We start from the raw sequence: 111434 nt of genomic DNA on the forward strand, positions 1-111434 counted from the left end.
GCCAGGGCCGATGTGCCTTGTGACCGGATACGTTGGCGTAGACTGATCAGACCAGGTCGTGAAAGCCCTTGCGGACGGGGCGGGCCATACGTTTTTTGCCAGAACCTCCTGCAGCATCGCCTTGTCCAGGCTCAGATCGGCCACGAGCTTCTTCAGCTTCGTGTTCTCCTCTTGCAGTTGCCGCAACTGGCGCAGCTCGGACGGGCCTAGCCCGCCGTACTTCTGCTTCCAGCGGAAGAAGGTCGCCTCCGAGACGCCCATCTTGCGGCAGACCTCCGCCACCGGCGTGCCCAGCTCCGCCTGCTTCAGCGCAAAAGAAATCTGCTCTTCCGTGTAGTGGCTCTTCCTCACCGGACCGTCCTCCTTCAGGTCAACATCCCTGCCGGAAAACTCTCAGAAAGCCCGGACCAGTTTCCAGGTTTAAGGTCAATCGCCGTTGACCTTCAGGAACATCTCGTCCAAGTGCCAGGTGTCCCCGGGCCGTGGCCGGCGCTTGCGGAGCCTCCCGGCGAACTCGGCCCCGAACTTCGGCACCCAGCGCCGGATGCTCTCGTGCGTGACGAGGATGCCCCGCTCTGCAAGGATCAGTTCGATATCACGTAGGCTGAGGCTGAAGGGATGGTAGAGCCACACGGCGTGCCGGATGACCTCGGCCGGAAAGCGATAGCCGGGGTAGGTGGCGGGCTCTGGCGTCATCCGGCCAGCTTCGCCCAGCCGCTTCGTTCCGGCCACCCTCCCGCAACGTGACAATGCCCGAGGCGGGCATCAGCAGGTTCAAGCGCGTCATCAGCGGTGGACTGCACTCGCGTACCGACGGGCGCTGCGCGACAGAAGTGGCCATCGCCGTCCGCGTACTCAACCGCATGCTCGAACTCGGACGCCCAGAGTATGTCCGGCTCGCGTGACCACAGACACGCCGATGGTGCTCCGCTGCCTTCATGCTGGTCCATGCAACGCAGTCGCCAACAAGTTGACGGTGCCAGCGCGCGTACGACGCCCGGTCGCCTACTTCAAGGCCGCCCGCCCGGACGCGACGTCACGACGGGGCGCTTCCGCCCGGCGGTCACCGGAAGAGCGATCGTCGGGCCGGGGTGGACTCCCGGGGGGTGGCCGGATCACCTCACTCCGCGGTGATCCCGGCGCGCCGGACGACCCCGACCCACTTGTCGATCTCCTGGCGCAGGTAGCCCGCGAAGGCCTGCGGGTCCGCGAGGAGGGGCTGCATGCCCAGTTCGGCGAGTCGCGCCCTCGTCGCCTCGGCCGAGAGGACCTTCCGCGTGGCCTCGTCAACGCGCGCGACGATCGCCGCCGGAGTGCCGGCCGGCGCGAAGAGACCGACCCAGGTGCCCGTCTCGAAGCCCGGCAGCGTGTCCGCGACCGGCGGCGCGTCGGGCAGCTCCGGCGCGCGCGCGAGGCCGGTGACGCCGAGCGCCCGCAGGGTGCCGTCCGTCACCGCCGCGTCCACCACCGCGACGCCGCGTGCCGCCGGGCCGAGCCGGCCGAGCGCGTCCAGGAGGCAGGCGTTGTCGGTGCCGTAGGAGGAGGGCTGCACGACGACGCAGCGCGAGGTGCCGAGGCGGGCCTGGAGCCGCCGGTAGTCCTCGACCGTGGCCGGGCCGGGGCACAGCTGAGCGGCCGGATCGTAGGGGAAGCGGGGATCGTAGACGTGGATGTGGCAGTCCGTGGCCCCGTCCGGCACCGCCAGGCGCGCGGGGCGGCTGCCCGCGGTCAGGGGCATGGCGGCCGCGGGGGCGTTTCCCCCGTCCTTGTCGGCGTTCCTCATCGCGGCAGGCTAGGCGCCCTGTTTCTCATCGACAATCTGCTCCGACACGCCAGGAAGGCCGGTGGTGCGATTCCCAGGCAAGGCGAGGGCACGCGAGGCCGGCCGGGGACGACCCGACGAGCCCGGCCCCGCCGCCACCGCGCTCTGCTCCGTCTCGCATGGCCCAGTCGCCAGGCATCGCCGACGCGCACCCGCGCCCCCCGTGCGGGAGGGCGCGGTGGCCTGGATCAGGGGATGATCCGTGCCTGGCGCAGCGTGCCGAACAGGTCGAAGAACGCCTCGTCCGTCGCCTGGTAGTCGAGGAAGCCGAGGCGGCGGCTCTTGCCCATATCCGTGACCACCTCGATCGGCCGGCCGAGATCGGCATCCGTGTGCCAGGCCGAGGCGAGGCGGCCGAGATCGGGCTCGGCCAGCCCGTGCCGCTTCGCGATCTCCCGCCAGATAGGGGCGGCGTCGGCCATCTGCGCATCGAGCGGCGTGCCCTGGCCGGGGAAGGGAGCGGGCTCGAGGCCGAACCACTCCGCGATGCGTCCCCACATCCAGCTCCAGCGGAAGACGTCGCCGTTCACCACGTTGAAGGCCTCGTTCCGCGCGGCCGGGGTGGTCGATGCCCATTCCAGGTGGCGGGCCAGGAGCCGCGCATCCGTCATGTCGGTCAGCCCGTTCCACTGGGCCGCGGAGCCGGGAAACAGGAAGGGGCGCCCCGTCTCGCGGCAGATCGTGGCGTAGGTGGCGAGCGTCACGCCCATGTTCATGGCGTTTCCGAGGGCGTAGCCGATGATCGTGTGCGGGCGGTGCACGCTCCACCCGAAGCCGTCCCGCGCGCTGGCTGCGAAGACCTCGTCCTCCTGGGCGTAGTAGAAGTTCTCGATGTCCAGGCGCGGCTGGTCCTCGCGGAAGGGCGTGGCGGGGAGCTGGCCCTTTCCGTAGTTCTCGAAGGGGCCGAGATAGTGCTTCAGGCCGGTGACGAGGGCCACGTGCCGGACGCTGCCGCCGGCCCGCAGCGCGTCCAGCAGGTTGCGCACCATGGCGGCGTTGACCCTGATGTTCTCCGCCTCGGTAGGCTGGCGCAGCCAGGTCGTGACGAAGACATGGGTCGGGCGCTCGTCGCGCAGCGCCGCCTGCAGCCCGGCCGGGTCGAGCAGGTCGGCCGCGACGGCCCGCAGCCTATCGATGTCGTTCGGAGGCCGCCGGGCGAGACCGCTCACCTGCCAGCCCTGGCCGATCAGGCGCCGGGCCAGGTTATTGCCCACGATGCCGCTGACGCCCGCGATCAGTGCCGATCCCACCATGCTCTTCAGTCCCGTAAGCTGTTCAGGGGGGCGGAACTGGGAGGGCGGTTCCCGCCGCACCAGGGGCGGGCCTCTCCGAAGCCGCCGGAGGATGGCCGGGGTGGGTCAAGAACCCGCGACCGGGCGGGATGCGGGCGCCTATCCGCGTTGGGGCGGGAGGGCAGTAGGAGCCAGCCATGACGGAACCGAGGGACCGGACCGCCTTCACCCGGTCGGACATGCCGCACCGGCCACCCTACCAGGGCGGCTACCGGACCACCACGCGCCCGCTGATCGTCACGCCCACCCTTGTCTCCCGCGTCGACCGCACGCCGTGGAGCGAGCGGCCGCACGACCCGAAGGCCTCGATGGACCGGGACGGGCGGGAGGTGGAGCACCCCGACCGCCACCCCGACCGGCTGGCGCTGGAGCCGGACCCGAACCTCGCCTTCGAGCACTGGGACGAGTACTGGCGGAAGATCCACGGCCCGAAATTCGCCTACGAGGAGCCGGGCAGCACCTCCCAGCCCGTGCTGCGCTACGACCAGCTGCACCGCATCCCAGGCGGCCCCTCCTCCTTCTTCCGCCCGCCCTACGCGGCGATGACGGACGAGGCGGGGAGGCTCGTGGCCGACCCTTACGCGCGCGTCCCGGCCTATCGCCGCCCGCGCTGGGACGGCCTCGCCTACATCGCCTACGCCGAGGAGGGCGACATCCGGAAGACGCTCGGCCAGGAGAAGTACGCCGAGCGCATCATCGCGGACGAGCGCACCGCCTTTCGCATGGTCACGCGCGAGATCACGCGGGAGTACATCCTGATCCCCAGCCCCCGGCACCGCGACCCGATCAGCCTCGTCAAGATCCACAAGCGCCGCCCGGAGCTGACGCGCGAGGCGTTCCAGCGCCGCTGGCTGGACGAGCACGCCGCGGTCGTCCTCTCGAAGCCGGCGACGCACGCCCATGTCCGCCGCTACGCCCAGCTGCACAACATCGGCTCGACGCAGGAGGACCCGGAGGGAGGCACGATCGACGGCATCTCCGTCCTCGCCTTCGCCTCGGTGAACGACGTGGAGGACTACCTCGTCACGCCGGACCACGCGGCGATCGAGGCGCATGAGAGCGAGCTGGCCGGCGAGGGCTCGGAGTTCTGGACCGCCGTCAACTACTCCGTCGTCAACCGCCTGCTGCCGGAGCTCGCGACCGAGCGGTAGCGCCGCGCGGGGGCGCCGCCCGGCCGGGCGGGCGCCCGCGCGGAGCCCGCGGCGGGGAGGGGGCGCCGGCCTCCGCGGCGCGGCGCGGCTCGCCCGCGAAGCGCGCCAGCGACCCCGTCTGCGAGACGTGGGCGACGCAGCCCTCGAGGTGCTCGGCCAGGGCCTGGCGCGCCGCGACGCTGTCGCGGGCCAGGGCGCTGTCCAGCAGGCGCCGGTGCTCCGCCGCCGCCTCCTCGCCGCGGAACACCACGGCCACCATCTGGTAGCGCAGGTAGCGGTCGTAGATGGCCTCGTGCGCCTGGAGCAGGAGCTTCGAGCCGCATGCCGCGATGAGCGCGCGGTGGAACTCCCAGTCGTAGCGCTTCCAGGTTTCCACCTCGGCCTCCTGCCCCGCGAGGAGGCGGCGCTCCACGGCGGCGAGCTTGTGGTGCGCGGCGACCACCCCGCCTTCCCAGTCCAGCCCGCCGGCGGCGAAGGACCTCTCCATCGCGTGCGCCTCGAGCAGGAAGCGCAGGGAGGTGACCTCCCGGAAGTTCTCCTCCGAGACCGGGGCCACCTCGAAGCCCCTCTGCCCCTCCGCGACGATCAGCCCTTCGGAGGCCAAGCGGCTCAGCAGCTCGCGCAGCGTGCTGATGCTGGCGCCATAGGTGTCGCGCATGCGGTCGAGGCCGAGCTTCTGCCCGGGCGTTAGGCGCCCGAACACGATGTCGCTCCGGATCCGGCGATAGGCCGCCTCTCCGACCGTCTCCTCTTCCGGGGCCGAAATGGCGTTGCGGGCCAAGTGCACCTCCCTTTCCGCGTTAGATTGCACGAAAACGAATTGCGCGCCAAATCGGGAATCATCAGCGTATCCACGTTTCATCGGATATTCGCGGCTTTGTTGCTTGATCGGCAGGTGGTTGGCTGATACGCAGAGAGGGACGAGGCGCACCGATGACCCGCCGGGCCGAGGAGACAGAGCTTGCCGAGACCGTGGACTTGCGAGCGTGGCCGGGGCGGCCACGGAGATCCGGGCGCGGCGAGGCGCTGGGCCTCTCGGGAGCGCCGGCAGTGAGCGGCCCGATCCACGTGCTCAACGGCCCCAACCTTAACCGGCTCGGCAAGCGCGAGCCGGAGATCTACGGGCGCACGACGCTCGCCGAGGTCGAGGCGATGTGCCACGAGGCCGCTGGCGACACGCCGGTCGTCTTCCGCCAGACGAACTGGGAGGGGCAGCTCGTGGACTGGATCCACGAGGCGACGGACTCCGACGCCGCCGGCATCGTCATCAACCCGGCCGGGCTCACCTTCACCTCGATCCCCGTGCTCGACGCGCTGAAGATGTTCGGCCGCCCGATCATCGAGTTGCACATCTCCAACATCCACAAGCGGGAGGCAATCTACCACCGCTCGCTCGTCTCCACCGTGGCGACCGCCGTCATCGCGGGGCTCGGCGCCCGCGGCTACGTCACGGCCATCCGGTCCTTGCGCGACCTTCTCGAATGAAGGCGCCCGCCCGGCAGGCTTCGCCCGCCGGTTCCCCATACCAGGAACAGCAGAGAGGGAGAGTGACGATGCAAGAGGACCGGAAGGGCGGGACGAACCCGCCGCCGCGCCGCCGTGCGTTGCTGGCTGGGCTGGGCGGGGCCGCGGCCCTGTCCGCGATCGGCGGGGCCCGGGCACAGGGAGCGGGTCAGGGGACAGGTCAGGGAGCGGCCCAGGGCTACCCGAACCGGGCGGTCACGATGATCGTTCCCTTCGCGCCGGGCGGCTCCACCGACTTCGTCGCGCGGCTGCTGGCGCAGCACCTCTCCACGGTTCTCAACGGGAACTTCGTGGTGGAGAACCGCGCCGGCGGCAGCGGCACGGTGGGCCACGGCGCCGTCGCCCGCGCGCGGCCGGACGGCTACACCCTCGGCGTCTCGCCCACCGGCACCTTCGCCCTTGCGCCGTTCCTGTTCGAGAAGCTGCCCTATGACAGCGACAACGGCTTCGCGCCGATCAGCCTGCTTGCCGGCAACGCGATGTTCGTCTGCGTCCACTCCTCCAGCAACATCCGCACCTACGCCGACCTGATCGCGGCGGCGAAGGCGCAGCCGGGCAAGCTCACCTACGCCTCGGCCGGGGCCGGCACCATCGCCCACCTCGCCCCCGAGCTGATGCTCGACATGTCCGGGACCGAGATGCTGCACGTCGCCTACCGCTCGGGCGGGCTGCAGGTCCAGGCGGTGCTCGGGCGCGAGACGACCATGGGTTTCATCGACACCGTGACGGCGATCCCGCACATCCAGTCCGGCGACCTGCGCGCGCTGGCGGTGACGAGCGCGGCGCGCAGCCCGCAGATCCCGAACGTGCCCACCCTGGCCGAGTGCGGGCTGGCCGGCTACCGCGCCACGAACGACTTCGGCTTCTTTGCGCCGGCCGGCACGCCGCCCGCGATCGTGGCCGCGCTCTCCGACGCGTCCCGCCGGATCCTCGCCATGCCGGAGGTCAAGGCACGCCTCGACGGCGCCTCCATCGACATCTACGCCGGCACGGCGGAGGCCTTCCCGGCCTATCAGGCGGAGGAGGCGCGGCGCTGGGGCGACCTGATCCGCCGTCGCAACATCAGGATGGAGTAGCCGGCGGTGGCGGTCGGGCTGCTCGCGATCTGGAGCGACGTGGCGGAGGAGCAGGAAACCGACTACCTGCACTGGCTGACGCGCGAGCATACGGCGGAGCGGGTGGGTGTCCCGGGCTTCCGGTCCGCGCGCGTCCTCCGCGCCGACCTCGCCGGCGTCCGGCGTTACCTGATCCTGTACGAGCTCGCGGCGCCGGCGGTATTGACGAGCCCGGACTACCTCGCCCGGCTGAACGCGCCGACGCCGTGGTCGTCGCGCATCATGCCAGTGCTGCGGAACTTCGCGCGCGGCGGCGGGCGGGTGGTGGCGGAGGCCGGCAGCGGGCAGGGCGGGTTCCTCCTCGCCCTGCGCCTCGGCCGCGCCCCGAGGGGGGAGGCGGAGCCGGTGCTGGCGATCGCGGCCGAGGACCGGGTCTGCGCCGTCCGCCTGCTCGCGGTCGACAGAGCTGGCACGGCAGTCGAGACAGGCGAGAAAGCGCTGCGCGGCGGCGACGCGACCTTCGCGGGTCTCCTTCTGATCGAGGCGACGGATGCCGCGACCCTGCGCGGCGTGCAGGCGCGCCACGGCCCGGCCCTGGCCGTGCTCGGCGTTGAGGCCGGAGATCTGGTTTTCTACTCTACCGTCTTCGCCCTGCGCGGGACGGATCCGCAGGGCGTGTCCGCGGTTTCCTGAGGCACGGCGGCCGGGCCTGTCACTGTGGTGCGCGGATCGGTCTGGCCGTCTGGGTGGGTTGGGTTTCTGAGGGGGCGACGGCCCGTCATCCTTCAGTAGAGCGCAGCGTGTCGTTCAAGGCCAATGCCGAGCGTCGCCAGCACATTCCGAAGCAGCGGTTCCGGGCCACGAACTGGGCGAAGTACGACGCCGCCCTGCGCGGACGTGGCAGTCTGACAGTGTGGTTCGCGGAGGCCGAGATCGCGGCCTGGAAGGCCGAGCCCCGGACCACGCGGGGCGGACAGCGGCACTACTCGGCGCTGGCCATCACCACGGCCCTGACGCTCCGGGCCGTGTTCCGCCTGGCCTTGCGTCAAACTGAAGGCCTGATCGGCTCCATCATCGCCCTGCTCGGTCTCGACCTGCCCGTGCCGGACCACACCATCCTCAGCCGCCGGGCCGAGACGTTGGAGGTGCCGCAGCTCCAGCCCGGCACCCGCCCCATACACCTGCTGGTGGACAGCACTGGGCTGCGAGTATGTGGCCCGGGCGAGTGGCTCGTTGAGAAGCACGGGACCAGGACACGCCGGTCGTGGCACAAGCTGCACATCGGTGTGGACGCCGACACAGGGCGGATCGTCGCGGCCGAGTTGACAGCCAACGACGTCGATGACGCCTCGCAGGTTGGTCCCTTGCTCGACCAGGTCGCAGCCCCGATCGCCTCGTTCACCGCCGACGGCGCCTACGACCAGGACGGCGTCTACTGTGAGATAGCGGCGCGGCACCCCGCTGCTGCTGTGATTGTGCCACCCCGCTGGAGTGCCGTGCCGAGCGCCACGGCCGAGACGGCGCCGACCCAGCGGGACCAGCACCTCAGGATGATCGCCGAGCGCGGCCGTATGGGCTGGCAGAAGGTCTCGGGCTACAACTGGCGTGCCCTGGTCGAGGCGGACATCAGCAGGTTCAAGCGCGTCCTCAGCGGTGGACTGCACTCGCGTACCGACGGGCGCCGCGCGACAGAAGTGGCCATCGCCGTCCGCACACTCAACCGCATGCTCGAACTCGGACGCCCAGAGTATGTCCGCATCCTGTGAATGCGGACCAGCCCGGGGCCTACTGCGCCCGCAAGCCGGTCCATGCAACGCAGTGCCCTGCAGCGCTGGCGGGTGGCCGCCCTGGCGGCGCCGACCTCAAGCGTCCAGCCCCGCTCGACGGCGGCGGCGCGGCTGGAAGCGGTGATCGCCACCGCGGCGATGGACTACGGCTTGCAGCGCCGGGCGCAATTTGCGTCGAGTCCCTCTCGCAACGTATCCGTGGGTTCGAATCAGTGGCCCACCCTACCGCCTCAAAACCCGCCTCAAACCTAGCTTTCTGAAATCCGTAATAAATCGGCTAAGTGCAGAGGTCGGGAGAGGAATGGCTTCCGGAGAGCGACTTCCGGCCGCCTCGGAGTCGCGCCAGTGCAAAGGTCAGGGCCAAAACCCGCAGGAAACCTGGCCCTCACGGCGCGGTCTGGTCAGGCGGAGAGTGCGATTCGTATGGGAACTGGCGGAGCAAGCGCGATTCGAAATGACGCTACGGTCCACCCTGCGAGCGTACGCCCGCTGCACTTTGATTCCAGCCTCGTAAGTCTCGGCCGGTCTCACGCGGGCAACAGGCTGAAAATTGATGGTATGCGCTCGCCCGAGCGGCCGCAAGCATGATGTGGGCCGAGACGTGGGCCGACAGAACCAGCAAGCCAGGTAAAGCAGTCTTTTCAACCGTTTAAACGCGTGGGTTGGCGGAGAGGGTGGGATTCGAACCCACGGTAGGGTTGCCCCTACTCCGGTTTTCGAGACCGGCCCAATCGGCCACTCTGGCACCTCTCCAGCGCCTGGACGGCCCTATAATGCCCCTCGTGGCCGGACGCAACGCACCTTCCGGCATCCGATGGTTGACTCCGAAGCCCAGCCCCCGCTATACGCCGCCCCTCTCCGGTGGGGTCCCCCTGTGTGGGCGCGGGCCATGCCGGTTCATGCACGACCGACGAGCCGAGACGAAGGCGGACCCGCCCCCATGACCTACGCAGTGATCCGCACCGGCGGGAAGCAGTACCGTGTGACGCCTAATGCCGTGCTGACCGTGGAGAAGCTGGACGCCGAGGCTGGCGCGACGGTAACCTTCCACGACGTGCTGGCCATTGGCGGCGAGAACGGCCTGACCCTCGGCGCGCCAACCGTCCCCGGCGTCTCCCTGACCGCTACGGTCCTGGAGCAGAAGCGCGGTGACAAGGTGATCATCTTCAAGAAGCGCCGCCGGCAGAACAGCCGTCGCAAGAATGGCCACCGCCAGCACCTCACCGTGCTGCGCATCGGCGATTTCCCGGCCTGAGCCGGCGCTGAAACAGGAGATCTGAGAGATGGCTCATAAGAAGGCCGGCGGCTCCTCCCGCAACGGGCGCGACTCCGCCGGCAAGCGCCTCGGCGTGAAGCTCTTCGGCGGCCAGGCCGTCCGCGCCGGCAACATCATCGTGACCCAGCGCGGCACGAAGATGATGCCGGGCCGCAACGTGCTGGTCGGCCGCACCCACTCCATCCACGCCACCGTGGACGGGCATGTGAAGTTCGAGCGCAAGGCCGACAACCGCGTGGCGGTGTCGGTGGAGCCGCTGGCCGTCGCGGCTGAGTAAGCTCCCAGCCCTGCGCTGCGGATCACGGGGGCCCTCCGCGGCCCCCGTTTTCGTTTGAAGGTCCGACAATGAAGTTCCTCGACGAGGCAAAGGTCTACCTCAAGGCCGGTGACGGCGGGGACGGCGTGGTCGCCTTCCGGCGCGAGAAGTACATCGAGTTCGGCGGGCCGGACGGCGGCAATGGCGGCCGCGGCGGCGACGTGCTCGCAGAGGCGGTGGAGGGGCTGAACACCCTTATCGACTACCGCTACGCCCAGCACTTCAAGGCCCGCAAGGGCGGCAACGGCGCGGGCTCGGACCGCACCGGCGCGGCCTCCGACGACGTGGTACTGAAGGTTCCAGTGGGCACCGTCATCCTGGCCGAGGACAAGGAGACGGTGCTGGCCGATCTCACCAAGCCCGGCCAGACCGCCATCCTCTGCCGCGGCGGCGATGGCGGCCACGGCAACGCGCATTTCAAGACGAGCACCAACCGCGCCCCCCGCCGCGCCGACAAGGGCTATCCCGGCGAGGAGCGCTGGGTGTGGCTGCGGCTGAAGCTCATCGCCGATGCCGGGCTGGTCGGGCTGCCGAATGCGGGCAAGTCCACCTTCCTCGCGGCCTCCTCGGCGGCGCGGCCGAAGATCGCCGACTACCCCTTCACTACGCTGCACCCCCAGCTCGGCGTCGTGCGCCTCTCCGCGACCGAGGAGTTCGTCCTGGCCGACATCCCCGGCCTGATCGAGGGCGCGCATGAGGGCGCCGGGCTGGGCGACCGCTTCCTCGGCCATATCGAGCGCTGCGCCGTGCTGCTGCACCTCATCGACGGCACCCAGGCCGACCCGGCCGAGGCATACCGCACCGTCCGCGCGGAGCTGGAGGGCTATGGCGGCGGCCTGTCGGAGAAGCCGGAGATCGTGGCGCTGAACAAGACCGATGCCATGACCCCGCAAGCACGGACATCCCGCGTCAAGGCGCTGACGCGCGCCGCGGGCAAGGAGCCGCTGCTGATCTCCGGCGCGACGGGGGCCGGGGTGCCGGAGGCCCTTCGCGCCCTGGCCGACACGGTTCACCGCGCGCGGGAAGCCGAGGGCTGAAGCATTCCCGAGCCGGGTGGGATCACCCGGCGGCTCGGAAAATGCGACAAAGCGGGAAGCAGGAGCGGTTGCGGTGAGCCACGGCGAACGGAACCGCTTTAACGCCGCGCCTCCGCGACGCCCTGGGTGATCAGCTCCGCCAGGGACTGGGCGAGGCAGCGGTTGAGCTTGTCCACCTCCGCCACCTTCAGCTCGCGCGGCGCCCTCTCGATATCCACCGTGCCCGCCTCGGCCCAGGCCCCCATCAGCGCGTAGCGGCTGAGCAGCCCGGCGCCGGTGGCGGCCGCGGCGGCGCGCAGGGCGTCGCGATAGGACTCCACATCGGCATTGGCCCGCAGGAAGCGCGACCATTGCGGGTCGAGCAGGATGAGATCGCCCCCGGTCTCCCGCACGCGCTCGGCGCCGGCCTGGAGGAGGTCGGTCATCTCCCCCACATCCGTGCCGCGCACCGTCTCGACCGTGCCGGCCTGCCAGAGGACGAGGGCGCGGCGCCGCTGGCCGAGCGCGTCGCGGATAAGGGCGAGGTGGTCGGCCGCGGTCATCCCGCGCCCGCCCTGGACCGTCACCTCCACCCGCGTGCCGGGGAAGGCGCCGCCGAGCAGCGTCTCGAGCTGGGCGGGATAGGCGCTCTCCGCCCCGCTGCTGCCGGGAGCGTTCACGCTGGCCGAGCCGACGACGAGAAGGGGGAGATGCCCGGCCGCGACGGCGGCCGCGACGGCGGGCAGGGGCTGGGGCTCGATCAGCTCGTCCGGCGCTCCGCAGGGCGCGGCCCAGGCGCCCCCGGTCCCGAGGGAGAGGGCGATCAGGAGGGCGAATCGAGCGGCCGGGCGGCGCATGGCGCTCAAGCCGTATCGCTTGCGGCATGACCGGGCAAGGCGGCTCTCCGCGGCCGCGCGCCGGACCAGGCGACCACCGCGGCGATCGCGACCATCGCCCCGAGTCCGGCGGCGTTCACCCCCAGCTGCATCGCCCAGCCTTCCGACCACTCGATCGCCAGCCGGCCGAGAAAGGAGAGGAAGATCCCTGCGCAGAACACCGGCAGCCCCTGCTGCCCGATGAGCACGAAGGCGCGCGCCGGCGCGCTGCCGAGCCACCGCGCCCCGCGTGGCACGAAATGGGCGACGAGATAGGCCAGGGCGAGGATCGAGAGCAGCCGGAAGGGGTGGAGCGCCGACTTGTCCACCGCGTCCACCACGGTCGCGACAGGCAGGGGAAGCAGCACGATCAGGTCCCGCCGGAGATAGATCACCAGGGTCGCGGCGAAGGAGAGCAGCAGGACCAGGGCGCAGGCCGCGCCGAGCGGGCGCCGCCAGGGCACGCCGCCAGTGCCCCCGTGATGCCCGAGCACGGCGCCGATGGCGAAGAGGAGCTGCCAGGCAAAGGGGTTGAAGAACCACCCGCCCCCTGTCCAGGAGGGCAGGTTGAGCCCCGCCGCGCGGGCGACGGCGTAGAGCAGGGCCGAGGCGGCGAGCAGCAGCCAGGGCCGCCGCAGGAGGGGCAGGGCGGGCGCGAAGAGGCCGAGCACGACGATGTAGAGCGGCAGGATGTTGAGGAAGGCGGGCTGGTAGGTCAGCAGCAGCGCCTTCAGCAGGGCGAGGTAGGGCCGGTCCGAGAAGGGGTCGAGATGCATCTCGTCGAGATAGGCCCCCGCATCGAGCGTCGCGGCCGAGTAGCCGACCTGGGCGGTGAAGACGACGAAGAGGAAGATGTGGGCGACATAGAGGTTGAAGCACCGCCCGGCCACGCGGGCCCCGGCGCGCAGCCACCCCTCCCGCTCCATTTGCCGGCCATAGGCGATGCCGGCGGCATAGCCCGCGAGCAGGACGAAGACCTCCGTCGCGTCGCAGAGGAGCAGGTTGCGGATCGTCAGCCGTCCCAGCACATTGCCGGGGATGTGGTCCACCAGGATGAACCACAGCGCGATTCCCCGCGCGAGATCCACGCGCAGGTCCCGCCCCTGGCGGATCAGTCCCTCCATGCCGGCCTTTCCGGAGCACCCGATGCAGCAGCCTAGCACGCCCCAGGACCCCCGGCAGAGGGCCATGGCCTTCGTGCGGGAGGGCGCGGCACGGCACGGGATCGGCGACATCCAGGGCGCGCTCGCCCTCTACCGCCGGGCGCTGGAGCTGGTGCCGGACGAGCCCAACGCCACCAACCTCGTCGGCATTGCGGCCCGCCAGCTCGGCGACATGGAGACGGCCCTCGTCCTCTCCGCCCGCGCCGTGGCGATGGACCCGGAATCCCCGATCTTCCTCGCCGCCCATGGCGCGACCCTCGCCGAGGCGGGGCATCTCGAGCAGGCGGTCACCGTGCTCGGCAAGGCCGTGGGGAAGCGGCCGGGCGACGCCGTCTCCCATCGCAACCTCGGCCAGGCTCTCTGCGCGCTCGGGCGGGTGGGGGAGGCGATGCCGCATCTGCGCGAGGCGGTGGCTCTGGTGCCCCAGGACGCCGAGGCCCAGCTCGCCCTCGCCCACGGCCTGCGCGAGGCGGGGGCAACGCGCCCGGCCGCCGAGGCCGCCCGCCGCGCGCTCTCCGCCGGCGGGGATGTCGCGGCCCAGGCGCGCTTCCTCCTCGCCTCCCTCGGCGAGGGCAAGGCCCCGCCGAAGCCCCCGGCCGCCTATGTCCGCAACCTCTTCGACACCTATGCCCCGCGCTTCGAGGCGGAGCTGACGGGCACGCTCGGCTACCGCACGCCGGAAGCGCTGACGGCCCTGTTGCGCGAGGCCGGGCTGGTGCCCGAGGCGGCGCTCGACGTCCTCGATGCCGGCTGCGGCACCGGCCTGTCCGGAGAGGCCCTGCGGCCCTGGGCCCGGCGGATGGCGGGGGTGGACCTCTCCCCGCGGATGCTGGACGCCGCCCGGCGGCGCGGCATCTACGACGCGCTGGAGGAGGCGGAGCTGGTGGAGTTCCTCATCGCCCATCGCGGCGCCTACGACCTCGTGGCCGCGGCCGACGTGCTGAACTACCTCGGCGACCTGGCGCCGGCGCTGAATGCCATGGCGGCCGCCCTGCGCCCCGGTGGCCACGCCGCCTTCAGCGTGGAGACGGGGCAGGGCGCGCCCTTCGCCCTGGGCGAGGGCATGCGCTACCGCCACGACCCCGCCCATGTCCTGACCCTCGCCGAGGCGACGCGGCTGCGGGTCGTCGAGTTGCAGGACGTGACCCTGCGCGAGGAGCGCGGCGCGCCGGTCGCCGGAACGCTCCTCGTCCTGCGCCGGGACTAGGCCGCGGCGCGCAGGGCCAGCAGCGCGCCGGCCACGGCCTCGATGTCCCGCGCTGCATTGCAGCCGGGGTGCCGCGTCAGCACCGGCGTCTGATGGCGGATCGCGTCCCGCACCTTCGGGTCGCGCCGCACCACGCCGGCCAGGGGCGCGCCGCGGCCGAGGAAGCCGCGACAGGCACGGTCCAGCGCCGCATGGGTGCGGGCGCCCCCCGACGCATCCACCGCGAGATTCACCACCACCCGCGCATCGGCGCCCGGCGCGTCGCGCGCGAGGAGCTTCATCACGGCATAGGCGTCCGTCAGGCTCGTCGGCTCGTCGGTCGCGACCACGAGCAGCGTGTCGCAGAGCGCGGAGAGCCGGCGGGGCACGGGGTCCAGCCCCGCGCCGATATCCAGCACCACCTCGTCGTAGGCGGAGCCGCGCAGCAGCGCGACGAGGCGGTCGATCCAGCCGGGATCGAGGGCGGCCAGGGCGCCGGAGCCGGACCGGCCGGGCAGCACGTCGAAGCCGGCCTCGTGCGACAGCGCGGCCTCCCCCAGCGTCACATCGCGCGACAGGACCGTCATCAGGTCGTGCCGCGCATCCAGGCCGAGCTGCACGTCCACATTCGCGAGGCCTAGGTCGCCATCGGCCAGCAGGACCCGCCGTCCCGACCGCGCGAGGGCCTGGGCGAGGCCGATGGCGAGCACCGTCTTCCCGACGCCTCCCTTGCCCGAGGCAACTCCGATCAGGCGGGGCGTGCTCATGCAGCCTCCTGTGCTGCCGCCTGGACCCGGCGAGCGGGGCTGGTGAGGCGCTCCGCGAGCCAGGCAGGGGTGAGGGGGGTGAGGCCGTCCGCGACGCCGGGGCCGGTGCCGGCCTCCGTCAGCGCGAGCGGGCCGGCGAGCGCCGCGGCCAGGACGCCGCCGAGCCGCCGCGCACCGTCGAGGCGCGTGGGCAGCAGATGGCGGGCGCCGAGCGCGGCGAAGGCGCGAGCGGTCTCCGCCGCCTCCTCCGGGTCGAGGCCGGCCGGGAGGACGAGGAGCGGCGAGGCATCGGTGACGCGGAGCAGGGCCAGGAGCTGTTCCGCCTGCGCGGGATCGAAGGGATCGCATCCGGCGGTGTCGAGCAGCATCGGCTGGCCGCCCGCACGGCGCCCGAGGGCGGCCGCGAGCTGCGCGCCGGTGCCGGCCAGGGCGAGCGGGATGCCGAGCACGCGGGTGAAGGCCGCGATCTGCTCCGTCGCGCCCGCGCGCTGCGTGTCCGCCGTCACGACCAGCGGCGACGCACCGACGAGCACGAGGCGGGTGGCGAGCTTCGCGCAGCTCAGGGTCTTGCCCGCGCCGGGGGGGCCGACCAGGGCCAGGGGCTGCCGAACCCCATCCGGCAGGGCGCCGAAGCGCAGCGCCGCCGCGAGGGCCGAAACACCGCCCGCGCCGAGCCGCGCCCGCATGGCCGTCGGGAGGTTGTGGCGCCCGAGGGGGTCCGGCGCCGCCGGGGCGGCGGGAAGAGGCGGGAGCGGGGGAGGGAGTTCCTCCTGCGGCTCGAGCGCGGCCGTGACTTCGACCCCGGCGGCCGTGCGCCGGGTTGAGAGGATGAGCGCGTCAGGGCCGAGTGCCTGGCGGCACTCCGCCATGGCATCTGCCATTCTGGCTGCGCGGAAGACTCGAAGCCGCATGGGAGGATGCTGGCCTGTCCGGGGTTACGAAGGGGTGAAGGTCATACGGCCCCGATCGTGCGGATGCGCGCACGGGGATGGATTTCCGTCTGTGCCATCACCGCCGTCGAGGGGCGGAAGCGCTCGACGATCGCGCGCACATGGGCGCGCACCGCCGGGCTACAGACGAGCACAGGGTTCTCGCCCTGGGCGGTGGCCCGGTCGAAGGCGTCGCGCACCCGGCCCATGAAGTCGTGCAGGCGGGAAGGGGCCATGGCGAGCTGCCGCTCGTCCCCCGGCCCCACCAGCGCCTCGGCGAAGGCCTGCTCCCACTCGGCCGAGAGGGCGATCAGGGGCACGTAGCCGGCCGGGCCCCGCGCCGCGTCGGAGAGCTGGCGCGCGAGGCGCGCCCGCACCACGGTCACCAGCGACGGCACGCCGCGCGCACCGGCCGCCATGGCCTCCTGGATGCCTTCCAGGATGGTCGGCAGGTCACGGATCGAGACCCGCTCGGCGAGGAGGGCCTGCAGGACGCGCTGCACCCCGCCCGTGGTGATCTGGTTCGGGATGAGGTCGGCGACGAGCTTCGTGTGCTCGTGCGGCAGGTCGTCGATGAGTTTCTGCGCCTCGGCATGGCTCAGCAGTTCCGGCATGTTGTCCCGCACGATCTCGGTCAGGTGCGTGGCCAGGACACCCGCGCCGTCCACCACGGTGCAGCCGCGGGCCAGCGCTTCCTCCCGGTGCTGCTCCTCGATCCAGAGGGCCGGCAGGCCGAAGGTCGGCTCCTCGCAGGGCTCGCCGGGCATGTCGGGGCGGGTGCCGGAAGGATCGATCGCCAGGAGAAGAGGGAGGCGCAGCTCGCCCCGGCCCGCCTCGATCTCCTTGACGCGCACGACGTACTCATGGGGGCTCAGATGCAGGTTGTCCTGCAGCCGCACGCTGGGCAGGACGAAGCCCATCTCCTGCGCGATGGTCTTGCGGAGATTGCGGATCTGCTCCGTCAGGCGCGGGCCCTCGCCGGCGGCGAGCGACAGCAGCCCGTAGCCCAGCTCGATCCGCAGCAGGTCGATCCGCAGCGTCTCCGCGATCGGCGCCTCGGGCGCCACGGCCGGCGGTGCTGAGGCGGTCGCCTCGGCCACCACATCCGCCTTGCGGCGGTTCCAGGCGCCGGCCGCGAAGCCGCCGGCGAGCAGGAGGAAGGGGACGAGCGGCATGCCCGGCAGCAGGCCCATCAGCACGGCGGCGCCGGAGGCGATCCAGAGCGGCTTGGCCAGGCCGAGCTGCTTCACCATCGCCTTGTCCGCCGTGCCCTCGGTTCCGCCCTTCGTGACCACGATGCCCGCGGCCACCGAGGTCAGCAGCGCCGGGATCTGCGACACCAGGCCGTCGCCCACGGTCAGCGAGGCGAAGGTGGAGATGGCGTCGAGGAAGGGCAGCCCGTGCCGGCCGGCGCCGATGGCGATGCCGCCGAGAAGGTTGATGCCGGTGACGATCAGCCCCGCGATCGCGTCGCCGCGGACGAATTTCGCGGCACCGTCCATGGCGCCGTAGAAGCCGCTCTCGGCTTCCAGATCGGCGCGGCGCTGGCGGGCCACCTTGTCGTCGATCAGGCCGGAGGAGAGGTCGGCGTCGATCGCCATCTGCTTGCCCGGCATGGCGTCCAGGCTGAAGCGCGCCGCGACCTCCGCGATGCGGCCCGAGCCCTTGGTCACGACCATGAAGTTCACGACGAGCAGGATGGCGAAGACGATCAGCCCCACCAGCACGTCCCCGCCCATGAGGAAGCCGCCGAAGGCCGAGACGACGTGCCCCGCGGCGGACGGCCCCTCGTGCCCGTGCGTGAGGATGGTGCGGGTGGTCGCGACGTTGAGCGCGAGGCGCAGCAGCGTCGTCAGCAGCAGGATGGTGGGGAAGGAGGTGAAGTCGAGCGGCCGCTGCAGGAACAGCGCCGTCATCAGCACGAGAACGGAGAGGGTGACGGAGAGGGCGAGCCCCGCGTCCAGCAACGGAACCGGCAGTGGCACCACGAGCACGACGATGAGCATGGCGACGCCGATCGCCAGCGCGACGTCCGTGGATCCGCCGAGCTTCTGAAGCCAGGGGGGCAGTGTCATGTCGGATCAGCCGATCGAGGCGTAGGGGAAGGGCGCCACCGGCATCTGCCCCGGCGCCACGGGAACGGGCGCGCCGGCCGCGCGGTACTCGTGAAGCTTGTTGCGCAGCGTGCGGATGGAGATGCCCAGGATCTCCGCCGCCCGGGTGCGGTTGCCCAGGCAGTGCGTCAGCGTCTCCAGGATCAGGTCCCGCTCCACATCCTCCATGCGCCGGCCGACCAGGGCGGCGACGCCCGGCGGGCGCGCGGCCTGCGGCTCGGCGTGGAGCGCGGGAAGGGCGGCATCCGCGGCCCGCGGCGCGGGAACATGCAGCTCGACGGCCTCGGCACCGATCTCGTCGCCCTCGGCCAGCAGCACGGCGCGATGCACCGTGTTCTCCAGCTCGCGCACGTTGCCGGGCCAGGAATGGCCGAGCAGCGCGGCGCGCGCGGCGGGGGCGAAGCGGCGGTGAGGCAGTCCGTTCGCCTCGGCGTAGCGCTGCGCGAAGTGCTCGGCGATAGGCAGGATGTCGTCGGGCCGGTCGCGAAGGGCGGGGATGCGGAGCGCCACCACGTTCAGGCGGAAGAACAGGTCCTCGCGGAAGCGGCCGGCCGCCACTTCGGCCGCGAGGTCGCGATTGGTGGCGGCGAGGATGCGCACATCCACCTTCACCGGACCGGCGCCGCCGAGGCGGTCGATCTCGCGCTCCTGCAGGGCGCGCAGGATCTTCGCCTGCAGGCGCGGGTCCATCTCGCCGATCTCGTCCAGCAGCAGCGTGCCGCCATCGGCCTGCTCGAACTTGCCCCGCCGCGCGGCGACAGCGCCGGAGAAGGCGCCCTTCTCGTGGCCGAACAGCTCGCTCTCCAGCAGCGCCTCGGGCAGGGCCGCGCAGTTGAGGGCGACGAAGGGGCCGTTGGCGCGGCGGGAGTGGCTGTGAATGTAGCGCGCCAGCACCTCCTTGCCCGTCCCGCTCTCGCCGGTGACGAGCACGCTGGCCTCGGCGCGCGCCACGCCCTCGGCGCGCTTCAGCACGGCGGCCATGGCGGGATCGCGATGGATCGGGCCCTGGACCTCGCCCACCGCGGCCTGGAGCATGGCCGCGATCAGCTCCGCATCCGGCGGGAGCGGCAGGAACTCCTTCGCCCCGGCCTGGATGGCGCGGACGGCGGCGGCGGCGTCGGCGTTGCGGCCGCAGGCCACCACGGGGCAGACGATCCGCTCCGCATCCAGCGAGGCGACGAGCCAGGACACGTCGTGCAGCACGTCGCAGAGGATGAGGTCGAACCCTTCGGTCCGCGCCATGGCGATGCCGGAGGTGACGCCGTCCGCCTGGCGGAGGCGCGCCCCGCGGGACGTCGCGATGCGCGCTGCCTGGCCCAGCTCCGCCTCCAGGCTGCCGATGATGAGGAGGCGGGTCATCCCGGGCGGTCCGCCTTCACGATCTCGGTCATCGTCACGCCGAGCCGGTTGTCCTCCACCATCACCACCTCGCCGCGGGCGACGAGGCGGTTGTTGACGTAGATGTCCACGGCCTCGCCGAGCTTGCGGTCCAGCTCCACCACGGCGCCGCGGCCGAGCTTCAGGAGCTGGCTCACCTGCAGCGTCGCGCGGCCGAGCACGGCGCTGACCTGCACGGGGATGTCGTAGACGGCGTCCAGGCCCTGGCTGGCGCCGGGCGGGCGCGGCTCGGCGGCCTCGTTCGCCGCGACGGGCTCGAATCCGTTGCTGCTCATGCATCGTTCTCCTGGGAGAGTCGCAGGGCCGCCAGCACGTCGCGGATCGCGGCGCGGCGGCGAGAAAGGTCGAGATCGAGGCCGCCATGGCGCCAGGTGATGCGCGCATCACCCTCGGGCAGGGCAGGGTCGGCCTCGATGGGAAGGCCCGTTCCGCCGAAGCGGGCGCGGGCGTGATCGAGAAGGGCGGGCGGCACCCGCAGCACCGCGCCATCGGGCGCGTCCTCGACAGGGCCCAGCGCGCGCATCAGGGGCTCCAGCAGCGCCGGGGCCTCGCGCGCGGCGGCGCCGGGCAGGGCCGCGTCCACCAGGTCCGCCAGCATCGCCGCCAGCGAGTGGGCGTGCCGCTCCACTTCCTGCCGGGCAGCTTCCTGCGCCTGGTCCAGATGGGTCAGCGCGATCCGGATGGCCTCGTCGGCCAGGGTGTCGCGGGAGGCCTGCTCGGCCGCGCGGCCTCGGGCCTCGCCCTCCCGCAGCCCGGCCGCGCGGCCCTCCTCGCGGGCGGCTGCCAGCAGCTCGTCGAGGGAGGGCTCCGGCGGCGCCGCCGGCAGGGCGACGGCCGGGGCGTCGAGATCGGGAAGGACGAGGCCGCGCAGGCCGGGGGAGAAGAGCGCCATGTCAGGAGATCATCTCGTCCTGGCCGTCCTCGAGCTGGATCTGCCCGGAGGCGGCGAGGTCCTTCGCCGTGGCGACCATGATGGCCTGCGCCTCGTCCACGTCCCGCAGGCGAACGGCGCCGAGGGAGGCGATGTCGTCCTTCAGCATCTTCGCCGCGCGCTCGGACAGGTTGCGGAAGAACAGGTCTTTCAGCGTGTCGCTCGCGCCCTTGAGGGCCAGGGCGAGCTTGTCCTTGTCCACGCTGCGGAGAAGGAGCTGCACGCCGGGGCCGTCCAGGCGGGCGAGGTCGTCGAAGGTGAACATCAGCGCGCGGATGCGCTCCGCGCTCTCGTGGTTGCGCTCCTCCAGCGCGGCCATGATGCGGCCCTCGGCCGCGCGGTCGAGGTTGTTGAAGATCTCGGCCATGACCTCGTGGCTGTCCTGGCGGCTGGCGCGGGCCAGGTTGCTCATGAACTCCGCCTTCAGCGTGCGCTCGACACCTTCGAGCGCCTCCTTCTGCACGGTCTCCATGCGCAGCATCCGCATCACCACCTCCATGGCGAAGCCTTCGGGCAGCAGGGCGAGCACGCGCGCCGCGTGGTCCGGCTTCACCTTGGAGAGCACCACGGCGACGGTCTGCGGGTACTCGTTCTTCAGGTAGTTCGCGAGCACGGCCTCCGAGACATTGCCGAGCTTGTCCCACATGGTGCGCCCGGCAGGACCGCGGATCTCCTCCATGATCTGCGCGACGCGGTCCACTGGCAGCGTCTTGAGGAGCATCCGCTCGGTTGTCTCGTAGGAGCCGATCAGCTTGCCCGTCGCCCCGAGGCTCTCGGAGAACTCCTTGCACAACTCCTCGACCACCGCGGCGTCGATGGCGCCGAGCGTCGCCATGGCCGTCGAGACGTCCTTGATCTCGTCCTCGTGCAGCTTGGCGAAGAGCCGCTCGGAATGGCTCTCGTCGAGGGTGAGAAGGAGGATCGCGGCCTTCTGCGGCCCGTTGAGCTTAACCATCAGTCCTCCTCCGGGGCGAGCCAGCGTCGGACGACGGCAAGCCCCTCATCAGGGTAGGATTCCATCAGCGCATTCACTCGGGCGACCGAGGAAGCACGGAGCTGCCCCTGCACGTTGCCGATGGTGACCATCTCGTCGCCGACCGCGGCGCCCTCCGGGCCGGCGATCGCACCCGCCGCGGCAGGCCCGGCAAGGGCCCCCGGCGCAGCGCCGCCCGGCAGCGCGCCGGCCGCACCGGTGGCGCCGGCGATCGCCGCGCCCCCGGGACCGGCGGCACCGGCCAGGGCCGCCTGCGGGACCAGCGTGGCCGTCAGCCGCTTCGTCATCGGCCGCACGACCAGGAGGAGCGCGATCAGCGCGACGAGCGCGTAGAGGGCCGATTCGACCAGCCGCGCGGCGGTCGCCGGGCCGATGCCCAGGCCGAACATGCCCGCATCCGCCGGGCTGTCCCCGCCCTCGGGCAGGGCGAAGCGCATGGAGACCACCTCCACCCGGTCGCCGCGCCGCTCGTCGAAGCCGACCGCGCTGCGCACCAGCGCCGCGATCCGGGCCAGCTCCTCGGGGCTGCGCTCGCGGAAGGCGGGCGGCGTGCCCTCCCACACCCCATCGACCAGCACGGCGACCGAGAGGCGCCGCAGCACGGGATGCTCGCGCACCGTGCTGCGCACCGTCTTGCCGATCTCGTAATTGGTCGTCTCCTCCGACTTGTTCTCCTGGCTGCCGCCACCGCCGCCCGCGGCCTCCGCGCCGGGAAGCTGGTTCGCGACGGAGACATTGCCGCCATCGCCGCCGCGGGACTGCTCCTGGCTGCTCTGGACGCTGCGGGCCACCTGGTTCTCGGGGTCGAAGCGCTCCTCGGTGGTCTGGACGCGGTCGAAATCCATCTCGGCCGTTGCCTCGGCGCGCACGCGGCCGGGGCCGAGGCTCCGTTCGAGCATCTCCTCGACGCTACGGGCGATGCGCAGGCCCTCGGCGCGGCGCATCTCCTCCTGGGTCGCGGCCGCGGCGGGGCCGGTCAGCGCCTGCCCGCCGCGGGCAAGAAGCTCGCCCCGGCTGTCCACGATGGAGACGTTGCGCGGCAGCAGGCCCGGCACGGCGGTGGCGACGAGGTGAAGGACCGCCTGCACCCCCTCGCGGTCCAGCCGCTGCACGCCCTGCATGGTGAGGACGACGCTCGCCTGGGCCTCGGCGGTCTGGCGCGAGAAGGCCTCGCGCCGCGGCAGCACGAGATGGACCCGGGCGGCGCGGACGCCCGCGAGGCCGCGGATGGTGCGGGACAGCTCGCCCTCCATCGCGCGCAGCCGGTTCACGTCCTGCTGGAAGGGGGTCGTCGTCAGGCTCTCGCCGCGGTCGAAGATCTCCCAGCCGACATTGCCGCCGGCGGGCAGGCCCTCGCGCGCCAGGGAAAGCCGCAGCCGAGGAACCTGCTCCTCCGGGACGAGGATGGTCGTGCCGCCGGCGCCCAGGCGGTAGGGCACCTTCTGCCGGTCGAGCGAGGCGACCACGGCCCCCGCATCGCGCGGGTCCAACTCGGAATAGAGGAGCGCCATGCTCGGCTGCCCCGCGCGGGTCCCGAGCCAGGTGAGAAGCCCGAGCACGATCAGCGCGACCGCCGCCATGGCACCCAGGCGCAGGGGACCGAGGGCGCGGAACTGGGCGAGGACAGCGGCCATTCAGCGGGCCTCCGCCCGGGCGGGTGCGGCCGGGTACCGGGACCCTCCCGGCGTGTAGCGCTGGCGCGTGGCGCGATGGCGCATGTTGCGGCCCCCTGCTTCCGGCCTTCTGCCGGCCCGGCAATCTTTGCCGGGTGGGGGTTAACGGGTGGTTACCGGGCGCTCCCTCAGCTCCCACTGCTGAGCGAGCGCACCTTGTCGAAGCCGTAGGAGGCCGACCCCATGCGGAGCTGCAGCACCCCGTTCGAGCGCTCGGCGGCAGTGGCGGTGCCGATCACGGTGAAGGAGGTCGCCGCGGTGCCTCCGCTCGCATCCGCGCCGGTCACCGCAACCTTGTACGCGCCGTCGGCCAGCTTCTTCCCCTCGGAGTCGCGCCCGTCCCAAACCCAGTTCTGCGCCTCCGTGCCGAGGGTCACCTGCGCCTCGCGCAGCGTCTTGCCGCTGCTGTCCAGCACCGCCACACGGGCCGTGCGGGCATTGCCGGCGGCCGGGAGCCGCAACGTGGCGCTGCCGTCCTGCAGCGGCAGGGTGTCGCCCTCCACCTCCACCCGCTGTCCGAGCATCGGCGCGGCGGCGGTGAGCTGCGCCGCCTGCTGGAGCGAGACCATCTGCTCCAGGTTCTTGTTCATCGCGATCTGCTGCTCGACCGAGGAGAACTGGACGAGCTGCGCCGTCATCTGGTTCGTGTCGAGCGGGTCCGTCGGCGACTGGTTCTTCAGCTGCGTCGTCAGCAGCGTCAGGAAGTTGTCGAAGTTCCCCGCGAGCTGCGTGCGCGCGCCGGCCGAGGCCGAGGCCGCGGTGGTGGATGCGGTGCTGGTAGTGCTCGAGACAGCCATTCGGCCCTCCTTCAGATCGCGATGTCGAGCAGGCCGAGCAGGGACCGCCGGTCCCCTCCGGGCTCGCCGGGCCCGGCATGGGCATCCTGCCCGCGCCAGCCCTGGCCGGGACGCCGCCCGCCCGGATCGGCGCCGTTGCCCGGCCCTCCCTGGGCGGCTCCTCCGCCGGCATCCCCGCCGAGCAGCGAGAAGCTGAGGCTGCGCCCAGCATCGCCGCCGATCCCGGCGCCCCCCAGCGCCCGGTCCAGCGCGGCCCCGTCCCGCGCGAGCAGGGCCAGGGTTTCCGGCCGCTCCGCCGCCACGTGCACGAGCGCGGCCTCGCCGGCGCGCTCGATCGTCACCTCCACCCTCCCGAGCTCGACGGGGTCGAGGCTCAGGGCGATGCGGCCATCCGTACCTCCCCCCAGCGCGAGCGCGATGGCGACCGGTGCTACCTGCTGCGCCGGCGCGAGGCGCGGTATGAAGCGAGGGGCCTCCACCTCCGGCGGAGAGACGGATTGGGCCGGCATGGCGGTAGCGGCGGGAGGGATGACGGGCTGCGCGGCCGGGAAGGGCTCCGCCGCCGCCGGCGCAGCCTGGACAGGGGCGTTCGAGCCCGGTGTCGAGGCGGCATCTCCGGCGGGTGCGGCCGCAGAGGCCTCACCGAGCGGGGCCGTGGCCATATTAGCCGGCTTCGTCCCCGCCGCGGCTCCCTCTCCGTCCTGGAGAGGGCCTTGCTGCAACGCGCCGTGCGGCGCTTCCGTGCGTCCTGCACGAATTGTCCGGGATGCCCGGGCCGAAACCTCCTGTTCCGGCTTCGCCCCTTCCTGGGGCGGTGGGGTGCCGGGGCTGGCCGGCACCTCTTCCTGAAGTTCATCCCCAGGGCTGGCGGAGGCCGAGCCGGGTGAGGGGGAAGGCGAGGGGGCTGCCCTGCGCGGGGCGGCGGCCGATAGCGGCCTGGCCGTGGGAAGGGAGGCGGCGAGCGCCTCCTCCTGGGCCGGCTCAGGCTGTGGCGGCGGCACCATGGGCGCGGCGGCAGCCACGGGCTGGGGGACGGCCGGGAGGGCGGCGATGTCGGGCAAGGGCTGCGTGACCGGCGCGGCCTCCAGACCGGGCGTCTCCTCGCCCGCGCGCTCCTCGTCCACAGCGCCTGAGGGCGTCAGCAAGGGTGCCTCGACGGCCTGCCCGAGCGGAGTCGCTTGGGAGGCAGGCCCTGCCGGGGCGTGCTCCGCCGCGAGGGGAAGGCCGCCGCCGGCCATCGGCTGGGGGAGCGACGGAGCGGCCACCGTTCCGGTCGGCGGCTTGCCGCCAGCCACGCCGGCAGGAGGGGCTTCGGCAGCGACGGCCAGCCCCTCGGCGAGGGGGAAGGCAGGGTTCCCGGACGACCCAGCCGCCATGCCCGGAGCAAGCTGCGCCGCGGAGCCTCCATCGCCCGTCGCCGTTCCCGGCACTGCCAGGAACCCGCCCAGGGTGAGGGCGAAGGCGCCCGCTTGGCCACCGGCCGGCACGGGCGCGGCGGCACCCCGCATCGGTGCGGTCGTCGTCGGGATCTCCAGCGCGTCCATGATCGGCTCCTCTGGCCAGCACGGGGCGGCCGGCTGACCATTCCGCAAGGGCCTTGCCACGCCCTGGCATGCCGCAACCGGCAGCGCTGGCCGCCGGGGCGGCATCTCTTGCCGCCCACCGGCAGCGACAGCACCGGAAAAACCTCCCGTGCCCTGGCATGCCGGTTGCGCCAGGTGGGACAGGACGGCCCGGCCGCCCGCATCCTTACGGAGCCCCAAATGTCGCTCTACGCCTCGATGACCACGGCCATCAGCGGCCTCACCGCCCAGGCCCGAGCCCTGGGCAACGTCGCGGACAACGTGGCCAACAGCCAGACCACCGGCTTCAAGCGCACGGACACGAACTTCGTGTCCTACATCACGCGCTCCACGGCCCAGGTGAACCAGCCGGGATCGGTCACCGCGCGGCCGGACTACACCACTTCCATCCAGGGCTCGGTCCAGTCCTCCGAGAGCCCGCTCGCCATGGCGATCGCCGGGCAGGGCATGTTCGCGGTGGCGAGCGCGACGGGCTCGCTCAATGGCGACACCACCTTCGACTCCCGCACCTTCTACACCCGCGCGGGCGACTTCAGCATGAACAGCGACGGCTATCTCGTGAATGGCCAGGGCTACTACCTGCAGGGATGGACGGCCGATGCCGAGGGCAACCCGGATCGCTCCAACATCAAGCCGATCCAGGTCGACCAGTCCGTCTACAACCCCGTGCCGACCACGAATGTGACCCTCTCGGCCAATCTTCCCGCGGATTCCACCACCACGCCCGCCGAGGCCACGATCCAGATCTATGACAGCCTCGGGCGGCTGCACTCCGTGGATATGACGTGGAAGCAGACAGCCACGAACAAGTGGCAGCTCACCATGTCCATCCCGGACGACAAGACGACGCCCGCACCCACCCGCACCATCGACGTGAACTTCGGCGCGACCGGCGGATCGACGACCGCTGCCGGCACCATCGACTCCTTCGGCGCGGTGGTGGGCAGCACTCTCGCCGGAAGCGCGACGAAGGCGGGGGACCCCGCCATCGTGACCTTCTCCGCGGATTTCGGACAAGGGCCACAGCCGATCAAGCTCGACCTCGGGAATTTCGGCGAACCCTCAGGCGTCACCCAGTACGCCGGCACGAAGTACACGCTGCGCGACATCTCGCAGAACGGCGTGCCCCAGGGCAGCTTCTCGTCCGTCTCCCTCAGCGACAACGGCGACCTGACCGTGAACTACGACAATGGCCAGGCCCGCACGGTCGGCCGCGTGCCCATCGTCACCTTCTCCGACCCGGACAAGCTGCAGAAGACCGATGGGCAGGCCTATCTCCGCACGGAGGAGAGCGGCGAGGCGCGGGTGAACGACGCCGCCTCCAACGGCGGCGGCAAGATCGTCACCTCCGCGCTGGAGGGATCGAATGTCGACATCGCCTCGGAGTTCTCGAAGCTCATCCTGGCGCAGCGGGCCTATGCCGCGAACACGAAGATCGTGACGGCGGCGGACGAGCTGCTGCAGGACACCATCAACATGCGCCGCTGATCGCGGCGGCCGGCACGCGCCCCTCGCGGCGCGGAATCAACCATGACGGCACGGCCAGCAGCCCCCAGGCGGGGTCGGCCGGGCCGGGGAAGCGGAGCGGATGAGCCTCGACCTCGCCCTGTCCATCGCGCGCAGCGGCCTGTCGCATGTCAACAGGCAGCTCGCCCAGACAGCGTCCAACATCTCCAATGCCGGGACGGCTGGGTACACCCGTAAGGAGGTCCAGGGGCAGTCGGTCGTGGCCGGCGCCGTCCTCTCCGGCGTGCGGAGCGCCGAATCGGCGCGGGCCGTGGACACGGCGCTCGTCACCGAGATGAATCTCGCCCGTGCGCGCAGCGCTGCCTCCACGGCGCGGGCTGGCATCCTGGAGGGCGTCGAGACGGCGCATGGTGCGACGGGCGACTCCATCGGCGACCTGACGGCGGCGCTCGGCGATGCCTTCGTGTCCCTCCGCGACGATCCCTCCGACCCGCTGCTCCAGGCCAGGATCGTGGACGCGGCGGATGACCTTGCCGAGCGCTACAACACCGTGTCCACGGCGATCGGGACCGCACGCCAGGCCGCGCAGGACGGGATGGTCAAGGATGTGGAGACGCTGAACGACGCGCTCCGCCGGATCTCCGATCTCACCGACCAGATCCTGCCGCTGCGCGCCCGGGGTGCGAGCACGGCGGACCTTGAGGACCAGCGCGACCAGGCGGTCGTCACCATCGCCTCCATCATGCAGGTCCGCGCCCTGCCGCAGCCCGATGGCGGGATCACCCTCATCACGTCGGGCGGCCTCAACCTGCCCCTGCGCTCAGCCGAGGGGCCCTTCTCCACCGATCCGATGCTGGTCGGTCCCCAGGCCTATTACGGCACCGGGGGTACGCTGCCAGGGATCAGGCTCGGCAACACGGATGTGACGGCCCGGCTCGGGGAAGGCACGCTCGCGGCCTATGTCTCCCTGCGCGACCGCGAGCTGCCGCTGGCCCAGGCCGAGCTGGACATCTCGGCTGCCAGCCTCGCCTCGCGCTTCGACCGGCAGGGGCTGAGGCTCTTTACCGGGGCGGCAGAGGAGGTGCCTGATCCTTCCAGCGACTATAAGACTGGCAACTGGATCGGCTTCGCCGGCTCGCTCAGGGTCAACACTGACGTCGAGAAAAGCCCAAGGCTTGTCCGGGACGGGACCCATTCCGTCGCGTCCGGTGCGGGGGGAGCCACGGCCTTCACCCCCAACGGCGCGACCGGACCCGCCGACTTCACCACGCTGCTGGATCGCGTGCTGAACCAGACCTTCGGGACCGAGGTCACCGCGGGGACCTCTCATCCCAGCTTCGCCACGCTCTCCCTCGGCCCCGCCGGGAACCTCTCCTCCTCACTGCGTTCCGCGCGCAGCCTCGGCGACTACGCCTCGCAGCTCGTGGCGACCCAGACGGCCGTGCGGGCCGAGGCAGAGGAAGCGGGCAAGATGTCGGGCGACCTTCTCGCCGCGCTGGAAAGCCGGTTCTCCGCCCAATCGGGGGTGGATATGGACAAGGAGCTGGCCGCGATGATCTCCTTGCAGACGACCTACTCGGCCAATGCCCGCCTCCTCTCGGCGGTGCAGGGCATGTACGACACCCTCTTCCAGGCGGTGCGGTGATGGCCATCTCAGGCATTGGATCCGGTATGCTGGCCCAGCTGATCGGCCAGTCCTCCAATATCAAGTCCCAGGTCGAGAAGCTCACCGCGCAGTCCGCGGATGGGAAGCGCGGCACCTGGTACGGCGACATCGCCGGGGACGCGCGGCGGGCCATCAACCTTCGCGGCGAGATCTCCCGCCGGGAGGTGCACGCGACGACGATCGACCGTGCCCTCGGCCGGACCGGCGCCGCGCAAGGGGCCCTGAAGGGCCTCTCCTCGATCGCGGAGGATTTCCTGACCCAGGCGGGCAAGGTCAGCAGCGCCGACAGCACCCGGATCAGCGCGCTCGCCAGCAGCGCGAGGCAGGCGATCGGGCAGGTCGCGGCCCTGCTGAACGAGAAGCACGGGGGCGAGTATCTTTTCAACGGCGCCGACTCCGCGAACCCGCCGATTCCCAACCCGGGCGCCATCATGGCCACGCCCATGGCGACGAAGATCGTGGCCGCCGCGGGTTCCCTGGCATCCGGGAACAGCGCTGCCGTCCTCGCGGCCACCCTCTCTGCCGCAAAGGACGGTGCCCCTGGGGCAACGCCCTTTTCCAACTACCTTCTAGACCCGGGCCGGGGCCTCAACGAGGCACGCCGGAGCACCCTGACCGGGGACGGGGAGAGCGTCGAGACCGGCCTTTTCGCGAATCGCAACGCTGAGGCGACAACGGCGGGCAGCGAGGCGGGGGGGTGGTCCCGCGACCTGTTGCGCGGCCTGATGACCCTGGCCGGGCTCACCGCCGACAAGGCCGCCACGGGAGCGGATTTCGACGCCGTGATGACGAGCGTGAAGACCGGATTGAAGTCCGCCATGACGGCGCTCGGCGAGGAGGCCGGTGCGCTCGGCCTCTCCGAGTCGCGCCTGGAGGCGGCCAAGACGCGGCACGGTGAGCTGCAGCTCTCGCTCAACGCGCAGCTCGCTGATGTGGAGGAGGTGGACCTGGCCGCCACGCTCACCGCCCTCCAAGACACCCAGACCCGCCTCCAGGCCTCCTGGCAGGCGCTATCCAGGCTCTCGGGCCTGTCCCTGACAAACTTCCTGCGCTGAAGCGCCGGATTCAACCGGCGTTAACCGCAGGGGTGTCAGGATCACTTCATACCGCAAGATGCGGATCGCAACAGGCGGCAAGCCAAGGAGAGGCTGCCGCGGACAGGAAAGGGGCAAGACATGGCCCTGAACTCGGTCAACACCAACACCGGCGCCTCCATCGCGCTGCAGACGCTCAACCGCACGAACGATGCGCTCGCTGTGACCCAGAAGCGCATCTCCACCGGATACCGCGTCGCCGACGCGAAGGACGACGGCGCGGCCTTCGCGGTCGCGCAGTCGGTTCGGGCGGACATCTCCGGCCTCACCTCCGCCAATGAGCAGATCGGCGGCGTGCAGGGCGTGCTCAGTACGGCGCTCTCCGGCTTGACCAAGGTTTCGGAGACGATGAGCAACGTCCGCGCCGTGCTCGTCAAGCTGGCCGATGGTACGCTTTCGAGTGACCAGCGTACCCAGTACGAGGCGCAGTACAAATCTCTCCAGAGCCAGGTTAAAAATTATATCGAGGATGCGACTTATAACGGCCGCAGTCTTCTCAGCACCACCGATGGCAACATTGCCACGGTGCGCAATGAGAAAGGTACCGCCTACACGCTGACGGCGGTGGATGGGGCAACGCTGGAACTTGGCACCCTCACGGCCGGTACCGCGTGGGCGACAACCGCCCTTAGTGCCAGTGGTGATTTCACGACGAAGATGAATCTCATCAACACGGCGATGAACACCTTCGGTAATAATAATACTTATCTTCAGAGCCAGATTTCCTACAACAAGGAGAAGATGGCTTCGCTGGAGACTGGCCTCGGCGCGCTGGTCGATGCGGATCTCGCGAAGGAGAGCGCGAAGCTGCAGGCGCTGCAGATCAAGCAGCAGCTCGGCACGCAGTCCCTCAGCATCGCGAACCAGGCTCCTCAGAGCCTGCTCAGCCTCTTCCGCTGAACGGTGGGGTGCCGTGAAAGATCCACGGCACCCCGTCCCGTCCCCCCTCCATCGCGCCGGGCGGCGAGACGCCCTCGGCGGCGGTGCGGCAGCCGCGCAAGGCCGGTGCGCCGCATCGCAAGCCACGAAGGAACGCGAAGACCGTGTCCACGCTGGTTCTAGAGTTGCGCCAAGGCGACCTCATGGTCGTCAATGGTGCCCCTATCCGGTTCAGGAACCGAACACGCATCGAACTGACAGCGAAGGCGCGCTTCCTCTTCGGCAAGCAGATCCTGCCGCCCGAGGCGGCCGATACGCCCGCCCGTCGCATCTACTTCGCCCTGCAGACCGCCTATATCGGCAGCGAGGAGGAGCGCGAGCGCGGGCTGGAGGCTGCGCGCGGCCTCATCGCCGAGTTCCAGGCGGCAACCACTTCCAACCTCGCTTCCGCCATGCTCGACCGGGCGCTCACCGCGGCGGAGGAGGATGATTGCTACACGGCGCTGAAGCTCGCCCGCCGCGTGATGCGTCATGAAGAGGCTGTACTCGGCATTGCACCCCCTCAGGCCGTGAGACCCACGCCGGAGGAGACGACTGCATGATGATGCATCAGAACCCAGCGCTGGCCTACCGCGTGGCGAGGGCAGGTATGCCGCCGCGAGTGCAGGAGGCCGATGTGTTCCGCCGTGTCACCGGCGCGCTGCGCGCGGCGCAGGGTACAGGACCGGAGGTCGGGCTGCGGGCTATTCGTGCACTGGCCGACAATCGTCGCCTCTGGCTGGCGGTGGAGGGTGTGCTGCTCGACCCGAACAACGCGCTCCCGCCGGCGCTGCGTGCCTCGATCGTCTCGGTCGGTCGTACCGTCCTGCGCGAGATGGAGCGTGATAAGCCGGATCTCGGCTTCCTTATCGAAGTGAACGAGAGCATCGCGGCCGGGCTCACGACGGGCGGCTGAGATGTCTGGCTCGCTCGCCCTCGCGATCCTCGGTGGCACGGCGGGAGGGGCCAGTGCCGCCGACGCCGGCTCGGCCGTGCTGGCGCTGCGCCGTGCCGCCGCGAGCGGGGCCGAGGCGAAGGGCGTTGCCCAGATCGCGAAGGAGGGCGCGGTCAAGCTCGCGCTCACCCGTTTCACCGAGGGCGTCTCCCGCGCCAAGTCGGTGGAAGCGGCGCTGCGCGATCCGCGTGTGGCCGAGGTGCTGCTTCCCGCCCTCGGCCTGCCTGACGCGGTGAGCACGCCGGGGCTGGCCGTGCGCGCTCTCATGTCGGATCCGAAGGATACGAACTCCGTCGCCGCGAAGCTTGCCGCGACGGACTCCCGGTGGAAGAGCGCGGCCAACACCCTCAACCTTGCGACACGCGGGCTGGATGGACTGCGCGACGCCACGATCCAGAAGACGATCACGGAGGGCTTCAAGGCCTATCAGTGGCGCCTGTCGCAGGACGAGCAGGCAGGTGGCATCTCCGACGCGCTCTATTTCAAGCAGCGCATGGCGAGCGGCACGAAGCTGACAGCCTATGAGGTGCTGGGCGATGCCGTGCTGCGCCGGGTGGTCACCGGCGCCCTTGGCTTGCCGCAGACCATCGCGATCCAGGGCGTGGAAACCCAGGCTCGGGCAATCACGTCCCGCATCGACCTGTCCACCCTTAATGACCCGAAGCAGGCGGCAAAGCTGACCGAGCGCTATGTTATGGCCGCTGCCGGCGGCGGGACGACGGGCGGCAGCGGGTCCAGCCTTCTCGCGCTCTTCGCCTGACGCTGCCGCGCAACGTGGTTCATGTCAGGCGGCACGCCAGCCCAGGCGCCGCTCCAGCCAGCTCCGGTAGGTGAGCGTCGCATCCGGGGGCGGCACTGCAAGGGCGAAGGCTGCCGCGGCGGCCGTGCCCGTCAGCGCATGGCCTTCGCCCGGCTGGGAGCGTTCCTCCTCCTGCCAGCGCAGCGCTGCCCGGCGCCAGGCGGCCAGGGTGTCTGCCGGAGTGAGGGGAGGCATGACGAGTGCCGCCCGCATCTGCATCCCTGCCGCGGCAGCGAGCACGCCGCGAAGCGACGAGGGTTCGCCCGTGAGGACGGGGAGCTCCCCGGCTTCTCCCTCGCCGACCTGGCCGAGGGCGCACCAGGGCGTGGCGCCGAGCATGCTCGCCCGTGCGACCGGATCGGCGCCGCTGACGATGAGCGCGTCGGCCTCCCCCGCCGCGAAGGCCGCCTCCGCCATGCCCGGGACAGGGCGAGCGGGGATGCCGAGAAGGTCAAGGGCGGCGAGCGCCGCGGCCTCCGGCGAATCCGGGGACGGGATGGCGACGCGCAGCGGGGCCGGGCCGCGCGCGTTCAGGGGGCCGCGCCCCGCCAGCACGGCGCCGTGCCAGGAGACGAGCAGCGGGATCCAGGCGCCCGGCTCGAAGCGCGCGCGGGTGGCGCCGGTCAGCCGCACATGGCAGGCCCAGCCGGGGAGGGCGAGGAAGCGCACGCTCTCGGCGCCCTCCAGCGTCGCGAAGCGGTTCGCGGCGGTCACGCCGTCGGGGCCTCCGAGATGGGAGAGCCGCAAGGCTCCCGGTCGGTGCAGCCCGCGGGAGAGGGCCGCCGCGGCCCGGGAGGCCCAGCGTGCCGGCGCGGCGTCTTCCGGCCCGGGTACCAGCACGACGCCGGTATCCTGGGCCTGCGCCCGCGCCCGACCTGGCCGGAGGGCGGGCAGGACGAGCGACAGCGCCGCCATGCCCGCCGCTCGCCGTCCGAGGACGGGGGAGGGAAGGCGCGGGCGCGGCGAGGATTCGTCCGTCATGGCGCCGGACGCTGCGGGGCGGGTGGGGCGGGATTGTGGCAATCCCGCACCGTCTCAGCCCTCATAGGCCAGCAGCGCCTCGAAGTTCGTGTCGCCGAGCCTGGCCCGGCCCTTGAGCGAGGTGAGCTCGATCAGGGCGGCGGCGGCCGGCACCTCCGCCCCGGCCTGCCGGAGGAGCGCGATGCACGCGGCCAGGGTGCCGCCGGTGGCCAGGAGGTCGTCCAGCACCACCACGCGGTCGCCCGGGCGGACGGCATCGGCCTGCATCTCGATCCGGTCGGTCCCGTATTCCAGCGCGTAGTTCAGCCCGATGATCGCGCCCGGGAGCTTGCCCCGCTTGCGCAGCATGACGAAGCCGAGGCCGAGCTCGAGCGCGAGGGGCGCCGCCACCAGGAAGCCGCGGCTCTCGATGCCGGCCAGCAGGGTGGGGCGGTGCGGGCGCACGATGTCGGCCAGGCGGCGCATCGCCTCCTTCCAGGCCGGGCCATGCCGCAGGAGGGTGGAGATGTCGTAGAAAAGGATGCCCGGCTTCGGGAAGTCGGGAATGCCGCGGATATGGTCCTTGAGGTCGAGCCGTGGGGCATCGGCGGGGCTGGTGGTCACTGCGCGGGCTCCGTCTCTGGAAGGGCGGCCGCCTCATAGGCCGCCGCGGGCCCGCGGGGCAAACCGCGGGCAGGGGCATCAGGGGGCTTGGCGCGCGGCCGGGAATGCGGCACCAGCGCGGCTATGTCGCGCGTCCCCATCGCCGCCACGGTCGGCATCCTGGGCTTCCTGCTCTATGTGGGGCTGGCCGTGGCCCTGGCCGATGCCGTGCCGCGCCACTGGGCGTGGCAGGCGCTCTACTTCCTCGCGGCCGGGCTGGCCTGGGTATGGCCCGCCCTGCGCCTGATCCTCTGGGCGGCGCGAAAGTAAGGCCCGCGCCGCCCGGGTTCCGAACCGGCCTCAGAAGGTGCGGCTGAGGAAGACCATCGCGCGCGCCTCGCAGATCTTCTGCGCGCCGAAGCACTCGCCGCGGCTCAGATTCGTGTCGTAGTAGCCGGCCGTCAGCACGAAGTCCGAGAACTTGTAGGCCAGGGTGACGTTCCAGTTGGCGAAATCGGGCGATCCCCAGCGGGCGTTGTTCTGGATCCACTGATAGCCGGCGCGCCCGGCGAGGGTGAAGTCGTAGGGGAGGGAGACCTCCACGCCGCCCTCGACATAGAAGCCGGTGCCGGACTCGGCCTGGTAGTTCGGCGAGTAGTTCACCGCGCCGAGCACCTTCACCGGAACGGGCAGGGACGGGACCTCGTAGCTCGCCTTGGCCGCCAGCTCGAAATACTGCAGGTCGTAGAAGCCCGGCCCGTTCTGATAGCCCGGATAGGTGTAGGCGATGCCGCCGAGGTCGAGGCTCACGCCGTAGAGGCTCGTGCGCCAGCCTGCCAGCGCGTCGATCTCCTGGCGGGCGTTCGTGTTGAGAAAGGTGACATTGGAAGCGAAGGCGCCGACATAGAGGCCGCTCGTGTGCTGGATGTCGATCGTGCCCTGCACGGCCGGGCGGTTCTGGGTCTGGCTGACGCCGCGGAACAGGTAGTCGCTGGAGACGGTCGGCGTGATGCCGATGGTCAGCCCCGCGCTCTCCAGCTCGAAAGCCCCGGCCGTCCCGGCCGCGAGCGAGAGGCCCAGCGCGAAAGCCGCGGCCGGGACAGTCTTGGTCCTCATGAAATCTCCCCCTCACGCGCTTGCGTGGTGCAGGGATCCCTAGCGAGGGCTGTGCCACTCTCCATGGGGCCGGGCGGGCCGCGTAACGATCCGGCGTGCCTGTTGCGCCGCAGCCACGGTGGAGGAGGGCGATATGGAAAAGCCCCGCACGGGGGTTCCGTGCGGGGCTTTCCAGAGCCGTCGATGGTCGGAGCGAGAGGATTCGAACCTCCGGCCCCTGCGTCCCGAACACAGTGCTCTACCAGGCTGAGCTACGCTCCGTCACGACGGCGTCCGGGCGGCGGCGTATACCGCCCCGCCGAGGGCGGGGCAAGGGTGCCCAGTGGCCGACGCGGCCTGAAAACGGGCCGGAAGGGAAAAATGCTGGCTCCCGCCCCATCGTTCCGGCGGCGAAGCGCCGCTAGGCTCTTCTCGCGAATCCAACCGGGACAACCGATGAGACAGATCCTCCTCTCCGCCGCCGCCCTCGCGGCCATGCTCGCCGCAGGCGCGGCACTCGCCCAGACCGACCCCGTCACGGCCCGGAAGGAAGGGCTGAAGCGGATGCAGGCGAATCTCGAAGCCATCGGGAACGTCGCCAAGGACGGCGGCGACACGCGCGAGGTGGCCCCCCGTGCCGAGGAGATGGTCACCTTCTTCCGCGGCTTCCCCGCGCTCTTCCCCCAGGGCTCCGACGGCAATGGCTCCCGCGCCCTGCCGGCCGTCTGGTCGGACCGGGACGGGTTCGAGCGCGCCTCGGCCAATGCGGTGACTGCCGCGGAGGCGCTGCGGACCGCGGCGGCGAGCGGCGATGCCGCGGCAACGGGCGCCGCCGTGCGGAACATGGGCGGCACCTGCGGCGCCTGCCACCGCAACTACCGCGGGCGCTGATCCCCTCCGGCGGCCTCAGCCCTGCCGGGCGATGGCCGCCACCACCCCCGCGGCGAGGGTGAGGAGGATGAGGGCGAGCCAGGGGCTGCCGATCCGCGGCCCCCGGCCGGCCCAGCCGGCGGGCAGCCGCTTGAAGCCCGTGACCATGGGCCGCACGAGATCCTGCCGCTTCAGCACGGCATAGGCCAGCACGGCCAGGACATGCAGCGCCACCGCGGCCAGGACCAGGTTGAAGGCGCCGAGATGGACGCTGCGCGCGGCATCCGACACCTCCGGCGGAACGGCGCGTGCGAGCGGGCCGCGGGTGAGGATGCCGTCATCGGTGAAGAGGCCTGATCCGGCCTGGACCAGCAGCAGCCCGATGAGCGCCAGCACCATCCAGCCGCCCGCCGCATTGTGCCCGATCTCGGTGTCCGGCTCTCGCCGGCCGATGTGGCGGAGATGCCTCAGCCCCGCCATGGGCGAGCGCAGGAAGCGGGAGAAGCGGGCCGTGTCGGACCCGACGATTCCCCAGGCTAGCCGGAAGAGCAGCAGGGCGAGGATCACCTCCCCGGAGATGAAGTGCCAGTCCATCCGGCCCGTCTCCGCGCTCCACCAGGAGAAGCCGACCAGCGCGGCCACGCCCCAGTGAACGAGGCGGATCCAGCCGTCCCACACCTTCACCCGCACCCCATCCGACTCGGCCATTCCTGGTCCTCCTCTCCTGCCGGGGCAGGATAGGGGGCGGCGGTGGCGCGCGCCCAGGGCGAGGTCCTCGGTAACGGAGCACCAGGCGAGTGTGCCCTTGTGGCATGGGGGGCGGGCGCACTAGTTACGACTCCATGACAGATGCCTCGCGGCTATGGATCGTCGGTGGCGCTGCGGTCCTGGCGGCCGCTCTCTGGGGCGGTGCCTTCTACGGACTGCAAGACCGCGCCGCGGCCCCGCCCGCGCCGGCCCCGACCCGGGCGGAGGGAGGCGCGCGCCCCACATCCCTGCCCCCCGCCGGGGAGGCCAGGCCCGCCCGGCTGCCCGAGCCGCCCCGCTTCGACGTGGTGCGCATGGGCGCCCGGGGCACGGTCGTGGTCGCCGGCCGCGCCGCGCCGGGCGCCGATGTCGTGCTGCGGGAAGGCGGGCGCGAGATCGGGCGGGCCCGCGCCGATTCGCGCGGCGAATGGGTCATCCTTCCCGCCGAGCCCCTGGGCAGTGGGGCGCGCGAGCTCTCCCTGGCCGCGCGGCTGCCCGGCGGCGAGGAGATGATGGGCGCCGACACCGTGCTCGTGGTCGGCCCGGCGCCAGCCGGGCCGGAGGTGGCGGGAGCAACCCCGGATGGGGTCGCGCGGGAAGAGGGAAGGGCGGAGGGGCCGCTCGTTCTCCTTCTCCCGCCCACGGCCGCGGGCGCCCCGCGGCTGCTCGGCCGGTCCGATGGGCCCGCGCTGCCGCTTGGGCTGGACGTGGTGGATTACGACGAGGCCGGCGCGATGCGCTTCGCCGGGAACGCCCCGCCCGGTGTCCGCCTTCGCATCTACGCCGACAACCGCCACTTGGGCGACGCGCAGGCCGATCCGGCCGGGCGCTGGTCGCTCATCCCCTCCGCCGGCCTGGCGCGAGGGCGCCACATGCTGCGGGTGGACCAGCTCGACCCTGTGGGGCCCCGGGCGGTTCGCGTGGCCAGCCGCATCGAGGTGCCCTTCCAGCGCGAGATCCTCCCGCCCGGCACGGTCCGGGACGGGCGGTTGGTGGTCCAGCCCGGCGCGAATCTCTGGCGCATCGCGCGCGAGGCCTACGGCCAGGGCACGCGCTACACCGTCATCTACCGCGCCAACCGGGAGCAGATCCGCAACCCCGCCCGCATCTATCCCGGGCAGGTCCTGGCGGTGCCCTAGGCGCATCCGGGCGCCGAAAGGGAGGCGCAGGGTTGTCCGGGGGGCTCCGAGCAACCATAACCGGACCTTCCCACTTTCCTGGATCGCCATGTCTCTCGCGCACAACCTGCGCCTCGTCCTCGCCCCCCCGCACCCCGCCGGGCGACCCTTCCTCATCGGAGGGGCGGCGGTGGCCGTCCTCGGCGGCGCGGTGCTGGGAGGCTGGCTGTTCTGGCTGGGCGCGGCCTTCACCGGCTTCTGCCTCTACTTCTTCCGCGACCCCGAGCGCGTCACCCCGGGCAAGCCCGGCCTCTTCGTCGCGCCCGCGGACGGGCACATCGTCTCCATCGAGCCGGCCGTGCCGCCGGAGGAGCTGGGGCTCGGCCCCGCCCCGCGCTGGCGGGTGGCCACCTTCCTCTCGGTAATGGACGTGCACGTGAATCGCGTTCCCATGGAGGGAACGGTGACGCGGGTGGCCTACCGGCACGGCGCCTTCGTCAACGCCTCCCTCGACAAGGCGAGCACGGACAACGAGCGCAACGCCCTCGCTGTCCGCATCCCGGACGGGCGCGACTACGCCGTGGTGCAGATCGCGGGACTGATCGCGCGGCGCATCCTCTGCGATGTGCGGGAGGGCAGCCAGATCCGCAGCGGCGAGCGGTTCGGCATCATCCGTTTCGGCAGCCGCACCGACCTTTACCTGCCCGAGGGCGTTCGCCCCATCGTCGAGGTCGGCCAGACCATGATCGGGGGCGAGACGGTCATGGCCGATCTCTCCCACCCCACGGCCACGCAGCCAGCAGGAGCCTGATAGAGGAATGGGACAGGCGCCGCGCCGCTTCCGCTTCACCCCGCGCAAGCTCGGTCCGAGGGAGCGGCCGCGGCTCGGGGGCCTGTCCTTCAACCGGCTGCTGCCGAACCTGCTGACGATGCTCGGCCTCTGCGCCGGCATGACGGCGATCCGCTTCGCCATCGAGGCCCGCTGGGAACCGGCGGTGACGCTGATCGTGGTCGCCGCCTTCATCGACGGCATCGACGGGCGGCTGGCGCGCCTTCTCCAGGCCACCTCCCGCTTCGGGGCCGAGTTCGACAGCCTGTCGGACTTCCTCTGCTTCGGCGTGGCGCCCGCCTTCATCCTGTTCCTCTGGACGCTGCACGACGCGCGCGGGCTCGGCTTCATTCCCTGCCTGCTCTTCGCGGCCTGCATGGCCCTGCGCCTCGCGCGCTTCAACGCGGCCATCGACGCCCCGGCCGCGCCCGGCACCGTGCCCCGCCCGGCGGGCTTCTTCACGGGCGTTCCCGCCCCGGCCGGCGCCGGCCTAGCCCTCTTTCCGATCTTCGCCGCCCTCACCTTCGAGGGCTGGGGGCTCGACCGGCTGGCGGCGGCGATGCGCCACCCGGTCTTCTCCACCGTCCTGCTGGTGGCGATCGCGGGGCTGCTGGTCAGCACCCTGCCGACCTGGTCCTTCAAGAAGGTGAAGATCCCCCGCCAGGCCGTGCTTCTGCTCATGCTCGGCGCCGCCGCCTATGCGGCGCTGCTGGTGGCCGAGCCCTGGGCCGCGCTGGCGGCCGCGGGCTTTGTCTATATGGGGATGATCCCTTTCTCCCTGCGCTCCTACCGCCAGAAGCTGGAGGCAGCGCGCCTTGCCATGCCCTCCGAGGCGGAGAGCCCTGCCGCCTAGAGGGGCGGCAGGGCTCCGGGTCAGGCCCGCCTGATCTCGCCGAGGAAGCGGTCCATGCGGCTGCGCAGCAGCTCGGCCTGCTCGGAGAGCTCGCCCGAGGCGGCGCGGAGCTGGTCGGCGGCGGCGCCGGTGCGCTCGGCCCCCTCCGTCACCCCTGCCGTGTGACGCGACACGTCCTGGGTGCCGGCGGCGGCCTCGGCCACGGCACGGCCGATCTCGCGGGTCGCGGCCGACTGCTCCTCGGCGGCGGAGGCGACCTGGGTCGTGATGCCGCCAATCCGCTCGATCGTCTCCACGATGCCGCCGATCGCCCCCACCGCGCGCTCCGTCTCGGCCTGCATGGCCGCGATCTGGCTGCTGATCTCCTCCGTGGCCTTGGCGGTCTGGGCGGCCAGGTTCTTCACCTCGCTCGCCACCACGGCGAAGCCGCGCCCCGCCTCGCCGGCCCGCGCCGCCTCGATCGTGGCGTTGAGGGCCAGCAGGTTCGTCTGCCCGGCGATGTCGGAGATCAGCCGCACCACGTCGCCGATGCTGCGAGCCGCTTCCGAGAGTCCGTGGACGGCCGCATCCGTCGCCCGCGCCTCGTCCGCCGCGCGGCGCGCCACCTCGGCGCTGCTGGTCACCTGGCGGGAGACCTCGGCGATCGATGCGGCAAGCTCCTCCGCGGAGGCGGCGACCGTCTGCACGTTCGCGCTCGCCTGCTCGGAGGCGGCCGCCACCGAGGTCGCGCGCGAGATGCCCTCCTGCGCCGTGCCGGCCATCTCGCCCGCCGTCGCGTCCAGCTCGGTCGCGGCGGCGGCCACGCCGCGCAGCACGTCGGCCGTCCCGGCCTCGAAGTCCCGCACGAGCGCGTCCATGCGGGCCGAGCGCTCGGCCTTGACCCGCTCATCCTCGGCCCGGGCGGCCGCGAGCGCATCGGCCTCGCGCAGCCCGTCGCGGCAGGTCATGACGGCGCGCGCCATCTCGCCGATCTCGTCCGTGCGCGACACCTCGCCCAGCTCGAAGCCGTAATCCCGGCGCGAGAGGCGCAGCATCGAGCCGGAGAGGTTCCCGATCCCGCCCGCCACGTTGCGGGTCAGCCAGACCACGCTCGCGCCCGACAGGATCGCGGCGAGGAGAAGCGTGCCAAGGCATGTCCAGAGCGCTCGGCGATAGGCGGCTTCCGCCTCCTCGCCGGCCGTGGCGGCGCCCGCCTTGTTGAAGGCGCTCGCCTGGTCGGCCGCTTCGAGGAAGGCGCGGAACTGCAGCGCGGACGGTCCGTTGAAGGCGGCCATCGCCGCCGGATCGTCATGCCGGGCCAGCAGGGGGCGCACGAACTCCGAGTAGGTGCGGTAGGTTGCCTGGATCTTCTCGAAGATCTTCCGCTCCTCCGGGGAGGAGACGAGGGCCTCGTAGGCCTTCAGCGCGGCCTGGACCGCCACCCCGGCCTGCGTCGTGTCGTTGAGCGCGCCGGCACGCTGCGCGGGGTCATCCGTCGCCATCACGCGCGCGGCGCGGATGCGCTCCCGGCTGATGATCGTCTTCAGTTCGCCGATGGCGGCGACGCCCGGGAGCCAGTTGTCCCGGATGTCGCGGGTGGCGGCGTTCATCACGCCGAACTGGTGGATCGACAGCCCGCCCAGGCCGAGGATGAGGGCGAACATCAGGCCGAAGGTAACGAGCAGCTTGCCCCGGATGGGAAGCGAGTTCAGTGACATGGAAGGGGCGACCTCTCCTGCAAGGGCCGCCATTCTCCCCCCCTATCCCTGAAGATTCCGTTCCATCTGGCGCAAGCCCCTGCTCAGCCCCTGGGCTTGGCCACCAGCACGCCCTCCTCCCGGAGCGCCTCGATCTCCTCGGCCGAGTAGCCCGCGGCGGCCAGCACCTCCTCCCCGTGCTCGTTGAAGCGGGGAGGCGCCGTGCGCGCCCCGCCCGGCGTGCGGGAGAGCTTGATTGGGGTGTTCAGCGCCCGGAACTCGCCGATCTCGGCCACCATCTCGCGGGCCGCCGTGTGCGGGGCCGCCACGGCCTCGTCCACGTAGAGCACGGGCCCGGCGGGCAGCCCGGCCTTGAGCATGCGCTCGCAAAGGGCGTGGCCGTCCTCCGTGATCAGACGCGCCTCCAGGATCGTGTCCAGCGCCCCGCGGTTCACCACGCGGTCCCCGTTGGTGGCGAATCGCGGGTCCTCGGCGATGTCCTCCAGCCCGAGGAAGGCGCAGAACTTGCGCCAGGCGGGCTCGTTCCCGCAGGCGACGAAGATCTCGCAGGTCCGGGTTCGGAACTTGGCGTAGGGGCTGATGTTGGGGTGCGGGTTGCCCGTCGCGGCGGGGCGCCTGCCGTTCAGGAAGTGGTTCGCGGCCTGCGGGTGCAGCAGCGCCATGCCGCAGTCGTGCAGCGTCATGTCCACGTACTGCCCGCGCCCGGAGCGCTCGCGCTCCTGCAGCGCCATGAGGATGCCGATGGTGGAGTAGAGGCCGGTGGCGAGGTCCACCACCGGCGTGCCCATCCGCAGCGGGCCGCTTCCGGGCTCCCCGTTGATCGACATCAGCCCGACCATGGCCTGCACCACCGCGTCGTAGCCCGGCAGCCCGCCGAGCGGCCCCTCCGCGCCGAAGCCGGAGACGCGGCAGTGGACGAGGCGCGGGAAGCGCTGGGAGAGGGTCTCGTAGCCGATGCCCCACCGCTCCATGCTGCCGGGCTTGTAGTTCTCCACCAGCACGTCCGCGCCTTCCAGCAGGCGCAGCAGCACCTCGCGCCCCTCGGGGCGGGAGAGGTCCAGCGCCACGCCGCGCTTGTTGCGGTTCACGCCGAGGAAGTAGCTCGCCGCGCCGTCCATGAAGGGCGGGCCCCAGGCGCGCGTCTCGTCGCCCTGCGGCGGCTCGATCTTGATTACCTCCGCCCCGTGGTCGGAGAGGATCATGGTGCAGTAGGGGCCGCCGAGCACGCGGGTGAGGTCGATGACCTTGATCCCGGCCAGGGCGCCGGGGCTCGCGGCGCGCGTCTCGGGCTGGGGGAGCGCGTCTGTCATGGGTGTTGTCCTCCTCGGCTCGTTCTGCGCCCCTGGCGGGCCGGGCTCAAGCGGTGGCGGGCGCCCCCCAGAGCCGGGCGCAGAAATCGGGGTATGTCTCGGCCATCTCGTCCCGCACGGGGCCGCGCAGCAGGGCCAGCTCCTCCGGCGTGGGATCGGGGGTGACGGGCACGTCCTCCGGCGCGTCGTAGTCGAAGCCTGTCTCCGCGCGGATGGAGGCGGCGGTCTCGCCGGGATGGGCGCTCTCTAGGGCGAAGCGGGCGCGGGCGGGGTCGAAGCGGAAGACGCAGCGGCCGGTCACCAGGGCCTGGGCCGTGCCGCGCCGGAACACCTGGGGCGGCGAGGTGCCGGGCGCGGAGAGGTGATCCACCCGCGGCACCAGCACGCGGGGGGAGTGCTCCTCCCGGAACAGGATCGTGCGCGGGGTCATCAGGTACATGAAGGCGGAGCCGAAGCTGCCGGGGAAGCGCACGCCCATGCCCGGCCACTCGCCCGTGCCGATGAGGTTGATGTTCGCCTCCCCGTCGATCTGCCCGCCGCCGAGGAAGAAGAGGTCGATCCGCCCCTGTCCCGTCAGGTCGAACAGCTCCCGCGACCCCTCGGTGAAGGGGTTGCCGCTCCGCTTGTGCAGGAGGGAAAGGCGCACGGGGTGGCCGAGCTTCGCCACGAGCCAGCAGGCCGCGGCCGGGATCGGCGAGGCCGCGCCCACCGCGATGTGGCGCGCGGGCGGGGCGAGGGGATCGAGGATCAGCCGGGCCAGCGCCGCGGCCAGGCGCTCCTCCGGCCGCGCGGGGCCGGTCACTCCGCGGCCCTCAGCGCGCTCTCGCCGAGGACGTGCTCGGCCAGCCAGGCGCGGAAGCCCTCCTCCGTGCGCGCCGCGCGGGCATAGGCTGCGACATGGGCGGCATCGAAGCCGTACTCGTCCAGCAGCGCCACGGGATGCGCGCCGCGCTCCGCAACCGCGACGGCCTCGACATAGGTGGCGGAGATGGTGCCGGGCGCGAGGCGCTCGTCCTCCAGGAGGTTGCCGGGCACGACCCGCTCCACCGTCACCAGCAGGCGGCGGGAGGCATGGGCGAGGGTGGCGCATTCCCGCCGCCGCCCCACCCAGACATTGCCCGCCGAATCCGCCATGACGGCATGGATGGCCGCGACGTCGGGCCGCAGGGCCGGCAGCAGCACGATCGGGTCCGGCCGGTCGGAGAGGGGGTTCCGCACCACGCGCCAGTCCGGGCGGTGCGCGAGGATGTCGCTGCCGATCAACCCGCGCAGGGGCATGAAGGGCACGCCCTTCTCGGCGGCCTGCAGCATGGTGTGGATGGCGGGGCAGGTCGCGTCCCGCACCGTGATCGTGCCGGCCCGGACCGCCGCGGAGAAGCGCGGCGCGAAGCCTGCCTCGCCGAGGGAGACCGCGCTCGTCTCCACCTCCGCCACGCAGCCCGCGCCGATCAGCAGGTCCGTCGCGAAGCCCGAGACGGGAACGCCGAGCAGCCGCAGCCCCTTCGCGCCCCGCCGCACGAGCGCCTTGGCCAGGGCCACCGAGGGAAGGGAGTTGTCGGGCGGCAGGGCGAGCAGCGCCCCGTCCGGCACGGCGGCGGCCAGGGCCTCCAGGCTCATCGGCGTCATCGCGGTTCCTCCGGGAAGGAAGGCTAGACCGGCAGGGGGCGTGGGGCCAGGAGGGAAGGTCCGGGAGCGGCCCGGCTCGCCGTCCCGTTTCTGCGCGCGAGGGTGCGCCGTTCCCCGTCAGCCGATCGCCGGACCTCAGGGGCCAAAGGGGCTGGCATTGAGCGCCGCCAGCGCCGCCCAGGCATTGGCGGCCAGATGCCCGCGGGAGGGATAGAGGAAATCGGCCACCCCGGGCCGCAGCCCCGTGCCGAGGCCGGTGGTGAGCCAGGGGATGCTGGCCGCCGCGATCCAGCCGTCCCGCCGCCGGTGCCGGGCGAGGGTGGCGGCGAAGCGGGCGGCGAGCGGCGCCCGCCCGAGCCGGCGGAGCAGCAGGGCGGCCTGGGCCGTGCCTTCCAGCCAGATGCCGTCGCGGTCGTCGTTGAAGTCCAGCCCCTCCATCTCCTCCGGCGGGGCGCCGGAGGGCAGGCCGTGGCGCGCGAGCACCCAGTCCAGCGCGGCCTCGAAGCCCCCGCCGTGCCAGGCGAGGGCGGGCCAGAGATTGGCGTCCAGCGCGCTCCCGGGGTTCACCGCCCCCTCAGGGGTGAGGCCCATGGCGAAGCGGCCCTCCGCCGGCCGCCACATGGCGCGGACGAGGCCCGCCGCATGGGCCGCCGCATCGGCCCGGCCGAGGCGCGCGAAGGCGATGGCGAGGTCCAGGTTCTGCTCCGTGCTCACCCAGGGCAGGGGATCGGGCGAGGGCTCGTGCCCGATCGTGCCGCCGCGATAACCGGCGGGAGCGCGCAGCCCTTCCAGCCAGTCCGCCGCCCGCTCCGCGGCTCGGCGAAGGGGCGGATCGCCCAGCGCGGTCCAGAGGAGGATGGCGAAGGCCATCGGCCCGGCCGCGCTCCCGGCCTGGTAGCCGTCCTCCAGCCAGGCGCCCCGGGAGGCATCCCACCAGCCCGGGGGACGGGCGCTGCGCGGCGCCTCGGGGAACACCCGCCCGGCGGGATAGGCGTTGCGCAGCCGCCCGTCCGCCCAGTGCCGGTCCTGCTCCGCGCAGAGGCGCAGCGCCTCGGCGATCCGGGAGGCACCGCCGCGTTCCCCGCCGGCGAGCAGGGCGAGGCCGGCCAGGGCGTTGTCGTAGGTGAAGGCCACTTCCGCATGGACGCGGTCGAAATCCTCCCCGCCCTCGGTGGTGAAGGATTTCAGCAGGACCGGGCCGTCCGCCGCGGCCACCGAGGCGAGGATCGGGGCCAGCGCTCCCTGGGCCAGCGCCGCCCAGGCGTCGGGCGGCGCGGCCTGTCCGGGGCGGGCCAGGAGGAGGAGGGGGGCGGCGAGGGCTGCGCGCCGGGGGGCCTGGGGTGGGGGAGGGCGGCGCGCGTTCATCCCGGCCATGTAGGGCAGGGCGCCGCGCATGGCAGCCCGGCCCTATGAAAGAGGCCCGATCGGCGCGATATCGACGGGCATCGCTTTCCCAGGAGTTGCGTGATGGAGCCCAGCCGGCAGGAGTTCCGCGACGCCATGGCCCGGCTCGGCGCCGCCGTGACCATCGTCACCACGGATGGCCCCGCCGGGCGCGTCGGCATCACCGCGAGCGCGGTGTGCAGCGTGACTGATTCCCCGCCGACGCTCCTCGTCTGCATGAACAGGACCAGCAGCCTCAACCCCGCTGTGCAGGCCAACGGCGTGCTCTGCGTGAACGTGCTGCCCGGGGACGCGGAGCTCCTGTCCAACACCTTCGCCGGCTTCACCGGGGCGGATCAGGCGGCGCGCTTCGCCGAGGGGAGCTGGACGGTTCTCCAGACCGGCGCGCCGGCGCTGGAGGAAGCGGTGGCGGCGCTCGACTGCGTGGTGGAGGAAGTGGTGGAGAAGGGCACGCACAGCGTCGTCTTCGCCCGGGTCCAGGCCATCCGCCTCGGCGCGAAGCGCCCGGCCCTCATCTGGTTCTCTCGCAACTACCACCCCGTGGGCATACCGGAGTAGCCGCGAAGAGAGGCGCGCCGCCGGGGCCGCGCGCCTCCCCGGTTCTCAGACCGCCGCGCGGCGGCTGTTCAGGTGGATGAGGTCCCGCGTGCCGGTGCGCGCGCCGATGATGGCGGCGAGGGCCCCGAGGACGAGGGCGCCGAAGATCGCGAAAGCCGCGATGGACGCGCCCCGGGCCGCGGCATCGGCCGCCTGCCGGGCACGGTTCGCGGCCTCCTGCGCCGTGCGTTGCGCCTCGGCCTCATAGGCCTGGACGCGGCCGGCGGCGTCCTGCTCGCTGATCCCGGCCTCGGCGGCGACGAGGCGGTTCAGCCGCGTGCGGTCGTCACCCGAGAGGTTGCCGTTCACGGCGCGCTTGCCGATGAGCTGGGCGATCTCCGCGCCGCGCTGCTCGGTCGTCATGCGCGCGGGATCGGAGGGGCCGGACAGGGCGACGCGAGCGCGCTCCACCAGGGCCTCCGGATCGACCGCCGGCGCGGCGGCCTGCACGGCCTGGCTCGCACCGCGGCTCACCCCGCCCACCACGCTGGAGAGCGCGCTGCCCGCGGTGCTGGCGGCACCCGAGATGGCGCTGCCCAGAAGCACGGCCGAAACGAGATAGGCTGTCGCCCAGACGGCCGCGCCGTGCAGCGTCGCATCCGAGCGGTCGGCGGTGCCGGACAGGCGGGCCGCCGCGTAGCCGCCCAGCGCCAGGCCGAGGAGATTGGAGACGAGCAGCCATACCGCGCCCGCGATGCCGAGATTGCCGGCCGAGGGCGTGTCGCCGGCCTGGACATCCACCGTGGTGACGCCGATGGCGAGGCCGAGGATGTTCAGCGCCGCCCCGACGGCGATGGCGATCAGCGCGCCCGCGAGGATGGCGCCCCAGGAGATGCGGTGCCGGAGCACCGGCGCCCCCTCGGGCATGGAGGGGGTGGATGATTGCGATTGCGTGTAGCCGGACATGGTCCTGCGTTCCTTCCTGGCCGTACTGGCCCGGGCCGGGAACGGGGGCATCCGGCGCGGGTTGCCCCCGAACCCGCGGGGGGGGAGGCCGGTGTGGCAGGGGAGACACGCAATAGGTTAAGCCCGGAACGCAGAAGGCCCCGGCGGTTTCCCGCCGGGGCCTTCCCATCGCGTGGCCGGTTCGCGGCCCGCGTCACCTGGTGACCCGTGCGGGTTCAGCCCTGCACGGTGATCCGAGTGGCGGCCACGAGGACCTGGTTGATGCGATGAGACACCGGATCACCTCCTTTCATGTTGTTGACGTGAACGAAGATGGTCCGCTGCATCAGTGCTTTCAAGACATCTCGGCGTAGGTGCCGTTCTTCCAGACATAGAAGACGTAGTCAGGCACCGTCACGTCGCCCTTGCGGTCGAAGGAGATGGGGCCGAGCACGGTCTGCCAGGGGCCGGAGGACTTCATCGTCTCGGCCACCCGGCGCGGATCGACGGAGTTCGCCTTCTTCGCCGCCTCGGCCCAGATCTGGGTCGCGGCATAGGTGTAGAGGACGAAGCCCTCGGGATCGACGTTGCGGGCGCGGAAGCGCTGCACCACCTCGGCCGCGGTCGGGCGCTTGCGGGGGTCGGAGGAGAAGGTCATCAGCGTGCCCTCGCCGGCCGCGCCGCTGATCTGCCAGAACTCGTTCGTCATCAGCGCGTCACCGCCGATGAGCGTGACGTTCATCCCCTGCTCCTTGGCCTGGCGCACGATCAGCCCGGCCTCGGTGTGGTAGCCGCCGACATAGATGACGTCGATGTTCGCCGACTTCAGGCGGGAGACGATGGCGTTGTAGTCGCGCTCGCCCGGGGTGTAGGCGGCGTAGATCTGCTCCGTCGTGCCGGCGGCGTTCATCGCCTTCTTCGTCTCGTCCGCCAGCCCCTTGCCATAGGCGGAGTTGTCGTGGAGCACGGCGACGCGCCTGCCCTTGTAGGTGTCGGCGATGTACTTGCCGGCCACCGCGCCCTGCTGGTCGTCCCGCCCGCAGGTGCGGAAGGTGTTCCAGGCGCCCTCGTCGGTGTAGCGCGGGTTGGTCGAGGCCGGGCTGATCTGCAGCACGCCCTCCTCCGCATAGACCTTGCTGGCGGGGATGGAGGAGCCGGAGCAGTAGTGGCCGATCACCGCCCGGACCTGCCGGCCCGAGAGCTGGTTGGCGACGGACACCGCCTGGCGCGGGTCGCAGGCGTCGTCGCCCGTCTCCAGCACCACCTGCTGGCCGAGGATGCCGCCGGCGGCGTTGATGTCCGTCACCGCCTGCTGCGCGCCCTCGCGCATCTGGGCGCCGAAGGTGGCGTTGGAGCCGGTCAGCGGCCCGGCCATGCCGATGCGGACCGTGCGGGCCTGGGCCCCCGCGCCGCCCGCGGCCAGGATCGCGGGAGCGGCGGCCGTGGCGCCCAGAAGGGTGCGGCGCTGGATCGTCATCTTGGTGAAGCCTCCATAAGGAATGGTTGCGCGGAGCCTAGGGCGTGGCCTGCCCCGGCTTCAATGGGTTCCGAGATAGGCGTCCCTGACCTCCGGCCGGGCGAGCAGCTCGGCGCCCGTGCCCTCCAGCGTCGTGCGGCCGTTCACCAGCACGTAGCCGCGATGCGCCAGCCGCAACGCCTGGTTCGCGTTCTGCTCCACGAGCAGCACCGTCAGCCCGGTCTCCGCGTTCAGCCTGCGGATGGCCGAGAAGATCCCGCGCACCACCAGCGGCGCGAGGCCGAGGGAGGGCTCGTCCAGCAGCAGCAGCCTGGGCTTCGACATCAGCGCGCGGGCAATGGCGAGCATCTGCTGCTCACCCCCCGAGAGCGTACCGCCGCGCTGCGCCTCCCGCTCCTTCAACCGGGGAAAGAGGGTGAAGGCCTGCTCCAGCCCGGGCGCGGGATCGACGCCGAAGGATTGCGCGCCCATCAGCAGGTTCTCGCGCACCGTCATGCGCGGGAAGATGCGCCGGCCCTCCGGCGACTGGGCGATGCCGGCGCGCGCGATCTCGTGCATCGGCATGCCCGTGATGTCGCGCCCCTCGAAGAGGATGCGCCCGGTGCGCGCGCGCGGGCTGCCGAAGATGGTCATCAGCAGCGTGGATTTGCCCGCGCCGTTCGCCCCGATGAGGGTGACGATCTCGCCGGGATCGACATGGACGGAGACGTCCCGGAGCGCCTCCACCGCGCCATAGGCGGCGGTCACGCCCTCCAGCCGGAGCATCGCGGCCGAGGGAGCGCGGTTCTGAAGCGCCGCGCTCATGCCGCGCCCTCCACGGCGGGGGAGGGCGCCTCGTCGTCGTCTCCCGTGCCGAGATAGGCGGCAATCACCTTCTCGTCCGCGCGGATCGCGGCGGGGATGCCGTCGGCGATCTTCTTGCCGTGGTCGAGCACGACGATGTGGTCCGAGATGTTCATCACCACGCCCATGTCGTGCTCGATCAGCAGGATGGAGCAGCCGCCCGTGCGGATGAGGCGGATCAGCTCGGCCAGCTCCTCGGACTCGCGCGGGTTCAGCCCGGCCGCCGGCTCGTCCAGGCAGAGGAGGACGGGATCGGTGCACATGGCCCGCGCGATCTCCAGCCGCCGCTGCGCGCCATAGGGCAGGCTGCCGGCGGCGTCGTCGGCGCGGTCGAGAAGGCGGGTCGCCTCCAGCCAGTGCTTCGCGCGCTCCACCGCCTCCCGCTCCGCTGCGCGATAGCCGCCGAGGCCGAGCACGGCGGCGATGCCGAAGCCGGTCGCCGCCTGCAGCCGGTTGTGCTGCGCGACGAGAAGGTTCTCCAGCACCGTCATCCCCGGGAAGAGCCGGATGTTCTGGAAGGTGCGCGCGACGCCGGCCTGGGCGATGCGATGGCCGGGCGTGGCGTGCAGCGGCCGCTGGCCGTCGCGGCCATGCAGAAGGATTTCGCCCGCGCTCGGCGTGTAGAAGCCGGTGATGAGGTTGAAGACGGTCGTCTTGCCCGCGCCGTTCGGGCCGATGACCGCCGTGATCTCGCCCCGCGCCGCCTCGAAGGAGACGCGGTCCACGGCGGTGAGGCCGCCGAAGCGCATGACGAGGTCGCGGACCTCCAGGATGGGCGTGGGCAGGATGGGCGTGCTCATCCGTGGCCCTCCCCGACGAGATCGCCCGAGATGGATTTCCGCTTGCCGAGCGAGATGGAGGGCGTGCGGGTGGAGACCATGCCGCGCGGCCGCCAGACCATGATCACCACCATGGCCGCGCCGAAGGCGAGCATGCGCCACTCCTCCAGGTCCCGGAACGCCTCGAAGCCGCCGATCATGATCAGCGCGGCCAGCGCCACGCCGAGCTGGCTGCCGAGGCCGCCGAGCACGACGATGGCGAGGATGATCGCGCTCTCGATGAAGGTGAAGCTCTCGGGCGAGACGAAGGCCTGGCGCGTGGCGAAGAAGGCGCCGGCGAAGCCGCCGAACATGGCGCCGATCGCGAAGGCGGTGAGCTTCGTGTTCGTCACGTTGATGCCCAGCGCCCGGCAGGCGATCTCGTCCTCGCGCAGCGCCTCCCAGGCGCGGCCGAGCGGCTGGCGGCGCAGGCGCAGCGTGACCCAGTTCGTCAGCAGGGCGAGCGCCAGGATGAGGTAGTAGAGGAACACCACGCGATGGGTGGGGGAGGGTTCCAGCCCGAAGAAGTCGGAGAAGGAGCCGGGCCCGCCGCCCGCGCTGAAGGAGAGGCCGAAGAAGGAGGGGCGCGGGATGCCCGAGATCCCGTTCGGCCCGCCCGTGAGCGACACCCAGTTGATGAGCACCACGCGGATGATCTCGCCGAAGGCGAGCGTCACGATGGCGAGGTAGTCGCCGCGCAGCCGCAGCACGGGAAAGCCGAGGAGCACGCCCCAGAAGGCCGCCAGCAGCCCTGCCAGCGGCAGGCAGATCCAGAAGGACAGGCCGACGGTGGTGGAGAGCAGTGCGTAGGAATAGGCGCCGACGGCGTAGAAGGCGACATAGCCGAGGTCGAGCAGCCCCGCGAGCCCGACCACGATGTTCAGCCCCCAGCCGAGCATGACGTAGGTGAGCACGAGGATGCCGAGGTCGAGCACGTAGCGCGAGGTGCCCGGCAGGAAGGGCAGGGCGATCGCGAAGCCGAGCAGGACCGGCGCGACCAGCAGGCCGATGCGCCCGAGCAGCGCGGTGCGGCGGGCCGTGGGCGCGCGCCGCTCGGGGCGCAGGCTCTCCCAGAGGTTCAGCGCCAGCCGGCCCGCGAAGACGAGGCCGACGATGATCGCCACATCCGTCCAGCGCGTGCGGATGAAGAGCCCGCCGCCGGAGGGGCCGACATCCGTGCGGAGCCCGACCAGGGGGATGAACAGCCCCAGCGCCACCAGGGCGGCGATGCCCGCGTCCCGCAGCGCGTGGGCGAGCGGCGGGCGGGGCGGGGGCGGGGCGGCGGTGCGGGGAATACCCGTCATCTCGCCGGGATCGGGGACGCCATCGTCGTTATGCGGCACGCCGCCCTCGTGCGGCACGGCCACGCCGCTCATACCTTCTCCACCTCCGCGCGGCCGAGCAGGCCGGTGGGCATGAAGATGAGGGTGATGACGAGGATCGCGAAGGTCGCGACATCCTTGTACTGCACGGAGAAATAGGCGCTCCAGAAGGTCTCGATCAACCCGATCAGCAGCCCCCCGAGCACCGCCCCGGGCAGCGAGCCGATGCCCCCGAGTACCGCGGCGGTGAAGGCTTTCACCCCGGCGAGGAAGCCGATGTAGAAGTCGATCACCCCGTATCGCAGCAGGTACATCGTGCCCGCCACGGCCGCCAGCGCCGCGCCGATGACGAAGGTGATGCTGATCGTGCGGTCCGTGTCGATGCCGAGCAGCCCGGCCATTTTCCGGTCCTGCTCGCAGGCGCGCATGGCGCGGCCGAGCGGGGTGCGCGTGACCAGCCAGGTGAAGACCGCGAGCACGACGAGCGTCACGATCACGATCATCGCCTGCATGGTGGAGATGGAGACGGCGAAGCCGTTGCCGTGCCACAGTTCCACCCCGCCGGTGACGATGGACTCCATCGGCTTCACCCGCGCGCCCTGCGCCACCTGCACGTAGTTCTGCAGCACGATCGACATGCCGATGGCCGAGATGAGCGGCGCGAGGCGGAAGGAGCCGCGCAGCGGGCGGTAGGCCACGCGCTCCACCGACCAGCCGTAGAGCGCGGTGACGGCCATGGAGACGAGCAGCACGAGCAGGATCGCCCCCGGCCCCGCCGCCCATCCCCCCGAGCTGATCAGCACGAAGGAGATGAGGGAGATGAAGGCCCCCACCATGAAGATGTCGCCATGGGCGAAGTTGATCATGCCGATGATGCCGTAGACCATGGTGTAGCCCACGGCGATCAGCCCGTAGATCATCCCCAGGGCGACGCCGTTGATCAGCTGCTGCAAGGCGTAGGCCAAGCGCGCTCTCCTTTATCCCAGACCGGCTTTCCCGGCACCGCTCTCCGGCGGTGAAGCATCCCAGGATAGAACCTAAGCCGGGGGAGAGCGCCGAGTAAACGGGGGCCTCAGCCCCGCAGCCGCAGCGCCCAGTCCCGCAGCGCGGCCACCTGCTGGGCGATCAGCTTGCGGCTGGTCTCGTCCGTCACCCGCCCTTCCGCATCCACCTTCTGCCCGGACTGGCCGATGAACACCTCCGGCCGGTTCAGCGGATGGCCGTTCAGGTACACGAACATCTTCCGCAGGTCGTACTGCGCCCGCGCGGTGCCGAGCAGCCCCTGGGAGGCGCCCATGATGGCGATCGGCTTGTCGTCGAAGGGCTGGTCGGGGCCGCGGGAGGCCCAGTCGATCGCGTTCTTCAGCACGCCGGGAACGGAGTAGTTGTATTCCGGCGTCGCGATCATCACCGCATCCGCCGCGCGGATCGCCTGACGGAACGCCTCGACGGGGGCCGGATTTCCCGAGCCGGCGCGGAGGTCGTCGTTATAGGGCGGGATGTCCCCCAGCCCCTCGTAGATCGTCACCTCCACGCCTTCCGGCGCCAGCTCCGCCGCTGCGCGCAGGGCGGCGGTGTTGTGCGACCCCCGCCGAAGGCTGCCGGAAATGCCGAGGATCCTGAACGCGCCCATGCCGATCACCATTCCAGAAGGGGATCAGCCCTTATCCGGCGCGGGCGGCGCGGAGGCCAGCCCCTCCGCCACCGGCTCCAGCCCGGCTTCCCGCAGGGCCGGCGCTGCCTCCCCCGAAGCGAGGAAGCGGATCAGACGCCCGGCCGCCTCCGGCTGTGCCGCGCCCCGGAAAGCGGCGGCGGTGAAGACCGCGACCGTCTCCACCTCCCGCGGCAGGCGGCCGATCACCTCGATCCCCGGTACGGCCAGCAGCTCGCTCACCTGCTGCACGGCGAGCGAGGCCTCGCCCCGCACCAGCGGCTCCGCCGTGAAGCCGGAGGGGACGATCGTTGCCCGCGCGTTCACTGCCTCCGCGATGCCCAGCCGTCCGAGCAGCGCGGCGAAGGCGATGCCGCTCGCACCCGTGCGGGAATAGGCGACGGAGGGGGCGGCGAGCAGCGCCTCCTTCAACTCATCCACCGTGCCGATGCGCGGATGCGGCTCGCCCGCCCGCACGGCGAGCCCGATATGCGAGCGGACGAGGTCGGCCCGGCTCGCCGGGTCCAGCACGCCCTCCGCGATGAGTTCCTCCACCCCCTCGGCCGTCAGGACCACGGCATCCGCCCGCTCGCCGCCGCGGATGCGGGCGAGCAGGCCGAGGGTGGGCATGAAGTCGGCCGTCACCCGCATCCCCGCCGCCGCCTCGCAGCGCCCGAGCAGGCCGCGCATCGCCCCCGCCACGGCGAGGGTGGAGAGGAGGTGCAGGGTCATTCCTTCAGCCCCGAGAGCTCGGCCACCAGCGCGCCGAGGGAGGAGGAATCGAGCCCGCCCCGCCCGCTGTTCACCAGCGCCTCCATCATCTGCGCCGCCATGGCGGTGGCGGGGGCGAAGACGCCGTGGTCCCGCATGGCGGCCAGCGAGAGGCGCGTGTCCTTGCGCATCAGCTCGGCGCGAAAGCCGGGCTGGAAGGTGCGCTCGATGATGCGCTTGGCGTGGTTCTCCATGACGAAGGAGCGCGCGGAGCCGCCGAGCAGCGCCTGACGCATGAGGTCGGGGTCCAGCCCCGCCTTCCGCCCGAGGGCCAGCGCCTCCGCCACCGCCTGCATGGTGGCCGCGACCATGAGCTGGTTGGCGGACTTGCAGACCTGCCCCGCACCGGGCGGGCCGAGATGGGTGAGGGTCTTGCCCACCGCCTCCAGGAAGGGCCGCGCCGCCTCGAAGGCGCCGGCATCGCCGCCGATCATGCAGGTAAGCGTCCCGTCCCGCGCCCCCGCGGGGCCGCCGGAGACGGGGCTGTCCAGCAGATGGGCGCCGCGCTCCTCCAGCAGCCGGCGCGCGAAGCCGGCGGCGGGGGCGGCGGCGATGGTGCTGAAGTCGATCACCACCGCGCCCGGCGCCACGCCCTCGGCCACGCCGCCGGGGCCGAAGAGCACGGCCTCCACATCCGGCGTGTCGGGCAGGCAGAGGCCGATCACGGAGGCCCCGCGCGCGGCCTCGGCCGGCGTCGTGGCCCAGCGCGCGCCCGCGGCCTCCAGCGCCTCCGACTTGCCGCGGCTGCGGTTGGAGACGGCCAGGGCGAAGCCCGCCTTCACCACGTTCGCCGCCATCGCGGCCCCCATGACGCCGAGCCCGACGAAACCCGCAGGCGCAGGGGGAGAAATACGGTCCACAGCCATCAGGTCTTCCTCATCGCCGCGCGGATGGAATCGAGCAGCCGGTCCATCGAGGCCTGGAAGGTCGGCCCGTCGGCATAGCCGTCCGCCTCGCCCACCCGCTCCATGAAGCGCTGCCATGTCGGCGTCTGCATGCCCTGGCGGAAACGATCGTGCAGGTAGGTCACCATCTCGTCCGTCATGCCGGCGGGGCCGACCCAGCCCTTCATGTTGTCCGCCACGATGTCGTAGCCGAGCTCGCGCATCGTCGGCACGTCCGGATAGGCGGGCGCGCGCGCCTCGGAGGCGATGGCGAGGGCCTTCAGCGTGCCGGAGGTGACCTGCGAGCCCAGCTCGTCCGTCGCGTTGATGTTCAGCTGCGTCTGCCCGGCCAGCAAGGCCTGGAGGGCGGGGCCTCCGCCGGTATAGGGCACGTGCAGGAACTGCACCTCCGCCGCGCGCTCCAGCAGGATGAAGATGGAGTGGGAGAGCGTGCCCACCCCCGCCGAGCCGTGCGCCAGCCCGCCCGGATCGGCCTTGGCCGCCGCCAGTGCCGCGCGGAAATCGGCGTAGCGCGGCGCGTCACCTCCCTTGCAGACGAGGAGGTGCCCGTTCCGCGTCAGCCGGATCACGGCGCGGAAGGAGGTCTTGGGGTCGTAGGGGACCTCGCGATGGGCGGGGATGGAGGTGCTCTCGCTGCCGCCATGCATGACCAGCGTGTGCCCGTCCGGCGCCGCGCGGGCGACGAACTCGGCCGCCAGCGCCCCGCCCGCGCCGGGGCGGTTCACCACCACCAGGGGCACGGGGATCAGCGGCGCGCAGGCCTCGGCGATGGTGCGCGCGATGATGTCGCTGCCCCCGCCCGGCGCGAAGCCGACATTCAACTGGATCGGGCGCGTTGGCTGCCAGGGCCCGATGCGCTGCGCCAGGGCCGGGCAGGCCAGCGCCGTGCCGGCAGCGCCCAGGAGAGCCCGGCGGTTGATCCGCTCCATCCTCATTCCTCCCTTGCTTCGCGCCCTAGTCGTCGCTCAGTTCGTAGCGCGCACCCGATCTCTCGCAGATCGCGCGGATGTGCCGCTCCAGCGCGGGCGGGACGGGGATGCCCCCCGCTAGCCGCCTCTCGCGCTCCGCCGCTTCCGGATCGCCCGCCACCAGCACGGGGCGCGCGGGATCGGCGGGCGGGGTGGCGTGCAGCGCGTCGATCATCGCGTCCATCTCCTCCTCGAAGCCGCCCTCCGGCCGGAAGGCGCGGGGGTCGATGGCGAGGAAGAAGTGGCCGACATCGTCGGGATCGCCCGGCTTGCGGGTGGGATTGCGTAGCGGCCCGAAGGCGGCGCCGGTCAGCGTGGCCGAGAGCACCTGCACCATCACGCCGAGCCCGTAGCCCTTGTGCCCGCCCGTCACCTCCGCCCCGCCCAGCGGCGTCACGCCGCCGCCCGGTTCCTTGAAGATGATCTCCATGGCGCGGGCTGAGTCCGTCACCGGCCGCCCGGCCTCGTCCACCACCCAGCCCTCGGGGATCGGCTTTCCCTGGAGGTCGTAGACCTTCACCTTGTTGGCCGCGACCGTGGTGGAGGAGATGTCCAGCACGAAGGGCTGGTTCCGCAAGGCGGGCGCGGCGAAGGCGATGGGGTTCGCGCCGAGCAGGGGCAGCGTGCCGCGCGTGGGCACCATCAGCACCGTGCGCGCGGAGCTCGTGATCATCCCGATCACCCCCGCCGAGGAGGCGATGCGCGCGTAGTGCCCGGCCGCGCCGAAATGGTGGGAGTTGCGCACGCCCACCGCGCCGATGCCCGCCGCCTTCGCCTTCTCCACGGCGAGGCGCATCGCGAAGTCCGCATTGGGATGGCCGAGATTCGCGCCGCCATCCACCAGCGCCGTCGCCGGGGCATCGAGCACCACGCGCGGGCGCGCGGCGAGGTCGAGCTGGCCGTTCCCGCGGAAGCTCTCATACATCATCAGCATCGAGAGCCCGTGGCTGTCGATGCCCATGAGATCGGTTTCCACCATCGCCTCGGCGGTGGTGGCGGCGAGGTCGTCCGCCATGCCCCAGGCGCGCAGCACGCCCAGGATCTGGCGCCGGACGCGCTCCGCGGGGACATGCCTCATCGCGTGACGGCCACGCCCTTGGCGGCGAGCGTCTCCTCCACCCAGCCGCGCGGCCAGCCGGCGCCGCGGATCGCGGCCGTGGTCTCCGCCTCCTTCGCCGCATGCGCCTCGGCGGCCTCAATCACAGCGGCGGCCTCGGCGCGCGGGATGACGACGACGCCGTCCTCATCGGCCGCGATCAGGTCGCCCGGCATCACCACCTGCCCGCCGCAGGCGACGGGGTAGCCGATCTCGCCCGGCCCGTCCTTGTAGGGGCCCGAGGGATTGGCACCGCGCGCCCAGACGCCAATGTCCATCTTGCGGAGCCCCTCGATGTCGCGCACCGCGCCATCGATCACGATGGCGCCGACGCCGCGCTTCTCCGCGTGGCCGATCATCAGGTCTCCCGCGACGGCGATGTTCAGGTCCCCGCCGCCGTCGCAGACGATCACCTCGCCCGGGCGCGCGAGGTCCATGGCGCGGTGGAGGAAGAGGTTGTCGCCCGGCCGTGCCTTCACCGTGAGCGCAGGGCCGACATAGGTCCGCCGCCCGCCATAGGCGAGGAAGCCGCCGCGCATCGCCTGCAGCCGGTTCATCACGTCGCCGATATTGGCCACCGGCAGCTTCGCCGCACGGGCGATGAGGGCGGCGTCGGGCTCGGGCCGCGCCTCGGCGATACGGAGGCCGATGGTCATGCGGGAACTCTCCTGGCGATCCGCCGAAGCGGGATGGATAGGGAGAGATCGCGGCACAGGGCCGCGCGGCCCCGCCAGTCTCGTCGATTCCCTCCGTGCCGTCTTGGCGGCGTGGGGAAGCATCGTCACGATCACCCGGTATTGGCAAGCCGTGCCACCGAAACGATGCGGCCGCCCCGGAGGAAGTCATGCAACGACGCCAGCTCGCCACCCTCGCCGCGTCCGCCGCCCTGCTCGCGGCACGCCCCGCCCGCGCCGCCTGGCCGGAGCGGCCCGTCACCCTCATCGTCGCCTTCCCCGCGGGGGGCGGCACGGATGTCGCCGCGCGCACCCTCGCGCGCTTCATGGAGCGCGAGCTGGGCCAGCCCATCGTCGTGCTCAACCGCGGCGGCGCGGGGGGCGAGATCGGCTGGAGCGAGATGGCCCGCGCCCAGCCGGACGGCTACACCATCGGCTTCATCAACACGCCCAACATCCTCTCCATCCCCATCGAGCGCCAGGCGCGCTACAAGCTGGAGGACTTCGCGCCGGTCGCGAACGTGGTGGACGATCCCGGCGCCTTCGTCGTGCCGACGGACAGCCGGTTCCGCACGCTGTCCGACCTCGTCGCCTTCGCCCGCGCCAATCCGGACAACGTGACCTATGCCACCACCGGCATCGGCTCGGACGACCATCTCGCGGCCCTCGCCTTCGAGCGGCTGGCGGGGGTGCGGATGACGCATGTGCCCTTCGCCGGCGCCGCCCCCGTGCGCAACGCCCTCGTCGGCCGGCAGATCACCATGGCGAGCATGAATGTGGGCGAGGCGATCGCCGACATGCGGAGCGGCCTGGCCCGCGCCCTCGGCCAGATGGCGCCCGCCCGCTGGTCCGAGGCGCCGGACACCCCGACCTTCCGCGAGCAGGGCTTCGACGTGATCCAGGGCTCCATGCGCGGCCTCGCCGCCCCCGCCGGCGTGCCGGGGCCGGTGCTGCAGCGGCTGGCCGGGGCGGCGCGGGCCGCGATGGAGAACCCGGAGTTCCGCCAGCTCGCCACGCAGCAGGCGCTGCCCCTGCGCTATCTCGGGCCGGAGGAGTACGGCGCCGCGCTCGCGGCGCTGCGGTCGGAGCTGCAGGGGCTGTGGCGCGCCCATCCCTGGAAGGAGTAGGCGCGCCGGGGCGTCAGCGCCCCGCCACCACCCGGAGCAGCGGCGCTGGCTCCTTTGTCCGCTCCCCCGGCGAGGGCCGCTCCGTCCAGCGCGCGACCTTCCCGCCCTCGCATTCCTGCACGACGGGCAGGGCGAGGACGGTGCCCGGCTCGGCGGTGGTGCGGACCAGCAGGGCGAACTCGTCGAAATGGGCGTCGTCCAGCCGGCCCCCGGTCCAGGCGATCTCCCTTGGCCCGGCCGCGGCCGCGTGGCCGCCATGGCCGCCCGCGGCGGCCTGACCGCCGGCGACACTGTGCCCGGCATGGGTTCCGTGGCCCGCATGGGCGGCGTGGCCGCCCGGGGCGGTGCTGCCACCAGGGGCGGTGCTGCCGCTGGGGGCGGCGGCAGTGCCCGAGGCGGGGTCAGGGCCGATGACGATAGTCCAGCCCGGATGCGGCATGGGCCGCGCGCTCGCCAGTTCGGGCGGCAGCGTCACGCGCAGGGCGGTGGTCGCGGCGCCGCCGCAGCCATGGCCGACGCGGAGGGCGATGCGCGCATAGGTGCCGGCGGGCACCTCCGCCCGGTCCAGCACGACATGCGCGCCGGCGGGGGCGGAGAGGGCGGCGAGGAGGCCGAAGGCGGCGAGAATACGGGTGTTCATGGCCGGGCGCCCCTCAGTGGTGGTGCGCCGCGGGGGCCGAGGCCCCGGCCGCCTGGACCGCGACGGTCACCTGCACCTCTCCCGCCCGCTCGAAGCGGAGGGTGAGGGGGAGGGTCGCGCCCGGGCGCAGCGCCTCGGTGAGGCCGATCATCATCACATGCGCCCCGCCCGGCCGCAGGGCGGCGCTGCCCCCGGCCGGCACCTCGATGCCGGCGGTGGGGCGCATCCGCATCACATCCCCCTCGCGCACGGTCTCGTGGATCTCGGTCGTGCGGGCGAGGGGGGTGGAGGCGGCGACCAGCCGGTCCGGCGCGCTGCCGGCGTTGCGGAGGGTGAGGAAGGCGCCCCCGGTGCCGCCCTGCAGGGCCGCGCGGGCCCAGGGCTGCTCGACGGTGATGCCCGGGGCGGGGCCCTGGGCGGCGAGCGGGGAGGTGAGGGCGAGGGCGCCCAGCGCGGCCAGCCCGGCCACGGCGCGACGGTGAATGGTCATGATCTTGTCCTGAAGGTCCCGGTTCTTGGTTCCGGGCGCGCGGCGGCGCCCGGCGTGAGCGGTGCGGGTTCGATCAGGCGATGGGCGGGGCGCGCGGAAGCTGGGGCGGTGCCCGGGGCGGGAGGGGCGGCAGCCCCGGCCGGTCCGGCGCGGCGGTGACGAGCGCATGGCCCGCCGGGGCCGGCGGGATAGCGGGGGCGGAAGGGGGCGCGGCAGTGGGGGTGGGGCAGAGGTCGCAGCAATCCGCGGGGATCTCCCGCGGCACCGGCTTGCCGTCCCGGTCCACCAGGATGGAGCGGGGGCCGTGCGCGCTGCACAGCTCCACCCGCATCGCGCCGCCCCATGCCGCGAGCGCCCGCGCGTGCGGCACAGTCGCCGCGCTCCAGCCGAGCAGCAGCAGCAGGCCGAGAAGGCGCAGAAGGTGGTGCCGTGGGCGGCGCATCCCCCCGGCTCTAGCCGAGGCGCCGCCCGAAGTCATCCGGCCCGAAGGCATCCGGTATGACCGGGGCGGTCAGTCCACCCATTCCCCACCGCGCATCAGCGGCGTGCGCTCGCCCCCGGTGTCCAGCCCGTCCACCTCCACCTCGGGGGAGCCGATCATCCAGTCCACATGGATGAGGCTGCGATTCGCCCCGCGCCGGACCAGCTCATCCTCGGGGAAAATGTCCACGAAGCACTTCGAATAGGCCTGGCCGAGCGCGATGTGGCTGGCCGCGTTCTCGTCGAACAAGGTGTTCAGGAAGAGGATGCCGCTGCGCGCGATGGGGTTGGAGGAGGGCACCAGCGCCACCTCGCCGAGCTGGCGCGCGCCGGCATCGGTGGAGATCATCCGCTCCAGCACCTCCTGCCCGCGCGTGGCATGGGCCTCGACGATGGCGCCGGCCTCGAAGCGCACGCGGATGCCCTCGATCAGCGTGCCCTGGTGGGAGAGCGGCTTGGTGGCGGAGACCGTGCCCTCCGTCATTGCCCGGTGGGGGGTGGTGAAGACCTCCTCCGTCGGGATGTTCGGGTTGCCGTAGACGCCGTTCTTCGCCTTGCTCGCCCCGCCCATCCAGGCATGGCCCTCGGCCAGCCCGACGATCAGGTCCGTGCCGGGGCCGCGGAAGTGCAGGCGGTGGAAGCGCCTCTCGTTCAGCCGGTCCTGCCGCGCCTTCAGCCCGGCATTATGCGCGGCCCAGGCGGCGATGGGGTCGGGCTCGTCCACGCGGGTGGTGGCGTAGATCGCGTCCCACAGCCGCGCCACCGCGCCCTCCTCGCTCTCCCCGGGGAAGACGGCCCGCGCCCAGGCGGGATGGGCGAAGGGCACGAGGGTCCAGTTGATGTGGCTGTCGACGATCAGGTCGAGCGCCGGGCGGTAGGCGATGCTCTGCGCCCGGTTGGCCCGCGCCACCCGGGCGGGGTCCTGGCCGGAGAGGAGGGAGGGGTCGCTCCCCACGATGGCCAGCCGCGCCGCGCCCCCCCGATAGGCCGCGGCCATGCCCTCGAAGAGCCAGCCGGGGGCAGCGTCGAAGCTCTCGTCCCGCGCGTGCTGGTAGCGGAGCAGGGAGGACCTCTCGTCCGAGAGGATCGTCGTCACCAGCGAGGCGCCGGCTTCGTAGGCCTGAGCGGTGATAAGGCGCGCGAGGGGCAGCGCCTCTACCGGCGCCGTCATCACCAGTTCCTGCCCCGGGACGAGCCCGAGCCCGACCTTCACGGCCAGTTCCGCCAGCCGGTCCATGCGGGCATCGGGGGCGGCGGCGGTGGCGGGAAAAGGGGTGGGGGAGGGGGCGAGGTCCATCGGCGGGTCTCCTGTCCCGCCCAAGATCGAAGCCCCGGCCGCCATGGGCAAGGGGGAGGGGGGCGATCAGCCCCGCCTGACGTTCAGCGGCAGGGTCATGCCCCGCCGCTCCATCGCCAGCCCGCGGCGATGGGCGCAGTCGATGAAGTACTGGCCGAGCGGCCAGTAGGGCACGTCCTGGAAGAATTGGGCCTGGATGGCGCGCCCGGTGCGGGCCTGGGCGGCGGCGTCCGGCGCCTCCAGCCACTCGTCGCGCAGCGCCTCCAGCCGCGGGCTGCTCGGCCAGCCGAACCAGGCATCGCCGCCATTGGCGCGCAGCAGCGGATGGCCGCCGGGGTTGGAGAGGTCGTCGCCCCCGAACAGCACGACCACCGCGTTCCAGCCGCCCTGGGCGGGCGGGGCCTTGTTGCCGCGTCGCTGGAGCATGGAGCCCCAGTCGGAGACGGCGTCCTCCACCTCGAAGCCCATCTTCCGCATCATGTCGATGGCGACGAGAGTGAGGGCGTTGTTGTTCGGCTGGTCGGCGGGGTCGAGCATGACGACCTTCGCCCCCGCCTTGCCCGTTGCGGCCAGGGCCGCCCGCGCGGCCGCCATGTCCCGCGGCGAGGTGAGGACGGAGAGGCCCTCATCCGAGGCGAGGGACGTGCCCGGCGGGAAGGGGCCGACGCCATCGCGCCAGAGGCTCCGGTCGCCTCCCATGATCGCCTGCATGAAGTCCGCCTGGGCCAGGGCGGGCCAGACGGCGCGGCGCACGGCGGGGTCGTCGAAGGGCGGGTGGAGGTGGTTCGGGCGCAGCATCACCACCGTGCCGCTCGTCTCCACGCGGTCGATCACCACGTCCCGCCGCCGGGCGAGGACGGGGCGGAGGTCGTTGTGCATCCGCTCCCAGATATCCACCTCGCCGGCCTGGAGCGCGGCCGAGGCGGTGCCGGGATCGGGGATGTGGCGCCACTCCATCCGCTCGAAGCTCGCGATCTTCGGCCCGGCCGTCACCCCCGGCCGGCCCACGGGCGATGGCACGTAGCGGTCGTAGCGGCGATAGACGACCTGCGCGCCCGAGCGCCGCTCCTCCGCCACGAAGCGGTAGGGGCCGGAGCCGACGATCTCCGTCAGCGGCGTCATGGCGGGGGTGGCGGCGAAGCGCTCGGGCATGATGAAGCAGGGATAGGAGGAGGACTTGCCCAGCGCCTCCAGCATCACGCCGAAGGGGCGGCGCAGGCGGATCTCGAAGCGCCGGTCGTCGAGGGCGCGCATCTCCTCCATCCGCGCCGCGAGCGTCTGGCCATGCGTGTCCCGCACCATCCAGCGGCGGATGGAGGCCACGGCGTCGGCGGCGCGGATCCTCTCGCCATCGTGGAAGGTCGGGCCTTCGCGCAGGGTGAAGGTCCAGCGCCGCCCGTCATCCTCCACCCCGTGCCCCTCGGCGAGCTGCGGCTGCGGGCGGTAGTCGGCATCCAGTCCGTAGAGCGTGTCCCAGCACATATGGCCGTGGTTCCGCACGGCATAGGAGGTGGTGGAGAGCGGATCGAGGGTCGTCACGTCGGCCTGGGGGATGAAGCGCAGCACATGCGCCGCGTCGCCCTGGGCGATGGCGGGCGCGCCGCGCAGCAGGGTGCCGGCCGCCGCGCCGCCGAGAAGGGTGCGTCGTGTCGTCATCGGGCCGCCTTTCCGTCGCTCGGGGCGCCCATGCGACGGAGCCCGCGCCGCCCTGTCAAGCGGCGCGGGCGGAGGGCTCAGCTCTCCAGCGTCGCGTCCAGCGAGATCTCTGCCTTCAGGACCTTCGAGACGGGGCAGCCGGCCTTCGCCTTCGCCGCCAGCTCCTGGAACCCGGCATCGTCCGTGCCGGGCACCTTGGCGCGCAGGGTGAGGTGGATCTTCGTGATCTCGAAGCCGTCCCCCACCTTGTCGAGCGTGACGTCGGCCTTCGTCTCCATCCGCTCCGCCGTCAGCCCGGCGCCGCCGAGGATGGCGGAGAGCGCCATGGTGAAGCAGCCGGCATGGGCGGCGCCGATCAGCTCCTCCGGGTTCGTGCCCTTCACCCCTTCGAAGCGCATGGCGTAGCCGTAGGGATGGGCGTTCATCGCCCCGCTCTCGAGCGAGATCGTGCCGCGCCCGTCCTTGAACCCGCCCTCCCAGGTGGCGGAACCGTGCTTCTGCATTGATCTATTCCTATCTGACCGGGCGGATCGCCCGCCCCGCCGCCCTCAACGCGGGCCGGGGAGTGGGGTTCGCTGGAGGGATTATGGCGGGTGGAACGCGCTACGGGGTGGAGATCCGGTCCGCCCTGCCGGCGGATGCGGGAGACCTCGCCGGGATGCTCGGCGGCACGGCGCGGGAGATGGCGAACCGGCTGGAGGTGCTGCTGAAGGACCCCGCCTCCTCCGTGCTGGTCGCCACGGGCTGGAACGGCGCGGCGATCGGGGTCATCGCCCTGCACCGGCACCCCTCCCTCGCCGCCGACCGGCCGCTCGCCCGCATCACCGCGCTCGCCGTGGCGGAGGAGGAGCGGCGCAACGGCATCGGCCGCCTGCTCATCAAGGCCGGCGCCCAGGCCGCCCGCGCCGGCGGCTGCGAGACGCTGGAGGCCGCCCCGCCGGAGGGCGAGGACAGGGGCGCTGCCTTCCTCTCGGCCCTCGGCTTCATCCCGGCCGGGGCCAACCTCGCCCGCCCGCTCCGCAAGCGCGCGGCGGACGCGGCCTGAACCGGGCTAGCGCAGCAGCGGCCCCGCCACGAGCAGGATCGCGAAGGCGCCCACGGCGGCCGCCCCGACGCGCGGCACCAGCCCCGCCCGGCCCACCGCCCCCGCCGCGCGCCCCAGCACGGCGCCGAGGGCGATCCAGGCCAGCGCCACCCCCGCCAGCAGCCCGAGGAAGCCGAGGGTGTAGGGCCACCAGCGCTCCGCCCCGAAGGGGATCACGCCGAGGGCGAAGACGATCGCCTTCGGGTTCAGCAGGGTGGTGACGAAGACCTGCCGGGGCGTGACCGGCGCGGTGGAGAGGTCCACCGCCCCCCGCCGCCAGAGCTTCGCCGCGAGGAGGAGGAGATAGGCCCCGACCGCCAGCCGCAGCCCCAGCGCCACCTCCGGCCGGGAGGCGATGACCGGCCCGAGGGCGAGCCCGATCGCGTGGATGGAGATGAGGTATCCGCCCGCCTCGGCCGGGACGAGCGGCAGGGCCCGGCGGAAGCCGACCGTGCCGCCGGCCGCCGCCAGCAGCGTGTTGGTCGGCCCGGGGGTGCCGAGGATGAGCAGCACGGTCAGCGCGAAGAGGATGGGGTCCTGCATGGCCTGTCCGGAGAGAGGGGCCGCGCTTCTTACCGCCCCGCCGGGGGGCTGGCCAGGAAGGAGCGGGGCTTCACGCCCCGGCGCCCCGTTCCCATATCAATCGTGTGTCCCGCCGCCACGAGAAGCGCGCCGCGCGCCAGGAGCGCGGCCCTCCCCCCGAGCCCGCGGGGGATGCGACCTGCCCGCTCTGCCTCCGCCCCATCCCGCCCGGCGCCCGCGCCAGCCGCCACCACCTGACGCCTCGGCTGAAGGGCGGCACGCATCGCGGCACGGTGCTGATGCACCATATCTGCCACCAGGCGATCCATGCCCGCTTCACCGAGACGGAGCTGGCCCGCCATTTCACCGACCCCGATATTCTGCGCGCCGAGCCGCGCCTGGCCGATTTCCTGGGCTGGGTGGCGGGCAAGCCGCCGGACTTCCACGCCCCCACCCGCGCCTCGCGCGAGCGCTTGCCGAAATGGCGCTGAACCCTTCCTGAAACCCCGGCGAGCCCCGCCCCCCTTAACCTGCCGAGCCTTGGCGCGCGGGGGTGCGGCGGCTAGAACCCCCGCCGCAGCACGCCTCCGGAGCCCCCACCATGGCCGCTTACCAGTACATCTACGTCATGAAGGACCTGACCAAGTCCTATCCGGGCGGTCGCGAGGTCTTCAAGGGCATCACCCTGTCCTTCCTGCCCACGGTGAAGATCGGCGTGCTCGGCCCGAACGGTGCCGGCAAGTCCACGCTGATGCGGATCATGGCCGGGCAGGACAAGGAGTTCGGCGGCGAGGCCTGGGCGGCCGAGGGCGTGCGCGTGGGCTACCTGTCCCAGGAGCCGCATCTCGATCCGGACAAGACCGTGGGCGAGAACGTCCGTGCCGCCTTCGGCTCGCTCAACGCCGATCTCGATCGCTTCAACGAGATCAGCATGAAGTTCGCCGAGGAGATGTCCGAGGACGAGATGAACACGCTCCTCGCCGAGCAGGCCGAGCTGCAGGAGCGGATCGACGCCGCCAATGGCTGGGACCTCGATCGCACCGTCGACATCGCCCTCGACGCCCTGCGCTGCCCGCCGTCCGAGAGCAAGGTGACCCATCTCTCCGGCGGCGAGCGGCGCCGCGTGGCGCTGTGCAAGCTGTTGCTGGAGAAGCCCGACCTGCTCCTGCTCGACGAGCCGACGAACCACCTGGACGCCGAGAGCGTCTCCTGGCTGGAGAAGACGCTGCGCGAGTACGAGGGCGCGGTGCTGATCGTCACCCATGACCGCTACTTCCTGGACAACGTGACCAACTGGATCCTCGAGGTCGATCGCGGCCGGGGCATCCCCTATGAGGGCAACTACTCCGCCTACCTCAACGCCAAGCGCAAGCGCCTGGCCCAGGAGGAGAAGGAGGAGAGCACGCGCCAGCGCCAGCTCGCCGAGGAGCAGGAGTGGATCGGCCGCAGCCCGGCCGCGCGCCAGTCCAAGAGCAAGGCGCGCATCCAGGCCTATGAGGAGCTGCTGCAGAAGAGCCTGGACAAGGCGCCCGATCCCACCGAGATCCAGATCCCGCCCGCGCCGCGCCTGGGCAACATCGTCATCACGGCCGAGAACATCCGCAAGGCCTACGGCAACCGCCTGCTGATCGACGACCTGTCCTTCAAGCTGCCCCCGGGCGGCATCGTCGGCGTCATCGGCCCGAACGGCGCGGGCAAGACCACGCTGTTCAAGATGATCACCAAGCGCGAGGAGCCGGACGCCGGCACCATGGTGATCGGCGACAGCGTGCAGCTCGGCTATGTCGACCAGAGCCGCGACACGCTGAACGACAAGAACACCGTCTGGAAGGAGATCTCCGACGGGCAGGAGCTGATCACCATGGGCAAGCGCCAGGTGCCCAGCCGCGCCTACTGCGCCGCCTTCAACTTCAAGGGCGGCGACCAGCAGAAGCCCGTCGGCGTGCTCTCGGGCGGCGAGCGCAACCGCGTGCACCTGGCGAAGATGCTCAAGAACCCGCACAACGTGCTGCTGCTGGACGAGCCGACCAACGACCTCGACGTGGACACGCTCCGCGCGCTGGAGGAGGCGCTGACGGATTTCGCCGGCTGCGCCGTCATCATCTCGCACGACCGCTGGTTCCTCGATCGCCTCGCGACCCACATTCTCGCCTTCGAGGGCGACAGCCATGTCGAGTGGTTCGAGGGGAACTACCAGGCCTATGAGGCGGACAAGCGCCGCCGCATGGGGGCCGCGGCCGACCAGCCGCACCGGATCAAGTACCGGCCGCTGACGCGCTAGCCACGCCAGCCGTGCAACCGGCCGCCGGGCACCTCGTCCTCTCCCGCGTCGTCCGCACGCCGCGGCTGACGCTCCTCCCCGTCGGGAAGGAGAACCTTCCCGATCTCGTCCGCCTGAAGGCCGATCCGGAGGCCTTCTCGCTGATGCTCCACGGCACCCGCACCCCCGAGCGGACGGAGGAGGAGCTGGAGGACGACATCGATTTCTGGGAGGTCCGGGGCTACGGCACCTGGGCCGTCCACCGCACCGAGGACGGCGAGTTCCTCGGCATCGCCGGGCTGATGGAGCGGCCGGACGGGCGCGGCGTCGCGCTGCGCTACGCCCTCTGGCCCTCCTGCCGCGGCCATGGCTACGCGCGGGAGGCCGCGCGCGCCGCGCTGGATTTCGGCCACGCGGCCGGGCTGCGCCGGATCATCGGCATCGCGCGGGAGACGAACGCGGCCTCCCGCGCGGTGATGACCGATATCGGCATGGCGGAGGCCGGGGAGTTCCGCAACGCCGGCAACCGCATGCTCGTCTTCGAGAGCCTGCGATAGGCGAGGTTGCCCGCCGGCCGGCGCCGCCGCATCCTCCTGCACCGCAGCAAGGAGATCCCGATGCCGACCCTCGCCCCGATCGAGGCCCTCCGCGCGGAGATGAAGGACTGGCGCCGCGACTTCCACGCCCATCCCGAGATCGGCTTCAAGGAGGTTCGGACCTCCGGCATCGTGGCGGAAAGGCTGGAATCCTGGGGCATCGAGGTGCACCGGGGCCTGGGCAGGACGGGGGTGGTGGGCGTGCTGCGCGGCAAGCGCCCGGGCAACCGCGCCGTCGGCCTGCGCGCCGACATGGATGCCCTGCCCATGCCGGAGCTGAACGACTTCGCCCATCGCAGCACCAACCCGGGGGCCATGCATGCCTGCGGCCATGACGGGCACACCGCCATGCTGCTCGGCGCCGCGAAGCACCTGGCGGCCACGCGGGATTTCCCCGGCACCGTCCACTTCATCTTCCAGCCCGCCGAGGAAGGGCTGACCGGCGCGCTGGAGATGGTGCGCGACGGGCTGTTCACCCGCTTTCCCTGCGATGCCGTCTACGGCCTACACAACCATCCGAGCCTGCCGCTCGGCACGGTGGCCGTCCGCCCGGGCACGGTGTTGGCCGCGGTGGACTACTTCTCCATCCGCCTGCACGGGAAGAGCAGCCACGGCGCCGAGCCGCAGAACGGGCTCGACCCGCTGCCCTGCGCGGTGGCGATCTACAGCGCCCTGCAAACCCTGGTGAGCCGCCGCACCAGCCCGCACGACACGGCCGTGCTGAGCATCGGCCAGTTCCATGCCGGCACCTCGGACATCGTGATCCCGGAAACCGTGGAGATGCGCGGCACCATCCGCACCCTCCTGCCCGAGACCCATGACCGGCTCGCCGCCCTGTTCCGGCAGGTGGTGGAGGGCATCGCCGCCGCCCATGGCGTGCGGCTGGAGCTGGACCACCGCTTCTCCTACCCGCCCACCATCAACACCCCGGCCCAGGCGGCGCTGGCGGCCGGGGTGGCGGCGGAGGTGGTGGGGGCGGAAGGGGTGAGGGGCGATCTCCCCTCCCTCACGGCGGGGGAGGACTTCGCCTACATGCTGAACGAGGTGCCCGGCGCCTTCCTGCTGCTCGGGCAGGCGGGGGAGGCGGAGACGAGCCGCACCCCCGTGCATAACGGCCGCTACGACTTCAACGACGACCTGCTGCCGGTAGGGGCAAGCCTTCTCGTGCGCCTGGTCGAGCGGGAACTGGCGCTGGGCTAGGGCCTCAGCGCCCCTCGCGCGCCGCCAGCTGCGAGACCTGGTTCCGCATGGCGTCCAGCAGCGCCGAGACGCGGCCGCCGTTGCGGCTGATCACGGCGGAGTACTCGCTGCGCGTCGTCAGCCGGAGCGAGGTGCCCTCGGCGATCACGTCCACGACGCGGGGCTGGCCGCCCACCTCGCCCACCCGCCAGTCGAGCGAGAAGGCGGCGGTGTTCGGGCGCTCGACGATCGTGTTCACCAGTGTGTCGTCCTCGGCGCGCTGCTGGGTGCGGCCGAGGGAGAAGCGCACGCCCTGGTACTCGCCGAAGCGGGCGGAGAGGTTGCGGATCAGCGTCTCCTCGAAGAGCCGCATGTACTCCGCCTGCTCGTCCGGGCTCGCCTGGCGCCAGTAGCGGCCGAGGATGAAGCGGCCTACCCCGTCCACGTCCACGGCGCGGCGCAGGATAGCCGCCACCTGTTGCCGGCGCTGCGCAACGGAGCCGCCGCCATTGATGGCCGCCACCAGCTCACGGCCGGTGGCCTGGATGAAGGTCGTCGCGCGGCCGGTGTCCACGGCCTGGGCAAGGGCCGGCCCCGCCATCAGTGCGGGCAGGGCGGCGAGGAAGAGGCGGCGGGCGAGCGTCACATCGGGCATCGGGGCGGGGGTCTCGTTCTCTGGGCGGCGCGGCACGATGCGCCGGGCCGCGCCGCAAATGGGGCCTGGGCGTTGCCGCCTCAACGCCCGGGGGAGGTTTCCGTTCCCCCCGGCGCCTCGGGGGTGCCAAGCGGCACCCCGGGGATGCCGGGCGGCTTCCCCGGGGGGCGACCGCCTCAGGGCTGGGGCGAGGAGGGGGTGCTGCCGAGCCCGGTGCCCAGGCCCTGCGGCGCGTCGGGGGTGCCGGCGCGGTTGGCGATCTCCCGCGCCCGCTGCTGGCGGTAGGCGCTGCGGAGCGTGGCATAGGGGTCGAGGCTCGTGCGCTGCACGTCGTCCAGCGTGTCGAGCAGGGACTCCCGGGTGCTGACCACGGTGGTGCCGGCGCGGATGTAGTTCAGCGTGTCCGCCAGGTCCCGGTTGCCGTAGGTCAGCCAAGTGAAGGGGTCGGCGGCGATGCCGGCGGCGAAGCCGGCGAGGTCGCGCGGGTTGCTCGGGCCGAGGATGGGGATGAAGAGGAAGGGCCCTTCCTCCACCCCGGCCACCGCGAAGGTCTGGCCGAAATCCTCGGTATGCGGCGGCAGGCCGAGATCCTTCGCCACGTCCAGGATGCCGCCGATGCCGACGGTGGAGTTCAGCAGGAAGCGCTGGAGGGTGGTGCCGAAGCGCCCGGTCTCCCCCTGGAGCGCGTCGTTCATCAGGATCACCGGGCTGCGCAGGTTGCTCAGCACGTTGGAGACGCCGGTGCGGACGGGCTGGGGCAGCACGGCGCGGTAGGCGACGGCCACGGGGCGCAGCACCGCCGTGTCGATGGCCTGGTGCACGTCGTACATCGCGCGGTTCCAGGGCTCGATGGGGTCGTTGGTGGCGCGGAACTCCTCCAGCGCCTCGGGGTCGTCGGCCGGCGGGCGCGTGGCGCAGCCCGCGAGAGACCCGCCCAGCAGCGCGAGGCCGAGCAAGGGGGCGAGCAGGCGGGAGAGGGGCGGGCGGGGAGGGCGCATCGGCTCGGGCATCCTGGGGCCTTCGGATGTTAGCACCCGCTGCCTCTGACGGGAAATATGGGAGGGTCGTTGCCCTTCGCCAGGAGCGGGACGGCTCGCGCGAACGTTGTGGGGCGGCAGCGGGGAGGCCTGCCCCCGCCGGGGCGAAATTCGGCATTTCGGCCCGGACGCGCGATGCTCTATGACGGCCGCCATGAACGAGATGTCGCCCCCCGCCAAGACACTCCAGAGCTGGCTGTCAGGCCCGCGTGTGGACGCGCTGCCGTCCCTCACCGCCATGCCGGCGCCGCTGCTCTCCTTCGAGTTCTTCCCGCCCCGCACCGAGGCGCTGGAAAACCAGCTCTGGGCCTGCGTGAAACGGCTGGAGCCGCTGCGGCCGCGCTTCGTTTCCGTCACCTACGGCGCGGGCGGCACTACCCAGGCGCGGACGCACGCGACCGTGACCCGCATCCTGCGCGAGACCTCGCTCACCCCGGCCGCGCACCTCACCTGCGTCGGCGCGACGCGGGAGGAGGTGGACGAGGTGGCGCGCGGCTACTGGGAGGCGGGCGTGCGGCACATCGTGGCGCTGCGCGGCGACCCGCCCGCGGGCCAGTCCGGCTACGAGCCCCATCCCGGCGGCTACGCCTATGCCGCCGACCTCGTCGCCGGGCTGAAGCGGATCGCCGATTTCGAGATCTCGGTCGCCGCCTATCCCGAGGTGCATCCCACCGCCACCTCCCCGGACGAGGACCTGGACAACCTCAAGCGCAAGATCGACGCGGGCGCGACGCGGGCCATCACCCAGTACTTCTTCGACGCCCCGACCTTCCTCCGCTTCATCGACCGCGCGCACGCGGCCGGCATCACCGTGCCGATCGTGCCGGGCATCCTGCCCGTGACGAACTTCGCCCAGGTGGCCAAGTTCTCCGCCATGTGCGGCGCGAAGGTGCCGGACTGGATGGGCACGCTCTTCGACGGGCTGGACGAGGACGCCGAGACGCGCCGCATGGTGGCCGCCGTGGTCGCGGCCGAGCAGGTGCGGCTGCTCCAGGCGAACGGGGTGGACGAGTTCCACTTCTACACGCTGAACCGCCCGGACCTGACCTACGCCATCGCCCATATCCTGGGCGCGCGGCCGCAGGGCTGAGACGGGGGCGGGAGCCTCAACCGCCCCCGCCCTCCCGCGTTCAGGGCTCCACCCCCGGCGGAGCCCGCGCGATCATGCCCATCTACGTCCAGGCCGGGCTCTGGGGCCTGCTGAGCGGCGCGGCGCTGGTGATCGGCGCGGCGCTTGCCTGGTTCGTGCGGATGCCGGCGCGCGCCATCGCGGCCATCACCGCCTTCGGCGCGGGCGTCCTCATCTCCGCCCTCTCCTTCGACCTGATGGACCAGGCCCAGCAGCGCGGCGGCTTCCTCCCGACCGCGGCGGGCTTCCTCGGCGGCGCGGTCGTCTACACCCTCGCCAATGTCGCCCTCGCCCATTACGGCGCCCGGCACCGCAAGCGCTCCGGCAGCCAGCAGGCGGAGGAGGGCGGCAGCGGGCTGGCCATCGCCGTCGGCGCCCTGCTGGACGGCATCCCGGAATCGGTGGTGATCGGCGTCAGCCTCCTCTCCGGCGGAGGGGTGAGCCTCGTGGCGGTGGCGGCCGTCTTCCTCTCCAACCTGCCGGAAGGGCTGGCGAGCGCGGCGGGGATGCGGGCGGCCGGGCGCTCGGCGGCCTATGTCTTCGGCGTCTGGATCGGCATCGCCCTGCTCTCGGGCCTCGCGGCGCTGCTGGGCAACCTGTTCATGGCCGGCGCCGGCGCCGGCGCCATCGCCTTCGTCACCGCCATCGCGGCGGGCGCCATCCTCGCGATGCTGGCCGACACCATGATCCCCGAGGCCTTCGAGACGGCCCACAACTATGCCGGCCTGATCACCGTCCTCGGCTTCCTCACCGCCTTCGTGCTGACGAAGATGGGCGGCTGAGGCGCCTCACTCCTCCACGCGCAGGCGCCGGTAGACCGGGCGCAGGAGAAAGGGCGAGAGGAAGAGCGGGAACTGGCAGAGGGCGAAGAAGAGGAGGATCCGCGGGTCCGTCGCCGCCGGCAGCACCGCGAAGTACAAGGCCATGTTCCGGTTCCCCGAGAGCAGCCCGGCCGAGAGCGCCACCCGCTGCCCGGCCGGGAGGAAGGCGAGGGCGGTGGCCGCGTTCAGCGCGAAGGAGCCCCCGAAGGCGAGCGCGATCCCCCCCAGCACGAAGCCCGGTGCCGCCACCAGCCGCGCCAGCACCCCGTCCATGATCCCGAAGCCGTAGAGCACGACGAGCAGCACCACCGTGCCGTCCACGGCGCGCCCCCAGCGCTCCAGCACCTCCCGCGCCACCAGCCGCCGGATGACGAGGGAGAGCACCAGGGGAAGCCCGACCACCAGCACCAGCCGCCCCATCAGCGCCGGCATGGAGATGGAGAGGTCGATCCCCAGCAGCCCGAGGGCCAGCGGCGGGGCGGTGAAGGGCACGAGCAGGGTGGAGAGCACCGCCACCACCAGGGAGACCTCCCCGTCCAGCCCGACCAGCCGGGCGAAGGCGGGGGAGGAGGTGGCGGCGCAGCCCGTGGCCATGATGACCAGCGCCGCCCCGAGCGGCGCCCCCGGTCCCGTGGCCAGCCCCGTGAGCCATGCGGCGGCGAAGGCGAGGACGGGGCAGGCCAGCAGCAGCCAGGCCAGCAGCCCCGCCACCAGCACGGGCCGGCGGAGATAGGCGACCACCTGCGCCGGATCGACGCGCAGCAGCACGAGCGTCATGAGGGAGGCGACCACCGGCGTCACCACGTCCCGCAGCGCGGCGGCGAGCGGCGGGGTCAGCAGCCCCGCGAAGATCCCCACCGCCAGCAGGGCGCCCCCGTTCCGGGCGGACCATTCGAGAAAGAGGCGAAGGGGCAGGAGGGCGACTCCCGAAAGCTTGGCGCGGGTTCGCGTCCCGTTCTATAGCCGCCCCCGTGTTCCCACCAGCCCAGCCCCCCCATCTCAGCCCCCCCCAGGGCAACCCCGGCGACCTCGCGGTCCCGTCCACCGAATACCTCGCCAAGCTCAACCCGGAGCAGCGCGAGGCGGTGGAGACGGTGGACGGGCCGCTGCTGGTGCTCGCCGGCGCCGGCACGGGCAAGACGCGGGTGCTGACCACCCGCTTCGCCCATATCCTCATGACGCGCCGCGCCTTCCCCAACCAGGTGCTCGCCGTCACCTTCACCAACAAGGCGGCCAAGGAGATGCGCGAGCGCGTCTCCCACATCCTCGGCCGGCCCGCCGAGGGGCTCTGGCTAGGCACCTTCCACGCCCTCTGCGCGCGGATGCTCAGGCGCCACGCCGAGTATGTCGGCCTCACCTCCTCCTTCACCATCCTCGACACGGACGACCAGATGCGCCTGCTGAAGCAGGTGATGGACGCCGCCGTGGTGGACATGAAGCGCTGGCCCGCACAGGGCATGATGGCCGTGATTCAGCGCTGGAAGGACCGCGGGTTGACGCCCGCCCGCGTGACGCCGGCCGAGGACAGCGACTTCGCCAACAACAAGGCGCGCTCGATCTACGAGGCCTACCAGTCCCGCCTCAAGGCGCTGAACGCCGCCGATTTCGGCGACCTCATGCTGCACATGACGGAGATCCTGCGCACCCAGCCGGACGTGCTGTCGCAGTACCACCGCGCCTTCCGCTACATCCTGGTGGACGAGTACCAGGACACGAATACCGTGCAGTATCTCTGGCTGCGCCTCCTCGCCCAGGGACACCACAACATCTGCTGCGTGGGCGACGACGACCAGTCCATCTATTCCTGGCGCGGCGCGGAGGTGGAGAACATCCTCCGCTTCGAGAAGGACTTCCCGGGCGCGCGGATCGTGCGGCTGGAATCCAACTACCGCTCCACCCGCCCCATCCTCGCCGCCGCCTCGCACCTGATCGCGAAGAACGAGGGCCGGCTGGGCAAGACGCTCCGCACGGGACGCAACGACGCCGAGGGCGAGAAGGTGCGCGTGGTGTCGCTCTGGGACTCCGAGGAGGAGGCCCGCATGGTCGGCGAGCGGATCGAGCAGGCGCAGAGGAAGGGCGTGCCGCTCGGCCAGGTCGCCATCCTCGTCCGCGCCGGCTTCCAGACGCGCTCCTTCGAGGAGCGGCTGATCACCCTCGGCATTCCCTACCGCGTCGTCGGCGGCCTGAAGTTCTACGAGCGCGCCGAGATCCGCGACGCCATGGCCTATATGCGCGTGCTGCACCAGCCGAGCGACGACCTCGCCTTCGAGCGCATCGTCAACACTCCCAAGCGCGGCATCGGCGACGGCGCGCTGCAGCAGATGCATGTCGGCGCGCGGGAGCAGTCCGTGCCGCTGGCGATCGCGGCCGAGCGGCTGGCGCGCACCGAGGCCATGCGCGCCAAGCCCCGCGCCGCCATGCGCGAGCTGTTCGACGGCTTCCACCGCTGGCGCGCGCTGATGGCGAAGGAGGGGCATGTGGTGGCGGTGGCCACCATGCTCGACGAGTCCGGCTACACGGAGATGTGGAAGCAGGACAAGACGGCCGAGGCCCCGGGCCGGCTGGAGAACCTGAAGGAGCTCGTGCGCGCCATCGGCGAGTTCGCGACGCTGGAGGGCTTCCTCGAGCACGTCGCGCTGGTCATGGAGAACGACGAGAACGCCGAGGGCGAGCGCGTCTCGCTGATGACGCTGCATGCCGCCAAGGGGCTGGAGTTCGACCTCGTCTTCCTGCCGGGCTGGGAGGAGGGGCTGTTCCCCCACCAGCGCGCGCTGGACGAGGGCGGCACCAAGTCGCTGGAGGAGGAGCGGCGCCTCGCCTATGTCGGCATCACCCGCGCGCGGAAGATGGCGGTGATCTCCCACGCCGCGAACCGGCGGGTCTACGGCAACTGGTCCGCCGCCATTCCCTCCCGCTTCCTCGACGAGCTGCCGCCCGGCGAGATCGAGCGCGAGGGGGGCAGCGCCGCCCAGCGCGCGCGCATGGTGGACGCGCCGAGCGTCTTCAGCGGAGGGTTCCCCGTCCACTCCCAGCGCCCGGCGCGCGTGATCGAGGCGGGGGCTTGGGAGGTGAAGGAGCGTCCCACGCGCGCCGATGCGATGAAGGTAGGCCAGCGCGTCTTCCACCAGAAGTTCGGCTACGGCCGCGTCACCGCGGTGGACGACAACCGCCTGGAAGTGGATTTCGAGAAGGCGGGCGCGAAGCGCGTCCTCGACAGCTTCGTGGAGAAAGCCTGATGCCCGTCACCGGAGAGCGCGCCTGATGTCCCAGCCTGGAGGGCGCGCCTGATGTCGCGACGCCACGCGCAGAACCTGGAAACCGTCTGGCTGGACGCCCTGCCCGAGGAGGCCGTGCCGGCGGTGGAGGCCGCGCTGGAGCGGGTGTGCCGCAGCGTGGCGCTCTTCCTCGACGAGGAGACCGACACCTGGCGCGTGGAGGGCGTCCGCGAGGAGGGGGCCAAGGAGGACGATCTCACCGCCGCCCTGGCCCTGGCCTCGCTGATGACGGGGCTGGACCTGCAGGCGCAGCGCGCCCCGGTGGAATCGGAAGGCTGGCTCGCCCGCACCGCCCAGGCCTTCCCGGAGCAGGAGATCGGCGGCCGCGTCCTCATCCGCCCGACGCATCTGCCGGACCGGAAGGTGCATGGCCGCACCGTGCTGAAGCTCGATGCCGGCCTCGCCTTCGGGTCGGGGGAGCATGCCTCCACCCGCGGCTGCCTCATCGCCTTCGAGGGCGTGTCGCGCCGGATGCGGCCGCTGCCGAAGGATGAGCTGCGCCTGCTCGATCTCGGCGCCGGATCGGGCATCCTCGCCATGGCCGCGGCGAGGGCGCTGCACCGGCGCGTGCTGGCCACCGATATCGAGCCCTGGTCCGTCCGCGTGGCCGAGCAGAACGCGGCGATGAACGGGCTGAAGCCGCTTCTGCGCGCGAAGCTGGCCGATGGCTGGAAGTCGCCCGCCGTTTCCCGGCGCGGCTACGACCTCGTCTTCGCCAACATCCTCGCCCGCCCCCTCTGCGCCATGGCGCGGGACCTCGCGCGGCACCTCCGGCCGGGCGGCACGGCGATCCTGGCGGGGCTGCTCGGCACCCAGGCGAACATGGTGGCGGCCGCGCACCGGCGCGGCGGGCTGCGGCTGGATCGCCGGCTGAACATCGGCCCCTGGACCACGCTGGTCCTGCGGAAGAGGGGCTAGAAACAGCACCGGCCCGCGGCGGCGCCCCATGGGGGGATGGGCGCTGCGCGGGCCGGGCATCAGGGCGGCAGGAGGGGGGACGCCGCCCTGGTAGGTTTTTGGAGGAAGCGGGCCGTCAGGCGGCCGCGCGGCCCCCGATGCGGTCGTTCGCGGCCGCCGGCGCGGGGCGGGACACGGGGCGGGCGACGGGCGCCGCGACCTCGCGGGCCTCCCGCAGCACGTAGGGGATGTCCCCGCGGCTCAGCCCGATATCGGCCAGCTCGCGGTCGGTCAGGGCGCGCAACTCGGCCTCGGCGCGGCGGCGCTGCATCCAGCCGGCGAAGCCGGCGAGCAGGCGCTGCAGGCCCGAGATGGCGGCGGCGTTGCGGGCCTCGTTGGCCTGGCGCAGAAGCTCGACATCGCTCAGCTGCCGGAGATTGGCGGGGTAGGGCATCATCGGCGCGGGATTCTGCACCTGGGAGATGCGGGGGTTCATTGATCGCTGTCCGTCTGGGAGCAGTCCTGTCGCACAGGAACCCTTGTCCCCGCTGCCCGGCTGCCTTCGGTGTCAGCAATATGGGCCTCCTTATGAGGCAAATGTCGCGTTGTTCATGTGGCTGAGCCATGCGCCGGGCGCATGGAAACCTGAGGAAATATGTCGTGGTTAACGGGCTGGTTACAAATTCGTCCAATAATCGACTTGCCGCCCTGCGCGCGAAACTGGGGGAAGCCGGAGTAGACGGTTTCATCGTCCCGCGCGCGGACGAGTTCCTCGGCGAATACGTGCCGCCCTCCGGCGAGCGCCTGGCCTGGCTCACCGGCTTCACCGGCTCCGCGGGCCTCGCCATCGTCCTGTCCGACCGCGCGGCGGTCTTCACCGATGGCCGCTACACCACCCAGCTCGCCGCGCAGACCGAGCCCGCGCTCTGGGAGCGCCGCCACCTCATCGAGGAGCCCCCGGCCGAGTGGCTGAAGGCGAACGCGGCCGGGCGGCGCGTCGGCTACGATCCCTGGCTGCATCCCCAGGCGGCGCTGGACCGGCTCGCCGCCTCGGGCGCGATCCTCGTCCCGCTCCCCGCCAACCCCGTGGACGCGGTCTGGGCCGACCGCCCCGCTCCCCCCTCCGCCCCCGCCGAGCCCTGGCCGGAAGCCTTCGCCGGTCGCTCCTCCGCCGAGAAGCGCGAGGCGATCGCGCGCGAGCTGCGCGAGGCCGGGCAGCAGGCCGTCGTCCTGGCCGATCCGCACTCCGTCGCCTGGCTGCTGAACATGCGCGGCGGGGACCTCGACCACACCCCGCTCGCCCTGGCCTTTGCCCTGCTGCGGGAGGACGGGGCGGTGACCCTCTTCATGGACCCCGCCAAGGCGGGCCCGGCCCTGCGGGAGGCCCTGGGCAACGGCGTCTCCATCGAGCCGCGCGGGTCGCTCCCGGCGGCGCTCGCCGCGCTGCGCGGCCGCACCGTGCGGCTCGACCCGGAGGCGACGCCGGCCTGGTTCGGCGAGGCGCTGCGGGAGGCCGGCGCCACCCCCATCCTCGCGCCCGACCCCGTGCGCCTGCCGCGCGCCTGCAAGACGGAGGCGGAGCGGAACGGGGCGCGCGCCGCCCATCGCCGGGACGCGCGCGCCATGGCCCGCTTCCTCCACTGGTTCGCCGCCGAGGCGCCGCGGGGCGGGCTGACCGAGATGGCCGTGGCCGAGCGCCTTCTCGCCTTCCGCCGGGCCGAGGACCGCTTCCGCGCGGAATCCTTCCCCGCCATCGCCGGCGCCGGGGAGCACGGCGCGATCATCCACTACCGCGCCACTCCCGCGACCGACCGCGCGGTGCGGCCCGATGAATCCTTCCTCATCGACAGCGGCGGCCAGTATCTCGACGGCACCACCGACGTCACCCGCACCCTCTGGACCGGCCCCGGCGCCGCGCCGGCCGAGCTGCGGACGCGCTACACCCTCGTCCTCCGCGGCATGATCGCCCTCGCCGCCACGCGCTTTCCCGAGGGGGTCGCGGGCCCGCATCTGGACGCCGTCGCGCGCCGCCCGCTCTGGGACGCGGGGCTGGACTACGATCACGGCACCGGGCACGGCGTCGGCGCCTTCCTCTCCGTGCATGAGGGGCCGGCGGCCTTCTCCCGCGCTGCGGCGGTCGTCCCGCTGCGCGAGGGAATGATCCTCTCCGACGAGCCCGGCTTCTATCTCCCCGGCGCCTACGGCATTCGCATCGAGAACATGCTCCTCGTCCGCGCCGAGCGCGACCTGCCGGGGCCGAAGCGCTGGCTCGGCTTCGAGACCCTCACCCTCGTGCCCTTCGAGCGCGCCCTGATCGACGCCGCGGCCCTCTCCCCGGCCGAGCGGGGCTGGATCGACGCCTATCACGCCCGGGTGCTGGCGGAGGTCGGGCCCGGCCTCGGGGGTGGGGAGGCGGACTGGCTGCGCAGGGCCTGCGCGCCGCTGTAGCGGGACCTCAGGCGCGGCTGACGATCAGCCTCGCCCCGAGGCCGAGGAAGATCGCCCCGGCCACGCCGTTCAGCCAGCGCGCCGCCCGCGCCGAGCGGGAGAGCAGGCCGGCCGCCCCCGCCGCCCCGGCGATGATCGCCGCGAAGACGGGCACGGAAACCAGGGGCAGGATCGGCCCGAGGATCAGCATCTGCGCCCATTCCGGCGCCCGCCCGGGGCTGGGCGAGACGAACTGCGGGAGGAAGGCGAGGAAGAACAACGCGACCTTCGGGTTGGTCAGGTTGGTCAGCGCGCCCTGCAGCAGCACGCGCCGCGCAGCGCCGGCGGGGGGAGCGCCGGCCGGCGTCCCCGCCCAGGCCGCGCGGAGTGCCCCGAAGCCGAGCCAGAGGAGATAGGCCCCGCCGGCCAGGCGCAGGGCAGTGAACAAGGCGGGCTCCGCCGCCAGCAGCGCCGCGACCCCGAGCGCCGCGAGCAGGATGTGCACGGCCGCCCCGAGATAGATGCCCATGGCCGCCGCCCAGCCCCGGCGGGTGCCGCCCGCGAGGGTCTGGCCGAGCACGAACATCATGTCCGGCCCGGGCGAGATCGCCACAACGAGGCTGGCCAGCGTGCAGGCGAGGAGGAGGGCGGGGTCCACGGGCATGGGCGAGAATTGTTCCCGACCGGGCCGGAAGTCGAACGCCTTTTCCTGAAACCGGGCATCAGGGCCGCTGATGCCGGTTGGGCATGGCTCGCCTGTCCGATTCGGGATGGTGGGGCAGGGATCGCGACGCAATATTGCGCCGCACCAAGTCCCGACGAAAGCCTCTGCCGGGCCGCCCCCTTCCGGAAGCCCCACCGATGGACCATCCCCGCAGCGCCGCGCGTTCCCTGACCCGACAGGACGCCCGCACCCTCTTCCTCGCCTCGCTCGGCGGCGCGCTCGAGTTCTACGACTTCATCATCTTCGTCTTCTTCGCCAACGCCATCGGCCAGCTCTTCTTTCCCGCGGACATGCCGGAATGGCTGCGCCAGCTTCAGACCTTCGGCCTCTTCGCCGCGGGCTACCTCGCCCGGCCGCTGGGCGGCGTCGTCATGGCGCATTTCGGCGACCTCTTCGGGCGCAAGAAGGTCTTCACCCTCTCCGTCTTCCTCATGGCCGTGCCGACCCTCATCATGGGCCTGCTGCCGACCTACGCGACGATCGGCGCCGCCGCGCCGGTGCTGCTGCTCGTGATGCGGATGCTCCAGGGCGCGGCCATCGGCGGGGAGGCGCCGGGCGCCTGGGTCTTCGTGGCCGAGCACGTGCCCGCGCGCCGCGTCGGCATCGCCTGCGGCATGCTCACGGGCGGGCTGACGGGCGGCATCCTGCTGGGCTCGCTGATGGCCACCGCCATCAACACCGCCTACGGCCCGGCCGAGGTGCTGGACTTCGCCTGGCGCATCCCCTTCCTCACCGGCGGCGTCTTCGGGTTGATGGCCATGTATCTCCGCCGCTGGCTGCACGAGACGCCGGTCTTCGAGGCCATGCGCGAGCGCGCCGGGGTGGCGCGGGAGATGCCGCTGAAGGCGGTGCTGCGGGGCGAGGGGCCGTCCGTCGCCATTTCCATGCTGCTGACCTGGATGCTGACGGCGGCCATCGTCGTGGTGATCCTCATGACCCCCGCGCTGTTCCAGAAGATGCACGGCCTCGCCCCGGCGGTGACGCTTCGCGCCAACGTCGCCGCGACCGCGGCGCTGACGGCCGCCGCCGTGATCTACGGCGCGCTGCTGGACCGCTTCGGCGCGCTGCGCACGGGGCTCGCGGGCAGCCTGTTCCTCATCGCCGCCACCTACGCCCTCTATTTCGGGACGGAGGCGGAGGTGGCGAACCTCCTGCCGCTCTACGCCCTCGCCGGGGCGGCGATCGGCATGATCACGGTGGTGCCCTACGTCATGGTGCACGCCTTCCCGCCCGCCACCCGCTTCACCGGCGTCTCCTTCTCCTACAACCTCGCCTATGCCGTCTTCGGCGGCATCACCCCGCTGCTCGTCTCCCTGCTGATGGCGAGCAACCGGCACGCGGCGGCGCATTACGTCGTGGCCGTGGTGGTGGTGGGGATGGGCGCGCTGGCCTGGAACGCGAGCCGCGCCGCCCGGCCCGTGGCGGAGCCCGGGGCGAGCCCCGCCCTGCGCTGAGCGCGCGAGAGGGGAAGGGGCCTCCCCGCGCGACCCGTTGCGCGGCGGCGGCCCCTGGGGGAGAAGGGCCGCCGCTCAGGGAGGCACGGCCGGGACATGACGGATGACGGGGTGCGCCTGGACATCGTGCCGCCGGATTACGCGGCCGGCGCCCCGCTGCCCTGGTGGGCCAAGCTCGCCTCCAAGCTCGCCATCGCCGCGCTGCGCCTGCCCCGCGCCCCGCTGCGCCGGGCCGGGGTGAACCGCCACAGCTTCGTCGCCGAGGCCGAGAGCCGCGTGCTGGGCGAGCCGATGGCCCATGTCGCCCGCTTCACCGCCCTGCACGGCCGCGCGCCCCGGGGCGTGCTGGAGATCGGCCCGGGGCGGCTGGTCGCGCGCGCGCCGGCCTATGCCGCCCTCGGCTGCGGCCCGATCTTCTTCGCCGATGTGGAGGACGACGCGCCCGAGGACCCCGCCGCCTATGCCCGCGTGGCCGGCCTCGCCCGCGCCGCCGGCCTGCCCGCCCCGGCGCTGGACGGGGTGGCGAGCCGGGAGGCCGCCCTGGCCGCCTGCGGCGCGCGCCAGCTCATCGGCGGCACGGAGGTGCTGGCGGCCATCCCCGACGCCTCGATCGATCTCGTCATCTCCGACGTGGTGCTCGAGCATGTCCGGCGGGACGCGCTGCCCGGGCTGCTGGCGGAGCTGCGCCGCGTCTCCTCCCCCGCCTCGCTCGGGGTGCATGCCGTGGACTTCCACGACCATGTCGGGGGCGCGTTGAACACGCTGCGCTTCCCGCCCCGCTTCTGGGAGGGCGGGCTGGTCGGGCGGAGCGGCCTCTACGTCAACCGGCTCGGCCTGTCGCAGATCCTCGCCGCCTTCGCGGAGGCGGGCTTCGCCACGCGGATGCGGGACCTTCGCCGCTGGCCCGCCCCGCCGGCCGGGGCGGGGGCGGCGCATCCCTCCCTCGGCCGGGACGCGGAGGACGACAGGGTCGCCTTCGCGCGCTTCGAGGCGGTGCCCGGCTGATCAGGCGGCGGGGAAGCCCGCCATCTCCCGCCACTCGGCCTCGGTCAGCGTCGCCAGGCCGAGTTCCGCGGCCTTCTTCGCCTTGGACCCGGCATCGGCGCCGACGACGACGAAGTCGGTCTTCTTCGAGACGGACTTCACCACCTTCGCCCCCAGCGCCTCGGCCCGCGCCTCGGCCTCCTGCCGCGTCATCGTCTCCAGGCTGCCGGTGAAGACGACGGACTTGCCGGAGAGCGCGCCCTCCGCCACCGCCTCGGCCGCCTCAGGCGTCACTTCCCGCAGGAGGTCGTCCAGCGCCTCCACGTTCCGCGTCTCGGAGAAGAAGCCCACGAGCTCCTGCGCGATGGAGGGGCCGATGCCCTGGATGCCGCCCAGGTCCTCCCGCGCCTCGCTCCCCACCACGCGGGCGGCGATCATCGCGTCCCGCCAGGCCCCAGCCGTGTGGTAGTGGCGGGCCAGCAGCCGCGCGTTCTGCTCGCCGATGCGGCGGATGCCCAGGGCGAAGATGAAGCGCTCCAGGCTCGGGCTGCGCCGGGCCTCGATGGCGGCGAGGAGGTTGGAGACCTTCTTCGACTCCCCCTTGGCCGAGCCGCCCCAACCCTTCCATCCCCTGAGCGTGGCGGCGTGTTTCCCCAGCCTGAAGATGTCGGCCGGCGTCTCCACCAGCTTCGCCTCGTGCAGCAGCACGACGTTCTCGATCCCCAGCCCCTCGATATCCATCGCGTTGCGGGAGGCGAAGTGGATCAGGCGCTCCACCTGCTGCGCCGGGCAGATCAGCCCGCCGGTGCAGCGGCGGACCACCTCGCCCTCGTGCCGGATGGCGGGGCTGCCGCATTCCGGGCAGGCTGTGGGCGGCTGCCAGGGTTCGGCGCGGCCGGGGCGGTCGGGGTCCACCACGCGGATGATCTGCGGGATCACGTCGCCCGCGCGCTGCAGCTCCACCGTGTCGCCGGGGCGCGCGTCGCGGCGGGCGACCTCGTCCTCGTTGTGCAGGGTCGCGTGCTGCACCATGACGCCGCCGACATTGACGGGCTGCATGATCGCGCGCGGGGTGAGGGCGCCCGTGCGGCCGACCTGGATCTGGATCTCCAGCAGCCTCGTCGTCGCGCGCTCGGCCGGGAACTTCCAGGCGATGGCCCAGCGCGGGGCGCGCCCGACGAAGCCGAGGCGGGACTGCCAGTCCAGCCGGTCCAGCTTGTAGACGACGCCGTCGATGTCGTAGTCGAGCCCCGCCCGGCGCTCGCCCATCGCGGCCTGGAAATCCGCCGCCGCGTGCTCGTCCCGCAGAGGCTCGGAGAGCGGGTTCACCCGGAAGCCCCATTCCCGCAGCCGCGCGAGATAATCCCAGTGCGTCTCCGCCACCGGCGAGGAGGAGGCGCCCTGGGCATAGGCGAAGAGCCTCAGCGGCCGCTTCGCCGTGATGCGCGGATCGAGCTGGCGCAGCGAGCCCGCCGCCGCGTTGCGCGGGTTGACGGGGATGCGCACGGCCTCGCCCACCTTGCCGCCGGCCTCGCGGCGCTTCTCGCGCTCCTCGAAGAGCCGCGTCTGCTCGGCGTGGAAGGCGAGGAAGTCGGGCTTGGTCATGAAGACCTCGCCGCGGATCTCGATGCGGTCGGGGAAGGGTGCGCGCAGCTCGCGGGGCAGCTCGTCCAGCGTCTTCAGGTTCTCGGTGATGTCCTCGCCTTCTGTCCCGTCGCCCCGCGTCGCGCCGCGCACGAACTTGCCGCCCTCATAGGTGAGGTTGACGGAGAGGCCGTCGATCTTCGGCTCGGCCACGAAGCGCAGCACCTCCTCCGCCGAGAGGCCGAGGAAGCGGCGGATGCGGGCGGCGAACTCGGCGAAGTCCTCGGGCGCGAAGGCGTTGTCGAGCGAGAGCATCGGCGTGCCGTGGCGCAGCTTGGCGAAGCCCGCCGCCGGCGCGTCTCCCACGCGGCGGGAGGGGCTGTCCTCCCGCACGAGGTCGGGGAAGCGCGCCTCGATCGCCTGGTTCCGGCGGAACAGCGCGTCGTACTCGGCGTCCGGCATGATCGGCGCGTCGTGGACGTGGTAGGCGGTGTTGGCCTCGGCGATCCGGCGGGCGAGGGATTCCAGCTCCCGCGCGGCCTCCTCCTCGGACAGGCTCTCGGGCGGCAGGGGGGCGGTGGCGCTCATCGCCCCGGGAGATAGCGGCGCCCGGCCGGATCGCCCAGGGGGTGAGCAGGGGTGGGGTGACCGCGGGGCGTGCCGCGGCGTTGTCCCCGGCATGACGCCCGAGGACTGGATCCGCCCCGCCACGATGGAGGCCGCCCGCGCCGCCCAGCGGGAGATCGCCGCCCGCGCCGAGACCGCGGACCGGCTGGAGGAGCCCCGCCTCGTCGCCGGGGTGGACTGCGCCGGCGCCCCGCGCGGCGCGCCGGATCGGGTGCGCGCCATGGCCGTGCTGCTCGGCCTGGAGAACCGCTCCCGCCCTGTCGCGACCGGCCTGGCCGAGGGCGCCCCCGCCTTCCCCTACATCCCCGGCTTCCTCGGCTTCCGGGAGATCCCCTTCGTGCTGGAGGCCGTGGCGGGGCTGCCGCGGCGGCCGGACCTCATCCTCGTGGACGGGCACGGGGTCAGCCACCCCCGCGGCTGCGGCATCGCCACCCATCTCGGCGTGGTGCTGGACCTCCCGACGATCGGCGTCGCCAAGTCCGTGCTGGTCGGGAAGATGGAGGGGGAGCTGGGAGAGGAGGCCGGCAGCACCGCGCCGCTGGTGTGGCGCGGGCAGCGGATCGCGACGGTGCTGCGGAGCAGGCGCGGGGTGCAGCCGCTCCTCATCTCCACCGGCCACCGCGTCTCGCAGGAGACGGCGCTGCGACTCGTGGGCGAGTGGCTGGCGGGCTACCGCCTGCCGGAGCCGACGCGGCTGGCCGACAAGCTGGCGGGGGAGGCCCGCCGCGCCGCCGCCACGCTGTTATGACAGGTCAGGCCGCCCCGGCCAGCAGCTCGTCTGCCGCCGCCCGCGCCGCCTCGGTCACGCGCTCGCCGGCCAGCATGCGGGCGATCTCCTCGCGCCGGGCGCCGGGCTCCAGCGGGGTGACGCGCGTCTCCGCCCGGTCCCCGCGCACGCCCTTGGCCACCTGGAAGTGCTGCGCCCCGCGCGCGGCCACCTGGGGGGAATGGGTGACGACGAGCACCTGGAGCCGCTCCGCCACGCGCGCCAGCCGCTCGCCCACCGCCGCGGCCGTCGCGCCGCCGATGCCGCTGTCCACCTCGTCGAAGACGAGCGTCGGCACGGGCGAGCCGCGGGCCAGCACCACCTTCAGCGCCAGCATGAGGCGGGACAGCTCGCCGCCCGAGGCGATCTTCGCCAGCTGCCCCGGCTTCTGCCCGGGATTGGTGGTCACGAGGAAGGTCACGCGGTCCTGCCCGTCCGGGCCCCAGGCGCTCTCCTCGCGCGGCGCGATCTCGATATGCAGCCGGGCACGGTCGAGCTTGAGGGGCGCAAGCTCGCGCACCACCGCCTTCTCCAGCTTCTCCGCATGCTCGCGCCGGGCGGCGGTGAGCGCGCCGGCGGCCGCGACATAGGCCGCCCGCGCCTCCTTCGCCGCCGCGTCCAGCGCGGCGACGCGGCCCGTGCCCGCATCCAGATTGGCCAGCCGCTCCTTCAGCGATGCCAGATGCGCGGGCAGGTCCACCACGGCGACGAGGTGCTTCCGCGCGGCGGCACGAAGGGCGAAGAGGCGCTCCTCCACATGCTCCAGGCGGCGCGGGTCGGGCTGGGCGTCGCCCATCAGTCGCTCCAGCACGTTTTCCGCCTCGGCCAGCGCGTCCTGCGCCGCGGCAAGGGCCGCGAGGGCGGCCGAGACCTCCTCCGAGGCCGGGGTCAGGCGCTCCAGCGCCCGGGCGGCGTTGCGGAGGGCGGCGGCCGGCGCCCCGCCCCCGCGCCGGTCCCTCGGCTGCAATTCCGACAGGGATGAGGCAATGGCCTCGGCCCGGCGCTCGCTGCCCTGCAGGCCCTGGCGCTCGGAGGCCAGTGCGTCCTCCTCGCCCTCCACGGGGGCGAGGTCGTTCAGCTCCTGCACGGCGTGGCGCAGCCATTCCTCGTCCCGCTGGGCGGCGGCGATGGCCTCCTGCGCGTCGCGCAGCGCACGCTCGGCGCCGCGCCAGGCGCGGTAGGCGTCGGCCACGGCGTTGCGGCGGGCGTCGAGCCCGCCGAATGCGTCCAGCAGCCCGGCATGGGTGGCGGGGTCGGCGAGGCCGACCTGGTCGTGCTGGCCCTGCACCTCGACCAGCAGGGCGCCGAGGCGGCGCAGCAGGGCCACGCCCACCGGCTCGTCATTCACGAAGGCGCGGGACCGGCCGTCCGTGGTGACGATCCGGCGGACGACGATCTCGTCCTCGGACTCGATGCCCTGCTCGGCCAGGAGGGCGTGGGCGGGATGGCTGGCGGGGGGGTGAAAGACCGCGACCACCCCGGCCTGGGACTGGCCGGAGCGCACCATCCCGGCCTCGGCCCGCTGGCCGAGGGCCAGGCCGAGGCTGTCCAGCAGGATCGACTTGCCCGCGCCGGTCTCGCCGGTCAGCACCGAGAGGCCCGGACCGAAATGAAGGTCCAGGCGCTCGATCAGCACCACGTCGCGGATGGAGAGGGAGGCGAGCACGCCCGTCCTAGAAGATGGCGCCCACGGCGCGGCGGAGGAGGCCCGGCTGCTGCGCCCCCTCGGCCGGCGGCGCGCCGGCCACCAGAAGGGCGTAGCTGTCCTGGTACCAGGGATTGCCGGGGTAGTTGTGGCCGAGGACGGAGGCGGTGCGCCGCGCCTCCTCGGTCAGGCCAAGGGCGAGATAGATCTCGGTCAGCCGGTGCAGCGCCTCGGGCGTGTGGTTCGTCGTCTGGTAGCCCTCGACCACCGCGCGGAAGCGGCCGATCGCGGCGGCGTAGAGCTTCCGCTGCTGGTAGAAGCGGCCGATGTTCATCTCCTTGCCCGCGAGGTGGTCCCGGGCGAGGTCGATCTTCAGCCGGGCATCCCGGGCATAGGTGGAGTTGGGGAAGCGGTTCACCACGTCCTGCAGGGCGGCGAGGGCGGTCTCGGTCCCGGCCTGGTCACGCTGCGCGTCCGCGATCTGCTCGTAGTAGCAGAGGGCGCGGAGGTAATAGGCATAGGCGATGTCGCGATGCGCGGGATGGAGCTGGATGAAGCGGTCGAGCTGGCCCAGCGCCTCGGTGTAGCGGTTGCGGGAATACTCCGCATAGCCGCTCATCAGCCGGGCATTGGTGGCCCAGGTGGAGTAGGGGTGGTCGCGCTCCACCGCGTCGAAGGCCTCGATGGCCGGGGCGTAGCGCTCGGCCCGAAGCGCCTCCAGCCCGGCGGCGTAGAGGGCCTCGGGTGACATCTCGGCGTAGCTCACGCCCTTCGGGCGCAAGGATGAATCCTTGCCGTCCCAGAAGTTCAGGCTCTCGCAACCGCCGAGGGCGAGGGGGGCGAGGAGGAGGGGGATGATCGCGAGGCGACGGATCGTCATGGCGGCGGCTCTATAGCACGCAGCCCCGGAGGGCGCGACATGGCGGGAACGGATGTTACGCATCCCCGGGCCGGCCCTTGGCGGTCCCGGGCCGGCCTTGCCAGTCCCGGGCCGTGAACACCAGCCCTGGGCCGGCGCGGAGGCGCCCCGGGCCCAGGGGCATTCCCTCAGGCGGGGGCGGCCGCCATGGGAAGACGGGCCGTGGCCCCGGCCGTCTCCGCCATCTCGGGGAGGTCAACCCGGCGCCAGGCGCGCGGATCGGCCAGGAGGGCGCGGAGCAGGCGGTTGTTCAGCGCGTGGCCGGAGCGGTGGCCGCGGAAGCGGGCCCGCAACGAGGCGCCGGCCAGGGCGAGGTCGCCCACCACGTCCAGCAGCTTGTGCCGCACGAACTCGTCCGCATGGCGCAGCCCGCCGGGGTTCACCACCAGCGGCCCGTCCACCACCACCGCATTGGCGAGCGAGCCGCCGCGGGCGAGGCCGACGGCGCGGAGCCGCGCGATGTCCTCGGCCATGGTGAAGGTGCGGGCATCGGCGAGCACCCCGCGGAAGGCGTCCTCGGTCACCCGGAGGGAGAGGGACTGCCGGCCGATGGCAGTGGCGCCGAAGTCGATGCTCAGCTCCGCCTCGAAGCCGGGGCCCTCGGCGGGGGAAAGCTCCACCCAGGCCGCGTCCGGGCCCTCGCCATCGGTCACGCGGACGGTCCTGAGCACCTCGATCATGGGGGCGGGGGCGTCGAGATCCACGAGGCCGGCGCAGTCGATCAGGAAGATGAAGGGGGCGGCCGAGCCGTCGAGGATGGGGATCTCGGGCCCGTCCACCTCGACCACCGCATCCGTCACGCCCAGGGCGGCGAGGGCGGCCATCACGTGCTCGATCGTGCCGATCCGCGCCGCGCCCGTGCCGATGGCGGTGCAGAGGCGGGTGTCGCTCACGGCGTCGTGGCGGGCCGGGATGTCGAGGCCGAGATCGGTGCGGCGGAACACGATGCCCTGCCCGGCCTCGGCGGGGCGCAGCGTCAGCGTCGCGCGCGCGCCCGAGTGCAGGCCGACGCCCACGCAGCCGATCGCGGACTTCAGCGTGCGGGCGCGTGGCGTGCCGATCGGGAAGAAGCCGTCCATCGAGTACCCCGGCGAAACCTGTTCATGCCGGGGTCAACGCCTCGGCGAGCGGGAACGTCGCACCGCAGCACGGCCAGTTCCAGTCAACCCTTGTTTCTTCATATTTCGCTGCAAGTTATTGTTCTGGCGCGATTTCCTGAACGGAAGAAGGGCCTCGCCAGCATCCTGGCGAGGCCCTTCGATCATCGGACGGACCGGGCGCCCCGATTGGGCGCCCCGGATGGGGCGGCGGCTCAGTTCCCCTGGCGGCGAAGGAAGGTGGGGATGTCCAGGCCCATCGTGTCCTCCTGGGCCTGCGCCCGGGGCGCAGGAGCGGGGGAGTGATGCGCCTCGGTCACCTCGGGCAGGACGCGGCGGATGCCACCGCCGATCCCCGTCGCGCGGCGGAAGATGCCGCCCAGACCGCCCGTGGGAGCGGAGGCCTGCGGGACGGGGGCCACGCGCGGCGCGGGGGCCGCGTGCACCGGCGGCGCCTGGACGGGCACCGCGGGCGGCAGCTCGGCCACGGGCTCGACCGGGACGACGGCGCCGGTCTCGATCGTGGCCGGGCGGCGGGCGCCCATGGGCAGGCGCGGGGCGGCGCCCGGCGCGGGCGGCGGGACGGAGGCCGAGGGAGCCATGGTCATCGCCGCCGGGCGGGGGGCGCCCATCACCGAGGCCGGGCGGCCGGCGCCGGGCTGCACCGCGGCGGGGCGCATGGCCGGGGCCTGCGGGGCGCCCGGCACGAAGCCCGGGGAAGCGGCGACCGGAGCGCCGCCGCCGATCGCCACCACGCGGGGCTGCTCGGCCGGCTGCGCCTCGGCCTTGCTGTCCACCGCGTCGATGCCGGTGGCGACGACGGAGAGGCGCAGGCGGCCGTTCAGCGTCTCGTCGACCGACGAGCCGAAGATGATGTTCGCATCCTCGTCCACCTCGCGGCGGATGCGGTTCGCGGCCTCGTCGACCTCGAACAGCGTCATGTCGTAGCCGCCGGTGATGTTGATCAGCACGCCGCGCGCGCCGCGCATGGAGGTGTCCTCCAGCAGCGGGTTGCTGATGGCGGCCTCGGCGGCCTTCACGGCGCGGTCCTCGCCCTCGGCCTCGCCCGTGCCCATCATCGCCTTGCCCATCTCGGCCATGACGGTGCGGATGTCGGCGAAGTCGAGGTTGACCAGGCCGGGATTGACCATCAGGTCGGTCACGCCGCGCACGCCCATGTAGAGGACGTCGTCGGCCATCTTGAAGGCCTCGGCGAAGGTCGTGCGCTCGTTGGCCTTGCGGAAGAGGTTCTGGTTCGGGATGACGATCAGCGTATCGACGTACTGCTGAAGCTCCTCCAGCCCCTGGTCGGCCGAGCGGCGGCGCTTGGGTCCCTCGAAGTCGAAGGGCTTGGTCACCACGCCCACCGTCAGCACGCCGCGCTCGCGCGCCATGCGGGCGATCACCGGCGCCGCCCCCGTGCCGGTGCCGCCGCCCATGCCGGCGGTGATGAAGATCATGTGGACGCCTTCGAGATGGCGGGCCAGATCCTCCGTCGCCTCCTCGGCGGCGGCGCGGCCGATCTCGGGCTTGGCGCCCGCGCCAAGGCCCTGCGTCAGGTGCGGGCCGAGCTGCACGCGCCGCTCGGCGCGGCTGGCGACGAGCTGCTGCGCATCGGTGTTGGCAACCAGGAACTCGACCCCGTCGAGCCCCATGCCGATCATGTTGTTCACCGCGTTGCATCCGGCGCCACCGACGCCGATGACCGTGATCCGCGGCGTGAAGTCCGTGTGCTGCTGACGCGGGATTGTCAGGTTCAGCGTCATCGTTCTAGCCCCCTTCGAAGACGCGATGAAAACGAATCGCCCCCGGGCCCTTATGCATCACACACGGTCCCGGAGCCAATTGACGAAACGCGAAAGAATGCCGCGCGATACCTGCTGGTAGTTGTCGAAATCGAGCGACGGCCGTCCCTCGCCCCCGCCCCAGGCGATGAGGCCGAGGGTGGTGGCGAAGCCGGGCGCGTGGAAGGCCTCCGGCAGGCCGCGGACGAGCTGCGGCCGGCCCAGCCGGACCTGCCGGCCGAGGATGCGCGCTGCGGCCTCCCGCACGCCGACGAGCTGGCTCGCGCCCCCCGTCAGCACCACGCGCTGCCCGGCATCGGGGCCGAGATCCACCTCGGCCAGCCGGTCCCGGATCAACTCCAGCGTCTCCTCGACGCGCGGGCGGATGATCTTGAGCATGCGGGCGCGCGGCACGCGCGACAGCATCTCCCCGTCCTCCCCCACCTGGGAGAGGGAGAGCATCTCGCGCTCGTCCTCGATCGTGCCGATCATGCTGCCATGCATGGTCTTCAGCCGCTCGGCCTGATCGAGCGAGGTGGAGAGGCCGCGGGCAAGGTCGTTCGTCACCTGCCAGCCGCCGACGGGCACCTGCGCGGTGTGCAGCAGCACGCCCTCGTGCAGCACGGCGAGCGTGGTGGTGCCGCCGCCCATGTCGATCACCACGGCGCCCAGCTCGCGCTCGTCCTCGTTCAGCGCGGAGAGGGCGGCGGCATAGGGGGCGGAGACGGGCTCCTCCACCTCCAGGTCGCAGCGGGCGAGGCCGGTGCCGAGGTTGCGGAGGGAGGCGGAGGCCGCGTCCACGAGATGCAGCCGCATCCCCAGGCTCTCGCAGATCATGCCGCGGGGGTCGGCCACGCCGGGGGTCGCGTCCAGCGTGAAGCCGAGCGGCAGGGCGTGCACCGCCTCGCGCCCCTCGTCGGCCATGCGGCGCCGGCCCTCGGAGACCATGGCGCGCAGGTCGGCGTCCGTCACGGCCCGGCCGCCGATCGTCCACTGGATGTGCTGCTGCCGGCTCTCCGGTTGGCCGCAGGAAAGGTTGACGATGACGCCCGAGAGCTTGATCTCGGCCATCTCCTCGGCCTGGGCGACGGCCGCGCGCACGGCCCGCTCGGCGGCTGCGAGGTCGACGAGGTTGCCGCCCTTCACCCCGTGGGAGCGCTGCCAGCCATAGCCGAGCGCGCGCGGGAGGCCGTCCGGCTCCAGGCGCGCGATGATGCAGACGATCTTCGTGCTGCCGATGTCGAGCACGCCGAAGGTGCCGGCGCGCGCGCGGGCGTGGCGGCCGCGCGGCGGGGCGATCCCCGGCCCCGCAGCGGGACCGTCCGGGCGGCGCGTCACCGCGTTCACCCGTTCCTCCCCGCCCGCGCACGGGTGGCGGCGGGCACGGGCGCGGGCTCGGGCTGGGCCACCGGGCGCAGCACCAGCCGGTCCGGCAGGCGCAGGTCCACGGTCTGCATCGGGCGGTCGAGCAGCTGGTTCTGGCGCTGCATCTCGGCGAGGCGCTGGATCGCCGCCTCCTCATGCGCCTCGGGCAGCAGCACGTCGGTGCCGCTGTGCAGGCGCAGGTTCCAGCGCCGCTCGCCGATGCGGACCAGCGCCTGGGTGCGGGCCATCACGTCCGGCGCCTCGCGCAGGATGTCGTGGAGGGCGGCGGCGGTCTTGTGCGCGCCCGCGCCGACGACGAGCGGCAGGGGGCCGAAGGCGTCGAGCCGGTCGGTCGCGACGGTGCGGCCCTCGCGGTCGATCACGGCGAAGCGGCCGTTGTTCTGCCAGATCGCGAAGGGCGCCCGCTCCTTCACTCGCACGATGACGAGGCCGGAGAGGTGGCGCTGCACCTCCGCCTCCTCGATCCAGGGAATGGCCTCCAGCCGCTCCCGCGCCCCGGAGGGCGCGAAGGCGAGCACGGGGTCGCCCGGCCGCACCCCGATCGCCTGGCGGATCTGCGCCGAGGGGGTGTTCCGCACGCCCTCCACCCGGACATCGCTCACCACCAGCCCGCCGACCCGCGCGCCGAGGCTCGCCGTCACGCCCTCGAGGGCCGAGGAGAGCTTGCTCGCGGGATCGAGGCTCGCGACCCAGACGGCGGCGATGCCGAAGAGGCCGAGCAGCGCGCCCGCCTTGGCCGCGGGGCGCAGCATCGGGCGGCGACGGCGCAGCCAGAGGCGCAGCGCGCTGGGGCGGACGGGCTCGGGCGGCGCCGGCCGCGCGCGGACGCCGGCGGTGAGCTTACGCGGCATCGCGCAGCCCCCTCGCGGTTCGGTCCAGCCCGTCATGCCGGGCCCCATCGTGGCGAGCTTGGCGCACCATCCAGGCGCAGAGCTCGGGGAAGGCGATGCCGCGATAGGCGGCCTGCTCCGGCACGAGGGAGGTGGGCGTCATGCCGGGCTGGGTGTTCACCTCCAGCAGTACCAGCCCCTCGGCGCCGGGGCGGGTATCGTCCCAGCGGAAATCGGCGCGGGAGACGCCGCGGCAGCCGAGCGCGGCATGAGCGGCGACCGCCACCTCCATCGCGCGGTCCCGCACGATCTCCGGCACGGGGGCGGGGATGGTGTGGCGCGAGCCGCCATCGGCGTATTTGGCGTCGTAGTCGTAGAAGGCGTGGCCGGTGGCGATCTCCGTCACGGCCAGGGCGCGGTCCTCCATCACCGCAACGGTCAGCTCCTTCCCCGGGATGAAGGGCTCGGCGATGATCTCGCCCCAGCACCAGGAGGCCGCGATCTCCGCGCGGCGGTTGTCGTGCTCGCGCAGGATGTGGACGCCGACGGAGGAACCCTCCCGCACGGGCTTGACCACATAGGGCAGGGGCAGGGGATCGGCCTCGGCCAGCTCGGCGGCGCCGATCAGCCGGTGCGGCGCGACCGGCAGGCCGGCGGCGGCGAAGGCGGCCTTGGCGGCGGCCTTGTCCATCGCGACGGCCGAGGCGCGCAGGCCGGAATGCGTGTAGGGGATGCCCATCCAGTCGAGCACGCCCTGGATCGCGCCGTCCTCGCCGAAGCGGCCGTGCAGCGCGTTGAACACCACATCCGGGCGCGAAGCCGCGATGCCGGCCACCAGCGCGCCGAGATCCGCGCCGGGATCGATCGTCGTCACCTCGAACCCCGCCTCGCGCAGGGCGGCGGCGATCTCGCGGCCGGAGGAGAGCGACACCTCCCGCTCGCTGGACAACCCGCCGAGAAGGACCGTGACTCGGCTCATGCCGCGCGCTCCCCGATGCGCTTGATCTCCCATTCCAGCGAGATGCCGGAATGGGCCAGCACGGCGGCGCGCACGGCGTCGCCGAGATCCTCCAGATCGGCGGCCGTGGCCTCGCCGGTGTTCAGGAGGAAGTTGCAGTGCTTCTCGCTCACCTGCGCGCCGCCCAGCACCCGGCCGCGGCATCCCGCAGCGTCGATCAGGGCCCAGGCCTTGTGCCCCGGCGGGTTGGCGAAGGTGGAGCCGCCGGTGCGCGCACGCACGGGCTGCGTCGCCTCCCGGCTCTCGCGGATGGCGGCCATGCGGGCGGCGATGGCGGCCTTCTCCCCCGGCACGGCGCGGAACCGCGCGCGGGTGACGACGCCGCCGGGCGGCAGCTGCGAGCGGCGATAGGAGAGGCGCAGCTCGGCGGCGCGCACGCGCAGCAGCCCGTCGGCCGTCGCGATCTCGGCCCAGTCCAGCACGTCCGCCACTTCGGCGCCGTAGGCCCCGGCATTCATCGCGACCGCGCCGCCGATGCTGCCGGGAATGCCCGAGAGGAATTCCAGCCCGGAGAGGCCGGCCGCCGCCGCGTGCTCGGCCACGGTGGCGTCCAGCGCCGCGGCGCCCGCCACCACGCCGTCCGCCTCGACCTCGACATCGCCGAAGCCGCGCGCGAGGCGCAGCACGATCCCGCGCACGCCGCCGTCCCGCACGATGAGGTTGGAGGCGGCGCCGATCACGGTGATCGGCAGCTCCGCCCGCCGCAGCAGGCGCAGGAGGTCGTCCACATCCGCCGGGCGCGCGAGCAGCTCCGCGGGCCCGCCCACGCGGAACCACGTCGCCGGCCCGAGCGCCGCCCCTGCCTGCACGCGCCCGCGGAGCGGGGGAAGGGGGGCATCGGCCATGTGGACGGAGGCGCTCACGCCGCGCCCTTGATCCGGCGCGGGCCGCTCTTGGCCTGCAGCTCGGCGAGCTGCTCCGGCAGGGCATGCGCCCAGTTCGTGATGTTGCCCGCGCCGAGGCAGACGACGTAGTCGCCCGGCCGCGCGACCGCGTGCACCATCTCGGCCAGGTGCTCCGGGCCGGGCAGGGGCACGACGCTGCGGTGGCCGTGGGCGCGCAGGCCCTCGACCAGCGCGTCCTGGTCCCGCCCCTCGATCGGCTGCTCGCCGGCGGCGAAGACATCGGCGACGATCACCGTGCCGGCGTCGTTCATGCAGGTGCAGAACTCGTCGAACAGCGCGTCGAGCCGCGAGTAGCGGTGCGGCTGCACCACCGCCACCACGTCCCGGGCGCCCGCCTGCCGCGCGGCCTTCAGCACCGCCGCGATCTCGACGGGGTGGTGGCCGTAGTCGTCGATCACCGTGATGCCGCCGGCCTCGCCCGCCCGGGTGAAGCGGCGCTTCACGCCCTTGAAGGTGGCGAGCGCCATGCGGATCGTCTCCTCCGGCACCTCCATCTCCACGCCGATCGCGATGGCGGCCAGCGCGTTCAGCACGTTGTGCTGGCCGAGCATGGGCAGGCGGAAGGGCTTGAGGGCGCGGGAGCGGCGGTTAAGCCGGTCCTGCACCACCACCTCGAAGGTGGCGCCCATGCGGTCGGTGATCACGCGCTCGGCCCGGACATCGGCCTGGGGCGAGAAGCCGTAGGTGATCAGGCGCCGGTCGGAGAGGCGCGGGATCATCGCCTGCACTTCCGGGTGGTCGGCGCAGAGAACCGCGAAGCCGTAGAAGGGGATGTTGCCGACGAACTGGGCGTAGCCCTCCTTCATCGCCTCCGCCGTGCCCCAGTGATCCAGGTGCTCGGGGTCCACATTCGTCACCACGGCGACGACGGCGGGGAGCTTGAGGAAGGAGCCGTCGCTCTCGTCGGCCTCCACCACCATCCACTCGCCCGCACCCAGCCGGGTGTTGGTGCCATAGGCGTTGACGATGCCGCCGTTGATCACGGTCGGGTCGATCTTCGCGGCCTCCAGCACGCAGGCGACGAGGCTCGTCGTCGTCGTCTTGCCGTGGGTGCCGCCGACCGCGATGGACCACTTCAGCCGCATCAGCTCGGCCAGCATCTCCGCCCGCCGCACCACGGGCAGGAAGCGGGCGCGCGCCGCCTGGACCTCCGGGTTGTCCTTCTTGACGGCGGAGGAGATGACGACGACCTGCGCCTCCCCCAGATTGGCGGCGTCGTGCCCGATGGAGACGGCGATGCCGGCCTCGCGCAGGCGGGTGACGTTGTAGCCCTCCGCGATGTCGCTGCCCTGCACCTGGTAGCCGAGATTGTGCAGGACCTCCGCGATCCCGGACATGCCGATGCCGCCGATGCCGACGAAGTGGATGGGGCCGATGTTCAGCGGCAGGGCGCGCATGTCAGGCTGCTTTTCCCCAGGGGCGTTGCTGCGGCATTTCGGCCACGAGTGAGAGGACCCTGTCGGCCAGCCTCTCGGCCGCATCGGGTTTACCGAGAAGTGCCGCAGCGCGGGCCGCTTCGTCCAGGGTTTCCGGCGCCAGAAGCCCTTTTTTCAGCGACGCGGCAAGGGATTCCACCGTGAAGCCTTTCTGCGGCATCAGTTCCGCGGCGCCGGCCTCCGAAAGGGAACGGGCGTTCTCGCTCTGGTGGTCGTCGATCGCGTGCGGCAGCGGCACGAGGATGCTCGGCCGGCCGGCGCAGGCGATCTCCGCGACCGTCGAGGCGCCGGCGCGGGCGATGACGAGATGGGCGGCGCGGAAATGCGCGGCGACGTCAGTGAAGAAGGGCGACAGCTCCGCCCTCACCCCCGCCGTCGCATAGACCGTGCGGGTGCGGTCCAGGTCCTCCGCCCGGCACTGCTGGACGACAGAGACGCGGCGCCGCAGCTCCGGGGCCAGGGAGGCGATGGCGGCGGGGACCACGTCGGCCAGGATCCGCGCGCCGAGCGAGCCGCCGATGACGAAGATCCGCATCTCCTCTCGCGGCGGCTCGTAGCCGGCGCCGTGCAGCGCGGCGATGGCGGGGCGCACGGGATTGCCCAGCACCTCCGCCCGGATGCCCGCGGGAACCCGCCGCGTGCCCTCGAAGGGAAGGGCGAGCAGGTCCGCCCCGCGGCAGAGGGCGCGGTTCGCGCGGCCGAGCACGGCGTTCTGCTCGTGCAGCACGACGGCCGGCCGGCGCCCGGCCGGCAGCAGCCGCGCCGCCAGCACGGGCGGCACGGAGGGATAGCCGCCGAAGCCCACCACGGCGGAGGGGTTCAGCTCGGACAGCAGGCGGCGCGCCTCGACCGTGCCGAGGGCGAGGGCCAGCGCCCCGCGCGCCGCGCCGAGCACGCCGTGCCCCGCGAGGCCCGAGCCCTTGAGCACGAAGCGCTCCGCATTGGCGAAGGTCGGGCTGGCGAGGGCGGAGGAGCGCGCATCGGTCATCAGCGCCACGCGCTCCCCGCGCTTGACCAGCGCGGCGGCGAGCGCCTCGGCCGGGAAGAAGTGCCCGCCCGTGCCGCCGGCGGCGATGACGACGGGCCGCGCCCCCGGGCCCCTCACCGGAGGGTCCCTTCCTCGGCCCGGTTCATCCGCTTGCGCGTGAGGGCGAGGAGGAAGCCCATGCCGAGCGCGATGGCGATGACGGAGGAGCCGCCATAGGAGACGAAGGGCAGGGTCATGCCCTTGGTCGGGATGAGGTGCAGGGAGGAGGCCATGTTGATGAAGGCCTGCAGCCCGAACTGCGCCAGCAGCCCCGAGGCGCCGAGGATGACGTAGAGATCCGTCTCCGCCAGCAGCCGCGTCAGCCCGCGCACCACCACGAAGGTGAAGAGGGCGAGGATGAAGAGGCAGACGAGGAGGCCGAACTCCTCGCCCACCACGGCGAAGACGAAGTCGGCATGGGCGTCGGGCAGCACGTTCTTCATCCGCCCCTCGCCGGGGCCGACGCCCATCAGCCCGCCCGCGCCGAAGGCCTCCAGCGCCACGTCCACCTGGTAGCTCGCGCCGCCCTCGCCGTAGAGGAACTGGTTCACGCGCTTCTGGACGTGGCTGAACAGGAAGTAGGCGCCGACCAGCCCCGAGGCGCCGAGCCCGCCCAGCGCGACGACGACCAGCATGTTGATCCCGGCCACGAAGATCTGGGTGAAGAACACGGCGGAGACGACGAGCAGCATGCCGATGTCCGGCTGGCGCTGCAGCACCAGCGCCACCATGGCGTAGAGGCCGAGCACCATGCCCCAGGCCGCCCAGCCCCGCCGGCCCGCCGACTTGGCCTCGGCCATCAGCCAGGCGGCGACGACGGCGAAGCAGGGCTTGAGGAATTCGGAGGGCTGGAGCGAGCCGACCAGCGGCAGGTTCAGCCAGCGCCGCGCGCCCTTCACCTCCGCGCCGATCACGAGGGTCGCGGCCGTCAGCACCAGCGCGCCGGCGAAGCCGAGGAGGGCGAGGCGCCGGATGCCGCGCGGGCTGAGAAGCGAGACGCCGGCCATCACGGCGGAGGCGCCGAGCAGGAAGAAGACCTGCTTGGCGAAGAAGAGGTTGCGCGAGGAGGCGCCGATGCGCTCGGCCACCGCCGGCGCCGCGGCCAGCACCATGATGTAGCCGAGGAAGGCGAGGGTGAGCAGCGCCGCCAGGGTCCAGCGGTCCACGCTCCACCACCAGCGGCCGAGGGTGGACGTGTCAGCGCGCGACAGGGCCATCAGGCGGCCTCCGCTTCACGGTTGAGGAGATCGGCGACGAGGGCGCGGAACGCATCGCCCCGCGCCTCGAAGCTGCGGAACTGGTCGAAGGACGCGCAGGCGGGGGAGAGCAGCACGGCGCCGCTCCCCGTGCGCCGCGCGGCGTCCAGCGCTGCCGGCACGGCGGCCTCCAGCGTGGCGACGATCCGGTGCGGCACGCCGTGGGCGGCGAGCGTCGCGGCGAATTCCTCGGCCGCCTGCCCGATCAGCAGCGCCTCGGCCACGCGCGGGAAAAGGGGGGCGAGCGGCGCGATGCCGCCGGCCTTGGGCACGCCGCCCGCGATCCAGACGGCGCGCTCGTGGCAGGCCAGCGCGTAGGCGGTGCTGTCGGCGTTCGTCGCCTTGCTGTCGTTGAGGAAGGCGATGCCCTCAACCTCGCCCACCCGCTCCTGCCGGTGTGGCAGGCCGGGATAGGTGAGGAGGGCGGCGGCCACGACATCCCTCGCGATGCCGAGGCCGAGGGCGAGCGCCGTGGCGGCGGCGGCGTTCTGCGCGTTGTGCGGGCCGGGCAGGGCGGCGGCGCGGGAGAGATCGGCGATCGGGCCGGCCTCGTCGCGCAGCAGCGCGCCCTCGGCCCAGATCCCGCCGGGCTGGGGCGCGGTGCCGGAGATCGGGACCACGCGGCCCTCATGGGCGGCGGCGAGAGCGCGGGTCTCGGCGTCGTCCATGCCGAAGACGGCGATCTCGTTGCCCTGCATCACCCGCGCCTTGGCGGCGGCGTAGCCCGCCATGTCCCCGTGGCGGTCGAGATGGTCGGGCGAGAGGTTGAGCAGCGTGCCGAGATCGAAGCGCGCCCGGTCCAGCCGCTCCGCGGAGTAGGAGGACATCTCCAGGATGTAAGCGCCGTGATCCAGCAGGATCGGCATGTCCAGCGCCGCGGGGCCGAGATTGCCGCCCGTCGCCACCACCATCCCCGCCGCGCGGGCGATGTGGTCCAGCAGCGCGGTCGTGGTGGACTTGCCGTTGGTGCCGGTGATGCCGACGAAGCGCGCCCGGCTGCCCGCGGCGCGCACGGCGCGGAAGAGGAACTCCACATCCGCCAGCACGGGCGCGCCGATCTCCGCCGCGCGCCGCGCGACGGGATGCGCGCGCGGGCCGCGATGCGGGATGCCCGGCGAGATCATCAGGAGGTCGAAGGCCTCCGGCCGCGCGACGGTCAGCCCGGCGGCGTTGGCCGCCTCCCGCGCCGCCTCGCCGTCGTCCCAGGCCGTGACCTCGGCGCCCCAGTCGCGGAGCCGCAGCGCGGCGGGAAGGCCGGCGCGGCCGAGGCCGAGCACCGCGATCCGGTGCCCGGAAAAGGGGAGGGGGGTGCTCATCGGATCTTCAGCGTGGAGAGGCCGACGAGGGCCAGGATCATGGAGATGATCCAGAAGCGGATCACGATGGTGGGCTCGGCCCAGCCCTTCTTCTCGAAATGGTGGTGCAGCGGCGCCATGAGGAAGACGCGCTTGCCCGTGCGCTTGTACCAGAAGACCTGGATGACGACCGAGAGCGTCTCCACCACGAAGACGCCGCCGACGATGGCCAGCACAACCTCGTGCTTCGTCGCCACCGCGACGGCGCCGAGCGCGCCGCCGAGCGCGAGGCTTCCCGTATCCCCCATGAACACCGCCGCCGGCGGCGCGTTGAACCAGAGGAAGCCGAGGCCCGCGCCGATGAGGGCGGAGCAGAAGACCGCCAGCTCCCCCGTGCCCGGCACGAAGTGGAGCTGGAGATAGTCGGAGAAGACGCGGTTGCCGACGAGATAGGCGATCAGCGCGAAGACCCCGGCCGCGATCATCACGGGCACGATGGCCAGCCCGTCCAGCCCGTCCGTCAGGTTCACCGCGTTGGAGGCGCCGACCATCACCAGCATGGCCACCACGGGAAAGAACAGGCTGAAGGGGATCATCGCCTCCTTGAAGACGGGCAGGGTGAGGCTGTCGTTCAGCCCGGGCGGCAGGAACCAGAGGATGCCGATGGCCGCCGCCAGGCCGAGCCCGAACTGCACCACCAGCTTGCCGCGCGCCGAGACGCCCTTGGTGTTCCGCTTCGTCACCTTCAGCCAGTCATCGGCGAAGCCGAGCAGGCCGAAGCCGAGGGTGAGGAACAGCACCGCCCAGACCATGCCGTTCCGCAGGTCCGCCCAGAGCAGGGTGGAGACGCAGAGGGCGAGGAGGATCAGAACGCCGCCCATGGTGGGCGTGCCCTTCTTCTCGATGAGGTGGCGTTCCGGCCCGTCCGCGCGGATGGGCTGGCCGCCGCGCTGGAAGCCGCGCAGCCAGCGGATGACCATCGGCCCGAACAGCATGGAGACGACGAGCGCCGTCAGGCAGGCCGCCCCGGCGCGGAAGGTGACGTAGCGCAGCAGGTTGAAGATGATGAGGTCGCCGGGCCCGGCGAGCAGGGCGGGGATCATGCCGCGGCCCCGGCATGGTCGAGCGCCTTGATCGCGCGCACCACCCCCGCCATCCGGCTGCCGAGCGAGCCCTTCACCAGCACGGCATCCCCCGCACGCAGCGCATCGGCCACGATCGGGGCCAGCGCCGCGCTGTCCGCGGCATGGGCGCCGCGCCTCCCGGCCGGCAGCGCCGCGTACAGCGCCGCCATCTGCGGGCCGCAGGTGAAGACCACATCGGCGCAACCCGCCGCATCCGCCGCCAGCGCCGCGTGCATCGCGACGCCCTCGTCACCCAGTTCCAGCATGTCACCCATCACGGCCACGCGCCGCATTCCCTTCTGTGCCGCCAGGACGGCGAGGGCCGCGCGCATGGAGGTCGTATTCGCATTGTAGGATTCATCGAGCAGCAGCACCGCGCCGCCCTGCACGCGGACCAGGACCCGCGCGCCCCGCCCGGCCAGCGCGGCGAAGCCCGCCAGCCCCTCGGCGAAGCGCCGGGGATCGGCCCCCAGCGCCCGCGCCGCCGCCAGCGCCGCGACGGCGTTCATCGCCATGTGGCGCCCGGGCACGCCGAGCGCGACATCGAAGCCCTCGCCGCCCAGCGCCACGCGGAAGAGCTGGCTCTCCGGCCCGCCCTCCCAGGATTCCAGTCGAGCGTCGCCGCCCTCGCCGAAGGTGACGACGCGCGCGCCCGCCTCCTCCGCCCGCCGACGCAGCAGCCCGGCCTGCGGGCCCTCGGCGGGCAGCACCGCAACGCCGCCCGGCTCCAGCCCGGCGGCGATGTCGGCCTTCTCCTCCGCGATCGCCTCCATCGAGCCCAGGCGGCCGAGATGCGCGGGCGCGATGGTGGTGATCACCGCCACATGCGGCCGGGCGAGGCGCGAGAGCGGCGCGATCTCCCCCCGCGTGTTCATCCCGACCTCGATCACGCCGTATCCGGCCGAGACCGGCATGCGCGCGAGGGTGAGCGGCACGCCCCAGTGGTTGTTGTAGCTCGCCGCCGCCGCGTGCACCGCGCCGCAGGCCGAGAGGCCGGCCGCCAGCATCTCCTTCGTGCTCGTCTTGCCCACGCTCCCCGTCACTGCGACGAAGCGGGCGAGGGAGCGCGCGCGGCCCGCGGCGCCGAGCGCGGTCAGCCCGGCCAGCGTGTCGCCCACGCGCAGCAGCGGGCCGGCGCCGGGGATCTCGCGGTCCACCATGGCGCAGGCGGCGCCGCGGGCCAGGGCGTCGGGGACGAAGTCGTGGCCGTCGCGCGCGTCGCGCAGGGCGATGAAGAGATCGCCCGCGCCGGTGCCGCGGCTGTCGATGGAGACGCCCGTCACGGCCACGCCCTCCGGCACGGCCCCGCCCGTCGCCTCGCGCAGCGAGGCGGAATCCCAGAGCGCGGCGCTCAACGCGCGGCCCCCGCGAGGCGGCGCACCACCTCGGCATCGTCGAAAGGATGGGTCACGCCGCCGATCGTCTGCCCGCTCTCATGGCCCTTGCCGGCGACCGCCAGCACGTCCCCGGGGCCGAGCGCGGCCATGGCCTCGGCGATCGCCGCCTCGCGCCCGCCGATGTCCAGCCCGCCGGGCCCGTTCACCCCATGGTAACCGGCCAGCACGGCGGCGCGGATCGCGGCGGGGTCCTCGCTGCGGGGATTGTCGTCCGTTACCACCACACGGTCGGCACCGGCCGCGGCGGCGCCCATCAGGGGGCGCTTGCCGGGATCGCGGTCCCCCCCCGCGCCGAAAACGAGGTGCAGCCGCGCGGCATGCGGGCGGAGCGCGAGGAGCAGGCGCTCCAGCGCGTCCGGCGTGTGGGCGTAGTCGACATAGACGGCGGCGCCGTTGGGCAGCCGCGCGGCCAGCTCCATCCGGCCGCGCACGCCGGAAAGGCGGGGCAGGGCGCCGAGCACGCGGTCCAGCGGCAGGCCGGTCGCCACGGCGAGCGCCGCCGCGACCATCACGTTGTCCGCCTGGTAGCGGCCGACGAGCGGCAGGTGCAGCGTCTCGCGCCGGCCAAGGATCGTGATCTCCAGTTCCTGCCCGTCGGCGAGCGGGGCGTGGCGGAGCAGGCGGAGATCGGCGCCGGCCTCGCCCACGGTCAGAAGGCGCAGCCGGCGCGCGGCGGCGATGGAGCGCAGCGCGGCGAGGGTCGCGCCGTCCATGTCGGCATTCACCACGGCCGGGCGGCCGGGCTCCAGCAGCGTGTCGAAGAGCCGCAGCTTGGCGCCGCGATAGGCCTCGATCGTGCCGTGATAGTCGAGATGGTCGCGCGTGAGGTTGGAGAAGCCGGCGCCCGCCAGCGCGACGCCGTCGAGCCGCCGCTGCTCCAGCCCGTGGGAGGAGGCCTCCATCGCCGCATGCGTCACCCCCGCGCGCGCGATGGCGGCGAGCGTCGCGTGGAGCGAGACGGGATCGGGCGTGGTGAGGGACGGGCCTTGGGGAAAGCCCTCGGCCACCAGCCCCAGCGTGCCCATCGAGGCCGCGCGCGCGCCGGTATCGGCCCAGATCTGGCGGAGGAAGTCGGCCGTGCTCGTCTTGCCGTTGGTGCCGGTCACGGCGACCACCGTGCCGGGCTGCGCGCCGTGGAAGCGCGCGGCCATCAGCGCGAGCGCGCGGCGCGGGTCGGCGGCGGTGACCATCGGGCGCGGCGGCACGCCGGGCGGCCACTCCGTTCCCTCCGGCGCCAGCACGGCGGCGGCGCCGCGGCGCACGGCCTCCTCGATATGCGCGCGCCCGTCCGTGCGCGCGCCGGGCAGCGCCGCGAAGAGCGCGCCCGGCACCACCTGCCGGCTGTCCGCCGTCAGCGCCGTCACCTCCGGCCGGTTCCCCCCATCCGCGATCCGCGTCTCGATGGGGTCCAGCCGGGCCATCAGCTCATCGAGCCTCATGGCTCTGAGTCGCCGCGCCCGGAGGTGTCGCGGCCGGGATTGTCGCAGCCTGGGCGGCGATGGAGAAGCGGATGCGGCTCACCGCCCCCTCCCGCATCACGTCCAGCTCCGTCACGCGCAGCGGCACCGGGGGCGGGATGGTGGGCGTGGAGGGCACGGGGGCCGGCGTCGCCGGGCGCGGCGCGACCGCGGGGGTGGTGCCGGCGGGGGCCGCGGGGCGCGGGGCGGGGCTGCCGGGCGCCGGGGCGGCCGGGCGCGGCCCGGGGCGGCCGGGCTGCAGCGGGATGCTGACGGATTGCAGGATCTCCGGCGCCACCGGGTTCTCCGGCACGAGGCCGAGCACGGGGGCGATGCGCGAGATCACGGCGCCCGCCGCCGGCGCCGCCACCCAGCCCGCCGTCGCGTAGCCGTGGGACCGGGCGTTCGGGTTCGGCTCGTCCACCATCACGTAGATCGCGTAGCGCGGCGCGTTCATGGGGAAGGCGCCGACGAAGGCCGCGATGCGCTTGTTCGGCAGGTAGCCGCCGCGCGGGCCCGTCTTCTGCGCCGTGCCCGTCTTGCCGCCGACGAAGTAGCCGGGCACGTCCGCGCCCTTGCCCGAGCCGTCCGTCACCACCAGCCGCATGAGGCGGCGCATGGTCTCGGAGGTGCGCTCGCTCACCACCCGCGTGCCCTCGCGCACCACCCCCGGCGGCTGGGCCAGCAGGGTGGGGGTGCGGAGGATGCCGCCATTGGCGATGGCCGCGATGCCGTTCACCACGTGCAGCGGCGTGACGGAGATGCCGTGGCCGAAGGAGATCGTCATCATGTTGATCTCCTTCCACCCGTTGGCCGGCGGCACGAGGGGAAGCGCCGTCTCGGTGATCTCGATCCCCTGGCGGGCGAGCATCCCGACACGCCCCATGAACTCGCGCTGCCGCGCCGGGCCGTAGCCCTGCGCCATGTGCGCCGCGCCGAGGTTGGAGGAGTAGGCCAGCACCTCGGGGAAGGTGAGCCAGCGGTTCTTGCCCTTGTAGTCGCTGATGGTGAAGCGGCCGTAGCGGATGGGCGAGGCGGCGTTGTAGCTGCTCGAGTTCACGTTGCCCGTGCCGTATTCCAGCGCGGCGGCGGCGGTGAGCAGCTTGAAGGTGGAGCCCGGCTCGTAGGTGCCGACGGTGACGCGGTTGAAGCGCTGCTCCGGCGTCGCCGCGCCGATGTCGCCCGCGTCGTAGTCGGGCAGCGACACCATCGCGATCACCTCGGAGGTGTTGATGTCCAGCACCACCCCCGCGCCGCCGATGCCCGTGTACTCCTCGATCGCCTTGGCCACGGCGTCGCGGAGCGCGAGCTGCACGCGGATGTCGATGGAGGTGCGCAGCGGCTCGTTCGGCCGCGCCCGCAGCCGCTCGTCATGGTAGCGCTCCATGCCCGAGAGGCCGGCGCCGTCCACGTCCACATTGCCCAGCACGTGCACCGCCGCCCGGCCCTGCGGGTAGTAGCGGCGCTCGGATTCCTCGAAGTGCAGCCCCGCGATGCCGAGGTCGTTCACCGCCTGCTTCTCGCGCGGGGTCAGCGCGCGGGCGAGGTAGGAGAACTGCCGCTCCCCCGTGAGCCGGCCGACGAGGCGGGAGGAGTCGAGCTGCGGCAGCACGCGCGACAGGCGCCGCGCCACCTCCGCCGGGTTCTCGATCTGTCGCGGATTGGCGTAGAGCGCGGTCACGGGCAGCGAGACCGCGAGGATCTCCCCGTTGCGGTCGGTGATCGGCGCGCGCCCCGTCGCCTGCTCGCTCGTCGGCGCCAGGGAGGGCCGGGGCTGCGCGACGCGGCGCGGCTCGCGGGGATCGATCACCGTCGCGATCGTCGCCTTCAGCGCCACGGCGCCGAAGAGGAGGCCGAAGCCCGCGGCGGCCATCACCAGCCGCCCGCGGCTCTTCTCCAGCATCGCGCGGCGCGCCAGGTCGGGCTGGCCCGAGGCGCGCCCCTTGCCGCGATGATCGCCGACGCGCGAGGCCCGCACCGGCTCGCGCAGGTGGTAGGCGATCGTCGCGTTCGGGTCCGGGGCGGCGGGGTGGTTCACCGGATGGTGCCCAGGGTCGCGGCGCTGGCGCTGGCCACCGGCACGGGCGGCGCGAGAACCGGCCGCCCGACGCCGCCGAGCATGGAGCCCGTGCCCGAGGGCAGCTCGGAGGCACGCGGCGCCGGCATCGCGGCGGGGTTGTTCGGGCGCATGTGCAGCGCCGTCCGCAGCAGGGCGGAGGACTGCGGCGGGGCGGGGAGGTTCATCCCACGGTCGATCTCGCGGTCGGCGAGGCGCGTCTCGGCGGGGCGGACGGGAGCGGCGAGGCGCGGCACGGGGCGCGGGGCAAGGTCGCGCGGCTCGGGCGCCTTCGCCTCGGGCGTGCGCAGCGCGGCCACCTGCGGCGCGGGCGCGGGCCGCGCCGGGGCCTTCGCCTCGGCGGGCTGCGGCGCCGCGCGCTCGGGGGCTGGGCGCTCGGGGGCCGGGGCGGGGCGGGGCTGGACGGCGGCGACCTGCGCGGGCGCGGCGGCGGGCGGCAGCGGAACGATGGAGACGCTGGCGGTGGGCTGCGGCGCCGCCTGGGCCAGGCGCGCGACGGGCGCCGGGGCGGGGGAGGCCGGCGCGACCGCGCGGGCAGTGGCAGGGGAGGGCGCGGCAGGGGCCGGGCCCGGCGCCGCGGCGGCGACGGCCACGGCGACCGAGGCGCCGGTCCGCTCGGAGGCGGGCGGCGCGAAGAGGCTCGGCGCGCCGGCGAAGGCGACCGCGGCAGGCAGGCGGCGCTCCATCTCGGAGGGGCGGATGAACTGCGCCGTCTGCATCACCTCGAGCGGCAGGTTGCGCGCGGCGGAGCGCAGGCGCTCCGGCTCGTTCAGCAGAGCCCATTCGGCGCGCAGCACCGCCGTGCGCTCACGCGCCGCCTCGGTCTGCTTCACCGTCTCGCGCAGCGTCTTCTCGAGCTGCGAGACCTCGTGCTTCACGCCGTAGAGGTGAAGCCCCGCTCCGGCAGCGGCGATGAGGGAGAGAAAGGTCAGCGGTCGGATCATGCGGCGGCACGCCTCTCGATGGCGCGGAGCCGAGCCGACCGCGCACGAAAATTTGATGATGACTCTGCCACGGATGGACGCAGAGCGGAGGGGGTCAACAAGGAAAATTCCGCCTGCGTCTCAACTTTCTTGAGCGAGGCTGGATCGAATCGTGAAGCACCCGGTGCCCGGCCCGCCGCGTCGCGCATGAAGCGCTTCACGATGCGGTCCTCCAGCGAGTGGAAGGAGACGACGACGAGGCGCCCGCCCGGGGCCAGTAGCCGGATCGCCGCCGCCAGCCCGCGCTCCACCTCGCCCAGCTCGTCGTTCACCTTGAGGCGCAGGGCCTGGAAGCTGCGGGTCGCGCTGTCCATGCCGGAGGGATCGCGCGGCATCACCGCGTGGATCGCCTCGGCGAGCTGCATCGTCGTCTCGAAGGGGGCGTCGCCGCGCGCGGCCACGATCTTGCGGGCGATGCGGCGGGAGTGCCGCTCCTCGCCGAATTCCCATAGCAGATCCGCGATCTCCCGCTCGGGCAGGGTATTCACCAGATCCGCCGCCGTGGGGCCCGACTTCTCCATCCGCATGTCGAGCGGCCCGTCCGCGCGGAGGGAGAAGCCGCGCTCGGCCTGGTCGATCTGGTAGGAGGAGACGCCGAGATCGAGCACCACGCCGTCCAGCGCATCCACCCCGCGCTCGGCCATGAGGGAGAGCATGTCGCCGAAGCGCCCCTCGACGAGGTGCAGGCGCCCGGGGAAGCGCGCGGCGAGGGAGGCGCCGCGGGCGATGGCGTCGGGGTCGCGGTCGATCGCGTAGAGGGTGCAGCCGGCAGCGGAGAGGATGGCGGCGCTGTAGCCGCCGCCGCCGAAGGTGCCGTCCAGATAGGCGGCGCCGTCGCGGGGGGCGAGCGTCGCCAGCACCTCGGCCAGCATCACCGGCACATGGCCGCCCTCGGTGGGGTCCGGGGCGACCATGGGGGAGGGAAGGCCGCTCATGCGCCACCCGCCGGGCGGGGGGCAGGAATGGTCAGGCCACGCTCGCGGGCGCGCTGGCGGGCGGCCTCGGCGCGCTGGCGGGCCGCCTCGGGCTCCCAGATCTGGAAGGAGCGGCCGGCCCCCATGAAGGTCACGGCCTCGGTCAGCCCGGCATGGGAGATCAGGTCCTCGGGCAGGACCACGCGGCCCTCGCCATCGGGGCGGAGCGGGAAGGCGTCGGCGAAGAGGCTGAGGGAGAGGTCGTCGAGCGCGTCGGAGAAGACGTCGAGCTGCTCGAGCCCCGCGGCCATGGTCTCGAAGGTCGGCAGCGGCCAGGCCTCCACGCAGGCATCGCGGTGGGAACGGCGCAGGACGAGCTCCAGCGTGCCCAGGCGCTCCAGGGCACCGCGGAACGCGGCCGGGACGGACACGCGCCCCTTGCGATCCAGCTTGCCCGTGAAGGTGCCCATGAACTGGGTCATCCGCTGGACGTCCGCCCCCTCGCGGTCGCACCGGGCGACTGTGGATCCCCTTAATCAGATGGCCGGCGAGGCCCCCCGACCCCGCCGGCTCACCCGACCATCCCGCCAGCCCCTCGCCCCCCTCAGGTCCGGGCCCTTGCGGGATGACGTGGGATAACATGGGTCGGAGTGGGCCAACAAGCATGATTGCAGCGCAAAGGCGAAGTGTTGCTGTTGAGCAACGCTCCACAATTCTGACCATTTCAATCGGTTATACGGGGAATCTGAGTCGGACTCAGAGGAAATTGCCAGACGGCCTGTAAGCCGGGTTCTGTCAGCCCTTGCGGACCGGACGACCATTCCTCTGGAGTCCCCGTTGCCGGGGACTTCTCGCGGCCAACCCGGATGGCGGGGCGGGAAGCCCCTGGCGACGAGCCCTCGCGGGCTCTCTCCGGCCATCCCTATTCGGCCTTGCTCCCGGTGGGGTTTGCCGTGCCGCCCCTGTCGCCAGGGGCGCGGTGGGCTCTTACCCCACCGTTTCACCCTTGCCCGCAGCGCCTCTCGGCGGCGCGGGCGGTCTCTTCTCTGTGGCACTGTCCCTGGGGTCGCCCCCGCCGGCCGTTAGCCGGCACCGTTTTCCCATGGAGCCCGGACTTTCCTCCACCGCCCCTCTCGGGACTGGCAGCGGTCGTCCGGCCGTCTGGCGGCCGGGGGTATGCGACTCGACCCCCTCGGGGTCAAGCCGCGGGCGTGGCGCCGGCTGATAGCGGCTTACGGGGCGCCCGCCGGTAAGCGGCTCGCGGGCGGGCGGGCGGCGGCAAGCGGCTCTCGGTCAGCCCGCCTCGGCGAGCGCCGCCACGGCCTCCAGCCGCGCGAGGGTCCCGGCATCGGCGCGGCCGCCCCACTCCTCCTGGCGCCAGTGGCGCTGGAAGGCGATGAGCGCCACCTCCGGCCGCGCGGGGTCCACCTTGTAGCCGATGCGGCGCATCAGCTCCGCCGCGCGCTCCATGCCGCCGGGCACGGGGGAGAGGTCGCCGGGGCCGGTGCCGCCGGGCAGCGCCTCCGGCCAGAGCCCGATCCCGAGGGAGGCGAGGCCCCTCCAGTCGAAGAGTTCCCCGGGATCCCGCTTGCGGTCCGGCGACACGTCGCTGTGCCCCACCACGTTCCGCGCGGGGATGGGGTGGCGCTCGAGGATGCCGAGGATCAGGTCGGCCAGCGCGGCCATCTGCAGGGCAGGGAAGGGGCGGTAGCCGAGGGAATGACCGGGATTGACCACCTCGATCCCGATGCTGCGGCCGTTCAGCAGCTCGTTCCCCCGCCAGTGGGAGAGGCCGGCATGGAAGGCACGCCGCTCCTCCGGCACGAGGCGGAAGACCTGCCCGTCCTCCTCCACGACATAGTGAGAGGAGACGCGCGCCTCGGGGTCGCGCAGCCGCGCGATGGCGGCCTCGCCCGATTCCATGTCGGTGTAGTGCAGGACCAGCGTGTCCACCGGCACGCCCGGTGGGCGCTCGTCCTGGTTGGGGCTGGGCAGCTCGGTGATCCGCAGCCCCGATTCGGTGGGCACGAGGGGGAGCGCGTCCCCCTCCGGGCGCCGCAGGATGGCCGGGCGGGCCAGGGGGGTGTTCCGGGGGCCGCGCCGGGCGGTCAAGCCGCGCCTCCCGCCCTCACAGCCCGCGCTCCCGCTTGATGCGGTCCCAGGCGGCGTTGATCTCGGCCACCTTGCCGGTGGCTCGCCGGACGATCTCGGCGGAGACGCCGCGGGCCGCCACGCTGTCCGGGTGGTGCTCTCGCACGAGGCGCTTCCACGTGTCGCGCACGGCCTGGTCGGTCGCGTCGCGGCGCAGGCCGAGCACGGCATAGGGGTCCGGCCCCTCGGGCGCGAGGGCGGGGCCGGCGGTGCTGGGGCGGCCGTTCCGCGCCCGGTCCCAGGCCGCGGCATCCAGGCCCAGCCGCGCGTGGATGGCGTGGAGGAAGGCCAACTCCGCCCGGTTCGGCACCCCGTCCGCCTCCGCGATGCGGAAGAGCGCGGCCAGCACGTCCTCCAGCACGTGGCGCTCATCCGCGAAGGTGGAGCCGAGGCGGTCCGCATAGGGCTCGGCACCCTCGGCATTCTCGCGCGCCCGGTCGAAGAGCTGGGCGACCTCCTTCATGTTCTCCTGCGGGATGCGGAAATTGCGCTTGAAGGCGTCGATCTCCTCCCGCTTCACCGGCCCGTCGCACTTGGCGAGCTTGGCCGAGAGCACGATGACGGAGATGGCGAAGAGGCTCTCGCGCGAGCCGAGCATGGCCGCGATCCGCGCGCCGTCGACCCCCGGCAGGCCCTGGGCCAGCCCGCCCTCATCGGCCGCGTGGCCGAGGGCGCTGCCGAGCACGGCGCCGAGCGGCCCGCCCATGGCGAAGCCCACCGCGCCGCCGATGATCTTGCCCCAGAACCCCAACCCAGCCCCGCTTTCCCAGGATCAGCACGCCTATGCCCCTTTTCCGGCCGGACCGGAAGCGCGGCGCTTCCTTGCTCGCCGCCCCGGCCTCAAGCATGGTCGGGCGGACGGATTCGGGGCGTTCGGGCCGCGCGGAGGAGCTTTGTCCAACACGGGTGCCATGGGTGCCGGGCGTGCCATGGCCGGGGAGAGGGGCCGGGGGCCGTCCGGCCGGGCGGCGGCCCGGAAGGGAGCCCCCCGCTAGCATGCGCCGCCCCCTCCTCGCCGGCGGCGCCGTCACGCTCCTCCTCGCCGCGCTGCTGGCCACCCTATGGGCCGCTCCGCTCTTCACGGACTGGACGGCGCGGCGCGACCAGCTCGCCGAGCTCGCCTCCGCGCGGATCGGCCGGCCCGTCCTCCTGCACGGCCCCGTGCGCCTGCGCCTGCTGCCCCACCCGCTGGTCGAGGCGGAGGGCGTCACCCTCGGCGATGCGGGGGACGGGCTGGCCTTCGCCGCCAGCTCCCTGCGCCTGCGGCTGGACGGGGGCGACCTCCTCCTCGGGCGGATCGTCCCGCGGGAGGTGGCGATCGTCGGGGCGGAGCTGCGCCTGCCCTGGCCGCCCGC

109 protein-coding genes, 2 tRNA genes and 1 other RNA gene (1 of these 112 running past the window's edge) are annotated in these 111434 nt (G+C 72.8%); 37 read left to right on the forward strand and 75 right to left on the reverse strand.

What is annotated here, in order from left to right:
* The 4 genes from FHS87_RS03695 to FHS87_RS03710 all read right to left on the reverse strand — a co-directional run.
* Positions 1-351, reverse strand: a 351-nt coding sequence (locus FHS87_RS03695; RefSeq protein ID WP_312861870.1) for a transposase, incomplete at its 3' end; no start/stop codon positions are given.
* Between the two features lie 75 nt (positions 352-426).
* Positions 427-696 (reverse strand): IS6 family transposase, encoded by a 270-nt coding sequence (locus tag FHS87_RS03700; protein WP_184514047.1) that lies wholly within the window; start codon positions 694-696, stop codon positions 427-429.
* 424 nt (positions 697-1120) lie between these two features.
* A complete protein-coding gene (locus tag FHS87_RS03705; protein WP_184514049.1) occupies positions 1121-1783 on the reverse strand; it encodes a tripartite tricarboxylate transporter substrate-binding protein in 663 nt (220 codons plus the stop codon).
* Between the two features lie 227 nt (positions 1784-2010).
* On the reverse strand, positions 2011-3075 hold the full coding sequence (locus FHS87_RS03710) for an SDR family oxidoreductase (protein ID WP_184514051.1): 1065 nt from the start codon (positions 3073-3075) through the stop codon (positions 2011-2013).
* A gap of 176 nt (positions 3076-3251) precedes the next feature.
* On the opposite strand from FHS87_RS03710, the gene FHS87_RS03715 reads away from it, so the two are divergent.
* Positions 3252-4265, forward strand: coding sequence for an EthD domain-containing protein (locus tag FHS87_RS03715; RefSeq protein WP_184514053.1), 1014 nt, complete (start codon positions 3252-3254; stop codon positions 4263-4265).
* Here FHS87_RS03715 and FHS87_RS03720 read toward each other — a convergent pair.
* The gene (locus FHS87_RS03720) at positions 4228-5046 is read right to left on the reverse strand and encodes a GntR family transcriptional regulator (protein ID WP_246417823.1); all 819 of its coding nucleotides are present in this window, start codon (positions 5044-5046) and stop codon (positions 4228-4230) included. The genes FHS87_RS03715 and FHS87_RS03720 overlap by 38 nt on opposite strands.
* A gap of 269 nt (positions 5047-5315) precedes the next feature.
* On the opposite strand from FHS87_RS03720, the gene FHS87_RS03725 reads away from it, so the two are divergent.
* The 4 genes from FHS87_RS03725 (at position 5316) to FHS87_RS03740 (ending at position 8610) form a co-directional block, all read left to right on the forward strand.
* Positions 5316-5750 (forward strand): type II 3-dehydroquinate dehydratase, encoded by a 435-nt coding sequence (locus tag FHS87_RS03725; protein WP_184514057.1) that lies wholly within the window; start codon positions 5316-5318, stop codon positions 5748-5750.
* A gap of 68 nt (positions 5751-5818) precedes the next feature.
* Positions 5819-6865, forward strand: coding sequence for a Bug family tripartite tricarboxylate transporter substrate binding protein (locus FHS87_RS03730; RefSeq protein ID WP_184514059.1), 1047 nt, complete (start codon positions 5819-5821; stop codon positions 6863-6865).
* Between the two features lie 6 nt (positions 6866-6871).
* A complete protein-coding gene (locus FHS87_RS03735) occupies positions 6872-7537 on the forward strand; it encodes a DUF4286 family protein (RefSeq protein WP_184514061.1) in 666 nt (221 codons plus the stop codon).
* A gap of 107 nt (positions 7538-7644) precedes the next feature.
* Positions 7645-8610 carry an IS5 family transposase gene (locus FHS87_RS03740; RefSeq protein ID WP_184514063.1) on the forward strand — a complete coding sequence of 322 codons (966 nt, stop codon included), beginning with the start codon at positions 7645-7647 and terminating at the stop codon, positions 8608-8610.
* Positions 8611-9294: 684 nt separating this feature from the next.
* On the opposite strand, the gene FHS87_RS03745 is transcribed toward FHS87_RS03740, so the two are convergent.
* Positions 9295-9384: transfer RNA gene (locus FHS87_RS03745), tRNA-Ser, on the reverse strand.
* 187 nt (positions 9385-9571) lie between these two features.
* Between FHS87_RS03745 and rplU the strand changes: the two genes are divergently transcribed.
* From rplU to obgE, 3 genes are all read left to right on the forward strand, one after another.
* The gene (gene rplU, locus FHS87_RS03750; RefSeq protein ID WP_184514065.1) at positions 9572-9886 is read left to right on the forward strand and encodes a 50S ribosomal protein L21; all 315 of its coding nucleotides are present in this window, start codon (positions 9572-9574) and stop codon (positions 9884-9886) included.
* A 28-nt stretch (positions 9887-9914) separates the two neighbouring features.
* Positions 9915-10184: a 50S ribosomal protein L27 gene (gene rpmA / locus FHS87_RS03755; RefSeq protein ID WP_184514067.1), complete on the forward strand. Its 270-nt coding sequence runs from the start codon at positions 9915-9917 to the stop codon at positions 10182-10184.
* Between the two features lie 68 nt (positions 10185-10252).
* Positions 10253-11260, forward strand: coding sequence for a GTPase ObgE (obgE, locus tag FHS87_RS03760; RefSeq protein WP_184514069.1), 1008 nt, complete (start codon positions 10253-10255; stop codon positions 11258-11260).
* Between the two features lie 98 nt (positions 11261-11358).
* Here the strand turns inward: obgE and FHS87_RS03765 are convergent, their stop codons facing one another.
* Entirely contained in the window at positions 11359-12096 is a 738-nt protein-coding gene (locus tag FHS87_RS03765; RefSeq protein ID WP_456306603.1) for a hypothetical protein, read from the reverse strand.
* A 5-nt stretch (positions 12097-12101) separates the two neighbouring features.
* Positions 12102-13238 (reverse strand): OpgC family protein, encoded by a 1137-nt coding sequence (locus FHS87_RS03770; protein WP_184514073.1) that lies wholly within the window; start codon positions 13236-13238, stop codon positions 12102-12104.
* A gap of 22 nt (positions 13239-13260) precedes the next feature.
* On the opposite strand from FHS87_RS03770, the gene FHS87_RS03775 reads away from it, so the two are divergent.
* Positions 13261-14484, forward strand: coding sequence for a methyltransferase (locus FHS87_RS03775; RefSeq protein WP_246417824.1), 1224 nt, complete (start codon positions 13261-13263; stop codon positions 14482-14484).
* Here the strand turns inward: FHS87_RS03775 and FHS87_RS03780 are convergent.
* The 10 genes from FHS87_RS03780 to FHS87_RS03825 form a co-directional block, all read right to left on the reverse strand.
* Positions 14481-15230, reverse strand: a complete 750-nt coding sequence (locus FHS87_RS03780; RefSeq protein WP_184514075.1) for a nucleotide-binding protein — start codon at positions 15228-15230, stop codon at positions 14481-14483. The two genes, FHS87_RS03775 and FHS87_RS03780, sit on opposite strands and share 4 nt — an antisense overlap.
* Positions 15227-16111: a flagellar biosynthesis protein FlhF gene (locus FHS87_RS03785; protein WP_184514077.1), complete on the reverse strand. Its 885-nt coding sequence runs from the start codon at positions 16109-16111 to the stop codon at positions 15227-15229. Before FHS87_RS03785 ends, FHS87_RS03780 begins: the two co-directional genes overlap by 4 nt.
* 71 nt (positions 16112-16182) lie before the next feature.
* On the reverse strand, positions 16183-18234 hold the full coding sequence (flhA, locus tag FHS87_RS03790) for a flagellar biosynthesis protein FlhA (protein ID WP_184514079.1): 2052 nt from the start codon (positions 18232-18234) through the stop codon (positions 16183-16185).
* A 6-nt stretch (positions 18235-18240) separates the two neighbouring features.
* Positions 18241-19632, reverse strand: coding sequence for a sigma-54-dependent transcriptional regulator (locus FHS87_RS03795; RefSeq protein WP_184514081.1), 1392 nt, complete (start codon positions 19630-19632; stop codon positions 18241-18243).
* Positions 19629-19946, reverse strand: a complete 318-nt coding sequence (fliN, locus tag FHS87_RS03800) for a flagellar motor switch protein FliN (RefSeq protein WP_246417825.1) — start codon at positions 19944-19946, stop codon at positions 19629-19631. The genes FHS87_RS03795 and fliN overlap by 4 nt, the downstream gene beginning before the upstream one ends.
* Entirely contained in the window at positions 19943-20563 is a 621-nt protein-coding gene (locus FHS87_RS03805) for a FliH/SctL family protein (RefSeq protein WP_184514083.1), read from the reverse strand. Before FHS87_RS03805 ends, fliN begins: the two co-directional genes overlap by 4 nt.
* Position 20564: 1 nt before the next feature.
* Positions 20565-21557 (reverse strand): flagellar motor switch protein FliG, encoded by a 993-nt coding sequence (fliG, locus tag FHS87_RS03810; protein ID WP_184514085.1) that lies wholly within the window; start codon positions 21555-21557, stop codon positions 20565-20567.
* Positions 21557-23230 (reverse strand): flagellar basal-body MS-ring/collar protein FliF, encoded by a 1674-nt coding sequence (gene fliF / locus FHS87_RS03815; protein WP_184514087.1) that lies wholly within the window; start codon positions 23228-23230, stop codon positions 21557-21559. Before fliF ends, fliG begins: the two co-directional genes overlap by 1 nt.
* Before the next feature lie 167 nt (positions 23231-23397).
* Complete coding sequence (locus tag FHS87_RS03820) at positions 23398-24066, reverse strand: flagellar hook assembly protein FlgD (RefSeq protein WP_184514089.1); 669 nt, start codon at positions 24064-24066, stop codon at positions 23398-23400.
* 11 nt (positions 24067-24077) lie between these two features.
* Positions 24078-25610: a flagellar hook-length control protein FliK gene (locus tag FHS87_RS03825; protein WP_184514091.1), complete on the reverse strand. Its 1533-nt coding sequence runs from the start codon at positions 25608-25610 to the stop codon at positions 24078-24080.
* Positions 25611-25829: 219 nt separating this feature from the next.
* Between FHS87_RS03825 and flgE the strand changes: the two genes are divergently transcribed.
* From flgE to FHS87_RS03860, 7 genes are all read left to right on the forward strand, one after another.
* Complete coding sequence (gene flgE / locus FHS87_RS03830; RefSeq protein ID WP_184514093.1) at positions 25830-27137, forward strand: flagellar hook protein FlgE; 1308 nt, start codon at positions 25830-25832, stop codon at positions 27135-27137.
* A 100-nt stretch (positions 27138-27237) separates the two neighbouring features.
* Entirely contained in the window at positions 27238-28761 is a 1524-nt protein-coding gene (locus FHS87_RS03835) for a flagellar hook-associated protein FlgK (RefSeq protein ID WP_184514095.1), read from the forward strand.
* A 26-nt stretch (positions 28762-28787) separates the two neighbouring features.
* Positions 28788-29837 (forward strand): flagellin, encoded by a 1050-nt coding sequence (locus FHS87_RS03840; RefSeq protein WP_184514097.1) that lies wholly within the window; start codon positions 28788-28790, stop codon positions 29835-29837.
* Between the two features lie 120 nt (positions 29838-29957).
* A complete protein-coding gene (locus FHS87_RS03845; protein ID WP_184514099.1) occupies positions 29958-30776 on the forward strand; it encodes a flagellin in 819 nt (272 codons plus the stop codon).
* A 143-nt stretch (positions 30777-30919) separates the two neighbouring features.
* On the forward strand, positions 30920-31357 hold the full coding sequence (locus tag FHS87_RS03850; RefSeq protein WP_184514101.1) for a flagellar biosynthesis repressor FlbT: 438 nt from the start codon (positions 30920-30922) through the stop codon (positions 31355-31357).
* On the forward strand, positions 31354-31710 hold the full coding sequence (locus tag FHS87_RS03855) for a flagellar biosynthesis regulator FlaF (RefSeq protein WP_184514103.1): 357 nt from the start codon (positions 31354-31356) through the stop codon (positions 31708-31710). The genes FHS87_RS03850 and FHS87_RS03855 overlap by 4 nt, the downstream gene beginning before the upstream one ends.
* Position 31711: 1 nt before the next feature.
* A complete protein-coding gene (locus FHS87_RS03860) occupies positions 31712-32509 on the forward strand; it encodes a DUF1217 domain-containing protein (RefSeq protein WP_184514105.1) in 798 nt (265 codons plus the stop codon).
* 24 nt (positions 32510-32533) lie between these two features.
* On the opposite strand, the gene FHS87_RS03865 is transcribed toward FHS87_RS03860, so the two are convergent.
* Both FHS87_RS03865 and FHS87_RS03870 read right to left on the reverse strand, forming a co-directional pair.
* On the reverse strand, positions 32534-33529 hold the full coding sequence (locus FHS87_RS03865; RefSeq protein ID WP_184514107.1) for a hypothetical protein: 996 nt from the start codon (positions 33527-33529) through the stop codon (positions 32534-32536).
* 54 nt (positions 33530-33583) lie between these two features.
* Positions 33584-34132: an adenine phosphoribosyltransferase gene (locus tag FHS87_RS03870; protein WP_184514109.1), complete on the reverse strand. Its 549-nt coding sequence runs from the start codon at positions 34130-34132 to the stop codon at positions 33584-33586.
* A 123-nt stretch (positions 34133-34255) separates the two neighbouring features.
* Here FHS87_RS03870 and FHS87_RS03875 point away from each other — a divergent pair, with 123 nt between their 5' ends.
* The gene (locus FHS87_RS03875; RefSeq protein WP_184514111.1) at positions 34256-34441 is read left to right on the forward strand and encodes a DUF2842 domain-containing protein; all 186 of its coding nucleotides are present in this window, start codon (positions 34256-34258) and stop codon (positions 34439-34441) included.
* Between the two features lie 30 nt (positions 34442-34471).
* Here the strand turns inward: FHS87_RS03875 and FHS87_RS03880 are convergent, their stop codons facing one another.
* Positions 34472-35227 carry a TorF family putative porin gene (locus tag FHS87_RS03880; protein WP_184514113.1) on the reverse strand — a complete coding sequence of 252 codons (756 nt, stop codon included), beginning with the start codon at positions 35225-35227 and terminating at the stop codon, positions 34472-34474.
* Positions 35228-35411: 184 nt separating this feature from the next.
* Positions 35412-35488: transfer RNA gene (locus FHS87_RS03885), tRNA-Pro, on the reverse strand.
* Positions 35489-35662: 174 nt separating this feature from the next.
* Between FHS87_RS03885 and FHS87_RS03890 the strand changes: the two genes are divergently transcribed.
* Positions 35663-36097 carry a c-type cytochrome gene (locus FHS87_RS03890; RefSeq protein ID WP_184514115.1) on the forward strand — a complete coding sequence of 145 codons (435 nt, stop codon included), beginning with the start codon at positions 35663-35665 and terminating at the stop codon, positions 36095-36097.
* Between the two features lie 15 nt (positions 36098-36112).
* On the opposite strand, the gene FHS87_RS03895 is transcribed toward FHS87_RS03890, so the two are convergent.
* Complete coding sequence (locus FHS87_RS03895; protein ID WP_184514117.1) at positions 36113-36784, reverse strand: cytochrome b/b6 domain-containing protein; 672 nt, start codon at positions 36782-36784, stop codon at positions 36113-36115.
* A 134-nt stretch (positions 36785-36918) separates the two neighbouring features.
* On the opposite strand from FHS87_RS03895, the gene FHS87_RS03900 reads away from it, so the two are divergent.
* The 3 genes from FHS87_RS03900 (at position 36919) to FHS87_RS03910 (ending at position 39623) form a co-directional block, all read left to right on the forward strand.
* Entirely contained in the window at positions 36919-37962 is a 1044-nt protein-coding gene (locus FHS87_RS03900; protein ID WP_184514119.1) for a LysM peptidoglycan-binding domain-containing protein, read from the forward strand.
* An 88-nt stretch (positions 37963-38050) separates the two neighbouring features.
* Positions 38051-38752, forward strand: a complete 702-nt coding sequence (locus tag FHS87_RS03905) for a phosphatidylserine decarboxylase (RefSeq protein WP_184514121.1) — start codon at positions 38051-38053, stop codon at positions 38750-38752.
* 7 nt (positions 38753-38759) lie between these two features.
* A complete protein-coding gene (locus FHS87_RS03910) occupies positions 38760-39623 on the forward strand; it encodes a CDP-alcohol phosphatidyltransferase family protein (protein ID WP_184514124.1) in 864 nt (287 codons plus the stop codon).
* A gap of 20 nt (positions 39624-39643) precedes the next feature.
* On the opposite strand, the gene FHS87_RS03915 is transcribed toward FHS87_RS03910, so the two are convergent.
* The 5 genes from FHS87_RS03915 to FHS87_RS03935 form a co-directional block, all read right to left on the reverse strand.
* Complete coding sequence (locus tag FHS87_RS03915) at positions 39644-41320, reverse strand: methyl-accepting chemotaxis protein (protein ID WP_184514126.1); 1677 nt, start codon at positions 41318-41320, stop codon at positions 39644-39646.
* An 83-nt stretch (positions 41321-41403) separates the two neighbouring features.
* Positions 41404-42630, reverse strand: coding sequence for a CaiB/BaiF CoA transferase family protein (locus FHS87_RS03920; RefSeq protein WP_184514128.1), 1227 nt, complete (start codon positions 42628-42630; stop codon positions 41404-41406).
* A gap of 46 nt (positions 42631-42676) precedes the next feature.
* Positions 42677-43432: a CoA-transferase gene (locus tag FHS87_RS03925; RefSeq protein ID WP_184514130.1), complete on the reverse strand. Its 756-nt coding sequence runs from the start codon at positions 43430-43432 to the stop codon at positions 42677-42679.
* Complete coding sequence (locus FHS87_RS03930) at positions 43429-44256, reverse strand: CoA transferase subunit A (RefSeq protein ID WP_184514132.1); 828 nt, start codon at positions 44254-44256, stop codon at positions 43429-43431. The genes FHS87_RS03925 and FHS87_RS03930 overlap by 4 nt, the downstream gene beginning before the upstream one ends.
* 135 nt (positions 44257-44391) lie before the next feature.
* The gene (locus FHS87_RS03935; protein ID WP_184514134.1) at positions 44392-45651 is read right to left on the reverse strand and encodes a hypothetical protein; all 1260 of its coding nucleotides are present in this window, start codon (positions 45649-45651) and stop codon (positions 44392-44394) included.
* 69 nt (positions 45652-45720) lie between these two features.
* Between FHS87_RS03935 and FHS87_RS03940 the strand changes: the two genes are divergently transcribed.
* Positions 45721-46218 carry a flavin reductase gene (locus tag FHS87_RS03940; protein WP_456306601.1) on the forward strand — a complete coding sequence of 166 codons (498 nt, stop codon included), beginning with the start codon at positions 45721-45723 and terminating at the stop codon, positions 46216-46218.
* A 45-nt stretch (positions 46219-46263) separates the two neighbouring features.
* Here FHS87_RS03940 and FHS87_RS03945 read toward each other — a convergent pair whose 3' ends face one another.
* From FHS87_RS03945 to FHS87_RS04000, 12 genes are all read right to left on the reverse strand, one after another.
* On the reverse strand, positions 46264-47163 hold the full coding sequence (locus tag FHS87_RS03945; protein WP_184514138.1) for a hypothetical protein: 900 nt from the start codon (positions 47161-47163) through the stop codon (positions 46264-46266).
* Between the two features lie 334 nt (positions 47164-47497).
* Positions 47498-48619: a branched-chain amino acid ABC transporter substrate-binding protein gene (locus FHS87_RS03950; RefSeq protein ID WP_184514139.1), complete on the reverse strand. Its 1122-nt coding sequence runs from the start codon at positions 48617-48619 to the stop codon at positions 47498-47500.
* A 60-nt stretch (positions 48620-48679) separates the two neighbouring features.
* Positions 48680-49423, reverse strand: coding sequence for an ABC transporter ATP-binding protein (locus FHS87_RS03955; RefSeq protein WP_184514141.1), 744 nt, complete (start codon positions 49421-49423; stop codon positions 48680-48682).
* The gene (locus FHS87_RS03960) at positions 49420-50262 is read right to left on the reverse strand and encodes an ABC transporter ATP-binding protein (RefSeq protein WP_281394293.1); all 843 of its coding nucleotides are present in this window, start codon (positions 50260-50262) and stop codon (positions 49420-49422) included. The genes FHS87_RS03955 and FHS87_RS03960 overlap by 4 nt, the downstream gene beginning before the upstream one ends.
* Positions 50259-51656 (reverse strand): high-affinity branched-chain amino acid ABC transporter permease LivM, encoded by a 1398-nt coding sequence (gene livM / locus FHS87_RS03965; protein ID WP_456306602.1) that lies wholly within the window; start codon positions 51654-51656, stop codon positions 50259-50261. The genes FHS87_RS03960 and livM overlap by 4 nt, the downstream gene beginning before the upstream one ends.
* Positions 51653-52567 carry an ABC transporter permease subunit gene (locus tag FHS87_RS03970; RefSeq protein WP_184514143.1) on the reverse strand — a complete coding sequence of 305 codons (915 nt, stop codon included), beginning with the start codon at positions 52565-52567 and terminating at the stop codon, positions 51653-51655. Before FHS87_RS03970 ends, livM begins: the two co-directional genes overlap by 4 nt.
* Positions 52568-52674: 107 nt before the next feature.
* The gene (locus FHS87_RS03975; RefSeq protein ID WP_184514145.1) at positions 52675-53235 is read right to left on the reverse strand and encodes an NADPH-dependent FMN reductase; all 561 of its coding nucleotides are present in this window, start codon (positions 53233-53235) and stop codon (positions 52675-52677) included.
* A 24-nt stretch (positions 53236-53259) separates the two neighbouring features.
* Positions 53260-53985, reverse strand: coding sequence for a molybdate ABC transporter substrate-binding protein (locus FHS87_RS03980; RefSeq protein WP_184514147.1), 726 nt, complete (start codon positions 53983-53985; stop codon positions 53260-53262).
* Positions 53982-54890 (reverse strand): NAD(P)-dependent oxidoreductase, encoded by a 909-nt coding sequence (locus tag FHS87_RS03985; protein WP_184514149.1) that lies wholly within the window; start codon positions 54888-54890, stop codon positions 53982-53984. The genes FHS87_RS03980 and FHS87_RS03985 overlap by 4 nt, the downstream gene beginning before the upstream one ends.
* Positions 54890-55858 carry a Bug family tripartite tricarboxylate transporter substrate binding protein gene (locus FHS87_RS03990; protein WP_184514151.1) on the reverse strand — a complete coding sequence of 323 codons (969 nt, stop codon included), beginning with the start codon at positions 55856-55858 and terminating at the stop codon, positions 54890-54892. The genes FHS87_RS03985 and FHS87_RS03990 overlap by 1 nt, the downstream gene beginning before the upstream one ends.
* 25 nt (positions 55859-55883) lie before the next feature.
* On the reverse strand, positions 55884-56975 hold the full coding sequence (locus FHS87_RS03995) for an Ldh family oxidoreductase (RefSeq protein ID WP_184514153.1): 1092 nt from the start codon (positions 56973-56975) through the stop codon (positions 55884-55886).
* The gene (locus tag FHS87_RS04000; RefSeq protein ID WP_184514155.1) at positions 56972-57649 is read right to left on the reverse strand and encodes an RraA family protein; all 678 of its coding nucleotides are present in this window, start codon (positions 57647-57649) and stop codon (positions 56972-56974) included. The genes FHS87_RS03995 and FHS87_RS04000 overlap by 4 nt, the downstream gene beginning before the upstream one ends.
* A gap of 188 nt (positions 57650-57837) precedes the next feature.
* Between FHS87_RS04000 and FHS87_RS04005 the strand changes: the two genes are divergently transcribed.
* Positions 57838-58794 (forward strand): tripartite tricarboxylate transporter substrate binding protein, encoded by a 957-nt coding sequence (locus FHS87_RS04005; protein ID WP_184514157.1) that lies wholly within the window; start codon positions 57838-57840, stop codon positions 58792-58794.
* Positions 58795-58807: 13 nt separating this feature from the next.
* Here the strand turns inward: FHS87_RS04005 and FHS87_RS04010 are convergent, their stop codons facing one another.
* The 6 genes from FHS87_RS04010 to FHS87_RS04035 all read right to left on the reverse strand — a co-directional run bounded on the left by FHS87_RS04010 (position 58808) and on the right by FHS87_RS04035 (position 63860).
* A complete protein-coding gene (locus FHS87_RS04010) occupies positions 58808-59434 on the reverse strand; it encodes a YcnI family protein (RefSeq protein ID WP_184514159.1) in 627 nt (208 codons plus the stop codon).
* Between the two features lie 13 nt (positions 59435-59447).
* Positions 59448-59924, reverse strand: a complete 477-nt coding sequence (locus tag FHS87_RS04015; RefSeq protein ID WP_184514161.1) for a copper chaperone PCu(A)C — start codon at positions 59922-59924, stop codon at positions 59448-59450.
* Between the two features lie 73 nt (positions 59925-59997).
* Positions 59998-60366 carry a DUF2946 family protein gene (locus FHS87_RS04020; protein WP_184514163.1) on the reverse strand — a complete coding sequence of 123 codons (369 nt, stop codon included), beginning with the start codon at positions 60364-60366 and terminating at the stop codon, positions 59998-60000.
* A 69-nt stretch (positions 60367-60435) separates the two neighbouring features.
* Positions 60436-61701, reverse strand: a complete 1266-nt coding sequence (locus tag FHS87_RS04025) for an aminopeptidase (RefSeq protein WP_184514165.1) — start codon at positions 61699-61701, stop codon at positions 60436-60438.
* Positions 61702-61767: 66 nt separating this feature from the next.
* Positions 61768-63357 (reverse strand): ABC transporter substrate-binding protein, encoded by a 1590-nt coding sequence (locus FHS87_RS04030; protein WP_184514167.1) that lies wholly within the window; start codon positions 63355-63357, stop codon positions 61768-61770.
* A gap of 77 nt (positions 63358-63434) precedes the next feature.
* Positions 63435-63860 (reverse strand): OsmC family protein, encoded by a 426-nt coding sequence (locus FHS87_RS04035; RefSeq protein WP_184514169.1) that lies wholly within the window; start codon positions 63858-63860, stop codon positions 63435-63437.
* Between the two features lie 83 nt (positions 63861-63943).
* On the opposite strand from FHS87_RS04035, the gene FHS87_RS04040 reads away from it, so the two are divergent.
* The gene (locus FHS87_RS04040) at positions 63944-64402 is read left to right on the forward strand and encodes a GNAT family N-acetyltransferase (protein ID WP_184514171.1); all 459 of its coding nucleotides are present in this window, start codon (positions 63944-63946) and stop codon (positions 64400-64402) included.
* 6 nt (positions 64403-64408) lie between these two features.
* On the opposite strand, the gene FHS87_RS04045 is transcribed toward FHS87_RS04040, so the two are convergent.
* The gene (locus tag FHS87_RS04045; protein ID WP_184514173.1) at positions 64409-64984 is read right to left on the reverse strand and encodes a LysE family transporter; all 576 of its coding nucleotides are present in this window, start codon (positions 64982-64984) and stop codon (positions 64409-64411) included.
* Between the two features lie 104 nt (positions 64985-65088).
* Here FHS87_RS04045 and FHS87_RS23620 point away from each other — a divergent pair, with 104 nt between their 5' ends.
* The 4 genes from FHS87_RS23620 (at position 65089) to FHS87_RS04065 (ending at position 69019) form a co-directional block, all read left to right on the forward strand.
* Complete coding sequence (locus tag FHS87_RS23620; RefSeq protein WP_184514175.1) at positions 65089-65454, forward strand: HNH endonuclease family protein; 366 nt, start codon at positions 65089-65091, stop codon at positions 65452-65454.
* Positions 65455-65564: 110 nt separating this feature from the next.
* On the forward strand, positions 65565-67244 hold the full coding sequence (ettA, locus tag FHS87_RS04055; protein WP_184514177.1) for an energy-dependent translational throttle protein EttA: 1680 nt from the start codon (positions 65565-65567) through the stop codon (positions 67242-67244).
* 11 nt (positions 67245-67255) lie between these two features.
* A complete protein-coding gene (locus FHS87_RS04060) occupies positions 67256-67780 on the forward strand; it encodes a GNAT family N-acetyltransferase (protein WP_184514179.1) in 525 nt (174 codons plus the stop codon).
* Positions 67781-67840: 60 nt separating this feature from the next.
* On the forward strand, positions 67841-69019 hold the full coding sequence (locus FHS87_RS04065) for a M20 aminoacylase family protein (protein WP_184514181.1): 1179 nt from the start codon (positions 67841-67843) through the stop codon (positions 69017-69019).
* Between the two features lie 4 nt (positions 69020-69023).
* On the opposite strand, the gene FHS87_RS04070 is transcribed toward FHS87_RS04065, so the two are convergent.
* On the reverse strand, positions 69024-69653 hold the full coding sequence (locus tag FHS87_RS04070; protein ID WP_184514182.1) for an MlaC/ttg2D family ABC transporter substrate-binding protein: 630 nt from the start codon (positions 69651-69653) through the stop codon (positions 69024-69026).
* 176 nt (positions 69654-69829) lie between these two features.
* Positions 69830-70651, reverse strand: a complete 822-nt coding sequence (locus FHS87_RS04075) for an MlaA family lipoprotein (RefSeq protein ID WP_184514184.1) — start codon at positions 70649-70651, stop codon at positions 69830-69832.
* 193 nt (positions 70652-70844) lie between these two features.
* On the opposite strand from FHS87_RS04075, the gene metF reads away from it, so the two are divergent.
* Together metF and FHS87_RS04085 are read left to right on the forward strand one after the other, a co-directional pair.
* Positions 70845-71780, forward strand: a complete 936-nt coding sequence (metF, locus tag FHS87_RS04080; RefSeq protein WP_184514186.1) for a methylenetetrahydrofolate reductase [NAD(P)H] — start codon at positions 70845-70847, stop codon at positions 71778-71780.
* A gap of 74 nt (positions 71781-71854) precedes the next feature.
* On the forward strand, positions 71855-72601 hold the full coding sequence (locus FHS87_RS04085) for a ZIP family metal transporter (protein WP_184514188.1): 747 nt from the start codon (positions 71855-71857) through the stop codon (positions 72599-72601).
* A gap of 6 nt (positions 72602-72607) precedes the next feature.
* Here the strand turns inward: FHS87_RS04085 and FHS87_RS04090 are convergent, their stop codons facing one another.
* Positions 72608-73498 (reverse strand): hypothetical protein, encoded by an 891-nt coding sequence (locus FHS87_RS04090; protein ID WP_312861871.1) that lies wholly within the window; start codon positions 73496-73498, stop codon positions 72608-72610.
* A 227-nt stretch (positions 73499-73725) separates the two neighbouring features.
* Here FHS87_RS04090 and FHS87_RS04095 point away from each other — a divergent pair, with 227 nt between their 5' ends.
* Both FHS87_RS04095 and FHS87_RS04100 read left to right on the forward strand, forming a co-directional pair.
* Positions 73726-75876, forward strand: coding sequence for an ATP-dependent helicase (locus tag FHS87_RS04095; RefSeq protein ID WP_376766419.1), 2151 nt, complete (start codon positions 73726-73728; stop codon positions 75874-75876).
* A gap of 51 nt (positions 75877-75927) precedes the next feature.
* Entirely contained in the window at positions 75928-76833 is a 906-nt protein-coding gene (locus tag FHS87_RS04100; protein ID WP_184514192.1) for a 50S ribosomal protein L11 methyltransferase, read from the forward strand.
* Between the two features lie 115 nt (positions 76834-76948).
* On the opposite strand, the gene FHS87_RS04105 is transcribed toward FHS87_RS04100, so the two are convergent.
* Positions 76949-77308 (reverse strand): DUF1127 domain-containing protein, encoded by a 360-nt coding sequence (locus tag FHS87_RS04105; RefSeq protein ID WP_221299519.1) that lies wholly within the window; start codon positions 77306-77308, stop codon positions 76949-76951.
* A 164-nt stretch (positions 77309-77472) separates the two neighbouring features.
* Between FHS87_RS04105 and FHS87_RS04110 the strand changes: the two genes are divergently transcribed.
* On the forward strand, positions 77473-79260 hold the full coding sequence (locus tag FHS87_RS04110; RefSeq protein ID WP_312861872.1) for an aminopeptidase P family protein: 1788 nt from the start codon (positions 77473-77475) through the stop codon (positions 79258-79260).
* A gap of 7 nt (positions 79261-79267) precedes the next feature.
* Here FHS87_RS04110 and FHS87_RS04115 read toward each other — a convergent pair whose 3' ends face one another.
* A complete protein-coding gene (locus tag FHS87_RS04115) occupies positions 79268-79903 on the reverse strand; it encodes a LysE family translocator (protein WP_184514196.1) in 636 nt (211 codons plus the stop codon).
* Between the two features lie 197 nt (positions 79904-80100).
* Here FHS87_RS04115 and FHS87_RS04120 point away from each other — a divergent pair, with 197 nt between their 5' ends.
* Positions 80101-81417 (forward strand): MFS transporter, encoded by a 1317-nt coding sequence (locus tag FHS87_RS04120; protein WP_221299520.1) that lies wholly within the window; start codon positions 80101-80103, stop codon positions 81415-81417.
* 96 nt (positions 81418-81513) lie between these two features.
* Entirely contained in the window at positions 81514-82422 is a 909-nt protein-coding gene (locus FHS87_RS04125; RefSeq protein WP_184514200.1) for a class I SAM-dependent methyltransferase, read from the forward strand.
* Here FHS87_RS04125 and ligA read toward each other — a convergent pair whose 3' ends face one another.
* Positions 82423-84573, reverse strand: coding sequence for an NAD-dependent DNA ligase LigA (ligA, locus tag FHS87_RS04130; protein ID WP_184514201.1), 2151 nt, complete (start codon positions 84571-84573; stop codon positions 82423-82425).
* Positions 84574-84664: 91 nt separating this feature from the next.
* On the opposite strand from ligA, the gene FHS87_RS04135 reads away from it, so the two are divergent.
* Positions 84665-85360, forward strand: coding sequence for an endonuclease V (locus FHS87_RS04135; RefSeq protein ID WP_184514203.1), 696 nt, complete (start codon positions 84665-84667; stop codon positions 85358-85360).
* A 4-nt stretch (positions 85361-85364) separates the two neighbouring features.
* Here FHS87_RS04135 and recN read toward each other — a convergent pair whose 3' ends face one another.
* From recN to FHS87_RS04245, 22 genes are all read right to left on the reverse strand, one after another.
* Positions 85365-87044 carry a DNA repair protein RecN gene (gene recN, locus FHS87_RS04140; RefSeq protein ID WP_184514205.1) on the reverse strand — a complete coding sequence of 560 codons (1680 nt, stop codon included), beginning with the start codon at positions 87042-87044 and terminating at the stop codon, positions 85365-85367.
* A gap of 7 nt (positions 87045-87051) precedes the next feature.
* Positions 87052-87903 carry an outer membrane protein assembly factor BamD gene (locus FHS87_RS04145; protein ID WP_184514207.1) on the reverse strand — a complete coding sequence of 284 codons (852 nt, stop codon included), beginning with the start codon at positions 87901-87903 and terminating at the stop codon, positions 87052-87054.
* Between the two features lie 167 nt (positions 87904-88070).
* Entirely contained in the window at positions 88071-89021 is a 951-nt protein-coding gene (lpxC, locus tag FHS87_RS04150; protein WP_184514209.1) for a UDP-3-O-acyl-N-acetylglucosamine deacetylase, read from the reverse strand.
* Positions 89022-89254: 233 nt separating this feature from the next.
* Positions 89255-90805, reverse strand: coding sequence for a cell division protein FtsZ (gene ftsZ, locus FHS87_RS04155; RefSeq protein WP_184514211.1), 1551 nt, complete (start codon positions 90803-90805; stop codon positions 89255-89257).
* Between the two features lie 57 nt (positions 90806-90862).
* Positions 90863-92170 (reverse strand): cell division protein FtsA, encoded by a 1308-nt coding sequence (gene ftsA, locus FHS87_RS04160; protein ID WP_184514213.1) that lies wholly within the window; start codon positions 92168-92170, stop codon positions 90863-90865.
* Positions 92167-93060 (reverse strand): cell division protein FtsQ/DivIB, encoded by an 894-nt coding sequence (locus FHS87_RS04165; protein ID WP_184514215.1) that lies wholly within the window; start codon positions 93058-93060, stop codon positions 92167-92169. Before FHS87_RS04165 ends, ftsA begins: the two co-directional genes overlap by 4 nt.
* On the reverse strand, positions 93050-94018 hold the full coding sequence (locus FHS87_RS04170) for a D-alanine--D-alanine ligase (protein ID WP_184514217.1): 969 nt from the start codon (positions 94016-94018) through the stop codon (positions 93050-93052). The genes FHS87_RS04165 and FHS87_RS04170 overlap by 11 nt, the downstream gene beginning before the upstream one ends.
* Positions 94015-94920, reverse strand: a complete 906-nt coding sequence (gene murB / locus FHS87_RS04175) for a UDP-N-acetylmuramate dehydrogenase (protein ID WP_184514219.1) — start codon at positions 94918-94920, stop codon at positions 94015-94017. Before murB ends, FHS87_RS04170 begins: the two co-directional genes overlap by 4 nt.
* Positions 94917-96359: a UDP-N-acetylmuramate--L-alanine ligase gene (gene murC, locus FHS87_RS04180; protein WP_184514221.1), complete on the reverse strand. Its 1443-nt coding sequence runs from the start codon at positions 96357-96359 to the stop codon at positions 94917-94919. The genes murB and murC overlap by 4 nt, the downstream gene beginning before the upstream one ends.
* Before the next feature lies 1 nt (position 96360).
* Complete coding sequence (gene murG, locus FHS87_RS04185) at positions 96361-97503, reverse strand: undecaprenyldiphospho-muramoylpentapeptide beta-N-acetylglucosaminyltransferase (protein ID WP_184514222.1); 1143 nt, start codon at positions 97501-97503, stop codon at positions 96361-96363.
* Positions 97500-98645, reverse strand: a complete 1146-nt coding sequence (locus FHS87_RS04190) for an FtsW/RodA/SpoVE family cell cycle protein (RefSeq protein ID WP_456306604.1) — start codon at positions 98643-98645, stop codon at positions 97500-97502. The genes murG and FHS87_RS04190 overlap by 4 nt, the downstream gene beginning before the upstream one ends.
* Positions 98642-99997, reverse strand: a complete 1356-nt coding sequence (gene murD / locus FHS87_RS04195; RefSeq protein WP_184514226.1) for a UDP-N-acetylmuramoyl-L-alanine--D-glutamate ligase — start codon at positions 99995-99997, stop codon at positions 98642-98644. The genes FHS87_RS04190 and murD overlap by 4 nt, the downstream gene beginning before the upstream one ends.
* A complete protein-coding gene (mraY, locus tag FHS87_RS04200; protein ID WP_184514228.1) occupies positions 99994-101079 on the reverse strand; it encodes a phospho-N-acetylmuramoyl-pentapeptide-transferase in 1086 nt (361 codons plus the stop codon). The genes murD and mraY overlap by 4 nt, the downstream gene beginning before the upstream one ends.
* Positions 101076-102455, reverse strand: coding sequence for a UDP-N-acetylmuramoyl-tripeptide--D-alanyl-D-alanine ligase (locus tag FHS87_RS04205; RefSeq protein WP_184514230.1), 1380 nt, complete (start codon positions 102453-102455; stop codon positions 101076-101078). Before FHS87_RS04205 ends, mraY begins: the two co-directional genes overlap by 4 nt.
* Positions 102452-103936: a UDP-N-acetylmuramoyl-L-alanyl-D-glutamate--2,6-diaminopimelate ligase gene (locus FHS87_RS04210; protein WP_184514232.1), complete on the reverse strand. Its 1485-nt coding sequence runs from the start codon at positions 103934-103936 to the stop codon at positions 102452-102454. Before FHS87_RS04210 ends, FHS87_RS04205 begins: the two co-directional genes overlap by 4 nt.
* Positions 103923-105992 (reverse strand): peptidoglycan D,D-transpeptidase FtsI family protein, encoded by a 2070-nt coding sequence (locus tag FHS87_RS04215; protein ID WP_184514234.1) that lies wholly within the window; start codon positions 105990-105992, stop codon positions 103923-103925. The genes FHS87_RS04210 and FHS87_RS04215 overlap by 14 nt, the downstream gene beginning before the upstream one ends.
* Entirely contained in the window at positions 105989-106975 is a 987-nt protein-coding gene (gene ftsL, locus FHS87_RS04220) for a cell division protein FtsL (protein WP_184514236.1), read from the reverse strand. Before ftsL ends, FHS87_RS04215 begins: the two co-directional genes overlap by 4 nt.
* Positions 106972-107949, reverse strand: a complete 978-nt coding sequence (gene rsmH / locus FHS87_RS04225) for a 16S rRNA (cytosine(1402)-N(4))-methyltransferase RsmH (RefSeq protein ID WP_184514238.1) — start codon at positions 107947-107949, stop codon at positions 106972-106974. The genes ftsL and rsmH overlap by 4 nt, the downstream gene beginning before the upstream one ends.
* A complete protein-coding gene (gene mraZ / locus FHS87_RS04230) occupies positions 107946-108410 on the reverse strand; it encodes a division/cell wall cluster transcriptional repressor MraZ (protein WP_184514240.1) in 465 nt (154 codons plus the stop codon). The genes rsmH and mraZ overlap by 4 nt, the downstream gene beginning before the upstream one ends.
* Before the next feature lie 283 nt (positions 108411-108693).
* An RNA gene (gene rnpB, locus FHS87_RS04235) (RNase P RNA component class A) lies at positions 108694-109093 on the reverse strand.
* Between the two features lie 128 nt (positions 109094-109221).
* Positions 109222-109956: an N-acetylmuramoyl-L-alanine amidase gene (locus tag FHS87_RS04240; RefSeq protein ID WP_376766420.1), complete on the reverse strand. Its 735-nt coding sequence runs from the start codon at positions 109954-109956 to the stop codon at positions 109222-109224.
* 100 nt (positions 109957-110056) lie between these two features.
* On the reverse strand, positions 110057-110830 hold the full coding sequence (locus FHS87_RS04245) for a TerB family tellurite resistance protein (protein WP_184514242.1): 774 nt from the start codon (positions 110828-110830) through the stop codon (positions 110057-110059).
* Positions 110831-111075: 245 nt separating this feature from the next.
* Here FHS87_RS04245 and FHS87_RS04250 point away from each other — a divergent pair, with 245 nt between their 5' ends.
* On the forward strand, positions 111076-111434 hold the 5' end (the start) of the coding sequence (locus FHS87_RS04250) for an AsmA family protein (protein ID WP_184514244.1). Its footprint extends 2503 nt past the window's final position; only the first 359 of its 2862 coding nucleotides appear in the window; its start codon is at positions 111076-111078; its stop codon lies off the right edge, out of view.

The sequence above is a fragment of the Muricoccus pecuniae genome, assembly GCF_014199205.1.
Taxonomy (GTDB): Bacteria; Pseudomonadota; Alphaproteobacteria; order Acetobacterales; family Acetobacteraceae; genus Roseomonas; species Roseomonas pecuniae.

Excerpts from the sequence above, each read along its gene's own strand:
- fliG (WP_184514085.1), bottom strand. The coding sequence starts at position 21,557 with ATGGTTAAGCTCAACGGGCCGCAGAAGGCCGCGATCCTCCTTCTCACC.
- obgE (WP_184514069.1), top strand. The coding sequence starts at position 10,253 with ATGAAGTTCCTCGACGAGGCAAAGGTCTACCTCAAGGCCGGTGACGGC.
- FHS87_RS03860 (WP_184514105.1), top strand. The coding sequence starts at position 31,712 with ATGTCTGGCTCGCTCGCCCTCGCGATCCTCGGTGGCACGGCGGGAGGG.
- FHS87_RS04070 (WP_184514182.1), bottom strand. The coding sequence starts at position 69,653 with ATGCCCGATGTGACGCTCGCCCGCCGCCTCTTCCTCGCCGCCCTGCCC.
- FHS87_RS04115 (WP_184514196.1), bottom strand. The coding sequence starts at position 79,903 with ATGCCCGTGGACCCCGCCCTCCTCCTCGCCTGCACGCTGGCCAGCCTC.
- FHS87_RS03795 (WP_184514081.1), bottom strand. The coding sequence starts at position 19,632 with ATGACCCGCCTCCTCATCATCGGCAGCCTGGAGGCGGAGCTGGGCCAG.
- FHS87_RS04025 (WP_184514165.1), bottom strand. The coding sequence starts at position 61,701 with ATGGACCTCGCCCCCTCCCCCACCCCTTTTCCCGCCACCGCCGCCGCC.
- ftsZ (WP_184514211.1), bottom strand. The coding sequence starts at position 90,805 with ATGACGCTGAACCTGACAATCCCGCGTCAGCAGCACACGGACTTCACG.
- FHS87_RS04035 (WP_184514169.1), bottom strand. The coding sequence starts at position 63,860 with ATGCAGAAGCACGGTTCCGCCACCTGGGAGGGCGGGTTCAAGGACGGG.
- FHS87_RS03945 (WP_184514138.1), bottom strand. The coding sequence starts at position 47,163 with ATGTCCGGCTACACGCAATCGCAATCATCCACCCCCTCCATGCCCGAG.
- FHS87_RS04100 (WP_184514192.1), top strand. The coding sequence starts at position 75,928 with ATGTCGCGACGCCACGCGCAGAACCTGGAAACCGTCTGGCTGGACGCC.
- FHS87_RS03730 (WP_184514059.1), top strand. The coding sequence starts at position 5,819 with ATGCAAGAGGACCGGAAGGGCGGGACGAACCCGCCGCCGCGCCGCCGT.
- flgE (WP_184514093.1), top strand. The coding sequence starts at position 25,830 with ATGTCGCTCTACGCCTCGATGACCACGGCCATCAGCGGCCTCACCGCC.
- lpxC (WP_184514209.1), bottom strand. The coding sequence starts at position 89,021 with ATGGACGGCTTCTTCCCGATCGGCACGCCACGCGCCCGCACGCTGAAG.
- FHS87_RS03960 (WP_281394293.1), bottom strand. The coding sequence starts at position 50,262 with ATGAGCACGCCCATCCTGCCCACGCCCATCCTGGAGGTCCGCGACCTC.
- murD (WP_184514226.1), bottom strand. The coding sequence starts at position 99,997 with ATGAGCACCCCCCTCCCCTTTTCCGGGCACCGGATCGCGGTGCTCGGC.
- FHS87_RS03950 (WP_184514139.1), bottom strand. The coding sequence starts at position 48,619 with ATGACGATCCAGCGCCGCACCCTTCTGGGCGCCACGGCCGCCGCTCCC.
- FHS87_RS04000 (WP_184514155.1), bottom strand. The coding sequence starts at position 57,649 with ATGACCATCGGCCTCCGTATCGCCGAGGCGCGGCCCGAGCCCGACGCC.
- FHS87_RS03820 (WP_184514089.1), bottom strand. The coding sequence starts at position 24,066 with ATGGCTGTCTCGAGCACTACCAGCACCGCATCCACCACCGCGGCCTCG.
- FHS87_RS03840 (WP_184514097.1), top strand. The coding sequence starts at position 28,788 with ATGCTGGCCCAGCTGATCGGCCAGTCCTCCAATATCAAGTCCCAGGTC.
- FHS87_RS03780 (WP_184514075.1), bottom strand. The coding sequence starts at position 15,230 with ATGAGCACGCCCCGCCTGATCGGAGTTGCCTCGGGCAAGGGAGGCGTC.
- FHS87_RS03935 (WP_184514134.1), bottom strand. The coding sequence starts at position 45,651 with ATGCGCGGCGCCCTGCCCTACATGGCCGGGATGAACGCGCGCCGCCCT.
- FHS87_RS03785 (WP_184514077.1), bottom strand. The coding sequence starts at position 16,111 with ATGGCAGATGCCATGGCGGAGTGCCGCCAGGCACTCGGCCCTGACGCG.
- FHS87_RS03985 (WP_184514149.1), bottom strand. The coding sequence starts at position 54,890 with ATGGCTGTGGACCGTATTTCTCCCCCTGCGCCTGCGGGTTTCGTCGGG.
- FHS87_RS04165 (WP_184514215.1), bottom strand. The coding sequence starts at position 93,060 with ATGCCGCGTAAGCTCACCGCCGGCGTCCGCGCGCGGCCGGCGCCGCCC.
- FHS87_RS04120 (WP_221299520.1), top strand. The coding sequence starts at position 80,101 with ATGGACCATCCCCGCAGCGCCGCGCGTTCCCTGACCCGACAGGACGCC.
- FHS87_RS03880 (WP_184514113.1), bottom strand. The coding sequence starts at position 35,227 with ATGAGGACCAAGACTGTCCCGGCCGCGGCTTTCGCGCTGGGCCTCTCG.
- FHS87_RS03895 (WP_184514117.1), bottom strand. The coding sequence starts at position 36,784 with ATGGCCGAGTCGGATGGGGTGCGGGTGAAGGTGTGGGACGGCTGGATC.
- rpmA (WP_184514067.1), top strand. The coding sequence starts at position 9,915 with ATGGCTCATAAGAAGGCCGGCGGCTCCTCCCGCAACGGGCGCGACTCC.
- FHS87_RS04040 (WP_184514171.1), top strand. The coding sequence starts at position 63,944 with ATGGCGGGTGGAACGCGCTACGGGGTGGAGATCCGGTCCGCCCTGCCG.
- FHS87_RS03700 (WP_184514047.1), bottom strand. The coding sequence starts at position 696 with ATGACGCCAGAGCCCGCCACCTACCCCGGCTATCGCTTTCCGGCCGAG.
- FHS87_RS03770 (WP_184514073.1), bottom strand. The coding sequence starts at position 13,238 with ATGGAGGGACTGATCCGCCAGGGGCGGGACCTGCGCGTGGATCTCGCG.
- FHS87_RS04030 (WP_184514167.1), bottom strand. The coding sequence starts at position 63,357 with ATGACGACACGACGCACCCTTCTCGGCGGCGCGGCGGCCGGCACCCTG.
- FHS87_RS04075 (WP_184514184.1), bottom strand. The coding sequence starts at position 70,651 with ATGCGCCCTCCCCGCCCGCCCCTCTCCCGCCTGCTCGCCCCCTTGCTC.
- livM (WP_456306602.1), bottom strand. The coding sequence starts at position 51,656 with ATGAGCGGCGTGGCCGTGCCGCACGAGGGCGGCGTGCCGCATAACGAC.
- murC (WP_184514221.1), bottom strand. The coding sequence starts at position 96,359 with ATGCGCGCCCTGCCGCTGAACATCGGCCCCATCCACTTCGTCGGCATC.
- flhA (WP_184514079.1), bottom strand. The coding sequence starts at position 18,234 with ATGACACTGCCCCCCTGGCTTCAGAAGCTCGGCGGATCCACGGACGTC.
- FHS87_RS04170 (WP_184514217.1), bottom strand. The coding sequence starts at position 94,018 with ATGAGCCGAGTCACGGTCCTTCTCGGCGGGTTGTCCAGCGAGCGGGAG.
- fliF (WP_184514087.1), bottom strand. The coding sequence starts at position 23,230 with ATGGCCGCTGTCCTCGCCCAGTTCCGCGCCCTCGGTCCCCTGCGCCTG.
- FHS87_RS03835 (WP_184514095.1), top strand. The coding sequence starts at position 27,238 with ATGAGCCTCGACCTCGCCCTGTCCATCGCGCGCAGCGGCCTGTCGCAT.
- FHS87_RS04105 (WP_221299519.1), bottom strand. The coding sequence starts at position 77,308 with ATGAACCCCCGCATCTCCCAGGTGCAGAATCCCGCGCCGATGATGCCC.
- FHS87_RS03865 (WP_184514107.1), bottom strand. The coding sequence starts at position 33,529 with ATGACGGACGAATCCTCGCCGCGCCCGCGCCTTCCCTCCCCCGTCCTC.
- FHS87_RS04020 (WP_184514163.1), bottom strand. The coding sequence starts at position 60,366 with ATGCGCCGCCCACGGCACCACCTTCTGCGCCTTCTCGGCCTGCTGCTG.
- FHS87_RS04135 (WP_184514203.1), top strand. The coding sequence starts at position 84,665 with ATGACGCCCGAGGACTGGATCCGCCCCGCCACGATGGAGGCCGCCCGC.
- fliN (WP_246417825.1), bottom strand. The coding sequence starts at position 19,946 with ATGAGCAGCAACGGATTCGAGCCCGTCGCGGCGAACGAGGCCGCCGAG.
- FHS87_RS04145 (WP_184514207.1), bottom strand. The coding sequence starts at position 87,903 with ATGACGATCCGTCGCCTCGCGATCATCCCCCTCCTCCTCGCCCCCCTC.
- mraY (WP_184514228.1), bottom strand. The coding sequence starts at position 101,079 with ATGATCCCCGCCCTGCTCGCCGGGCCCGGCGACCTCATCATCTTCAAC.
- FHS87_RS03930 (WP_184514132.1), bottom strand. The coding sequence starts at position 44,256 with ATGACGCCGATGAGCCTGGAGGCCCTGGCCGCCGCCGTGCCGGACGGG.
- FHS87_RS04005 (WP_184514157.1), top strand. The coding sequence starts at position 57,838 with ATGCAACGACGCCAGCTCGCCACCCTCGCCGCGTCCGCCGCCCTGCTC.
- FHS87_RS03990 (WP_184514151.1), bottom strand. The coding sequence starts at position 55,858 with ATGGAGCGGATCAACCGCCGGGCTCTCCTGGGCGCTGCCGGCACGGCG.
- mraZ (WP_184514240.1), bottom strand. The coding sequence starts at position 108,410 with ATGACCCAGTTCATGGGCACCTTCACGGGCAAGCTGGATCGCAAGGGG.
- FHS87_RS03805 (WP_184514083.1), bottom strand. The coding sequence starts at position 20,563 with ATGGCGCTCTTCTCCCCCGGCCTGCGCGGCCTCGTCCTTCCCGATCTC.
- ettA (WP_184514177.1), top strand. The coding sequence starts at position 65,565 with ATGGCCGCTTACCAGTACATCTACGTCATGAAGGACCTGACCAAGTCC.
- metF (WP_184514186.1), top strand. The coding sequence starts at position 70,845 with ATGAACGAGATGTCGCCCCCCGCCAAGACACTCCAGAGCTGGCTGTCA.
- FHS87_RS03955 (WP_184514141.1), bottom strand. The coding sequence starts at position 49,423 with ATGAGCGCGGCGCTTCAGAACCGCGCTCCCTCGGCCGCGATGCTCCGG.
- FHS87_RS03900 (WP_184514119.1), top strand. The coding sequence starts at position 36,919 with ATGACAGATGCCTCGCGGCTATGGATCGTCGGTGGCGCTGCGGTCCTG.
- FHS87_RS03775 (WP_246417824.1), top strand. The coding sequence starts at position 13,261 with ATGCAGCAGCCTAGCACGCCCCAGGACCCCCGGCAGAGGGCCATGGCC.
- FHS87_RS03890 (WP_184514115.1), top strand. The coding sequence starts at position 35,663 with ATGAGACAGATCCTCCTCTCCGCCGCCGCCCTCGCGGCCATGCTCGCC.
- FHS87_RS03910 (WP_184514124.1), top strand. The coding sequence starts at position 38,760 with ATGGGACAGGCGCCGCGCCGCTTCCGCTTCACCCCGCGCAAGCTCGGT.
- FHS87_RS04045 (WP_184514173.1), bottom strand. The coding sequence starts at position 64,984 with ATGCAGGACCCCATCCTCTTCGCGCTGACCGTGCTGCTCATCCTCGGC.
- FHS87_RS04125 (WP_184514200.1), top strand. The coding sequence starts at position 81,514 with ATGACGGATGACGGGGTGCGCCTGGACATCGTGCCGCCGGATTACGCG.
- FHS87_RS04065 (WP_184514181.1), top strand. The coding sequence starts at position 67,841 with ATGCCGACCCTCGCCCCGATCGAGGCCCTCCGCGCGGAGATGAAGGAC.
- FHS87_RS03705 (WP_184514049.1), bottom strand. The coding sequence starts at position 1,783 with ATGAGGAACGCCGACAAGGACGGGGGAAACGCCCCCGCGGCCGCCATG.
- FHS87_RS04015 (WP_184514161.1), bottom strand. The coding sequence starts at position 59,924 with ATGACCATTCACCGTCGCGCCGTGGCCGGGCTGGCCGCGCTGGGCGCC.
- FHS87_RS04010 (WP_184514159.1), bottom strand. The coding sequence starts at position 59,434 with ATGAACACCCGTATTCTCGCCGCCTTCGGCCTCCTCGCCGCCCTCTCC.
- FHS87_RS03975 (WP_184514145.1), bottom strand. The coding sequence starts at position 53,235 with ATGGGCGCGTTCAGGATCCTCGGCATTTCCGGCAGCCTTCGGCGGGGG.
- ftsL (WP_184514236.1), bottom strand. The coding sequence starts at position 106,975 with ATGATCCGACCGCTGACCTTTCTCTCCCTCATCGCCGCTGCCGGAGCG.
- FHS87_RS03875 (WP_184514111.1), top strand. The coding sequence starts at position 34,256 with ATGTCGCGCGTCCCCATCGCCGCCACGGTCGGCATCCTGGGCTTCCTG.
- FHS87_RS04210 (WP_184514232.1), bottom strand. The coding sequence starts at position 103,936 with ATGAGGCTCGATGAGCTGATGGCCCGGCTGGACCCCATCGAGACGCGG.
- FHS87_RS03905 (WP_184514121.1), top strand. The coding sequence starts at position 38,051 with ATGTCTCTCGCGCACAACCTGCGCCTCGTCCTCGCCCCCCCGCACCCC.
- FHS87_RS03845 (WP_184514099.1), top strand. The coding sequence starts at position 29,958 with ATGGCCCTGAACTCGGTCAACACCAACACCGGCGCCTCCATCGCGCTG.
- FHS87_RS03825 (WP_184514091.1), bottom strand. The coding sequence starts at position 25,610 with ATGGACGCGCTGGAGATCCCGACGACGACCGCACCGATGCGGGGTGCC.
- FHS87_RS03920 (WP_184514128.1), bottom strand. The coding sequence starts at position 42,630 with ATGACAGACGCGCTCCCCCAGCCCGAGACGCGCGCCGCGAGCCCCGGC.
- FHS87_RS04085 (WP_184514188.1), top strand. The coding sequence starts at position 71,855 with ATGCCCATCTACGTCCAGGCCGGGCTCTGGGGCCTGCTGAGCGGCGCG.
- rsmH (WP_184514238.1), bottom strand. The coding sequence starts at position 107,949 with ATGAGCGGCCTTCCCTCCCCCATGGTCGCCCCGGACCCCACCGAGGGC.
- FHS87_RS03980 (WP_184514147.1), bottom strand. The coding sequence starts at position 53,985 with ATGACCCTGCACCTCCTCTCCACCCTCGCCGTGGCGGGGGCGATGCGC.
- FHS87_RS03995 (WP_184514153.1), bottom strand. The coding sequence starts at position 56,975 with ATGAGGCATGTCCCCGCGGAGCGCGTCCGGCGCCAGATCCTGGGCGTG.
- ligA (WP_184514201.1), bottom strand. The coding sequence starts at position 84,573 with ATGAGCGCCACCGCCCCCCTGCCGCCCGAGAGCCTGTCCGAGGAGGAG.
- FHS87_RS03915 (WP_184514126.1), bottom strand. The coding sequence starts at position 41,320 with ATGTCACTGAACTCGCTTCCCATCCGGGGCAAGCTGCTCGTTACCTTC.
- FHS87_RS03855 (WP_184514103.1), top strand. The coding sequence starts at position 31,354 with ATGATGATGCATCAGAACCCAGCGCTGGCCTACCGCGTGGCGAGGGCA.
- rplU (WP_184514065.1), top strand. The coding sequence starts at position 9,572 with ATGACCTACGCAGTGATCCGCACCGGCGGGAAGCAGTACCGTGTGACG.
- FHS87_RS03765 (WP_456306603.1), bottom strand. The coding sequence starts at position 12,096 with ATGCGCCGCCCGGCCGCTCGATTCGCCCTCCTGATCGCCCTCTCCCTC.
- FHS87_RS03715 (WP_184514053.1), top strand. The coding sequence starts at position 3,252 with ATGACGGAACCGAGGGACCGGACCGCCTTCACCCGGTCGGACATGCCG.
- FHS87_RS03710 (WP_184514051.1), bottom strand. The coding sequence starts at position 3,075 with ATGGTGGGATCGGCACTGATCGCGGGCGTCAGCGGCATCGTGGGCAAT.